The organism is Mesorhizobium sp. ESP-6-4 (assembly GCF_020164735.1).
In the GTDB taxonomy this organism is placed as follows: domain Bacteria; phylum Pseudomonadota; class Alphaproteobacteria; order Rhizobiales; family Rhizobiaceae; genus Mesorhizobium.
This window is the reverse complement of record NZ_JAIUGS010000001.1, coordinates 169,826-284,528: the sequence shown is the minus strand read 5'-3', so window position 1 is coordinate 284,528 and position 114,703 is coordinate 169,826. Positions and strand designations below refer to the sequence as shown.

General features: G+C 62.9%; 102 protein-coding genes and 2 pseudogenes (1 of these 104 only partly in view). 48 read left to right on the top strand and 56 right to left on the bottom strand.

From position 1 onward, the window contains the following. The first annotated feature begins 343 nt into the window (after positions 1 to 343). Together LB523_RS01340 and LB523_RS01335 are read left to right on the top strand one after the other, a co-directional pair. Positions 344 to 670, top strand: a complete 327-nt coding sequence (locus LB523_RS01340) for a hypothetical protein (RefSeq protein WP_224600638.1) — start codon at positions 344 to 346, stop codon at positions 668 to 670. Positions 671 to 697: 27 nt separating this feature from the next. Further along, the gene (locus LB523_RS01335; protein WP_224600637.1) at positions 698 to 1,285 is read left to right on the top strand and encodes a cysteine hydrolase family protein; all 588 of its coding nucleotides are present in this window, start codon (positions 698 to 700) and stop codon (positions 1,283 to 1,285) included. A 139-nt stretch (positions 1,286 to 1,424) separates the two neighbouring features. Here LB523_RS01335 and LB523_RS01330 read toward each other — a convergent pair whose 3' ends face one another. The 9 genes from LB523_RS01330 to LB523_RS01290 all read right to left on the bottom strand — a co-directional run bounded on the left by LB523_RS01330 (position 1,425) and on the right by LB523_RS01290 (position 16,708). Beyond that, positions 1,425 to 3,512 carry a response regulator gene (locus tag LB523_RS01330; protein ID WP_224600636.1) on the bottom strand — a complete coding sequence of 696 codons (2,088 nt, stop codon included), beginning with the start codon at positions 3,510 to 3,512 and terminating at the stop codon, positions 1,425 to 1,427. Between the two features lie 11 nt (positions 3,513 to 3,523). Beyond that, positions 3,524 to 9,238, bottom strand: a complete 5,715-nt coding sequence (locus LB523_RS01325) for a HAMP domain-containing protein (RefSeq protein ID WP_224600987.1) — start codon at positions 9,236 to 9,238, stop codon at positions 3,524 to 3,526. 370 nt (positions 9,239 to 9,608) lie between these two features. Further along, complete coding sequence (locus LB523_RS01320) at positions 9,609 to 10,391, bottom strand: ABC transporter ATP-binding protein (RefSeq protein ID WP_095768634.1); 783 nt, start codon at positions 10,389 to 10,391, stop codon at positions 9,609 to 9,611. A gap of 10 nt (positions 10,392 to 10,401) precedes the next feature. After that, positions 10,402 to 11,265, bottom strand: coding sequence for an ABC transporter permease (locus tag LB523_RS01315; RefSeq protein WP_411962427.1), 864 nt, complete (start codon positions 11,263 to 11,265; stop codon positions 10,402 to 10,404). Positions 11,266 to 11,293: 28 nt separating this feature from the next. Beyond that, positions 11,294 to 12,295: an ABC transporter substrate-binding protein gene (locus LB523_RS01310; protein ID WP_224600986.1), complete on the bottom strand. Its 1,002-nt coding sequence runs from the start codon at positions 12,293 to 12,295 to the stop codon at positions 11,294 to 11,296. A 315-nt stretch (positions 12,296 to 12,610) separates the two neighbouring features. Beyond that, complete coding sequence (gene hutC, locus LB523_RS01305; protein ID WP_095768633.1) at positions 12,611 to 13,342, bottom strand: histidine utilization repressor; 732 nt, start codon at positions 13,340 to 13,342, stop codon at positions 12,611 to 12,613. Between the two features lie 30 nt (positions 13,343 to 13,372). Then, positions 13,373 to 14,398 (bottom strand): zinc-dependent alcohol dehydrogenase, encoded by a 1,026-nt coding sequence (locus LB523_RS01300; RefSeq protein WP_224600634.1) that lies wholly within the window; start codon positions 14,396 to 14,398, stop codon positions 13,373 to 13,375. A 15-nt stretch (positions 14,399 to 14,413) separates the two neighbouring features. Then, positions 14,414 to 15,736 carry a histidinol dehydrogenase gene (gene hisD, locus LB523_RS01295; RefSeq protein ID WP_224600633.1) on the bottom strand — a complete coding sequence of 441 codons (1,323 nt, stop codon included), beginning with the start codon at positions 15,734 to 15,736 and terminating at the stop codon, positions 14,414 to 14,416. A 198-nt stretch (positions 15,737 to 15,934) separates the two neighbouring features. After that, on the bottom strand, positions 15,935 to 16,708 hold the full coding sequence (locus tag LB523_RS01290; RefSeq protein WP_224600632.1) for an SDR family NAD(P)-dependent oxidoreductase: 774 nt from the start codon (positions 16,706 to 16,708) through the stop codon (positions 15,935 to 15,937). A 186-nt stretch (positions 16,709 to 16,894) separates the two neighbouring features. On the opposite strand from LB523_RS01290, the gene LB523_RS01285 reads away from it, so the two are divergent. From LB523_RS01285 to LB523_RS01230, 12 genes are all read left to right on the top strand, one after another. Continuing rightward, the gene (locus LB523_RS01285) at positions 16,895 to 18,970 is read left to right on the top strand and encodes a N,N-dimethylformamidase beta subunit family domain-containing protein (protein ID WP_224600631.1); all 2,076 of its coding nucleotides are present in this window, start codon (positions 16,895 to 16,897) and stop codon (positions 18,968 to 18,970) included. A 14-nt stretch (positions 18,971 to 18,984) separates the two neighbouring features. Further along, on the top strand, positions 18,985 to 19,134 hold the full coding sequence (locus tag LB523_RS01280; RefSeq protein ID WP_224542919.1) for a hypothetical protein: 150 nt from the start codon (positions 18,985 to 18,987) through the stop codon (positions 19,132 to 19,134). Positions 19,135 to 19,908: 774 nt separating this feature from the next. Then, a complete protein-coding gene (locus LB523_RS01275) occupies positions 19,909 to 20,142 on the top strand; it encodes an acylphosphatase (protein ID WP_224600630.1) in 234 nt (77 codons plus the stop codon). Between the two features lie 162 nt (positions 20,143 to 20,304). Continuing rightward, the gene (locus LB523_RS01270; RefSeq protein WP_224523004.1) at positions 20,305 to 20,955 is read left to right on the top strand and encodes a Rieske 2Fe-2S domain-containing protein; all 651 of its coding nucleotides are present in this window, start codon (positions 20,305 to 20,307) and stop codon (positions 20,953 to 20,955) included. Beyond that, positions 20,952 to 21,797: an aromatic ring-hydroxylating oxygenase subunit alpha gene (locus LB523_RS01265; protein WP_224600629.1), complete on the top strand. Its 846-nt coding sequence runs from the start codon at positions 20,952 to 20,954 to the stop codon at positions 21,795 to 21,797. Before LB523_RS01270 ends, LB523_RS01265 begins: the two co-directional genes overlap by 4 nt. Further along, the gene (locus LB523_RS01260; RefSeq protein ID WP_224542923.1) at positions 21,794 to 22,453 is read left to right on the top strand and encodes a glutathione S-transferase family protein; all 660 of its coding nucleotides are present in this window, start codon (positions 21,794 to 21,796) and stop codon (positions 22,451 to 22,453) included. Before LB523_RS01265 ends, LB523_RS01260 begins: the two co-directional genes overlap by 4 nt. Position 22,454: 1 nt before the next feature. After that, positions 22,455 to 23,834 (top strand): amidohydrolase, encoded by a 1,380-nt coding sequence (locus tag LB523_RS01255; RefSeq protein WP_224600628.1) that lies wholly within the window; start codon positions 22,455 to 22,457, stop codon positions 23,832 to 23,834. 26 nt (positions 23,835 to 23,860) lie between these two features. Beyond that, positions 23,861 to 24,955, top strand: a complete 1,095-nt coding sequence (locus LB523_RS01250) for a BMP family ABC transporter substrate-binding protein (RefSeq protein WP_224600985.1) — start codon at positions 23,861 to 23,863, stop codon at positions 24,953 to 24,955. Positions 24,956 to 24,957: 2 nt separating this feature from the next. Further along, a complete protein-coding gene (locus tag LB523_RS01245; RefSeq protein ID WP_224600984.1) occupies positions 24,958 to 26,481 on the top strand; it encodes an ABC transporter ATP-binding protein in 1,524 nt (507 codons plus the stop codon). Then, positions 26,478 to 27,578: an ABC transporter permease gene (locus tag LB523_RS01240; RefSeq protein ID WP_224600627.1), complete on the top strand. Its 1,101-nt coding sequence runs from the start codon at positions 26,478 to 26,480 to the stop codon at positions 27,576 to 27,578. Before LB523_RS01245 ends, LB523_RS01240 begins: the two co-directional genes overlap by 4 nt. Beyond that, positions 27,575 to 28,486 carry an ABC transporter permease gene (locus LB523_RS01235; RefSeq protein WP_224600626.1) on the top strand — a complete coding sequence of 304 codons (912 nt, stop codon included), beginning with the start codon at positions 27,575 to 27,577 and terminating at the stop codon, positions 28,484 to 28,486. Before LB523_RS01240 ends, LB523_RS01235 begins: the two co-directional genes overlap by 4 nt. Before the next feature lie 469 nt (positions 28,487 to 28,955). Continuing rightward, a complete protein-coding gene (locus LB523_RS01230; RefSeq protein ID WP_224600625.1) occupies positions 28,956 to 31,256 on the top strand; it encodes an FdhF/YdeP family oxidoreductase in 2,301 nt (766 codons plus the stop codon). 2 nt (positions 31,257 to 31,258) lie between these two features. Here the strand turns inward: LB523_RS01230 and LB523_RS01225 are convergent. The 14 genes and pseudogenes from LB523_RS01225 to LB523_RS01160 all read right to left on the bottom strand — a co-directional run. Further along, positions 31,259 to 31,368: pseudogene (locus LB523_RS01225) on the bottom strand (cysteine hydrolase); the annotation flags it as partial. A 14-nt stretch (positions 31,369 to 31,382) separates the two neighbouring features. Beyond that, positions 31,383 to 31,979 carry a heme-copper oxidase subunit III gene (locus LB523_RS01220; protein ID WP_224600624.1) on the bottom strand — a complete coding sequence of 199 codons (597 nt, stop codon included), beginning with the start codon at positions 31,977 to 31,979 and terminating at the stop codon, positions 31,383 to 31,385. Further along, positions 31,980 to 33,893, bottom strand: coding sequence for a cytochrome c oxidase subunit I (ctaD, locus tag LB523_RS01215; protein WP_224600623.1), 1,914 nt, complete (start codon positions 33,891 to 33,893; stop codon positions 31,980 to 31,982). Next, on the bottom strand, positions 33,890 to 34,624 hold the full coding sequence (gene coxB, locus LB523_RS01210) for a cytochrome c oxidase subunit II (protein ID WP_224600622.1): 735 nt from the start codon (positions 34,622 to 34,624) through the stop codon (positions 33,890 to 33,892). The genes ctaD and coxB overlap by 4 nt, the downstream gene beginning before the upstream one ends. Positions 34,625 to 35,101: 477 nt before the next feature. Next, positions 35,102 to 36,193: a c-type cytochrome gene (locus LB523_RS01205; protein WP_224600621.1), complete on the bottom strand. Its 1,092-nt coding sequence runs from the start codon at positions 36,191 to 36,193 to the stop codon at positions 35,102 to 35,104. Positions 36,194 to 36,261: 68 nt separating this feature from the next. Further along, entirely contained in the window at positions 36,262 to 36,708 is a 447-nt protein-coding gene (locus LB523_RS01200) for a c-type cytochrome (protein WP_224600620.1), read from the bottom strand. A gap of 250 nt (positions 36,709 to 36,958) precedes the next feature. Then, positions 36,959 to 37,204, bottom strand: coding sequence for a hypothetical protein (locus LB523_RS01195; protein WP_095768612.1), 246 nt, complete (start codon positions 37,202 to 37,204; stop codon positions 36,959 to 36,961). A 192-nt stretch (positions 37,205 to 37,396) separates the two neighbouring features. Further along, positions 37,397 to 37,759, bottom strand: coding sequence for a hypothetical protein (locus tag LB523_RS01190; RefSeq protein WP_224600619.1), 363 nt, complete (start codon positions 37,757 to 37,759; stop codon positions 37,397 to 37,399). Positions 37,760 to 37,761: 2 nt separating this feature from the next. Beyond that, positions 37,762 to 38,121, bottom strand: a complete 360-nt coding sequence (locus LB523_RS01185; RefSeq protein WP_224523017.1) for a hypothetical protein — start codon at positions 38,119 to 38,121, stop codon at positions 37,762 to 37,764. Beyond that, entirely contained in the window at positions 38,121 to 39,341 is a 1,221-nt protein-coding gene (locus LB523_RS01180) for an Nramp family divalent metal transporter (RefSeq protein ID WP_224600618.1), read from the bottom strand. Before LB523_RS01180 ends, LB523_RS01185 begins: the two co-directional genes overlap by 1 nt. Then, positions 39,338 to 39,640, bottom strand: a complete 303-nt coding sequence (locus LB523_RS01175) for a hypothetical protein (protein ID WP_224600617.1) — start codon at positions 39,638 to 39,640, stop codon at positions 39,338 to 39,340. Before LB523_RS01175 ends, LB523_RS01180 begins: the two co-directional genes overlap by 4 nt. 757 nt (positions 39,641 to 40,397) lie before the next feature. Next, positions 40,398 to 40,716, bottom strand: a pseudogene (locus tag LB523_RS01170) (electron transfer flavoprotein subunit beta/FixA family protein); the annotation flags it as partial. 36 nt (positions 40,717 to 40,752) lie between these two features. Further along, positions 40,753 to 41,970: an NAD(P)/FAD-dependent oxidoreductase gene (locus tag LB523_RS01165; RefSeq protein WP_224600616.1), complete on the bottom strand. Its 1,218-nt coding sequence runs from the start codon at positions 41,968 to 41,970 to the stop codon at positions 40,753 to 40,755. A 14-nt stretch (positions 41,971 to 41,984) separates the two neighbouring features. Next, on the bottom strand, positions 41,985 to 42,749 hold the full coding sequence (locus LB523_RS01160; RefSeq protein ID WP_224600615.1) for an HpcH/HpaI aldolase family protein: 765 nt from the start codon (positions 42,747 to 42,749) through the stop codon (positions 41,985 to 41,987). Positions 42,750 to 42,858: 109 nt separating this feature from the next. Between LB523_RS01160 and LB523_RS01155 the strand changes: the two genes are divergently transcribed. The 19 genes from LB523_RS01155 (at position 42,859) to LB523_RS01065 (ending at position 63,882) form a co-directional block, all read left to right on the top strand. Continuing rightward, positions 42,859 to 43,749, top strand: a complete 891-nt coding sequence (locus LB523_RS01155) for a 2-hydroxy-3-oxopropionate reductase (protein ID WP_224600614.1) — start codon at positions 42,859 to 42,861, stop codon at positions 43,747 to 43,749. Between the two features lie 3 nt (positions 43,750 to 43,752). Then, positions 43,753 to 44,565: a shikimate dehydrogenase family protein gene (locus tag LB523_RS01150; RefSeq protein ID WP_224600613.1), complete on the top strand. Its 813-nt coding sequence runs from the start codon at positions 43,753 to 43,755 to the stop codon at positions 44,563 to 44,565. Continuing rightward, positions 44,558 to 45,364, top strand: a complete 807-nt coding sequence (locus LB523_RS01145) for an SDR family NAD(P)-dependent oxidoreductase (protein ID WP_224600612.1) — start codon at positions 44,558 to 44,560, stop codon at positions 45,362 to 45,364. The genes LB523_RS01150 and LB523_RS01145 overlap by 8 nt, the downstream gene beginning before the upstream one ends. 10 nt (positions 45,365 to 45,374) lie before the next feature. After that, entirely contained in the window at positions 45,375 to 45,722 is a 348-nt protein-coding gene (locus LB523_RS01140) for a RidA family protein (protein WP_224600611.1), read from the top strand. 76 nt (positions 45,723 to 45,798) lie between these two features. Continuing rightward, positions 45,799 to 46,587, top strand: coding sequence for a FadR/GntR family transcriptional regulator (locus tag LB523_RS01135; RefSeq protein ID WP_224600610.1), 789 nt, complete (start codon positions 45,799 to 45,801; stop codon positions 46,585 to 46,587). A gap of 279 nt (positions 46,588 to 46,866) precedes the next feature. Continuing rightward, the gene (locus LB523_RS01130) at positions 46,867 to 47,577 is read left to right on the top strand and encodes an SDR family oxidoreductase (RefSeq protein ID WP_224600609.1); all 711 of its coding nucleotides are present in this window, start codon (positions 46,867 to 46,869) and stop codon (positions 47,575 to 47,577) included. A 10-nt stretch (positions 47,578 to 47,587) separates the two neighbouring features. Continuing rightward, on the top strand, positions 47,588 to 48,337 hold the full coding sequence (locus LB523_RS01125; protein ID WP_224542944.1) for an SDR family NAD(P)-dependent oxidoreductase: 750 nt from the start codon (positions 47,588 to 47,590) through the stop codon (positions 48,335 to 48,337). An 80-nt stretch (positions 48,338 to 48,417) separates the two neighbouring features. Beyond that, entirely contained in the window at positions 48,418 to 49,365 is a 948-nt protein-coding gene (locus LB523_RS01120) for a LysR substrate-binding domain-containing protein (protein ID WP_224523045.1), read from the top strand. 88 nt (positions 49,366 to 49,453) lie between these two features. Further along, complete coding sequence (locus tag LB523_RS01115) at positions 49,454 to 50,488, top strand: amino acid ABC transporter substrate-binding protein (RefSeq protein WP_224600608.1); 1,035 nt, start codon at positions 49,454 to 49,456, stop codon at positions 50,486 to 50,488. 84 nt (positions 50,489 to 50,572) lie between these two features. Further along, positions 50,573 to 51,736 (top strand): amino acid ABC transporter permease, encoded by a 1,164-nt coding sequence (locus LB523_RS01110; protein WP_224600607.1) that lies wholly within the window; start codon positions 50,573 to 50,575, stop codon positions 51,734 to 51,736. A gap of 11 nt (positions 51,737 to 51,747) precedes the next feature. Continuing rightward, a complete protein-coding gene (locus LB523_RS01105) occupies positions 51,748 to 52,821 on the top strand; it encodes an amino acid ABC transporter permease (RefSeq protein ID WP_224600606.1) in 1,074 nt (357 codons plus the stop codon). A gap of 9 nt (positions 52,822 to 52,830) precedes the next feature. Next, positions 52,831 to 53,586: an amino acid ABC transporter ATP-binding protein gene (locus tag LB523_RS01100; protein ID WP_224600605.1), complete on the top strand. Its 756-nt coding sequence runs from the start codon at positions 52,831 to 52,833 to the stop codon at positions 53,584 to 53,586. A 50-nt stretch (positions 53,587 to 53,636) separates the two neighbouring features. Beyond that, positions 53,637 to 55,043 (top strand): FAD-binding oxidoreductase, encoded by a 1,407-nt coding sequence (locus LB523_RS01095; RefSeq protein ID WP_224600604.1) that lies wholly within the window; start codon positions 53,637 to 53,639, stop codon positions 55,041 to 55,043. 113 nt (positions 55,044 to 55,156) lie between these two features. Next, on the top strand, positions 55,157 to 56,827 hold the full coding sequence (locus tag LB523_RS01090) for a thiamine pyrophosphate-dependent enzyme (RefSeq protein ID WP_224600603.1): 1,671 nt from the start codon (positions 55,157 to 55,159) through the stop codon (positions 56,825 to 56,827). Continuing rightward, on the top strand, positions 56,824 to 58,920 hold the full coding sequence (locus tag LB523_RS01085; RefSeq protein ID WP_224600602.1) for a hydantoinase/oxoprolinase family protein: 2,097 nt from the start codon (positions 56,824 to 56,826) through the stop codon (positions 58,918 to 58,920). Before LB523_RS01090 ends, LB523_RS01085 begins: the two co-directional genes overlap by 4 nt. Then, on the top strand, positions 58,917 to 60,533 hold the full coding sequence (locus tag LB523_RS01080; protein WP_224600601.1) for a hydantoinase B/oxoprolinase family protein: 1,617 nt from the start codon (positions 58,917 to 58,919) through the stop codon (positions 60,531 to 60,533). Before LB523_RS01085 ends, LB523_RS01080 begins: the two co-directional genes overlap by 4 nt. Next, positions 60,533 to 61,735, top strand: a complete 1,203-nt coding sequence (locus LB523_RS01075; RefSeq protein ID WP_224600600.1) for a pyridoxal phosphate-dependent aminotransferase — start codon at positions 60,533 to 60,535, stop codon at positions 61,733 to 61,735. The genes LB523_RS01080 and LB523_RS01075 overlap by 1 nt, the downstream gene beginning before the upstream one ends. Before the next feature lie 3 nt (positions 61,736 to 61,738). Further along, entirely contained in the window at positions 61,739 to 62,551 is an 813-nt protein-coding gene (locus LB523_RS01070; RefSeq protein WP_224600599.1) for an NAD-dependent epimerase/dehydratase family protein, read from the top strand. A gap of 590 nt (positions 62,552 to 63,141) precedes the next feature. Then, positions 63,142 to 63,882 carry an ATP-binding cassette domain-containing protein gene (locus tag LB523_RS01065; protein ID WP_140839132.1) on the top strand — a complete coding sequence of 247 codons (741 nt, stop codon included), beginning with the start codon at positions 63,142 to 63,144 and terminating at the stop codon, positions 63,880 to 63,882. 111 nt (positions 63,883 to 63,993) lie between these two features. On the opposite strand, the gene LB523_RS01060 is transcribed toward LB523_RS01065, so the two are convergent. Then, positions 63,994 to 64,146 (bottom strand): hypothetical protein, encoded by a 153-nt coding sequence (locus LB523_RS01060; RefSeq protein WP_224600999.1) that lies wholly within the window; start codon positions 64,144 to 64,146, stop codon positions 63,994 to 63,996. On the opposite strand from LB523_RS01060, the gene LB523_RS01055 reads away from it, so the two are divergent. From LB523_RS01055 to LB523_RS01045, 3 genes are all read left to right on the top strand, one after another. After that, positions 64,130 to 64,999 carry an ABC transporter permease gene (locus LB523_RS01055; protein WP_263492966.1) on the top strand — a complete coding sequence of 290 codons (870 nt, stop codon included), beginning with the start codon at positions 64,130 to 64,132 and terminating at the stop codon, positions 64,997 to 64,999. The two genes, LB523_RS01060 and LB523_RS01055, sit on opposite strands and share 17 nt — an antisense overlap. Before the next feature lie 51 nt (positions 65,000 to 65,050). Then, positions 65,051 to 66,055 carry a sugar-binding protein gene (locus LB523_RS01050; protein WP_224523067.1) on the top strand — a complete coding sequence of 335 codons (1,005 nt, stop codon included), beginning with the start codon at positions 65,051 to 65,053 and terminating at the stop codon, positions 66,053 to 66,055. Positions 66,056 to 66,142: 87 nt separating this feature from the next. After that, positions 66,143 to 66,892 carry a glucose 1-dehydrogenase gene (locus LB523_RS01045; RefSeq protein WP_224600598.1) on the top strand — a complete coding sequence of 250 codons (750 nt, stop codon included), beginning with the start codon at positions 66,143 to 66,145 and terminating at the stop codon, positions 66,890 to 66,892. 167 nt (positions 66,893 to 67,059) lie between these two features. Here the strand turns inward: LB523_RS01045 and LB523_RS01040 are convergent, their stop codons facing one another. Further along, on the bottom strand, positions 67,060 to 69,648 hold the full coding sequence (locus tag LB523_RS01040) for an EAL domain-containing protein (protein WP_224600597.1): 2,589 nt from the start codon (positions 69,646 to 69,648) through the stop codon (positions 67,060 to 67,062). Positions 69,649 to 69,999: 351 nt separating this feature from the next. Here LB523_RS01040 and LB523_RS01035 point away from each other — a divergent pair, with 351 nt between their 5' ends. The 3 genes from LB523_RS01035 to LB523_RS01025 all read left to right on the top strand — a co-directional run bounded on the left by LB523_RS01035 (position 70,000) and on the right by LB523_RS01025 (position 73,085). Beyond that, positions 70,000 to 70,206, top strand: a complete 207-nt coding sequence (locus tag LB523_RS01035; protein ID WP_140839140.1) for a hypothetical protein — start codon at positions 70,000 to 70,002, stop codon at positions 70,204 to 70,206. A 238-nt stretch (positions 70,207 to 70,444) separates the two neighbouring features. Then, on the top strand, positions 70,445 to 70,918 hold the full coding sequence (locus LB523_RS01030) for a hypothetical protein (protein WP_224600596.1): 474 nt from the start codon (positions 70,445 to 70,447) through the stop codon (positions 70,916 to 70,918). A gap of 112 nt (positions 70,919 to 71,030) precedes the next feature. After that, positions 71,031 to 73,085, top strand: coding sequence for a sigma-54-dependent Fis family transcriptional regulator (locus LB523_RS01025; RefSeq protein ID WP_224600595.1), 2,055 nt, complete (start codon positions 71,031 to 71,033; stop codon positions 73,083 to 73,085). Between the two features lie 75 nt (positions 73,086 to 73,160). Here the strand turns inward: LB523_RS01025 and LB523_RS01020 are convergent, their stop codons facing one another. From LB523_RS01020 to LB523_RS00980, 9 genes are all read right to left on the bottom strand, one after another. Beyond that, the gene (locus LB523_RS01020; RefSeq protein WP_224600594.1) at positions 73,161 to 73,850 is read right to left on the bottom strand and encodes an aquaporin; all 690 of its coding nucleotides are present in this window, start codon (positions 73,848 to 73,850) and stop codon (positions 73,161 to 73,163) included. 72 nt (positions 73,851 to 73,922) lie between these two features. After that, a complete protein-coding gene (locus LB523_RS01015) occupies positions 73,923 to 74,966 on the bottom strand; it encodes an NAD(P)-dependent alcohol dehydrogenase (protein WP_140535659.1) in 1,044 nt (347 codons plus the stop codon). Between the two features lie 29 nt (positions 74,967 to 74,995). Next, positions 74,996 to 76,627 carry a molecular chaperone GroEL gene (locus tag LB523_RS01010; RefSeq protein WP_140839148.1) on the bottom strand — a complete coding sequence of 544 codons (1,632 nt, stop codon included), beginning with the start codon at positions 76,625 to 76,627 and terminating at the stop codon, positions 74,996 to 74,998. 76 nt (positions 76,628 to 76,703) lie between these two features. Beyond that, positions 76,704 to 77,501: an iron-sulfur cluster assembly protein gene (locus LB523_RS01005; protein WP_224600593.1), complete on the bottom strand. Its 798-nt coding sequence runs from the start codon at positions 77,499 to 77,501 to the stop codon at positions 76,704 to 76,706. Between the two features lie 4 nt (positions 77,502 to 77,505). Next, on the bottom strand, positions 77,506 to 78,528 hold the full coding sequence (locus LB523_RS01000; RefSeq protein WP_224523074.1) for an amidohydrolase family protein: 1,023 nt from the start codon (positions 78,526 to 78,528) through the stop codon (positions 77,506 to 77,508). Positions 78,529 to 78,615: 87 nt separating this feature from the next. Further along, positions 78,616 to 78,984 (bottom strand): MmoB/DmpM family protein, encoded by a 369-nt coding sequence (locus tag LB523_RS00995; protein ID WP_112097527.1) that lies wholly within the window; start codon positions 78,982 to 78,984, stop codon positions 78,616 to 78,618. A 17-nt stretch (positions 78,985 to 79,001) separates the two neighbouring features. Continuing rightward, on the bottom strand, positions 79,002 to 80,060 hold the full coding sequence (locus LB523_RS00990; RefSeq protein WP_224523075.1) for an aromatic/alkene monooxygenase hydroxylase subunit beta: 1,059 nt from the start codon (positions 80,058 to 80,060) through the stop codon (positions 79,002 to 79,004). 52 nt (positions 80,061 to 80,112) lie between these two features. Next, complete coding sequence (locus LB523_RS00985) at positions 80,113 to 81,171, bottom strand: NADH:ubiquinone reductase (Na(+)-transporting) subunit F (RefSeq protein WP_140839155.1); 1,059 nt, start codon at positions 81,169 to 81,171, stop codon at positions 80,113 to 80,115. A gap of 100 nt (positions 81,172 to 81,271) precedes the next feature. Next, on the bottom strand, positions 81,272 to 82,945 hold the full coding sequence (locus LB523_RS00980; RefSeq protein ID WP_224600592.1) for an aromatic/alkene/methane monooxygenase hydroxylase/oxygenase subunit alpha: 1,674 nt from the start codon (positions 82,943 to 82,945) through the stop codon (positions 81,272 to 81,274). Between the two features lie 548 nt (positions 82,946 to 83,493). Between LB523_RS00980 and LB523_RS00975 the strand changes: the two genes are divergently transcribed. From LB523_RS00975 to LB523_RS00960, 4 genes are read left to right on the top strand one after another with little or no spacing between them, the layout of a single operon-like run. Then, a complete protein-coding gene (locus LB523_RS00975) occupies positions 83,494 to 83,970 on the top strand; it encodes a hypothetical protein (RefSeq protein WP_224600591.1) in 477 nt (158 codons plus the stop codon). 12 nt (positions 83,971 to 83,982) lie between these two features. Continuing rightward, positions 83,983 to 84,291, top strand: a complete 309-nt coding sequence (locus tag LB523_RS00970; RefSeq protein WP_140839161.1) for a hypothetical protein — start codon at positions 83,983 to 83,985, stop codon at positions 84,289 to 84,291. A gap of 14 nt (positions 84,292 to 84,305) precedes the next feature. Then, complete coding sequence (locus LB523_RS00965; RefSeq protein ID WP_224600590.1) at positions 84,306 to 85,433, top strand: WD40 repeat domain-containing protein; 1,128 nt, start codon at positions 84,306 to 84,308, stop codon at positions 85,431 to 85,433. A gap of 34 nt (positions 85,434 to 85,467) precedes the next feature. Then, positions 85,468 to 85,641, top strand: a complete 174-nt coding sequence (locus LB523_RS00960; RefSeq protein ID WP_224523095.1) for a hypothetical protein — start codon at positions 85,468 to 85,470, stop codon at positions 85,639 to 85,641. A gap of 155 nt (positions 85,642 to 85,796) precedes the next feature. Here the strand turns inward: LB523_RS00960 and LB523_RS00955 are convergent, their stop codons facing one another. The 3 genes from LB523_RS00955 to LB523_RS00945 all read right to left on the bottom strand — a co-directional run bounded on the left by LB523_RS00955 (position 85,797) and on the right by LB523_RS00945 (position 89,606). Then, positions 85,797 to 86,921, bottom strand: coding sequence for an FAD-dependent oxidoreductase (locus LB523_RS00955; protein ID WP_224600589.1), 1,125 nt, complete (start codon positions 86,919 to 86,921; stop codon positions 85,797 to 85,799). Between the two features lie 490 nt (positions 86,922 to 87,411). Next, positions 87,412 to 88,293 carry an NmrA family NAD(P)-binding protein gene (locus tag LB523_RS00950; protein ID WP_224600588.1) on the bottom strand — a complete coding sequence of 294 codons (882 nt, stop codon included), beginning with the start codon at positions 88,291 to 88,293 and terminating at the stop codon, positions 87,412 to 87,414. Positions 88,294 to 88,325: 32 nt separating this feature from the next. Then, positions 88,326 to 89,606: a serine hydrolase domain-containing protein gene (locus tag LB523_RS00945; RefSeq protein WP_224600587.1), complete on the bottom strand. Its 1,281-nt coding sequence runs from the start codon at positions 89,604 to 89,606 to the stop codon at positions 88,326 to 88,328. 173 nt (positions 89,607 to 89,779) lie between these two features. On the opposite strand from LB523_RS00945, the gene LB523_RS00940 reads away from it, so the two are divergent. Beyond that, positions 89,780 to 90,682 carry a LysR family transcriptional regulator gene (locus LB523_RS00940; RefSeq protein ID WP_095768606.1) on the top strand — a complete coding sequence of 301 codons (903 nt, stop codon included), beginning with the start codon at positions 89,780 to 89,782 and terminating at the stop codon, positions 90,680 to 90,682. 172 nt (positions 90,683 to 90,854) lie between these two features. Here the strand turns inward: LB523_RS00940 and LB523_RS00935 are convergent, their stop codons facing one another. The 8 genes from LB523_RS00935 to LB523_RS00900 form a co-directional block, all read right to left on the bottom strand. After that, the gene (locus LB523_RS00935; protein WP_224600586.1) at positions 90,855 to 91,601 is read right to left on the bottom strand and encodes an ABC transporter ATP-binding protein; all 747 of its coding nucleotides are present in this window, start codon (positions 91,599 to 91,601) and stop codon (positions 90,855 to 90,857) included. Continuing rightward, entirely contained in the window at positions 91,598 to 92,326 is a 729-nt protein-coding gene (locus LB523_RS00930) for an ABC transporter ATP-binding protein (RefSeq protein WP_224600585.1), read from the bottom strand. The genes LB523_RS00935 and LB523_RS00930 overlap by 4 nt, the downstream gene beginning before the upstream one ends. Beyond that, on the bottom strand, positions 92,313 to 93,401 hold the full coding sequence (locus tag LB523_RS00925) for a branched-chain amino acid ABC transporter permease (protein WP_176477098.1): 1,089 nt from the start codon (positions 93,399 to 93,401) through the stop codon (positions 92,313 to 92,315). Before LB523_RS00925 ends, LB523_RS00930 begins: the two co-directional genes overlap by 14 nt. 7 nt (positions 93,402 to 93,408) lie before the next feature. Further along, complete coding sequence (locus tag LB523_RS00920) at positions 93,409 to 94,278, bottom strand: branched-chain amino acid ABC transporter permease (protein WP_224600584.1); 870 nt, start codon at positions 94,276 to 94,278, stop codon at positions 93,409 to 93,411. A gap of 86 nt (positions 94,279 to 94,364) precedes the next feature. Then, positions 94,365 to 95,597, bottom strand: coding sequence for an ABC transporter substrate-binding protein (locus tag LB523_RS00915; protein WP_224600583.1), 1,233 nt, complete (start codon positions 95,595 to 95,597; stop codon positions 94,365 to 94,367). A 272-nt stretch (positions 95,598 to 95,869) separates the two neighbouring features. Continuing rightward, on the bottom strand, positions 95,870 to 96,769 hold the full coding sequence (locus LB523_RS00910; protein ID WP_224600582.1) for an amidohydrolase family protein: 900 nt from the start codon (positions 96,767 to 96,769) through the stop codon (positions 95,870 to 95,872). A gap of 5 nt (positions 96,770 to 96,774) precedes the next feature. Then, positions 96,775 to 97,761, bottom strand: a complete 987-nt coding sequence (locus tag LB523_RS00905; protein ID WP_224600581.1) for an aldo/keto reductase — start codon at positions 97,759 to 97,761, stop codon at positions 96,775 to 96,777. Between the two features lie 261 nt (positions 97,762 to 98,022). Beyond that, positions 98,023 to 98,772: a FadR/GntR family transcriptional regulator gene (locus LB523_RS00900; protein ID WP_095768598.1), complete on the bottom strand. Its 750-nt coding sequence runs from the start codon at positions 98,770 to 98,772 to the stop codon at positions 98,023 to 98,025. Positions 98,773 to 98,849: 77 nt separating this feature from the next. On the opposite strand from LB523_RS00900, the gene LB523_RS00895 reads away from it, so the two are divergent. Then, a complete protein-coding gene (locus LB523_RS00895) occupies positions 98,850 to 99,839 on the top strand; it encodes an NAD(P)-dependent oxidoreductase (RefSeq protein WP_224600580.1) in 990 nt (329 codons plus the stop codon). A 19-nt stretch (positions 99,840 to 99,858) separates the two neighbouring features. Here LB523_RS00895 and LB523_RS00890 read toward each other — a convergent pair whose 3' ends face one another. Continuing rightward, positions 99,859 to 100,635 (bottom strand): FadR/GntR family transcriptional regulator, encoded by a 777-nt coding sequence (locus tag LB523_RS00890; RefSeq protein ID WP_224542975.1) that lies wholly within the window; start codon positions 100,633 to 100,635, stop codon positions 99,859 to 99,861. A gap of 3 nt (positions 100,636 to 100,638) precedes the next feature. Next, a complete protein-coding gene (locus tag LB523_RS00885) occupies positions 100,639 to 102,081 on the bottom strand; it encodes an FAD-binding oxidoreductase (protein WP_224600579.1) in 1,443 nt (480 codons plus the stop codon). Between the two features lie 163 nt (positions 102,082 to 102,244). On the opposite strand from LB523_RS00885, the gene gloA reads away from it, so the two are divergent. Further along, entirely contained in the window at positions 102,245 to 102,658 is a 414-nt protein-coding gene (gene gloA, locus LB523_RS00880; RefSeq protein ID WP_224600578.1) for a lactoylglutathione lyase, read from the top strand. A gap of 83 nt (positions 102,659 to 102,741) precedes the next feature. Here the strand turns inward: gloA and LB523_RS00875 are convergent, their stop codons facing one another. From LB523_RS00875 to LB523_RS00860, 4 genes are all read right to left on the bottom strand, one after another. After that, complete coding sequence (locus tag LB523_RS00875) at positions 102,742 to 103,710, bottom strand: ABC transporter permease (protein WP_224523125.1); 969 nt, start codon at positions 103,708 to 103,710, stop codon at positions 102,742 to 102,744. A 4-nt stretch (positions 103,711 to 103,714) separates the two neighbouring features. After that, positions 103,715 to 105,217: a sugar ABC transporter ATP-binding protein gene (locus tag LB523_RS00870; protein WP_224600577.1), complete on the bottom strand. Its 1,503-nt coding sequence runs from the start codon at positions 105,215 to 105,217 to the stop codon at positions 103,715 to 103,717. Between the two features lie 5 nt (positions 105,218 to 105,222). Continuing rightward, positions 105,223 to 106,206, bottom strand: a complete 984-nt coding sequence (locus LB523_RS00865) for an ABC transporter permease (RefSeq protein WP_224600576.1) — start codon at positions 106,204 to 106,206, stop codon at positions 105,223 to 105,225. 164 nt (positions 106,207 to 106,370) lie between these two features. After that, the gene (locus LB523_RS00860; RefSeq protein ID WP_224523128.1) at positions 106,371 to 107,453 is read right to left on the bottom strand and encodes a sugar ABC transporter substrate-binding protein; all 1,083 of its coding nucleotides are present in this window, start codon (positions 107,451 to 107,453) and stop codon (positions 106,371 to 106,373) included. 207 nt (positions 107,454 to 107,660) lie between these two features. On the opposite strand from LB523_RS00860, the gene LB523_RS00855 reads away from it, so the two are divergent. Continuing rightward, entirely contained in the window at positions 107,661 to 109,253 is a 1,593-nt protein-coding gene (locus LB523_RS00855; RefSeq protein ID WP_224600575.1) for a GMC family oxidoreductase, read from the top strand. Between the two features lie 39 nt (positions 109,254 to 109,292). On the opposite strand, the gene LB523_RS00850 is transcribed toward LB523_RS00855, so the two are convergent. The 5 genes from LB523_RS00850 to LB523_RS00830 form a co-directional block, all read right to left on the bottom strand. Next, positions 109,293 to 110,342 carry an ABC transporter ATP-binding protein gene (locus tag LB523_RS00850; protein WP_224600574.1) on the bottom strand — a complete coding sequence of 350 codons (1,050 nt, stop codon included), beginning with the start codon at positions 110,340 to 110,342 and terminating at the stop codon, positions 109,293 to 109,295. 26 nt (positions 110,343 to 110,368) lie between these two features. Beyond that, complete coding sequence (locus LB523_RS00845) at positions 110,369 to 111,109, bottom strand: ribonuclease activity regulator RraA (RefSeq protein ID WP_224600982.1); 741 nt, start codon at positions 111,107 to 111,109, stop codon at positions 110,369 to 110,371. 94 nt (positions 111,110 to 111,203) lie between these two features. Beyond that, positions 111,204 to 112,082 carry a carbohydrate ABC transporter permease gene (locus LB523_RS00840; RefSeq protein ID WP_224600573.1) on the bottom strand — a complete coding sequence of 293 codons (879 nt, stop codon included), beginning with the start codon at positions 112,080 to 112,082 and terminating at the stop codon, positions 111,204 to 111,206. Then, positions 112,079 to 113,002 carry a carbohydrate ABC transporter permease gene (locus LB523_RS00835; RefSeq protein ID WP_224600572.1) on the bottom strand — a complete coding sequence of 308 codons (924 nt, stop codon included), beginning with the start codon at positions 113,000 to 113,002 and terminating at the stop codon, positions 112,079 to 112,081. The genes LB523_RS00840 and LB523_RS00835 overlap by 4 nt, the downstream gene beginning before the upstream one ends. Before the next feature lie 2 nt (positions 113,003 to 113,004). Then, positions 113,005 to 114,285: an ABC transporter substrate-binding protein gene (locus LB523_RS00830; RefSeq protein ID WP_224523132.1), complete on the bottom strand. Its 1,281-nt coding sequence runs from the start codon at positions 114,283 to 114,285 to the stop codon at positions 113,005 to 113,007. 344 nt (positions 114,286 to 114,629) lie between these two features. On the opposite strand from LB523_RS00830, the gene LB523_RS00825 reads away from it, so the two are divergent. After that, positions 114,630 to 114,703 carry the 5' end (the start) of a FadR/GntR family transcriptional regulator gene (locus LB523_RS00825; protein ID WP_224600571.1) on the top strand. It continues 622 nt past the right edge of the window, so the window shows 74 of its 696 coding nt (coding positions 1–74); the start codon lies at positions 114,630 to 114,632; its stop codon lies off the right edge, out of view.

Genomic DNA, 114,703 nt, shown 5'->3' with positions numbered 1-114,703 from the left:
GTTTGACCTGCAACCATGGCCGAGAAACGCGACAACAAATCCACAGCCGCTCTTCTTAGGCGGCAATTCTCGAATGAAACCATGCGTCGATATCTACGCAGCTTGCCCTTGTTTCACGTAAACCGCTGGCTTCCTGACAAACTGCGCGAATCACTCAAGCGTCTCGACCGCAAGCGTAAGTGAAACCAACCGCAATCCAAAAAAGGCGCGGGCCACGCTCTTGCCGTTTCAGACGAACGCGCCATCAGCTCTCCTTCACATTACAGTCCTTCGAGAGGGGCAGAGACTATGCATCCTTGCTTAAGCGTCCGCGTTTGTAATTCACAAATCCGGAGTTCAAGTCATGAAGGTCGACACTCTCCCTGCGCCTACAGTCAACCCAGACCAGGTCGATATCCTCGTCAACAAACCGGGACACTTCGTCGAGGAGTGGATCGAGGGGCATGCGGTTAGACGGGCCGCCGAAGCGTCCCCGGAGACCGCGGCAGAAAGACTGGCGAGAGCTTGCATCGCGGACGCGGAGCGGGAAGGCATCCTCGCGGAAGAAATCAGCGATGAGGTCGGCGATTTGAAAGAGTACCTCGCCGACGCGCTCCTCGCCGAGGCCGGCCGCGAAACGGGCGTCGACACCGCTCCGACGGCGCAAGCATTGGGTGACACAAAGGCTTAGCTTTCACGGCAGGAAGTTTGGATCGCGATGACGCCAATCTCAACACGAGCCGTTCACATTTGCGTTGACATGCAGATGATGTTCTTGCCGCCTGGGCCATGGGCGGTTGAGTGGCTGCCCGCCATCCTGCCGAAGGTGCTTTCGCTTGTCGATGGCAGACCGGAGCGAACGATTTTCACCAGGTTCATAACGGCGAGAAGACCCGGCGAAGGCCAGGGCCATTGGCGTCAATACTATGAGCGCTGGTCGCAGATGACTATCGAATGTGCCGGCCCGGGCAACCTCGAACTGCTGCCCGAACTGCGTGATTTCGTGCCGCCGGCTCGCGTTTTCGATAAGCCCGTTTACTCTCCCTGGCTGACCGGCGAGCTCCACCGGAGCCTTCAGGCGGAAGGTGTGACCGAGCTCATCGTCAGCGGAGGCGAAGCCGACATGTGCGTGTTGGCGACGCTGCTCGGAGCGATCGACTTCGGTTACAGAACGATCCTGGTCGAGGATGCGATCTGCAGCACATCGGACGAAGCCTATGAAAATATACTCAAGCTGTTCACGACGCGATATTCGCATCATGTCGAAGTCGCCGCTGCGGAGGAGGTTCTGGATTTCTGGCGCTGACCCATCGCTCATCTCGCCCGGCACATGCCGGCCAAGGTGCCGCCCGCCAACGGATGAGCAGCCGTCCCTCGAATGCTCAGTCGTCAGTGGGTGCGGTGGTCTGGCGCGAAAGACCGGTTGGCCACTGCCAAGTTAGGATCTAACCGGAACCGGCTGTCGGCCGGCCGCCGACTGGCTTCAAGGCGCTGACCCGCAAGATGCTCTCGATGAGATCTTTTTCCCGGAACGGCTTGTTGACCAATGGCACGTCCGATGGGCGGTTTGAAATTGCGTCAGCGTCGGCATAGCCGGTTATCATAACCGCTGGCCAATCGGAGCGCAGGTTGCGCGCGAAGCGAATTACCTCGACTCCGGACACGAGCGGCATTGCGAAATCGGTGACAATCACGTCGAACTCATGCGGTGTCCGTTCAATAATTGCCAGCGCCTCGGCACCCCCTGCTGCGCATGTCACTGTAAACCCGTGTTGCCGAAGCGATTCCGCGGTTAGCTGCCGCAATCCGCTGCTGTCGTCAATCAATAGAAGCGAAGGGAAAGCCTTCCCTGCAGTCTCGACCAGGACTCTCTCTCCATCCAGATCTGCCACATTGTCGGAAGGCTGCTCCGCTGAACGCGGCAGCCACAGCTCCATGGATGTTCCGCGCCCGACGAGGCTGTCTATGCGAAGCGCGCCGCCCGATTGCTTCATGAAACCGTATACCGTGCTGAGACCCAGCCCGGTGCCTTTCCCGACGGGCTTCGTCGTGAAAAACGGTTCGACGACCTTGGTCAGAATCTCCTTCGGGATGCCGGCACCGGTGTCCTTGACGGTGAGGACTACATACTCTCCGGCCGCCAGGTCTTCGGAAGGTATTTTGATGACCCGATTTTGCGCCTGCACGGCAATTGTCCCGCCGGAGGGCATCGCGTCGCGCGCGTTGAACACCAGATTCATCAACGCCAACTCCAATTGGCCGACGTCGACATGCGCGGGCCAAACGGAGTTGTCGACCTTCCACTCAAAGCGGATCAGGCCGCCGAGCACGGGAGCCACCAAGCCGTTCATCGTATCTTCCAGCGCGGCCAGCCGCACTGCCGTCGGCTTCAGATTCTGACGCCGCGAAAAGGCAAGCATGCGGTTGACAAGTTCGGCGCCTTGCTTCGCGGAGCGGCGAGTGAGTTCAACGATCTTCTTTGCTTGCTCGTCAAGCGTGAGCTGCCTCTCGAGCAATCCTAGTCCGCTCAGAACCGCGGCAAGCAGATTGTTGAAATCGTGTGCCAGCCCTCCGGTGAGTTTCCCGACCGCTTCGAGGCGCTGTGACTGAAGAAGTTGATTTTCGAGTTCACGCCGCTCGGTCACATCAAGCAAAGTGCCGAGGATTTCAGGTCGGCGTCCGTCGACACCTTTCGACAGTATCCCTTGGTCGAGAAAGATACGATATTTGCCATCGGCGCATTGCCAGCGGAACTCGCATGTGTAGGAGCCTGTCACCTTTGCCGCCAATAAAGCTTCCCGCACCCTGGGTAGATCTTCCGGATGCACCCGGCTCAGCCCAAACCGCGGCTCGGACGTCAGTCGCTCAGGTGGGAATCCCGTCAGACGTTCGACACCTTTTGAAACAAAACGGGCTGCAAAGGGCGGCTCGGCGACCCTGGCGTGAAAACAGACGGGCAAGGATCCTAGAATGGCCTCCTGCCGTTCTTCGGCGCCGCGCAGCGATCGTTCGGCCTCGAGCTTTTGTTTTTCGGCCTGCAAGGCTTTCGCCAGCAGTGCCTGTTCGGCGACCGCATTGCGCTGGATCTCGAGCGTCTTTTCGTGAAGCTCGACGAATACAGCCACTTTCGATCGCAGCATGGCGGGGTCGAAGGGCTTGAACATATAGTCCACTGCGCCGGCGTCGTAGCCACGCAGCATATGAGCATCTTCCTTGTTGATGGCAGTGAGGAAGATGAGAGGGGTTCGTCTGGACTGTTCGCGCTGGCGGATCAACGCGGCTGTTTCGTAGCCGTCGAGGCCCGGCATCAAGACATCCAGCAGGATAACGGCGAAATCCTCCTTTAGGAGGCAGCGCAGCGCCTCCTCGCCGGATTGCACAGCGACGACTTCCGCGAGTGGAGTGAGAACTTCTTCGATCGCCAACAGGTTTCGTTCGTCATCATCGACTGCCAGGATGCGTGCCTTTGACGGATTGTCCGCCAACTGCACAATCTCCAGTTTCTTCGAACGGATCCGCGACAGCTTTTGCATCGGGCGTCCCGTCAGCTGACTGACCTAAGCAGATTGTGGGATGTCTCGCCCCGATCCCGAGAGCGACCGATCCAGACCCGCAGCAGTGCCAACAGCAGGTCGAGGTCGACAGGCTTGGCAATATAGTCGGAAGCCCCGGCTTCCAGGCATTTCTGCCGGTCCCCTTTCATCGCTTTTGCTGTCACCGATATCAATGGAATATGCGCGATGGAGGGTGTGTTGCGGATACTCCTCATCGTCTCGTAGCCGTCCATCTCCGGCATCATGATGTCGATCAAGGCTGCATCGACGTCGGCATTCTCCTCCAGCAACGCTATCCCATCGCGACCGCGCTCAGCGTGAAGGACTTCGATATCGTAGGTCTCAAGGACGCTCGTCAGCGAATAGATGTTTCGAATATCGTCATCGACGATCAGGACTTTCGCGCCCGCAAGATTCGACCTGTTGTCAGCTCGTTCGACACCTGCCCCGCTTTCCTCGCGCAGTCCTCCCGGAAGCGTCGCAGATATATGGAGAGCCAATTGAGCAAAATTCTCAGCTCGCGGGACTGAGGACAAAGCGGGATTCAACGCCAGCACCTGTTCAACTGCCTCCGAATGAGGGGCAAAAAACAGCAGCGGCGGAAGGCCGTCTGAAAACTGGTTGGTGAGTTCGTCAAGGGCCCGCGCATTATCCCTGGCAGACTTTCCAAGCCCAAGGACAACCGCATCGTATGAGGCGAGGTCGATGTCCTCCGCGGTTGCCGCGCGACTGATTGCAGTGACCGAGGTGACGCCGTCCCGGATCGTCTCGACCAGGGAAAGGCGGCGCTCGGGATCGGAGTCGGCCACGAGCACCCGGCGCTGGACGCGCAGGTTCCTCGAATGAATTTCCTGGAACACCTTCACCAGCTCCTCGGATGACACCGGTTTGGTTGAGATGCTCGATGCCCCTTTGCGAGCCAGGCCATCGATGTCTTCCGCTCCGGAAATCACATGAATGGGAATGCCGGCGGTCTTCGGATCATGGCGCAGCAGGTCGAAGAGCACCCATCCATCGATGTCCGCAAGGCCGAGGTCCAGCGTGATCGCGTCCGGCACCAGCTTGCGGGCCAGCGCCAAGGTTCCGGAGCCTGCGGTCGAAAGGACGCCTTTCAACCCGGCAGACCGTGCCAGGCCTAGCAGCAGACCGCCAAAGGTCGGGTCGTCCTCGACGATCAAAACGACCCTGTCTTGCGCCGATATAGCGTCGCGATCGTCCATCAATTCCGCCGACGGCAAACCGCTGGGCGCCGCTGTCGTCGCGATTGCCTCGGTGGCCGGAAGCAGTTCCGGCTGGCTGGCGGCGGCAACCCTGGGACCATCGATCGGAATGACCAGCGTGAACGTCGATCCTTTGCCGGGAATGCTTTCAACTCTTAGCTCACCGCCGAGCAAACGGGCGATCTCACGGCTGATCGAGAGCCCAAGACCGGTTCCTCCATATTTGCGGCTGGTCGTGCCGTCGGCCTGCTGGAACGCCTCGAAAATCAGTTTCTGCTTGTCTTCCGGGATGCCGATACCGGTGTCGGTCACCGCTATGGCAAGCGCTTTCCTGGGCAGCTTGGCGCCGTTGCGGCGTCCCGCCTTTTCCATTCTGAAACTCAGGCTGACCTTGCCTTCGGAGGTGAACTTGAAGGCATTCGACAGCAGGTTGAGCACGATCTGCTGCAACCGCTTCTCGTCCGTACGCACGGTTTCCGGAAGAGCGGGATCGACATTGATGGTAAAGCCCAGACCCTTGTCGGCTGCAAGCTGGCGGAACGTGCGCTCCATATGCTGTCGCAAATGGGCGACTGGCATATCGTTGATGTCGATCGAGACCGTGCCGGACTCGATCTTCGACAAATCGAGAATGTCGTTGATCAGGCTGAGAAGATCCGTGCCGGCCGAATTGATGGTGCGAGCAAACTCGACCTGCTTTTCGTTGAGGTTGCCCTGCTGGTTCGTGGCAAGCAGATTTGAAAGAATGAGAAGCGAATTGAGCGGGGTTCTGAGCTCATGACTCATGTTGGCGAGGAACTCGGATTTGTACTTGGAGGTAAGCGCCAGCTGCTCGGCTTTCTCCTCAAGCGCCCGGCGCGCCATCTCGATTTCGAGATTTTTGTTTTCGACCTGCTTCTTCTCATTCTCCAGAAGTTGAGCCTTCTCCTGGAGTTCCTCGTTCGTGGCGTGCAGTTCCTCCTGCTTTTTCGTCAGTTCGGTCTGGCGCGCCTGCAGCTCGGACGTCAGCAATTGCGATTGCTTGAGCAGGCCCTCGGTGCGCATTGTCGCCGCGATCGTGTTGAGGACGATGCCGACCGATTCCATCAGCTGATTGAGAAACGATTGGTGCGTGTCGCGGAACTCGCTGAAGGATGCGAGCTCGATGACGGCCTTGACCTCATCTTCGAACAAGGCAGGTAGAATGATGACGTTCGCCGGCGAGGCGCTGCCAAGCCCCGATGTGACGCGCAAAAAGTCCGGCGGAACATTGTCGAGCATAATGGCTCGCTTGTCGGCAGCACTTTGTCCGACGAGACCCTCACGCAGATCGAGGCGTTGCTTGATTGCCGCCTTGCTCTCGGCACCATAGGACGCCGCCAATTCCAGATAGGACTCCTCCTCGTCCCGATTGGTCACATAAAAGACGCCGTATTGCGCGTTCACAAGCGGAGCGAGCTCGGACATGATGAGACGCGACACCGTGGCGAGATCGCGCTCTCCCTGCAGCATGCGGGAGAAACGCGCGAGATTTGTCTTCAGCCAATCTTGCTCGGCGTTTTTCAACGTCTGATCCTTGAGATTGCGGATCATCTCGTTGATGTTGTCCTTGAGCGCGGCGACCTCTCCGGAAGCCTCGACGCTGATCGAGCGCGTCAGATCACCCTTCGTCACCGCTGTCGAGACCTCGGCGATTGCGCGGACCTGCGTGGTTAGGTTGGCCGCCAACTGATTGACGTTGTCCGTAAGATCGCGCCACAGACCGGCGGCGCCAGGCACGCGTGCCTGGCCTCCAAGCTTGCCTTCGATGCCGACTTCGCGCGCGACATTGGTCACCTGGTCGGCAAAGGTGGCGAGCGTTTCGATCATCCCGTTGATGGTGTCCGCCAGGGAGGCGATTTCGCCCTTCGCGTCCACAGTCAGCTTGCGTTTGAGATTGCCTTGCGCAACCGCAGTCACGACGTCGGCGATGCCGCGCACCTGGTTGGTCAGATTGGTGGCCATCAGGTTGACGTTGTCGGTCAGATCCTTCCAGGTGCCGGCCACGCCGCGCACTTCGGCCTGACCGCCAAGCTTTCCTTCCGTGCCGACTTCACGTGCGACGCGTGTCACCTCGCCGGCGAAGGAGTTCAGCTGGTCGACCATGGTGTTGATGGTCGACTTGAGCTCGAGGATTTCGCCCTTCACGTCGACGGTGATCTTCTTCGAAAGATCGCCTCGCGCGACCGCCGTCGTCACTTCGGCGATGTTGCGAACCTGGCCGGTCAGATTCTCGGCCATGGAATTCACGTTGTCGGTCAAATCCTTCCATGTACCGGCCACGCCTCGCACCTGGGCTTGGCCGCCGAGCTTTCCTTCGGTGCCGACTTCGCGCGCCACGCGAGTCACCTCGCCGGCGAAGGAGTTCAGCTGATCGACCATGGTGTTGATGGTCGACTTGAGCTCAAGGATCTCGCCCTTGACGTCCACGGTGATCTTCTTGGAAAGGTCGCCGAGCGCCACGGCCGTGGTCACTTCCGCGATGTTGCGCACCTGGCCCGTCAGGTTGGCCGCCATCGCATTCACATTGTCGGTCAGGTCCTTCCAGGTGCCGCCCACGCCTCTGACCTGCGCTTGGCCGCCGAGCTTGCCGTCCGAACCGACCTCGCGCGCCACGCGCGTCACCTCCGAGGCAAAGGAATTCAGCTGATCAACCATCGTGTTGATCACATCCTTGATCTGCAGGATCTCTCCCAAGGCATCGACGGTGATCTTCTGCGTCAGATCGCCGGTCGCGATCGCGGTTGCGACCTTGGACACGTCGCGCAACTGCACGGTCAGATTGCCGGCCATGGCGTTGACGTTGTCGGTCAGGTCTTTCCAAGTGCCGCCGACGCCTTCCACATGGGCCTGGCCGCCGAGCTTGCCTTCCGAACCGACCTCGCGCGCCACGCGCGTGACTTCGGAGGCGAAGGAGTTCAGCTGGTCGACCATCGTGTTGACGGTATCCTTGAGCTCGAGGATCTCGCCTTTGACGTCCACGGTGATCTTCTTGGAAAGGTCGCCGCGGGCGACGGCTGTCGTAACCTCGGCGATGTTTCGAACCTGGCCAGTCAGGTTGGCCGCCATCAGATTGACGTTGTCGGTCAGGTCTTTCCAGGTGCCCCCGACGCCCCTCACCTCTGCCTGCCCGCCGAGCTTGCCTTCCGTGCCCACTTCGCGCGCAACGCGCGTGACTTCGGAAGCGAAGGAGTTCAGCTGATCGACCATCGTGTTGATGGTATCCTTGAGCTCGAGAATCTCCCCCTGCACTGCCACCGTGATCTTTTTCGACAGGTCGCCCGAAGCAACCGCCGTCGTGACCTCGGCAATGTTACGCACTTGGCCGGTGAGGTTCTCGGCCATGGAATTGACGTTGTCGGTCAGGTCTTTCCAGGTGCCGGCGACGCCGCGAACCTGGGCCTGGCCGCCGAGCTTGCCCTCGGTGCCGACCTCGCGCGCGACGCGCGTGACCTCGGATGCGAACGAGTTCAACTGATCGACCATCGTGTTGATGGTGTTCTTGAGTTCCAGGATCTCGCCCTTCACGTCGACGGTGATCTTCTTGGAGAGATCGCCCAGCGCGACCGCCGTCGTCACCTCGGCAATGTTGCGAACCTGGCCGGTCAGATTCTCGGCCATCGAGTTCACATTGTCGGTGAGGTCCTTCCACGTGCCGCCGACGCCTTCGACCCGCGCCTGGCCCCCGAGCTTGCCTTCCGTGCCGACCTCGCGCGCGACGCGCGTCACCTCCGATGCGAACGAGTTCAACTGATCGACCATCGTATTGATGGTGTTCTTTAGCTCGAGGATCTCGCCCTTCACGTCGACAGTGATCTTCTTCGACAAATCGCCGGACGCCACCGCAGTGGTCACCTCGGCGATGTTGCGCACCTGGCCGGTAAGGTTGGTGGCCATGGCGTTGACGTTGTCGGTCAGATCCTTCCACGTGCCGGCCACGCCCTTCACCCGCGCTTGTCCGCCGAGCTTCCCCTCCGTCCCAACCTCACGCGCGACACGTGTCACTTCGGAGGCAAAGGAAGCCAGTTGCCCCACCATCGTGTTGACGATCTTGCCTATGCGCAGGAATTCCCCGCGCAGCGGGCGGCCGTCGATTTCGACCATCATTGTCTGGGAAAGGTCGCCTTTGGCCACTGCCCCGATGACGCGGGCCACTTCGGCGGTCGGTTGAACCATGTCTTCGATCAGGTCGTTGACCGACCTGACGCTTGATTCCCAGCTGCCGGTGGCATTGCGGACATGACCCCGCTCGCCAATTCTCCCGTCCTTGCCGACGACCCTGCTCAGCCGCTCAAACTCCTTCGTCACCTGATCGTTGAGTTCGACGATTTGGTTGAAGGCATCGGCAATATCGGAATCGATTCCTTCGTAGATGTTATCGATCCGGATGGAGAAGTCGCCTCGCCTGAAGGCCTTTAAGGAATTGAGAATCTGACGACGATCTAATTGCGCCCTTGATGCCTGCACGCTCACAGTGCCCCTCCCCAGTCCATCTGCTTTTGAAGAAACGGATGATCAGATGAAGTCCCGCCCTCGCGGCGAGGTATACAATTCGCCGCAAGCCCTGAAACGTGGTAGGGGCAAATTTGTTCCGATGTGCAGATCGAATCTTATCCGCACGCCGGCAAACTCTTAAAAATGCGCGAAGGCTCGCCCGTTATTTGGCTTGCTTTGTCCTTGGAATTGCTTGGCGTATTCCGCTCAATCGGAAGCTGCGACACCGCCGCTCGCGGGCTCTTGTCAATTTTGGCGAACCGCTTCGTAAGCTATTGGCCGATAACGATTATGTTAGTCGCAGAGGGGCGATACCGCAGGCGGCCGGCAAGGCCGGCTCGCCTCATGCCATTTCGGGGCGTCTTGAAGCTTCGCGGATCGCCTTGTGGACATTGCGCTGCAGGTCCATGAACTCCGCGCTTTCCATGACCTCTTCCCGGCGCGGGCGCTCTATGTCGACGTTGAAGGTTCGCATGATGCGTCCCGGGCCGATCCCCATGACGACGATGCGGTCGGACAGATAGACGGCCTCCTCCACGTCATGAGTGACGAAGAGCACGGTCAGCCGGTGCTCCTCCCAGATCTGCGTCAGCAGCTCCTGCATCTGGTGCCTGGTCAAGGCGTCGAGCGCGCCGAAGGGCTCGTCCATGAGCAGCATCTTGGGCCGATAGGACAGCGCCCGCGCGATGGCGACGCGCTGCTTCATGCCGCCCGACAGTTCCGACGGATAGAGATCGGCGCAGTGCGGAAGCTTGACGAGGTCGAGATGCTCGCGCGCGATCCTGCGGCAGGTCGAGCGATCATAGCCGGCGGCCTTGAGGGCAAATTCTATGTTCTGCTGCGCCGTCAGCCAGGGCAGCAGCGTGTAGGACTGGAAGACGACGCCGCGGTCGAGCCCGGGCTTGAGGATCGGCGAGCCGTCGATGTCGAGCTCGCCCGCGTCGAAATCCTGCAGCCCGGCAACGATCGACAGCAGCGTGCTCTTGCCGCAACCCGACGTGCCCACCAGCGAGACGAACTCGTTATCGGCAAGGTCGAGATTGATGTCGCGCAGCACCTCGGTGCGCCGCTCCCCGGTGCCAAAGCTCTTGTGGAGGCCTTCGATGCGAAGTTTGGGCACACTCATCGGCCGAACCTCATTGCGCGTGCCCTTCCTGCCGGAACAGCACCTTTCCCAGCGCCTTCATCACCTGGTCGGTGATGAGACCGAGCACGCCCAAGAGCAAGATGTAGCCGATGATGGTGTTCGTCTGGAAATAACGCTGCGACACGGTGATGCGGTAGCCGAGGCCGGATGTCGCCGCGACGAGCTCAGCCAGCACGAGCCAGGTCCACGCCCAGCCCAGGCTGATGCGCAGCGTGTCCCAGATGCCGGGCAAGGCGCTGGGCACCACGATGCGCGTCAGGATCTTGCGGTCCGGCAGGCCGAGCGTCCTGCCGAGGCCGACGAAATCCGTCGGAACCCGCTTCACATTGTCCATGATCATCAGGACCTGCTGAAAGAAGGTGCCGATGAAGATGATCAGGAACTTCTGGGCGTCGCCGGTGCCCGACCAGAGGATGGAAAGCGGCACGAAGGCGACCACCGGCATATAGCGGATGAAATCCACCAGCGGCTCTACGGCGGCTTCCCAGACCCTGAAGCTGCCGATCAGCACGCCGATCGGTATCGCCAGCGCCGAGGCGATCAGGAAGCCGACGGAGATGCGGTATATCGAGGCCTTGAGGTCCAGCCACAGCGTGCCGTCGCTCCAGAGCTTGCCGAGCTGTCCCGCCACGCTTTCCGGCGAAGGCAGGAAGATGGGCTTCACCAGCTCCAGGCCTGTTGCCGCCCACCAGGCGAGGCCTAGGCCGGCAAAAACGGCCACGGCGATCATCAGGAAACGCGACCGCGTGATGGGCGCGCCGATTCCGGAGGATCGGCGGCGCGGCACCGGTCGCGCAGCCGGTCCTTGCGCGGGGCCGGATTGGCTCGTTTTGGCGGCACGCTGCTCGGACATCCGCGCTACCACCGCGACGCAGCCTTGGTCATTCCGCGGCCTTGACGAATGACGGGTCGATCATCTGCTCCGGCGTCACGTCGGCCTGGAGCAGCCCGGCATTCTTGGCGGCGGCTTCGACATCGGCGAATGTCTTGGTGGAGAACTCGCCGGTCAGAGCGCTCTTGTTCTCGGCGAGAGAATAATAGCGCACGCCGTCGAAGGCCGTGTTGAGGTCCTCGACACTGGAACCGACGGCCTTGGAAATGATGGCGCGGCCACCGGCGGTATCGCCGTTGTAGTCCTTCAGGGCCGCATCCCAGGTCTTGATCATGGCAAGCACCTGGCCGGGCCGCGACTTGATCACCTCGTCGCGCACCACAAGCACGTCGCTGATCAGGCCGGGATCCTCGCCGGCGGTGAAGAGCAGCTTGACGTCCTTGTTCTGCGCCCTGGCCGCGGTGAGATAAGGTTCGTAGGTGACCGCGACCGGGACCTGTCCGGCAATCAGCGCGCTGCCGGCGTCGGCCGCCGGCATCGGCACGGGCTGCACATCGGCGATGGACATGCCGTTCTTGGCAAGGGCGTATTTGAGCAGGATGTCGCTGGTCGTGCCCTCCTCGAAGGCGACCTGCTTGCCCTTGAGGTCGGCGACGGAGGAAATATCCTTGCCGGCGATCATGGCGTCGGCCGTCATGCTGACGTCGAGCAGCAGCACGATTTTCACCGGCAGGCCCGCCGCAACCATACCCATCGCGGTATGGGTCGCGATGTTGGCGGCATCGAGCTGGCCGCTCGCGAGCGCGGCATTGATGTCCTTGTCCTCGGCGAAGTTGACGATTTGGACGTCCGACAACCCACTTGCCTTGAACAGGCCCTTGGCCTCGGCGACGTGCCACTGGCCATAGCCGAGCCATGGCTCGATGCCGATCTTGAAGGTGCCCGCTTCAGGCGCCGCGGGAATGGCCGTGTCGGCGGCATAGGCCGCCGGAGCGATTACGATGGCGGCGGCCACGGCGAGTGCACGAAATTGTCCTGCTAGGTTACGCATCATCTCTGTTCCCCTTTATGATCGCGCCGCTCTTTGAACTGCATATCCGGCTTGGATGAGAATGCGGGCTTATGCTCTTGCGGCACTGTGCCTCGGCGTCTTACCTGCCGCTTCAACGGAAGCGCAAGGATACTCGACGTCGGCGGCGGTGAATGTCAAGACTAAAATACATACATGCATATACAAGTTGGACGGGTTGGGTTCGCAACTTTCGGAACATCAGACCGCATTCGTTTGCCGCATGGCGTTATGGCCGATCGCATCCAGGAAGTCCGTCACGCGATTTGCGCCGGAACAGGGCTCGCCATGCCTCGATCAGCCGCTTTTGGACGGAGAGTACCGGCTGCCGAGCGAATAGCGGCTGCCGACATAGGTCAGCTTGCTGATGGTGGCGACGATCGCTCCCGTCCACGTCCGGCGGTGCAGAAGCAGGCAGCAGCTGCCGGCATCGATGCCTAGATGCCGCGCCGTCTCGGCATCGGCTGGGATGGCCGAGATAATGTGCTCGACCTCGGTCACCGGTGTTTTCTGCATCAGATAGTCGTAGGTCGCGGTCTTGGAAAAATCCTGCTTGTCGTAGTCGGGTATCAGGCTCGGATTGACGAAGCGCTCTTCCAGTTGCACAGGCAGATCGTTCTCGAAATTGACGACGACGGAGTGGTAGACCGACGAACGCCTGGCGAACTCGAAGGACAGCGCAAGCTCCTTTTCCGGCATGATTTTTTCGAGGACGAGAACCTCGGAACGGTGCTTGTTGCCGCGTGCCAGGATCTCGGCCGCGATATTGTTGATCTCGATCAGGGCCGATTGCGGCCGCGGCGGCGCAATGAATGTTCCCACGCCCTGCAGCCGGATCAGAAATCCCGCCGAGGTCAGTTCCCGCAAGGCACGGTGGATCGTCATCCTGGAGACGCCAAGCGCTGCCACGAATTCATTTTCGGACGGCAGCTTGCGGTCCTTGCTCCACCGGCCGGTTCCGATGTTCGTCAGGATGTAGTCCTTGACCTTCTCGTAGAGGGGACTGGCCGTATCGGGCAGAGTGTTCATTTCAGATGTCCTTTCCGGCAAGCACGGAAATCAGGAATGCTCAAGGGATTGCCGCATCCGGATGATTGTTTTCAAGCCGTCGCCCTGGCCTTCCAGCAGCCGCCGGTAGGTTGCGGGGACGTCATCCAGGCCGATCTCGCGGTCAATCAGACTGATCAGCGGCTCGCTCAGTTCACCCAGCATTCGGATGGCATCGGGAAGCTCGTCGGCGAAGGCGTGGCAGCCCAGCAACGCGATCTCCCGCTCGACCAGCATGTTGGGGTCGATGTCGAGCCGGCCGTGGAAGATGCCGACCATCGCAATGGTGCCGCCCGGGCCGAGAACACCCAGTAACTGACTGAGCGCGGCGACGCTGCCTGTCGCCTCGACGGCCGCGAGCAAGGGGGTATTCGCAGTCGCTGAGGCGATGGCGTGCGCGTCTAGATCGACGATCGTGGCGCCGGTCACGCGCGCGACGCGAGCGCAGCGGCCTTGGTTGCGGTCGGCGATCAGCACGGTGCCCGCTAACGTCCGCGACAGCAGCAAGGCGGCAAGGCCGCCGATGGTCCCGCAGCCGAGGACAAGCACCGAGCCTGCTGTTTTCGGCAGGCGCCGTACCGCGTGCAGCGCAACGGCGAGCGGCTCGGCCATCGCCGCCACCCGCACATCAAGCGCGGCATCGACGCTATGCAACAGTCGCGCGGGGAGCACGACCTGTTCGGCAAATCCGCCGTCGCATATTTCGCCGACGAAGCCTAGCGAGGTGCAGAGATGGCGCCTGCCGGCACGACATTGCGCGCACTCTGCGCACCAGAAGCGTGAATCGGCGACCACCCGGTCGCCAATGGCGATGGTGTCGACGCCCTCACCCACGGCCATCACCGTGCCCGTCAATTCATGGCCGGCCGTCGAAGGCGAGCGGCTTATCCATTGGCCCGTGCGGAAATTGTGCAGGTCGGAACCGCAGATGCCCGCGGCGTCCACCTTGAGCTTCACCCAGCCCGCATCGGGGACGCCCGGGGCGGCGATATCCTCAACGCGCAAGTCGCCAGGCCCGTAAAGTCGCGCGGCCTTCATGGTCTTCGCTTCCGCTCAGACCGAGAGATAGCGGCTGCGGATTTCCGAGACCGCGTTTTCATGCGAGCTGAAGCCTTCGTAGCGGGCGAGCCTGCGCGCATGCCGGGCGAGTTCCGGATAGGCCGCCGACGTCACATAACCGACTGACGAGCGCTTGACGAAATCCGTGACCGACAGCGGCCCATACGTGCGCGCCCACCGGCTGGTCGGCAACACGGCATTGGGCCCGAGGACAAAGTTGGCGAGCGTCACCGGCGTATGTGGACCCATGAGGATCTCGGCCGCTTCGGTGATGTGCCCGAGATGCGCGAACGGTTCCTTCGACAGGATCTCGAGATGCTCCGGAGCGTAGTCGTTGATGAAGCGATAGCTGTCTTCCAGCGACGCGGTCAGCACGATGCCGCCGCGCTTTCCGGTCAGCACAGCGCGCGAGAATTCGACGCGCTGTTCGGTCATGCGGGACCAATGCTGCGGCAGCGCGTCAAGCGCGGCCTCGGCGACCTTGCGGCTGTGCGTCACCAGATAGGCCGAGGAATCCGGCCCGTGCTCGGCTTCGATCAAAAGGTCCAGCGCGGCAAGGCCGCCATCGACGCTGTCATCGGCAAAGATGATGGCTTCGGAAGGGCCGGCCGGAAGGCCGGTGTTGATGACCGAGGACAGCAGGCTCTTTGCCGCCACCACCCAGGGACTGCCCGGCCCGACGATCTTGACGGCGGGCTTCACCGTCTCGGTGCCATAGGCGACAGCAGCGACCGCCTGGGCGCCACCGCATTTGTACACGGTCTCGACGCCGGCGAGGCGTGCGGCAACCAGGGTCGCGGCATCGACGGATCCATCGGAAGTCGGCGGCGTCACGATCGCTATCTGGGGCACGCCGGCAATCACAGCCGGGACCGAGGTCATCATCGTCACCGACGGGAAGGCGCCCTTGCCGCGCGGAACGTAAAGCGCCACGGAGGCGATCGGGGTGTATCTGTCACCTGCATAGGCGCCCGGCCGGACTTCCTTCAGCCACATCGTTTCCGGACGCTGCTCCTCGTGGAAATGCCTGATGTTCTCGATACCGAACCGGATGCTCTCCACGACATCCTTTTCGACCTTGTCGAATGCCGCGTCGAACTCCGCTTCCGAGACCTTGAGCCCGCCATCGGCCACATCGGCCTTGTCGAGCTCGCGCGCGAACCGAAGCAGGGCCGCATCACCTTCGGTCCTGACCGCCTCGATGATCGGACGGGCTTTTTCGATGAAGACCGAAAGATCGGCTTCGGCGCGCCTCAACAGGCTGGCCCGCCGGTCGGCGTCGAGGGTCGACAGGTCGTGGAAGCTGATATCGGACATGGCTGCTCCTTCTCCCGGAACGCAGTGGCGGTTGGCGATGGCCGGTCACACGCCTGGAAGACCTTTGAGACCGGCAATACGAGGCAAGGGCCGCAGGTGGAACATTGCCAGCCCATAAAGTATATACATGTACGTATAACAGCTGCCAGCATTTTCTGCGCTCGGCCAACTCGAGCTCAGCTGATGGGAGGCCATCTCTCAGATCGACGCGAGAAAGCCGCCATCGACGGGGATGGACTGACCGGTGATGTAGGCCGAGGCATCGGAGGCGAGGAATACCGCAATCCCGTGCAGGTCCGACAGGTCGCCGAAGCGGTGCTGCGGGATTTTGGCGAGCATCGATTGCCGCCATGCCTCATTGCCGTAGAACACTTCCGTCATTGCCGTCCTGAAATAGCCGGGGGCGATGGCGTTGACCCTGATCCCCAGATCCGCCCACTCGGCCGCCAGAGCGCGCGTCATGCCGAGCAGGCCCGACTTCGACGAGCCATAGGGCACAGCCGTCGGAATCCCGACTTCGGAGGTGAGCGAGCAAAGATTGATGATGGCGCCCGGCCGGCCGGCGTCCTTCATGCGCTGCGCGGCGGCCTGGGCGCAGAAGAATGCGCCTTTGAGATTCGTGTCGACGATCCTGTCCCAAAGCGCCTCGTCGACATCGAGCGAGGGGCGGACTTCCTCCATCCCGGCATTGTTGACGAGAATATCGAGACCGCCGAGCAGGCCGGCGGCCTCGGCCGTCGCCGCCCTGCAGCGGCCGACATCGGTGACGTCCAGGGCGACGGCATGCGCTACCCCGCCGGCGGCGCGGATGGCTGCCGTCGTCTCCGCAAGCGAGGCAAGGCTGCGTGCCGTGACGGCGACATCGGCGCCGGCCGCGCTCAGCGCCTCGGCAATGGAACGCCCGATGCCGCGGCTTGCGCCGGTGACGAGCGCTTTCCGGCCCGACAGGTCGAAGAGCGGAGCGTTGCGCATGCGGTCCTCCTTGGCACGGCCGGCTTGGCGATCTCGCCTTGAGCCTAATGGATCGAACTTACCTATACAAGCATATACAAATCCACTGGGTTGCGGTAGTGGTTGAGGGGCATGCGCGACAACCGGTCGATCTGGAATCAAGACCGCGAAGTCGGCCGTCATTCATGGATTTGAGAGGCACGATCGATGCGCCGCTTGGTTGACCATGGAGCGATGAGTGCTGCCGGTTATGCCACGCCCTGGAGCGTAAGGCCCGGCCAGCGGGTGGAACTTGGCCTCTCCTGCAGCCGGCCAGTGGAGAGCGTGCGGATATGCCGGCTGGACACGCACGCCGCGGATTTTGTGGATTGGCCGATCGAGGCGACATCCGAGCCCGACGCGCATCGCAGCTTCGATCATGGATCGTACCTTCGCCTGCGTGCCGAGGAGCTTGCAAAAGCGCCTGCCGTCAAGGGCATCCGCTTTGAGCTGTTTCTCACCCGCAATACGGGGCCGCGCACGATCCTGGAAGCGGGGTCCTTTCTGCTGAGCCTTCGCGATGGGGCGATCGCCTTGGAGATGCGGAATGATCGTCTGTTGTCTGCGCCGGTTCCGCAAGGGGTTTGGCTGACCGTCGAGCTCGGCCTGCATGAGGACGAGCCGTTCTTCAAGCTGAAATCTCACGACCTCCTCGCCCCTTACGAATTCAAGCGGCGCCTGCACGACGCCGAATGGCATCCACAAGGGCGCGACATCCTCTTCGGCGCGAGCGGCTCTCGAAGCGAGCTGACTCTCAATGCGAGATTTGCAGCTATTCGGCTGGAGACTTCTCAGGGGCCAATCGCCTGGAATTTCCCGACTCTGCTGCCGACGGGACCGATCCTGTCGTCAGGCGGACCGGTTGCGCTGGCGCTCGATGTGATCAATCAGCCTACATTCTGCGTGACATCGGCGCGCTGGGATGGATCGAGCTTCGACCCCCGGCTCGTGCCTTCGCACTACGATGCCGTCCATTGCCATGACGATGACATGGGACCGCTCGACTGGCCCGCTTCCCATCGCGCCGCGGTGCCCGAGAATGCGAAGCCGGGCGTATACGCTTTCCAGGTGGAATGGGACGGCGGCTACGAGCGCATCGTGTTCTTCGTCACCTCCGCCCGTGCCTCCTCACCACTGCTTTATCTGCTGCCGACCGCGACCTATCTCGCTTACGCGGACGAGTATCTCCCCGACCATCTCTATGAGTGGAAGTGCGACGATCGCGGACACCGCTTTGCCATCGCAAACAGCCTCAAGTCGCTCTACGACTATCACTCCGATCTCAGCGGCGTGTCGATCTGCTCCTATCGCAAACCCAAGGTGACATTGCGGGACGACTACAATTACCCGCTATGCGGCTGCCCCCACAACTTGCCGGTCGATCTGCATTTCCTCAGATTCTGCAACGAGAACGGCATAGCGCTCGACATCGTCACCGACCATGATCTGCATCGGCAGGGGCTCGAGGCTCTCAGCGGGCATCGGGCCGTCGTGACCGGAAGCCATCCGGAATACATGTCGACCGAGATGGAAGGGGCACTGCGGCAATTCGCGGCCGAGGGCGGCAGCATCGCCTATCTCGGCGGAAACGGCTTTGCCGGAACGGTCGCCTTCAAGGACGACCTGATGGAATTGCGCCGCTCGCCCCTGGAACCTGGCCGCACTTGGGATGGTCCGGTCAGCGAACAATATCTGTCGATAACCAACGAGCCTGGCGGCCACCTTCGCTCCCGGGGCCGCGGCGAGTTTTCACTGGTCGGCGGCGCGATTTCGCTGATGGGTTTCGACGGCGGGCGCCCGTTCACGCGAACGCCCGAAAGCCACGCGCCGGAATGCGCATGGCTGTTTGAAGGCATCGAGGACGACACCTTCGGTTCGGAAGGCATCGTATTGGGTGCCGCCGCGGGTTACGAGGTGGATGCGACGAACCCGGCCCTGGGCACGTCGGCAGACACCATTGTGATCGCCCGCGCGACGGACTTTCCGGCCGGCTTCTTCCAGGATCCCTCACGCTGGTACGCGGGCGGGGATGAAGAGCGCGCCGGGCGTCGCTGCGCCGAAATGACCTTACGAAATCTTGCTGCGGGCGGCCTGATCTTTTCAGCAAGTTCGGTCGCCTGGTGCGGCGCGCTGCCTGCCGGCAAAGCAATGAACGACGTGGGGAGGATCACCCTCAACCTGCTCAACCGTCTCTCGGCATTGCAAAGCGGGAGGCCAACTCCGACGCCCGGCGATCAAGCCTGATGAGGAGCACTGAAATGCTGAAGAGATTGGGACTGGCGGTCTTCGTGGTCGCGGCAACCATGAACTCCGCCTGCGCGGATACCATGGCGCGCCCGAAAATTGTGGAAGGCCATGCGGGCTTGAGCATTCATTGCTGTCCTGTGAACGCGGCCACGCGAACGTGATCGCAGCTACGCTCGATCTGATCGGGTCGGAAAGGCTCAAACGATCGCGAGGCGGGTAGTATCAGAGACAGCCAGTTCGTTAACGCGGCGGAACTGGCAATTGGCCAGATCGCCACCGACTTGCGCCCGTCACGGGCGCCCGACCATATCCTGCCGGCGCGAGAAAGCGCCCTTGGCTGCGGCGTGCTGGAGATCGCGGGAGTCATTCTGGTCGGCCCTGAGCGTGAATATGCTCTTTACCGACCCCAGAGATTTCGCCATGTCCCTCTGCCATTCCTCTGTCGCATGGCTACGACGCGGCGGCAGGCCTCCACGCCGAGGCGCCGCTCGAAAAAGGTTTGAGCCGCCATATTCCGTTTAGCTTCCGGTCTTGATCTGGGTCCAGAGGCGGTTGAGCACGCGCTGCTCCTTGGACCCGTAGGGAGAAATCGTGAAAAGCTTCTTGAGTGTTTCGCGACCGTCGGCGCCCTCGATCCGCCAGGATAGGTCGCGCTGGGAAGCCAGCGGCCTATACGATCCCTCAATCCCGTGGCGCGTCGTCGAAGGCATATCAACCAGGTCGTGAGCGCGACTAGTTGGACCGAAACCTGTCTGTCGATCTTGAGGATCAACTCGCACATAGCAGTCTTCGACTTCAGGTCTGGCGTGACGACGCTCTCAAAAGCAGATGCTTCAGCGATTGAGCACGATGTAGATAGATAGATAGATAGAATATCAGCTTCATTGCCGAGGTTTTCTATGAACGAGCAAAATCGATGTTCCTGGCGGGAGCGTATGACGATCCTCGGCGATGTCGAGGTGGCATCCTTTCTTCCGTGGATCGAGCGTCATGCCGCCAAGCTCGGGCTCGCGCATGCAATATGCGTTGCCGGTCCCGACCGCATTGAACTCGACATTGCCGGTCCGGTCGAACTCATCGACATGATGGAGATGGGGTGCTCTCTTGGACCAATCGATGTCTGGGTCGAGACCATCCGCCGGATGCCGATCGAGAGCGAATCGGGCTAGGTTTCTGGGCCTGGGGCCTCCGCCTGCCGAGGTGTCATGCACCTTTTTTAGGCATTATTGCCAGTGAGGAAATGTTGTGCAAACGTAACCCGGCGTATTAGCATATCCTTGACCGCGAAGCTTCGCTCGGGAAGATGCTGGTGCCGTTTTGAAAGTTGATGCATGCCGTCTTATCCCACCGGCTCATGGATGCCTGTTGCCCTCTCCGCGGACTTGCCGGCGGGAACCGTTATGCCGGCGCAATCCCCGGCCGGACCGGTTGCCCTTTGGCGAACCCGCTCCGGCCGTGCGGCGGCCTTCGCCGACAGATGCCCCCATCGCGGCATGCGCCTTTCCCACGGCTTCGTACGCGGTGAGACCCTGGCCTGCATCTATCACGGCTGGAGCTACGCCAAGGCGGGAAACTGCCAGCGCATTCCGGCCCATCCGGCATTGACGCCGCCGGACACGATTCGTGTCGCAACGCAGCACGTCGAGGATGGAGGCGGCATCATATGGATTTCCGTTGGCGAACCCGCCGCCGGGCCGCCGCGGTTCGAGGGTCTTGCGCCGCTCCGCTCCATGGTGGTGGAAGCCGGCATCGTGGCGCTGGAGGCGGCCGCGGGCACGACGGCCGCTGGAGACCTGCTCGACTACACCTATGATGACCGGACCGTCCGGCTGCTGCTTGCTCCCGATGGGCAGGCGCGCACGTTGATGCATGTTTTGGTGGACGAGGACAGCAATCCGGACGAGCGTATCGCCGCGTCGAGGGCCGCCGAGGCGCTGCGGCGGGCGGCCGAGGATATTGCACGCGCCGGGATCGCCCGATGACCCGCAACACGATGATCGACGGATGGTACCCTGTCGGCCTTGCTAGCCAGCTCGATGCGCATGGGCGCAGGACGGCCCTGATGGGCGAGCCGATCGCGGTGAGGCGCGGCGAAGATGGAAACGCGAAGGTCACGGGCGGCAACGGACGTGACCTGCCGGCCTGCATCCGCTATGGCCATGTCTGGTCGTCGCTCGGTAATCCACAAAAGCCGCTGTTTGCGATCCCCGAGGCCGATCAGCCGGGCCGCCGGCTCGTCGATGTCGGGGTGGTACGCGTGCGCTGCTCGCCATTGCGTGCGGTGGAGAATTTCCTGGACATCGCGCATTTTCCTTTCGTGCACACCGACATACTGGGGGCCGAGCCGCATACGGAGGTGCAGAACTATAAGGTCGAGATCCGAGAGGACGAAGACGAGGTTTGGGCCACTCAGGTGAAGTTCTACCAGCCGCAGGCCGCCAAGTCGGCGGAAGGTGGCATCACCACGGAATACATGTACCGCGTGCCCGCCCCGACCTGCTCGGTGCTCTACAAGACCTGCCCGCCTCGCCCGGCGGAATGGGACGTCATCACACTTTTCGTGCAGCCACTAGCCGAAGACCTGTGCGACGTCTGGCCATGGATGGCGCTGTTCGATGACGAAACACCGATGGCCGACCTGATCCATTTCCAGCAGACGATCTTCGTTCAGGACCGATCGATCCTCGAAAACCAAATTCCGACGCTGCTCCCGCTCGATCCCGGCATGGAGATTCCCACGCGCGCCGACCTTACCTCGGTTGCCTACCGGCGCTGGCTGAAACGCCACGGCTACACCTACGGCGCGCAACTGGTGGCGCAATGAAGCTCTACGACTACGTGCTATCGCCGAGCTGCTACAAGGTGCGCCTCATGGCTGCGCTGATCGGGGTGACGCTCGACATCCGTCCTGTCGACTTCCATCCCGGTCGCGAGCATCGCGGTCCTGAGCTCATGGCGCTCAATCCGGCCGGTTCGATCCCGATCTTGGAGGATGGCGACCTCGTGCTGACCGAATCCTCGGCCATGCTGGTCTATCTCGCCGCGAAGGCGGCACCCCAATGGCTGGGCAATGATACGGTCGGGCGGGCGGCGCGCGTCCAGCAATGGCTCTCCTTCTCGCACCGGCTGACCGCGAGCCTTGGGGCGGCGCGCTTGCACGAGATGCTGCTGCGTCCGGGCAATATCGCCGCCCTTCGGGAGCAGGGAATAGCGGCCCTGCGGGAGCTGGAAACCGGCCTCGTCGAACAGCATATCCGCGGCCAGCGCTTCCTCGCGTCGGATCGACCGACGATCGCCGACATTGCCTGTTTTCCCTATGTTGCGCTGGCGCCGGACGGCGGCGTTTCGCTCGACCCCTATCCGGCAATCCGGCTCTGGTCACGGGCGGTCCGCAGTCTCGAGGGTTTCATCGAGATGCCGGGCATCCACCGGCTGCACGAACTGACACCCGCGCCCGTCCTCGAAGTCGGCGAGGCCTGACGTGGCGGGCTATTTGCTGAAGGGCTGCGCTGCGGCCATCGTGGACGAGGGCAACGGTCCGGACATCCGACGCAATGTCGATGTCTTGACCGACGGCCCGGCAATACGGGCCATCGGCGCAGGCCTGGACAAGGCAGAGCTGCCCGTTGGAACAATCACGCAGGACGCCGCTGGCTGGTTCGTCTATCCCGGCCTCGTCAACACCCACCACCACTTCTTTCAATGCTTCGTGCGCAACCGCGCCGATCTGGACTGGACGAAGCTGTCGGTCATCGAATGGCTCGACCGCATCTATCCCATTTTCTCGCGGCTGACTGAGGAATGCTTCTACCATGCATCGGTCACGGCGATGGCCGAGCTGATAAAGCACGGCTGCACGACGGCATTCGACCATCAGTATTGCTTTCCGCGGCCGGCGGGCAAGCGGCTGATCGACCGGCAGTTCCAAGCAGCCGAACTGCTCGGCATGCGCTTCCATGCCGGACGTGGCGGCAACACGCTGCCCAAATCGGAAGGCTCGACCATTCCCGACGCCATGCTGGAAACGACCGACGAATTCATCGCCGACTGCGCCCGGCTGATCGACGCCTACCATGATCCCGGTCCCTTCGGCATGCGGCAGGTCGTCATCGCACCTTGCCAGCCAGTCAACTGCTATCGCGACACCTTCGTGGAATCGGTGGCGCTGGCGCGCGACCGCGGGGTGCGCATGCATACCCATGTCGGCGAGGGCGAAAGCCCGGTAATCGAGGCCCGTCACGGCATGCGCACGGTGGACTATTGCGCGGAGATCGGCTTCTGCGGGCCGGATACCTTCTATGCCCATTGCTGGGAACTGACCCACGACGAGCTGCGCAAGATGGCCGCGAGCGGCACTGGCGTCGCCCACTGCCCGGAACCGGTCTATCTCGTCGGCGCCGAAATCACCGACATTCCGGCGATGTCGGCCTTCGGACTCAGTGTGGGTCTGGGCTGCGACGGCGCCGCCTCAAACGACAATTCCAACCTGATGCACTGCATCCATTCCGCCTACATGCTGCAGTGCCTGTCGGCGTCGACGCGCGACCATCCGGTGCCGCCGCCGGCCGATTTTCTCGGCTATGCAACGACCGGAGGCGCGGCATTGCTCGGACGCGGCGACATCGGCAGGCTGGCGCCCCGCATGGCCGCCGACCTTTTCGCCATCGACACGCGGCGCATGGACTATGTCGGCACGCGGCACGATCCGCTGAGCTTGCTGGCCAAGGTGGGCATCGGCGCGCCGACTGACATGACCATGGTCAACGGCCGCATCGTCTGGGCCAAAGGCGAATTCCCGGGGCTCGACGAGGCCAGGCTGTTCGCGCAAGCCGAGGCGGCGCTTGCGACGGTGGAATTTTAGAAACCAAAACAAGGGGAACCGACATGCTGACAAATCTTACCCGCAGAACATTGATGAAAGGCGCGGCCGCCTCTGGGCTCGTCGCGGCGGTGGGCGGCCGCGCGCTTGCCGCCGACGAACCTCTGGGCATCGTGCTCGTGGTCCCGTCGCCGGTCGGCGACGTCGGCTGGGGCCGTGCGCTCGCCGACGGGCTTGAGCCTGTGAAGGCAGCCTACGGCGACAAGGTGAAGGTGACCATCATCGAGAACATACAGGAAGGACCCGATGCCGACCGGATCATGAACAAGGCAGTCGCCGACGGGAACAAGTTCCTGGTCGCCGGCTCCTTCGGCTATCAGAACGGCGCCCTGCAGATCGCGCGCCGCAATCCCGACGTAACCGTGCTGCACGCTTCCGGTTTCCAGGTGGCGCCGAACTTCTCGCCCTTCGCGGCCCAATATTCCCAGGGTACCTACCTTATGGGCATGGCGGCAGCCGCGCTTTCGAAGACTGGCAAGCTCGGCTCGGTCTCTGCCTTCGCCATTCCCGAGCTGATCACCTCCATCAACGCTTTCACGCTGGGAGCGCAGGCGGTAAAGCCCGATGTCGAGGTTTCGGTCGTATGGGTGAACTCCTGGTTCGATCCGGCCAAGGAGCAGGAGGCCGCCAAGGCGCTGCTCGCTCAGAAATGCGACGTGATCTTCTCCAACGCGCAGGACACACCCTCCGTCGTCTCGGCATGCGAAGAGGCCGGCGTCCCCGCCTTCAACCTCAACTCGTCGATGAAGAAATACGCGCCCAAAAACTATCTCGGCTGCGTGGCGACCGACTGGTCACCCTTCTTCAAGGCCTCGGTCGACGCCCACATCGCCGGCACCTTCAAGGGCGCAAACGCTTTCCTGGGTGTGGGCGACAAGGTGGTCGAGGTCGTTGACTGGAACCCGGGAATCCCGGCCGACATGATGGCCAGGATCAAGGACGTTGAAGCCAAGATCGCCGACGGCAGCTTCTCGCCCTTTACCGGTCCGATCGTCAAGGCCGACGGCAGCGAGGGCGTGCCCGCCGGCAAGACGATGACCGGAGCCGAGATCGTTGCCATGGACTGGCACGTCAAGGGTGTCACCACGCCGTTGCCCAAGTGACCGTGACCGTCCCGCTCCTGTCGCTGCGCGGCATCTCCAAGAGCTACGGCCAGATCCATGCCAATCGAGAGATCGATCTGGATGTGGCTCCACGCTCGATCCATGCGATCCTCGGGGAAAACGGAGCGGGCAAGTCGACGCTGATGAAGCTGATCTACGGCGTCGAGCAGCCGGACGCCGGAATGGCGACCTGGAAAGGAGCCCCCCTGGCCCTCGCTTCCCCCGCGGATGCGAGGCGCAAGGGGATCGGCATGGTCTTCCAGCATTTCTCCTTGTTCGAAACACTGACGGTGGTGGAGAACATCCGCCTGGTCGTGCCCAAGGGCAAATCGGATCTCGCGGAACACATCCGTGCGCTCGGCCGCGACTTCGGACTCGAGGTCGATCCGCTTGCCCATGTGCACGCGCTCTCGGTGGGAGAACGGCAGCGGGTGGAGATCATTCGCTGCCTGATGACCGAACCCCAGCTTCTGATCCTCGACGAACCGACCTCCGTCCTGCCGCCGCAATCGGTGGACAAGCTGTTCGAGACTTTGCGGCGGCTGCGCGACGGCGGCGTTTCGATCCTGTTCATCTCGCACAAGCTGGAGGAGATCCGGGCGGTCTGCGACCGAGCGACCATCCTGCGCGGCGGGCGCGTCACCGGCCACGTGCACCCGCGAGACCATGACGCGCACGACCTCGCCCGCATGATGATCGGCCGCGACATGCCGCAGCCCATGCCGGCGTTGGCGCATTCCGGCGGCGAAAAGCGCCTCGAAATCGTGGGCCTGGACCATCAGCCCGATGATCCCTTCGCCGTGCCGCTTTGCGACGTCAATCTGACGGTGCGTGCCGGTGAGATCCTCGGCATAGCGGGCATATCGGGCAACGGGCAGAGCGAACTCGCGGCGCTGATCTCTGGCGAAACGGTGCTGCCGCGCCAAAAGTCCGATTGCATCTACATGATGGGAAAGGATGTCGGCGCGCTCGATACGGCCGCCCGCCGCCGGCTGGGCTTCGCTTTCGTACCGGAGGAACGGCTCGGCCGCGGCGCGGTGCCGGAAATGTCGCTCGTCCTCAACAGCCTTCTGACCGCCCATCCATTCGGCCTGCTGAAACGCGGCCTTGTCGACACAGCCCGGGCGAAGGCTTTCACCGAGGACTGCATCCGGCAATACGACGTGCGCACGCCCGGTTCCGAAGCGGAGGCCGGCGCGCTTTCGGGGGGCAATCTGCAAAAGTTCATCGTCGGCCGCGAGATCATGCTGTCCCCGAAATTGCTGTTCGTGGCGCAACCCACCTGGGGCGTGGACATCGGCGCGGCCTCCGCCATCCGCCGGCGCCTTGTCGCCCTGCGCAACGAAGGCATGGGCATCCTCGTCATCTCGGAGGAGCTGGAGGAACTGTTCGAACTCTGCGATTCGATCCAGGTGATCCATCAGGGCCGGCTGAGCCCGCCGCTGGTGACGCGCGATACCAGACCCGAGGAGATCGGCCGCTACATGATCGGCGCGCATTCGATGGTCAGGAAGGTCCCGGCATGAGCGCTCTCTCCGGTCCGTTCCTTCCCCTTCTGGTTCGCCGGGAGCATGCCTCGCTTCCCGGCAAACTGATCGCCCCGCCGGTCGCGCTCGCCCTGGCGACGCTGCTTAATCTCGGCCTCTACCTCCTGATGGGCCGCGATCCGGTCGCTGTTTTCCACGCGATGCTTCTGGAGCCTTTCCTGTCCTGGGCCTCGTTCTCGGAAGTTCTGCTGAAGACGGGGCCGCTCCTGCTGATCGCGCAGGGGCTTGCGATCGGCTTTCGCGCGAAGGTCTTCAACATCGGCGCCGAGGGCCAGTTCATCCTCGGCGCGATCTTCGCATCCGCCATTCCCGTCTGGTTCCCGCAGGCAACGGGCCAGTGGATCTGGCCATCGATGCTGGTCATCGGCGCGCTGGGCGGCGCGCTGTGGGCGTCGCTAACGGCCTTCTGGCGCGTGAAGCTCAACGCAAACGAGATTCTCGTGTCGCTCATGCTGGCGCTCGTTGCCGCGCAATTGCTCAATTATCTGCTTCTCGGCCCCTGGAAGGATCCGAATGGCTTCAACTTCCCGCAATCGGTGATGTTCCAGTACGACGCGATGGTGCCGATCCTGATCCCCGGCACCCGCGTCAACGTCTCGCTGCTTGTCGCCTGCGCCTTCTCCCTCGGCGCCTGGGTGTTCATGCAGAGGAGTTTCGCGGGGTACAAGCTGCAGGTCGGCGGCCTCGCGCCGCGCGCCGCCGGATACGCCGGCTTCAACGAAGGACGCGCGATCTGGCTTTCGCTCCTCGTCGGTGGCTTCGCGGCAGGCCTCGCCGGAGCGGCCGAGGTCGCCGGGCCGCTCGGACAGTTGCAGCGCTCCATCTCGACCGGCTACGGCTATGCCGCCATCATCGTCGCCTATCTCGGAGGCCTTCATCCCGTCGGTATCGTCTTTTCCGCGTTGCTCATGGCGGCCCTCTATATCGGTGGCGATAACGCCATGGTCTCGGCAAATCTGCCGGTCGCTGCGGTCAGGGTCTTCCAGGGCAGCCTGCTGCTTGCCTATCTTGTCGCCATCGCCTTCGTCCGCTATCGGCTCGAATGGCGCCATGCCGCCCACGCAAGCACGCCATGAACGCCGTGGAGTTCATCATCGCCGGGATGTTGGCGGCGGCTACGCCGTTCCTTCTGGCGGCGCTCGGCGAACTGGTGGCAGAGCGCGCCGGGGTCCTCAATCTCGGTGTGGAGGGCCTGATGGCCCTCGGCGCAGTCATCGCCTTCATCATCGTCTATCAAGGCGGCGGGCATCTCCTGGGTTTCCTCGCCGCTGGTCTCGCCAGCGCCGCTCTTTCCCTTGTCTTTGCGGTCGTGGCGCTGGGATTCCGGGCGAACCAGGTTGCGACGGGCCTCGCCATAGGCATCCTCGGCCAGGGCCTGTCGGCGCTGTTCGGCAAGAGTTTTGAGAGCCTCACGGTCAAAGGGCTTCCGAAGCTCTCATTGCCCTGGCTTTCAGATATCCCGGTCATCGGCGGCTTGTTCAGCCAAGACATTGTCGTGTGGCTTTCGCTCGCTGCGACCGTCGGCATTTGGGCGGTGTTCGCCTACACCAAGACCGGCCTCGTCATCCGCGCCGTCGGCGAGAATCCCAAGGCGGCCCGTGCGCTCGGCTATCCGGTAATCGCCGTGCGCTTCGCCGCGGTCGCTTTCGGCGGCGCGTTGGCGGGTTTTGCCGGTGCCTACGCGGCCGTGGTCTACACTCCGCTCTGGGCCGATGGCATGATCGCCGGGCGCGGCTGGATAGCGATCGCGCTCGTCGTCTTCGGCACTTGGCTTGCCAGCCGTATCTTCCTTGGTGCTTGCCTCTTCGGCGCCGTGTCCCTCGCAAGCCTCGCGGCGCAGACAACTGGGCTCGACGTTTCCTCGCAACTTCTATCGAGCCTACCTTATCTCGTGACAATCGTCGTGCTGGGCATCATTTCTTCGAACCGGCGTCTGCTCAAGCTCAACGGCGTGGCTTCGCTGGGAGAGCCTTTCGAACCATAGTGTCGCTCGCCGCCCGGGCGCTATAACCCGACATCTGAGCTCAGGTCGCACCATACCCCTGGCGCATGAAGGGTTGACGAGTTTGAGAATGCCGAGCAGCTCGCCGCGTAGCTCGGCATGGACCTCGCCGCGCTTGTCGCCGGGCGTGAGCACGATCTCTCCTATCAACGAGCGCAGCGCAGCGGCGGCCGGACGTCCACGGTTGCCCTGGGCAGCGCGAAGCTGATGATAGACGGGCACCACCTCAATCGTCCGCTCGGTTCAAGGCTGTCCGGCATCGCCCTTCGGCCCTCTTGGTGGAGATCGGCAGCGCCACTGTGGACACAATTGAGCCATCCGACACGACCGTGCGCTACCGTTAGCGAGCCTGAGCACTGGCGGCCTACGATGAGTCACTGACGAGGCAAGCTGGAACAACTGAGGCCCGCTTTGGTTTTCTCTTTGCTTTCCTCTTTTTTGGACGACTCACATGGAACCTGCTGTCACCGATCGCGTCGAGATCAAGAAATACAATCATCCGACCGGCGGATGGGGCTCGCTCGAGTCTCTGATCCGCAACGCGCGGGACCAGGGGCTGCTGCTGTCCGACATATGGAGCACGTTGCTGAAGCAGAACAAGGCGGACGGCTACATGTGCGTCTCCTGCTCATGGGCGAAGCCGGCCGAGCCGCGGCCTTTCGAGTTCTGCGAGAACGGCGCCAAGGCAACGATGTGGGAGCAGACCAGCAGGCACTGCGAGCCGTCCTTCTTTGCCACCCATAGAGTGACCGAACTCCTGGATTGGCCGGATCACGATCTTGAGAAACAGGGACGCCTGACGGAGCCGATGCGCTATAACCGCGCCACCGACAGATACGAGCCTGTGGCGTGGCCGGACGCGTTCGGCGATATGGGCGCTCAGCTCAGGCGCCTCGACCCGAAGTCCGTGGTCTTCTACACGTCCGGACGCGCCTCGCTCGAGGCCTCGTTCATGTATCAGCTCTTCGCCCGCATCTACGGCTCTTCGAACCTGCCCGATTCCTCCAACATGTGTCACGAGTCGACGTCGGTCGGCCTACCGGAATCGATCGGCTCTCCTGTCGGCACGGTGCAATTGGAGGACTTCGCCAAATCCGACATGATGTTCTTCTTCGGCCACAATACCGGTGTCACCGCGCCGCGCCTGTTACACCCCATCGAGGACGCTCGCCAGCGCGGTGTCCCGGTGATCACCTTCAACCCTCTGCGGGAGCGGGGCTTGGTGAGATTCAAGAACCCGCAGAACCCGGTCGAGATGCTGTCGCCAGGGCCAGGGACGAAGATGTCGAGCGATTTCTTCCAGATCCGGGCGGGCGGGGATATTGCGGCCATGACTGGTATCGCCAAGGCTGTGCTGGCGCTCGATGACGCAGCCCGAGAGCGAGGCGGAAAACGCGTCCTCGATACCGCTTTCATCGAGGAGCATACATACGGCTTTGCCGACTTCGAAGCCTATCTGCGCGCGACCGGTTGGGAAGACATCGTTCGACGTTCCGGCATCTCGCGGGCTGATCTCGAACATGTCGCTGAAATATACAGTTCGGCCAATGCGGTCATCGGCAATTACGGCATGGGGCTCACTCAGCATCGCCACGGCACCGAGAATGTGCAGATGCTGTGCAACCTGCTGCTCATGCGCGGCAATATCGGCAAGCCCGGAGCCGGCATATCGCCGTTGCGCGGACACTCCAACGTGCAGGGACAGCGAACGGTCGGCATTTCCGAAAAGCCGGAGCTCGTTCCGCTCGACAAATTTCGCGACTTCTACGGCTTCGAGCCGCCGCCTGATAAGGGGCTCGATACCGTCGAGACGTGCGAGGGCGTGATCGACGGGCGGGTTCGCGGTTTCGTCGGACTCGGCGGTAATTTCGTGCGAGCCGTTCCGGAAACCGGACTGGTCGAGAAGGCCTGGCGGAACCTCGACCTGCACGTCGAGATCGCGACCAAGCTCAACCGCAGCCATTTGATCGCCGGGAAAGTCACGTATCTGCTGCCATGCCTGTCTCGGCTGGAGAAGGACATTCAGGCCAGCGGGCCGCAATGGGTCTCGATGGAGGATTCGACCGCCTGCATTCACGGCTCCTTCGGGTCGCGGCAAAAACCGAGCGAGCATCTCATGTCCGAGCCGAGCATTGTCGCGGAACTCGCCAAGGCGACCGTCGCCGGCATGAGTTCGATTCCCTGGGACGACTGGGTCGCTGACTATTCCCGCATCCGCGACGAGATCGAGCGCTGCTTCCCGGCACATTTCAAGGATTTCAACAAACGCTTCCTCACGCCAGGTGGATTCCATCGCGATATCAAGGCGTCGAAGCGCGTCTGGGAAACGCCGAACAAAAAGGCGAATTTCAAGCTGCCCACCACACTGGAAACCGACCCCGACATCGATGTGTCGGGCGAGGACGTACTGACGCTGATCACAGTTCGGTCGAACGACCAGTTCAACACGACCGTGTATGGTTATCGCGATCGGTTGCGCGGCATCATCGGAACGCGAATGGTCTTGCTGATGAACGAGGAAGACATCCGACGGATGGGGCTCAGCGCCGGGCAGGAAGTCGCTCTCGAGGCGCATGCCGATGACGGCGTCGAGCGGCGGGTGGGAGGCCTGCGGGTCACGCCTTACTCCATACCAAGCGGCAACTGCGCCGGCTATTATCCCGAACTCAATCCTTTGATTCCGCTGTGGCACCGGGCTCATAAAGCGCACGTCCCGGCGGCGAAGTCGGTGCCGGTGAGGATCGTCGCATAGCGTCAGGTCCAGGCCGAGAGAACCGTCTCCATGTCGACGGTCTCGACTTGTTGCGCGAAGCGCTGGAGGTAGACGGTCATCAGGCGTCGTGCGTGGCGTCGGAAGAACTGCGCGATCCCGGCCGCATCAGAACCTCGGCAGCCAATAGAGCACGGCATAGAGGGGCAGCCATGAGAGCACGACGAAATACCAGTAGAAAGCATTGTCTTCGGCATCGCTGAAGCGTTTGCCCGTTCCGTGCCGCGTAAACATCAGCACGGCCAAGACCAACGTGTCGGCGACGTCAGTGAGGACGTGCACGCCATGCAGGCCGAGAAGGAGCCAGACAAAGGAGCCATACGCATTGTCGCTCCAGCGTACCGGCAAGGCCGAGAATTCCATGATGCGCAGCCCGATAAGCACCAGCCCGATCGCGCTCATGATCAGCAGCAGCAGACGGACCGAGCGCAAGCTCTCCCGCATCGCTGCTCGCTTGATCAGGAAATTCGGCAGTGCGCTGACGACAAGGACGAGCGTGAAGAGCGCCGACCAGAGCAGGCTCAAAGGCACCGCGTCCTTCGCCCAGTCCTTGTTGGTGACGGCCAGGTAGAGATAGCCTCCGATGCCGAGGGCGAAGCCAGTTCCCTCCAGCAGGCAGAACGAGAAGGTCCCCCACCAGGGGGTGACACGCGAACCGAAGGCATAGGTCGGCAAACCCGAGACATCGATGACGCTGCGGGCCATCTAGACATTCTCCTCGATGGTTTTCGGCCAGAACCAGGCGACCAGCACGATGGCGACGACGGGCGAACCCCAAGTAACCGCCCAGGGCGTGTAGATCGAGCCGATGAACGCGACGGCTGTGGCAAACGCCGCCAGAAAGGGCCAGATCGAGGGCGCCGGCGATTCCTCGCGAATGTCAGGCCGGGCCTCCGTGACGCTCGTCACGAGCAGTTCGCGCTCATCAACCTTGAGGCCGCCGACCACCGCCTTGTCATCGCCCTTATCCCATAGCGGCGAACCGCTTGTGACGCAGGGAATGCGATCGAAGTTCTGCGGCTGGGGCGGCGAACTGGTCGCCCACTCCAACGTGTCGGCGCCCCAGGGATTGTCGCCGGCAAGGGCGCCCGAGCGGGCGCTGGCAATCATGTTGTAGAGCATGAGTAGAAAGCTTGCGAAGAACAGCAGCGCGCCGGTGCTGGCGAGCAGGTTGAGCCCGCCCCAGCCCATCTCCGCGGGGTAGGTGTAGACCCTGCGCGGCATGCCGTGCAGGCCGAGCAGGTGCATCGGAAAAAACGTGACGTTGAAACCAGTGAAGGCGAGGACGAACTGCCATTTGCCGAGCCGCTCATCCATGAGCCGGCCCGTCACTTTCGGGAACCAGTAGTAGACGGCCGCGACAAGCGGAAAGACGGTGCCGCCTATAAGCACGTAATGGAAATGAGCGACGACGAAATAGGTGTCGTGCACCTGCGTATCGATTGGCACCGACGCCAGCATCACGCCGGAGAGCCCGCCGGCGACAAAGATGAAGAAGAAACCGAGCACGAAGATCAACGGCGTCTTGAGCACCGGCTTGCCGTCCCACAGCGTCGCGATCCAGCAGAATATCTGGACCCCGTTTGGAATGGCTATAGCCATGCTGGAGGCGGTGAAGAATGCGGCGCCGATTTCAGGCAGGCCGGTCACGAACATGTGGTGAACCCACAAGCCAAAGGACAAAAAGCCGATCGCGATCAGCGACAGCACCATCGGCAAATAGCCGAAGACCGGCCGCCGGGAGAATGTCGCCACGATCGCCGACACGAAAGCGGTTCCAGGCAGGAAGATGATGTAGACTTCGGGGTGACCAAAGAACCAGAAAAGGTGCTGCCAAAGCAGCGGATCGCCGCCCGCGTCCGGATTGAAAAACTGCGTGCCGACCAGCCGCTCCATGATCAGCATAGACGAGGCGAGCATGATCGCCGGCATGGCGAAGATGATGATGAAGGAATGGACGAGCATCGTCCATACGAAGAGTGGAATGCGGTCGAGCGTCATGCCCGGCGCGCGCTGCTTCAGGACTGTGACGACGATCTCCACCGAGACTGCGAGCGCTGCGACTTCGGTAAAAGTGATCATCTGCGCCCAGTAGTCCGGCCCCTTGCCTGGAGTGAAATTCAGATTTGCGAGGGGCACATAGGAGAACCAGCCGACATCAGGGCGGATGCTCAACGCGAAACCGCCCCACAACATCAGGCCGCCGAACAGATAGACGTAGTAGGAGAAGGCATTGAGGCGCGGAAAGGCGATGTTGCGGGTGCCGACCATGAGCGGCACCAGATAGACGGCGAACGCCTCGCCGACCGGCACCCCGAACAGGAACATCATCGTTGTGCCATGCATGGTGAAAAGCTGGTTGTAGAACTCGGCGTCGACGAGGTGGCTGTCCGGTCGTGCGAGCTGCAGCCGCATGATGATCGCCATGATGCCGCCGGCCAACAGGAAGACGAAGGCAGTGACGGCATAGCGGATGCCGATGATCTTGTGATCGACTGTCGAAAGAATGCCTATCAGACCACGCGCCGTGCCCCAGGTCTTGCTCAGCCTTGCGCGCAGCTCCTCGTCACCCAGATCGGTGTCACGGGTTTCGTGACGTTCTTCGACCGCCTGGCTCATCGCGAATGCTCCGAAAGGGCGGCGGACGGAGACGATGCCGCGGAAGCAAAGACATTTTGTTGCTTCGTATGATGAGCCATCGGCCTTGCCGGCGCGGCCTGTTTTGCGCGCCAGCGTTCGAATTCGCTCGGCTCCAGTGCCACCACGAAGATCGCCATATGCGTATGCTGCTGACCGCAGAATTCGGCACATTGGCCGCGGTACACGCCGGGCTTGTCCGCTTGGATACGGAGTTCATTGCTTTTGCCTGGAATGAGATCGAGCTTGCCGGCAAGGCTCGGTATCCAGAACGAGTGGATCACGTCACCCGTGGTGAGCTTGATATCGACCGCGCTGCCTACCGGAATGCGAATCTCGTTTGCCGTCTCGAAACCATTCTTTCCTTCGTAGCGGACCTGCCACCACCATTGGTGCCCTATGACCGATATTGTTACGGCCGCCCCGGCCCCATCCCTGAAAACCATCCTTTGTCCGTCGAAGCTGAGCACGGTCAGGCCCGAGAGAATGATGACGGTCGATGCCAGCATCGCAGCAAAGGCGATACGCACCGGCCGTTTGATGGCTGGACGCGCTTGCGCCGGTTCGCCGCGACTATCTCGCCGGCGTGTTAGCGCGAAGAACAACCCAGCCATGGTGACCAGCCAGATAAGACCGAGCACGGCCGTGAATATCCAGAACAGAACAGCAAGAGCGTCGGCCCGCTCGCCGTGCGGATCGAGGGCCGATTGCATACCGGTGCAGCCAGAGACGAGAGCGCCGGCGGCAGCCGGAAGGCTGGCCAACGCCCGCCAATTGGGGGCTCTCCGAAACAGACGAAACACAAGATCCGGAACTCGCCGGTGCCGTTCCGTGTTGTGGGCTTCGTAGGGTGCCGAAGAGGCTGAGCCGTGAGTCTGAAACGCGATATCAGGATTTTCCGCGAACACGGGTTCTACGTTGCGACACTCCTCGCCTTCTGCCTGATCGGCGGCGTTCTTCTGTTCTGCGGCATCTACGCGCCATAGCTGCGACAGGAGGCCGGGACAGGCTGCAGTCCCGAAATTCCATGTCTCGTAAGGCCGCCGGAAGTGCATTCAGCCTGGTTCACCCGCAAAGGATGCTTCAGCCGGCTGTCTGCTCAGGCCGTCTGTGCGGAGTTGGAACTGGCAGGATGGGATAAAGTTCCTTGAACCGATTTCGAGGCGCCTTGTACAGCAGGCGCATTGTGCTCACCGAGGACCTTCAGCACGTCTGGAAAAATAGGCCGATACCGCCCGTATATCGTCGTCCGTGAGGCGTTGGGCTGCGGTAGCCATGATATGCCAGAACGGCGTGCCGCCTCGGTCCTCGGACCGGAACAGCTTCAGCTGCCGCTCCAGGTAAGCAGCACGCTGACCGTCGAGGCGCGGATAGATCGGATTTTTGTCGGAACCGAGATGGCAGCCGGAACAGGCAGGCACGTTCCGCTCCGGAATTCCGGCCTCAGCGATTTGCTGTCCCTTGTTGATCACCTCCGCCGAAACTTGATCGCGGTCCGCTGATACCGGCGGCTGCGCCGCGAAATACCGGGCAAGCGCAGCCAGATCGGCGGGGTCGACGCCAGTCACCGGCAGAGCCATGAAGCCGCTCGTGCGATCGCCTTTGGCATAGGCCTGAAGGCTGGCGAGCAGGTAAGCTTCTTTCTGCCCGGCCAGCACGGGCACGGCGTCACCCCTGCCCTCGCCGTCGCCTCCGTGGCAGCGCATGCAGTCGGAGAGAACATCCGGGGTGGCGGGTTGCCGATCGCTGCTGGTAGCATCGCTGCCATTGAAGGCAAGCGCTCGAAATTCATTCGGATTGAGCTTTGGAAGTTCCCGCAGGAAAGCAACCATTGCCCAGACCTCGTCATCGCGGTCGCGGGCCGGCCAGGCGGGCATGCCGGTGAACCGTATTCCATGCTTGACGATCCGAAAAAGCTGGGCGTCGGTCCAATCTCCGACCGTGAGCGCAAGATCCGGCGGTTGCGGAAGCATCCGCAGCACCGCCGGCGAGCGGAGCTCGCCGGGTGCGCCGTGGCAGATCGCGCAGCCTCGCGCGAAATGTCCGGCTGCCGCCGGGAGCCCCCGCCGGTCAAGCGTTTTCGGCGCGTCCACGGCTAATGCATAGGTGCGTACGGCCGAGCGCATGGCGAGTTGAAGGAACCAGGCCGTCACCTTCCAATGGCCGCTGCTGGCGCCGACGTTGAAAAAGCCGATCCATGCCCCAAGCAACAGGACGACAGGCAAACCGATGGCGCCGAATACGACATGCTTCACGCGGATCATCATCGGCTGGTTCGCCACGCGAACGGCGTCTTCTTCGGCAGTAGCATTGGACGACGCTGTCCCGAATTCGGTACGAGAACCAGGCGTCATTGCAAGGCTTTCAAATATCGCGCGATCGTCTGGATTTCGGTTTGCGGCAGCATGTCGAACGCCGGCATTTTCACGCCTGGCTTGAACAGATCAGGGCGAGCGACAAAACGTGCAATGGCTTCCTCGGTGTTAGGCAGGACCCCGGCGCCAATCGCTGATCGCGATCCGACATGGGAAAGGTCCGGGCCAATCGTCCCGCGGGCCTCGGTGCCTCTTATGGTATGGCATGCACCACAACCGTTGCTCAGGAACAGCGACAGCCCGCTGCCCGGCGGGTCTTGGGATGCGGTTAGGTTCGAGAATTGCGGCGCAGCCGAAGTCGCGGGCTCGATCGGAGGTTCGACGACCTTCGCTTGTCGATGCCCGGCTTCCTCGGCTGCGACCCAGCTGCTGGCAAGAAACCAAAATGCGAAGCCTACCAGAAGGCCGGCGTTTGCTGACATGACAACCGCTCCCGCGCTTTAACTTTGCAGGATGGGCGAGGTTCCATTCCCGCGGGCGCCGGGGTTGCGGTCTTTTGGTGGCCAACCGCTAGCGAAGGCGGTGGTTCAGCCTGGAGACCTTTTCCAGTCGAACACGTCGAAGCCGATCACAGTTATTCGTCGAGAATCCGGGCAAGTTGCGCAAAAGACAGATTATCGAGAAGGCACCGATTGCTGCCGGGAGGCCCTGGGGTTGCCGCGGAAGGCGGTCCTACTTGGAACCTCGATTCTTGTTATGGGCACTTTCTTGATTTTTGCCGCGAAGGATATTGCGATCGTCTGGATCGACCAGGTCAGGCGTATCGCCCCTGAGGCTCGACCCCTTCCGCCGTGCCTCGCGCTCCGCCGCCGACCGCTTCAGCTCCGCTTTGGCCTCGAATTCCTTGGGCGCGTTCTTCGTATTCTCACGCTTCTCGATGACACGTATCTGCTGATCGTGGGTGGTGCGTCCAGTCATTGCTCGCTCCTGTCTTTTTGACGGTAACGGCAGTTGGACTCGATCGTTCCGCATAGGAGGAGTTTCCTTGGGCAAAAATGCAATATGGCAAGAGTAGCGGCCTTGCCGTCGGCAAGTCCGCGCTCATCTGGACAGACGGCGCGCCCGCGGGTCGGTGCAAAGCGTCTCGGACGACATCGGAAGACCGCTGCCTCAACTGTCGCGCTGATGGACGGGAGCGGGACTTGTGCGAGAATTGCCAATATCTTCGAATCCCGAAAGCTCGTTATCCGAGCTGAGCAGCCGCGGGTGCGCCGGATCGGTAATATCGAGCTTGTCCCAAGGTATGCGATAGAGGCCCGACCTGCGACGCAGCTTGAAAAAATCGAGCAATGCGGTGCCGACGGTCGACGCGGACAGACGTTCGAACGCCGCGAAGATGCCGATATGGAATTCGGTGACGACGAGATCGTCACCATCCTGCTCGGCGATGATCTCCTCGATGTAGCCGATGCTCTTGCCGCTTTCTGAGCACACGCGCCGACCGGCCAGATGCTCGAGGTTCACATTCGTCATTGTCAGGCTCCCGGGATCCGGCCGACGACGTGATCGCGCAACCAGTGCTGCCAGGCAAAGATCTTCGTCCTACGAACGTCGATATCGAATTCGATGTCGACACCGATGTCGCGCACCTTGTGCCACGCGATCCGGTGCGGCCGTGCCTGGCGCTTGCCGCCAAGCTTTGCCGCGAGCCGCGCGGTCCATCGGCCTGGCTGCGCGCCAAGCCGACGCGCCAGCGCGATCGAGCCAAGCTCGATCGCAATGACCCTGGGCGGCTTGCCTTGCCTCAGCTCGGCGACCAGGCCATCAACCTTGCCGATCTTGACCTGCTCGCGGTCGACGACCTGCTTGTCCAATATATCGCGCAGCAGCTGCATCATGTGCCTCCGAATATCTGCAGCGGAATGGTCACCACCGCCAGCACGAAGCCGAGCGCGATGACGAAGATCACGGCCGCGTTCGAAATGACACCGTTGCGATGCTTGCCGACATAGCGGTCGTCGTTCAGCAGGAAAAGGAACGGCATGACCGTCAGCGGCAGGCTGGCCGCGGTCAGCGCCATCGAGAAGATGGTGAGCTTCAACGGGTCCAGACCGAGCGCTATCGGGACGGCGGCGAGGAAGAGCGTCAATGTGTAGACGAGGCTGAATCCGGGATCATCGCGCGGCTTCAGATCCTCACCCCATGTCCAACCGAATCCCTGCGCGACCAAATAGGCCTGCTGCAAAGCTACTTCGAGAGCGGCTCCGAAACAGGCAATGCCCAGCGAAGCAACGAAAAGGACGAAGCCCCAGAAGCCGAAGATCGGGATCAGCATCAGCGGAAGCTGGTTATAGTCATCCACCTGGTTCACGCCATGGGCGCCGAGCACAAGCGCGGCCACGATCAGCACGGCGATCGAGATTGTCCCTCCGAAGCCCATGCCAAGGCCGGCAATCGCCCGATTGGCGCCGAGGTAACTCTTGTCCCATTGGTCCTCGATCGCGCCCGACGAATAGAACATGAAAAGATAAGGCGAGATCGATGCGCCGAGAATGCTGACGGCCATGAACCAGTAGGTCGCCGTGTCGTGCTGCGGCAGGCTGGGCACGGCCCCGACCGCCACCTCTTTCCAGTCGGGGCGGAGCATCACCGCCCCGACCACGAAGCAGAGCGTGACCAGGCCAAGCATCGATACCCCTTTCTCGATGAGGCCGAACGTGCCTTTCCACAGCAGCAGCCAGGCAAGGAAAGCGACCGGCAAGGCCCACCACTGGAAACCGATTCCTGTGGCAAGCTCGGCGGCAATGGCAACGCCGCCTATCTCGGCGGACAGCACCAGGAAGTTGACCAGCAAGACCGTAAGCAGCGGCCAAATGAAAGCATGAAAGCCGAAACGTTCGCGAATACCGTCGACAATGGTGTGATGGCTCACGGCGGCGAACCGGCCAGCCATCTCGACCAGGAAGGCTATGCAGACGGTGCCAAGTACAATGGCCCAGATGAGCTGGTAGCCGAACAATGCACCGGCCTGCGCCGCCGTCGCCATCGAGCCGACCTCCAGGAAGCCGCCGACGCTGGTCACGACACCGAGTGAAATTTCGAGCAGCTTCTTCATTGCTGCTGCGCAAAATACTGGCGATAGGCCGCAGCGAGATCCGCTTGCGCGGCGCGAAGATCCTGCCGCGCCTGTCTGGCCTGGATCTGCTGTTCAGCCTTAACGGCGCGCTCGGCCGCGGCTGCTGCGATCGTCAGCCGGCCGACCGCCGACTTCAGCGCGTCGCGCCTTGCGATATCGGATGAGGGGGCCGATTGAACTTGCCGGTCGGCGTCACCAAGCGTGCCAGCAAAGGATTGCAGGGCCGCAGATGCATAGTGCGGCGGTGCGGCGCCGGAAAGCCAGGCATCGATCACCAATACCGCCGCCTCCGCCGTCGAGGCGGCAAGCTTCGATTGCTGTTCGACGGTTTCAGGTGAGGAGCAGGAGGCAAGCGCCAGTGCAAGCACCGGCAGTAAAAGCAGACTCCGCCAGGCAATGCTGCTCAATTGCTTCCTCTCGCTGCTTTTTCAATCATGAAGATAAGGCAGCGTCGATCGGAAGGTTCCACTCACTTGGACGGCAGAGTCCGTTGGCGCAGTTCCGGCAACTCGTCTACCAATGAGTTGCTCAACTTCGCTTCGAAAGCTGTAGTCATCGACCTGCCAGCTCGAGCGCTGGCGAAGACCTTTTCTCATGCAGCGAGACGGCTTGAGGACACGATGGGGTGGCTCGACTTTGACAGTGCGACCCAACAGAAGAATGCATGATTGATCGAACGATTTCTAAGCCTGAAGGTCGACCCAGAGTACCCTCTGACCTGACGCGACACATCGATGGAACATCTCGACGCAGATCGGCTCCACGCTGTCATTGAAGCCATTTTTGAGCTGTTCGACGCTCTTTGGAGCTAATCGAAGGGAGCTAATCGAAGCCTTCCATTTTCGCCAGAAGAGAATGCAACATTCAGGCCCGCCATCATGGGGACTATGGGTCATTCGTCAAAAACCGTGACGGACAACTACGTCCGCGAAACAAACAAGAGCCGGATCGCGGTGGATATCGCTCGCGCCAGAAATGATCGCGAGGCGAAAAGCGATGCAATGAAGCAGCCAGCTGTCCTGCGAGTCGGCAAATGATCAAATTGGCGACGCCCAGCGGCTCGGTCTGCTCGTCGGTCTTGACCAGGATGGCACGGTCGGCGCCCATGGCGAGCGCGGTGCGCAGCGTCTCCTGCGCCTGCTGCGGGCCGATCGAGACGAATGATCTCTTCAGCCTGGCCGGCTTCCTTGATGCGGATGGCTTCCTCGACCGCGATCTCGTCGAACGGGTTCATCGCCATCTTGACGTTGGCAAGCTCGACGCCCAGTCCGTCGGCTTTCACCCGGACCTTGACGTTGGCGTCCACAACCCGCTTCACAGGCACAAGGATCTTCGTTTCCGTTTTCCCTGAAATCAATTGGGAGCGCTGGTCGGCTCAGTTTGACACGGCTCAAATCACCGCTTCTTCGAGAAACGGTTCATTCCGCGGTATGCGCTCGTAGCTGAACGGCGACAGGTCGAGCGTCTGAAAAGCCCCGTGGACAATCAGCTCCGAGACCGCCCGGCCGACGGCCGGCGACTGCTGCAGGCCATGGCCGGAGAAACCGTTGGCGAACATGAAGTTGGTCACCTCCGGGTGGAAGCCGACGATACCGTTGTGGTCGAGCATGTTGTATTCGTAATGGCCGGTCCAACTGGTCTGCACCTTCAATGCGTCGAAGGCTGGAATGCGGTGCCAGAGCGCCGGCCAGATGTAGTCGTCGAACTCTTCAAAATGCATCTCGAAGTCGTCATAGTCGGCCGGCCCGTCGCCCTGCGGCGTGTTGCCGGTGAGGAAAAGCTCGCCTTCCGGACGCACGAAGGTGCCGGAAAGGTCAATGACATTGGGCATCCTGCCCGGAATCGGATTGGCGCTGGCGAAGACGAAACTGTAGCGCTTGTAGGGCGCGACCGGGATGGAAATGCCTGCCATGGCTGCGACCTGCTGCGCGCGTGGGCCGGCCGCATTGACCAGCGTTCCGCAGGCGACCGTCTCGCCGGTCGCAAGTCGCGCCGCGACGACCCGACCGTCAAGGACGTCCAGCGCCGTCACGGCATTGTCGATATATTCGACGCCGCTCGCGCGCGCCGCGCGGCGGAAGCCGTTGAGCATGCCCATCGAATCGAACCAGCCCTCTTCGCGCGAACCCCACGAACCGCCGCCGAGGTCGTCGACATTCAGCCAGGGAAAACGTTCTTTCAACGCGCCCGGTCCGAGGAAGACGGTGTGGGCCCCGAGGCTGCGCTGCAGCTCAACCCGCTCACGCGCCGCGTCCACGCCTTCGGGCGAGCAGCAGTAGAGATATCCGTGTTCCTTGAAGCCGAGATCCGGCGCCTGCTCATTTGGGTAGAATGGGGCCATCCGCTCCTGAAAACCGCGGATGATCTCGATGCCGAACTGGCTGATCTTCACATTGATCGGGTTGGAATACTGCTGGCGGATTGCGCTGGTGGAGAGCGCCGTCGAGGAGAACTCGTAGCTTGAGTCGCGTTCGACCACGAGGATCGACGCGCCGCTGCCCAGCGCCTGGCTCAGCCAATAGGCCGTGGATGAGCCGATGACCGCACCGCCGACGATGACTATGTCATAGGCGTTGCGCGAAGGGGCTCTGTAGGGTGGAACCGCCACGACTGTTCTCCGCTCTATTGGTTGAACGAGGCGATCAAGGCGTCCGAGCCCCGCGCCAGCAAACCAAGATCCGATCCGACGGCCACCATGGTGAAGCCGTCGGCGAGATAGCGGTCCGCGTCTGCTTTTACCGGAGCCAGGATACCGCTCGCCTTGCCTGCCGAAGCCGCGGCCTTGCGCACGGATGAAATCGCCTGCTGCACATGCGCAGCGCCTGGATTGCCCATCGCGCCCATGTTCGTTGAAAGGTCGCCTGGCCCCACGAAGAGAACATCGACGCCCTCGACCGCTGCGATCTCGGCCGCATTGGCGACGCCGGATTCGTCCTCGATCTGCACGGCCAGCAGCTGCTGCTCGCGTGCCTTGGCGTGATAGCCGGCGATGCGCCCGAACGCGTTGGCGCGGTGACCGACCGAGAAGCCACGGAAGCCGCCAGGCGCGTAGGTCATCGCGGCGACGATTGTACGCGCCTGCTCCGCCGTGCGCACGTTCGGGATCATCAAGCTACGGGCCCCGACATCCAAAGCCTGCTTCATGAGGTTGGCATCATCGGACGGCAGGCGCACCACTGCCTCACAAGGAAACGCTGCCGCGACCTGAAGCTGCGCCATGATGCTGCGCAGATCGTTCGGGCTGTGTTCGCCGTCGATCAGCAGCCAGCCCGTCCCGGAGCCGGCGACGACCTCGGTGGTCAGCGCCGAAGCCAGCGAGCACCAGATACCGATGTGGGGTTTGCCCGCCTGCACGGCAGCCTTTAGCGAATTGACACGCTCCTGCATTTTGCGATCGGTCTCCAATGAGAAGAAGGTGCATTGAAATTTGTATGATGTCCTATATCATATGGCAAGCTTGGCCTGCAAGATGGCTCTGGCCGCAACGGAGTTGCAAATGAAGATTGGCTTTATCGGACTGGGCGTCATGGGGGCGCCGATGGCAGGGCATCTCGCCGACGCGGGGCATGAGGTCGTCACGGTGCTCAACCGCTCGCCTCTGCCTGCAGATCTGCGAGCATCGGTCGTCGCCTCCGCCGCTGAGGTGGCGCGAACCGCGGAGATCGTCATCACGATGCTGCCCGACACGCCTGACGTGGAGCGCGTCCTGTTTGGCCAGAACGGCGTGCTTGAAGGGATATCCGCCGGCAAGCTGGTCATCGACATGAGCTCGATCAGCCCGATCGCCACCGCCCAATTTGCAGCGAAAATCACGGAAGCGGGGGGCGGCTATCTCGACGCGCCGGTCTCCGGCGGCGAGGTCGGCGCCAAGGCGGCGAGCCTCACCATCATGGTCGGCGGACCGGCCGCCGAGTTCGAGCGCGCGCTGCCGATCTTTGACAAGCTCGGCAACAACATCACGCTGATCGGTGAAAAGAACGGCGCCGGCCAGACATGCAAGATCGCCAACCAGATCATCGTCGCGCTCAACATCGAGGCGGTTGCCGAAGCGCTGGTCTTTGCCGGCAAGGCCGGCTGCGATCCGGCGAAGGTGCGCACTGCCCTGATGGGCGGCTTCGCCTCATCGCGCGTGCTTGAAGTGCATGGCGAGCGCATGATCGCCCGCGCCTTCGCCCCGGGTTTCCGCATCCGGCTGCACCAGAAGGATCTCGGTCTTGCGCTCGAAAGTGCTCGCGCGCTTGGCGTTGCATTGCCGGGCACGGCAACGGCGCAGCAGCTGATGAATGCCTGCTCAGCGCGAACCGCCGGCGCGGACGCCGACCATTCGTCACTCGTGCGGGCGCTCGAAATCCTGAGTGATCACGAACTGTCAAACGGAAAGGAATAACCGATGCGCGGAACCGGCAAGGCCGACATCTTCGTCATGCTGGCCCATCCCGTGGGCCATGCGAAGAGCCCCGGCATATTCAACGAGATCTTCGAGCAGAAGGGGCTCGACAGCCTGATGGTGCCGCTGAGCTGCCGTCCGGAAGATTTCGACACTTTCTGGGCCGGCATCACGGCGGCCGAGAACATCAAGGGTGTGATCATCTCCGTGCCCTATAAAGTCCCGGTCTACCACAAATGCGCGGCCGCTCACGACCGCGCCGCGCGTGTGCAGAGCGCCAACTCGGTGCGCCGGCAGGCGGACGGTAGCTGGTATGCCGACAATTTCGACGGCGTCGGCTTCATCGATGGCTTGAAGGCAGGCGGACACCAGATCGCCGGCAAGCGCATCCTCCAAGTTGGCGCCGGCGGCGCCGGCTCCTCGCTGACCTATTGCCTGGCAGAAGAAGGCGCGGCGGAGATACGGCTGGCCGACATCGACCGAGACCGCGCGCAAAAGCTTGCCTCGCTGGTCAACAAGTCCTTCCCCGATTGTCGCATCGAGATCGGAGAACCCGATCCGTCCGGCATGGACATGGCGATCAACGCCACGCCGTCCGGGCTGAAGGCCGGCGATCCGTTGCCGATGGATGTGGGCAAGCTGACGCCGGAGATGACGGTGGTCGACATCATTATGGAGCCCGCCGAGACGGCGCTGCTCAAGGCGGCGAAAGAGATCGGTTGCCGCATTCAGCCCGGACGCCCGATGATGGATTTCCAGGTCGAGGCCATGGCCGAATTCTTCGACATCGAGCGGAAGGACCACCGCCATGGCTGATATATCGAGCGCCGTCGTCATCGGCGGCACGTCGGGCATCGGCCGCGCGATCGCCGAGCGCTTTGCCGGGGACGGCTATCAGGTGGTCGTCGCCGGCCGTGAAAGCGTCCGTGGCAAGGAAACGGCGAGCGCGTGCGAGAGCATAGGCGCGCCGCGAGCCCTCTTCGTCCGGACCGATGTTGCCGATCCCGTCTCCGTCGAGGCGCTGGCGACGGAAGTCGTGAGCGCGTTCGGCACGCCTCATGTCGTCGTCAACTGCGCCGGCATCCTGCAGAGCGGCAAGCATGTGCTCGACCAGGACCTCGCCGAAGACGAAAAGATGTGGCGCATCAACTATCGCGGCACCCTGCTCGGCTGCCAGGTGTTCGGCCGGCTGATGTCGGCGGCCGGGCGCGGGGCGATCCTCAATGTCGGCTCGCTTGCCTCTTTCGCGCCGCTGTCGCTGCCGGCCTATACGCCGGGAAAACATGCGGTGCTGGCTCTCACCCAGATGTTGGCCGCCGAGCTCGGCCCGCATGGGGTACGCGTCAATGCCGTGGCTCCAGGTTACACGCTGTCGGACGGGCTGAAAGCAAAGATCGCCAAGGGCGAGCGCAACCCCGAAGCCATCCAGGCGACCACGGCTCTGCGCCGCTTCGTCGAGCCGCGCGACGTTGCCGAGGCCGCGCTGTTCCTGTGCTCCGACCTCGCTGCCTCGATAACCGGCGTGACCCTGCCCGTCGATGCCGGCTGGCTCGTCCAGGCGCCCTACGCGCAGTATCTGCAAGGCAATCCCATCCGGCTGACGCCGGCTACCTGAGAGAGAACCCGTGACCGACATCCAGCGCTTCGACTTCGACACCCGCGTTCATCACGGCGTCATCGACAACGGCACGCTTTACCTGACCGGCCAAGTCGCCAAACCGGGTCAATCCGCGTCCGACCAGATGCGCGAGGTGCTCGGCAAGATCGATGCCTTGCTCGCCACGGCCGGCACCGACAAGACCCGCATCCTTCACGTGCAAATGTGGCTGGACGACGTGCGCGATTTCGACGAGGTCAACACGGTCTGGGATGCCTGGATGCCGAAGGAGCACGCGCCGGCCCGCTCCTCCGGCGAGGGCCGCATGGCCAAGCCCGGCATGCTGGTCGAACTGATCGTCACCGCGGCGGTTTGAATGGTCCTGCCGGTTCGGGCATCATCCCGAATCTGAGCTTGAACGGCCCTGATCTGATTTGAACGGAAGGACCTCAATGACGAAACGCAAGCCGCTTTCCACCCTGGTGGCGGAGAGCTTGGCCGAAAAGATCCGCTCCGGTCAGTTGCAGCCCGGCGCGCAACTGCCGACCGAGGCGGAGCTTTGCGCCGAATACGACGTCAGCCGCACCGTCGTGCGCGAAGCAGTGGCGCGGCTGCGCTCCGAGGGTATGGTGGTTCCGCAGCAGGGGCGCGGCATGTTCGTTAGCGAAACGCCGACCCCGCGCAGTTTCTCGATCCCGGACGAGGCACTCAGGACCCTGCCGGAAACCATCGCTTTGCTTGAACTCAGACTGAGCGTCGAGGTGGAATCCGCCGGGCTCTGCGCGGAACGCCGCACCGACAAGGAAGCAAGCGGCATCCGCGCCATAATGGATGACATCGACGCGCAGCAGGCCGACCCCGCCGCGGTCCAGATCCATTACGATTACGACTTCCACCTCGCGATCGCCAAGGCGGCGCGCAACGAATTCATCCACGGTTTCCTTGCCTATCTCGGGCCGATGATCGTGCCGAGATTCCAGCTCGGTTATGTCGTCGAGCCTGCCCTCAAGGACAGCTACTACGCGCGCATCCACAGCGAGCATAAAGCCATCGTCGATGCCATCGAAAGGCAGGATGGAGGCAAAGCCCGACAGGCGATGCGCAAGCATCTGCAGAACAGTTTGGGACGTGTGCGTGCGCTTGCCAAAGCCTCGGGCGTCGAGGCAACCGAGGCCGAGCAGAAGGCCGCGGCGGCCTCGCTTTTCACCAAGCTGAAAAAGCCTTTGCCGACCGCCGGGTAGGTTCACCGACTTCGATGTCGTTTGCCCCTGTCGCCGCGCGGGCGGCCGGTTGTTTACGAAAGCCATATTTTTTCTCAGTTGGCGATCGGAAATCCGCCTTCGCGGGTTGAGGACATTGTTTTCCTTGGGATAGCAGCGTTTGTCGCCGCATAGGCACGCCGAAATATTTCAGCCGCCGAAAGGCGTTCGAAAGTTTATCTTTCCTTTTTGCTGCTTTTCTTGGTTTCGCGGCATCGGCTCAGGCCGCAAACTAAAGCCCAAGCAATCGGGGAAGCCCAGGTGACGACAGCCTTCATAACAGGAGCGACGAGCGGCATAGGGCGGGCGATGGCAATTGCGCTGAGCGACGCCGGCTACGACGTCTATGCCGTCGGTCGCAGCCAGGCCGCGCTCAAGGAGCTACAGGCCGAGCGTCCGGGCATCGTGCCGATCGCCGTCGACGTTACCGACCGCGAGGCGCTGGAATCGGTGCTGGCCGATCTCACCGTCGACGTCTTGATCAACAATGCCGGCATCATGCCGCCGCTCGGCAATTTCGCCGATATGAACATCGCCGACATCGACACCACGCTCGAGGTGAACCTCAGCGCCGCGATCCTGCTCACCCGCCTCGTCGTGCCGCAGATGCGCGAGCGGCAGTCGGGCCATATCTTGTTCACCGGTTCCGTCGCCGGCCACACGGCATTCTCCAACATCGCCGTCTACGCGGCCACCAAGGCGGCGATCTCCGGCTTTGCCGGCGCGCTGCGCGCTGACCTCTCTGCGTCCGGCATACGCGTCACCGAGATCGTCGCCGGCCGTGTCGAGACGCAGCTCTATGAAGACATCCTCGACGCCAAGGCGCGCGAGGCCATGTACGCCAGCAAAGTGGTGCAGCCCGATGACGTGGCCAGGATGGTAGTTGCAGTGCTCGCGCTCCCGGCATGGGCCGACGTTACCCGTTTCGACATCATGCCGACCTGGCCGACCTCGCCGAGCGGCACCAAGTAAGGAAAACAGGATGAAAGACCTTTCCGTTCTGATCGTTGGCGGCGGCGCAGGCCTCGGCGCTCTTCTCGCCCGCATGGCCGTGGAGGCCGGGGCGACAAAGATCGGTGTCATCGACATCAACCAGGAAGCAGCGCAGAGCGCGCTCGATCCTGCAAAGGCCAAGAGCCTGCCGACCGCAGCGGCGACTTGCGACATCCAGGTCGGCCCGCAGTGCCATGCCGCTTTCGACGCCATCGTTTCGAAGCTCGGCCGCATCGACACGCTGATCAATTGCGCCGCCATCTATCCGCGCCGTCCGCTGCTCGAAATCACGGACGCCGATTGGGACGCCTCCAACGGCATCAACATCAAGGGCACCTATCACATGATGGTGGCCGCGGTTCGCCACATGCAGGCGCAAGAGCCGAAAGCCCAAGTGCGTGGCCGCATCGTCAACCTGACATCTGTCGACGCTTTTAAGGCGCATCCGCAGAACGCCCATTACGCAGCGACGAAGGCAGCGGTCGTCAGCCTGACGCGGTCCTTTGCGCATTATGTCGCCAAGGACGGCATCCTGGTGAACTCCGTGGCACCGGCCGGTATGGCCACGGAGAAAGCGAAAGCGCTCGGCTTCCTCGAGGAATTGGCCAAGGCGAGCCCGCTCGGCCGCGGCGCCGAGCCGGCCGAAATCGCCGAATGGGTGCTCATGACCGGCGGACCCAAGAATACCTACATGACCGGCGAAAACGTCATTGTCTCAGGTGGTTACATCTACGCCTGAACCAACTTCATCAGCCCGGCCCGGCTGACATTCAGCAGTGCATGATCGACGGAGTCTCGAACGAAAGGAGGCGGAATTCTATGACCGGCAAGCTTCGCCTCCCATCGCTCAATGCGCTGCGCGTTTTCCACGCCGTCGCGCAGCACAAGAGTTTTAGGCAGGCAGCCGACGAGTTGCTGGTCACGCCGCAAGCGGTCGGGCAGCAGATCAAGCTCCTGGAGGACACGCTCCAGGTGACGCTGTTCGAGCGCAAGGGTCGTTCGATCGAGCTGACCGAATCCGCCATTTTGCTCTCGCACTACGTCAAGGCCGGCTTCGAGGAGTTTTCCGAAGGTGTCCGCCGCGTCACCAAGTCGAACTACCGCGACCGCATCAACCTCAATGCCAGCCCCTACTTCGCCACGCACTATTTGCTGCCCAGGCTCTCGCTCTTCCGCGAGATGCTGCCGGGCGCCGATCTGCGCCTGACGACGATGGTCGACCTGCCTGACTTCGGGCGCGACGACATCGATATGACCGTGCAGTGGGGCTACGGCAACTGGCCGGACTACGAAACCACGCTGTTGGTGCCGGATCCGAAGATCATTTGCTGCACGCCGGCGATCGGCGAAAAGATCAAGTCGGCGCACGATCTCACGAAGTTCACGCTGCTCGACACCGTCAAGTCGAAGCGCCTGTGGCCGGATATTCTGCGGCACCTTGGCGTCGAGCTGACGGATGGAGACCGCAGCATCAGCTTCGACGATGCCGCGACCATGCGTCGGGCGACCCTGCAAGGCATCGGCGTCGGCCTGGTTTCCGTGATCGATGCCGAGGAAGATTTCCGCTCCGGCGCGCTGGTGGCGCCGATCGGCCGCGACGCCATTGCCGATATGAAGCCGGAGGAAGTGCCGGGTTTCTACCTCGTCGTTCCGCGCGGGCATCTGCGCGTGAAGGCGGTGGCAGCGCTCCATCGATGGCTCGCCCAGGAGGATTGGCGGAGCGACCTGAAACTCTCCTTGCCGAAACCGACCCCGCTTTCCGACTGAGAGGCGGCTTCGAGACCGAGTCCCGAAGACATCTTGCGGGGCTCCAACAACAAGAAACGGAACAACCTCAACAGTGGAGACAACAACTATGAAAATGATCAAATGGGGGGCCGCCGCCATGGCCCTGGGCCTCGTTCATCTGGCGGCGCCGGCTGAAGCCGCCGGCGGCAAGACGCTGGAGACCGTGAAGGCCCGCGGCGTGCTCAACTGCACCGGCCATGACGGCTCCTATCTCGGCTTCGCCGAAGTGGACGACAAAGGCAACTGGAAGGGCATGGACATCGACCTCTGCAAGGCGGTGGCGACCGCCGTGTTCGGCGATCCGGCGAAGCTGAAGGTCGTGCCGATCAGCTGGGCGCAGCGCTGGCCCTCGCTTCAGTCGGGCGATGTCGACATCATCATCAAGGCCTCGGGCGGCACACTCAGCCGCGACACCGAGCTCGGCCTGCAATTCTCGACGTCCTACTACCTCGGCACCACCAAGGTGATGGCGCATAAGGAGCTCAACCTGAAGTCGCTCAAGGATGCCAATGGCGGCACGATCTGCATTCCCGCCGGCACCTCGCAGGAACAGCAGGTCGCCGCCTACGCCCAGAAGCTCGGCATCAAGCTCGAGCCGGTGCTGATCGAAAAGACGGAAGAGTTGGAGCAGGCCTACTTCTCCGGCCGTTGCGATCTTTATGCGCAGTGGGGTCCGACATTGGCCATCGCCCGCATCGCCAAGAGCAAGGTCGAAGACCATGTCATCCTGCCCGACGTGCTCGCGGTAGAGCCGGAAGTCATGATCATGCGCCAGGGCGACGACAATTGGGTCGACATCGCCAACTGGACGCTGAGCACACTGATCTTCGCCGAGCAGGAAGGCATCACCTCCAAGAACGTCGACGAGATCAAGGCCAAGCCGACCTCGCCGCAGGTGGCGAAGTTCCTTGGCGTGACGCCCGGCATGGGCAAGGGCCTCGGACTCTCCGACGATTGGGCCTACAACGTGATCAAGAAGGTCGGCAATTACGGCGAGATCTTCGAGCGCGACCTAGGCAAGGACTCGCCCTACAAGATGGATCGCGAGCTAACCAACCTCTGGAACAATGGCGGCGTCCTGTTCCCGCTGGTGATCGACTGATCCACGTCTGACGGTGTTACCGCTCAAGGCTCCCGCCTGGCTTCGGCCGGGCGGGGCCGGCGGCAATTCGAGAAGGATTGGTCAATGGTCAGCCTGCTGAGAAATCAGAAGGTCCGCAGCGCGTTGTTGCAGGTCGTCTATGTCGGTTCGCTTGCGGCCCTAGTGCTCGCAGGCATCATCATCGCGCGGCGGAATCTCGCGGAGCAAGGGATCACCTCGGGATTCGATTTCCTCTACAAGTCGACGGGCTGGGACGTGAACTTCTCGTTGCTGCCGGCCACGGCCAATGATCCCTATTGGTGGTTCTTCCTCATCGGCATCATCAACACGCTGTTCCTGGGCTGCACCGGGCTGATCCTGGCAACGCTCGTCGGGACGATCGTCGGCCTGGCGCGGACCTCGTCCAACGAACTGGCGCGATTGCTCGGCCGCACCTATGTCGACATCTTCCGCAACATCCCGCTGATCCTCCAGGTCTTCTTCTGGTACGCTTTGATCACGCACCTGCCGACGCCGCGCGCTGCGCACGAAGCCTGGGGCTTTCTGCTGACCAGCCGCGGCCTCTACGTGCCGGCGCCGAATGTCGGCGGGATGGCAATGGCGCTGGCCACATCGGCCGTGATCGCCGCCATCGCGCTGCCGGTCTGGCTGGGCAGGACGTCACGGCTCAGCCAGCCGTTCGGCCAGCGTGCCACCATTCAGCTTGCCGGTGCTGCTGCGGCGCTGGCCTGCGCGGCCATCGTTTTGATGGTAGGACGTCTGCCTGACGCACCGCTGCTCGATTTCCCGGCCCTAGAAGGCCTCAACCTGAGGGGCGGCCTGCGCGTTCCGCCGGAATTCTCCGCCTTGGCTATCGCGATCGCCATCTATGGCGGCTCCTACATCGCAGAAATCGTGCGCGGCGGCTTCAAATCTGTCGGCATGGGCCAGATGGAAGCTGCACGCTCGCTCGGTTTGAGCCCATGGCGCGTCTTCACGCTGGTGCGTCTGCCGCTGGCGTTGCGGGCCATGCTGCCGATCCTTGCCAACCAGTATGTCTGGCTGATGAAGGCCACGACCATGGGCATTGCCGTCGGCTTCACCGACTTCTTCATGATCGTGGCGTTGACCATCAATCATTCCGGGCAGACCCTGGAAGTGATCGGCATCCTGATGGGAGGCTTCCTCGCCATCAATCTCAGCCTTGCCGCCGTCTTCAACCGCATCAACAAGGCCATTGCCCTTAAGGGCAATCAACTGAGGGGATGACAGAGATGGAGATGGTCATTGTCGCCCCCCCTGCCCCGGGCAGGCTCGAAGACCTGAAGCGCCGCTTCTTCGCGACGCCGCTCCAGGCGCTGCTGTCGCTGATCTCCTTGGCGATCATGGTCTCTATCGTCTGGAAACTGCTCAACTGGGCAGTCTTTTCTGCCGTCTTCACCACGAGTGGCGGGCCAGAGGCGTGCCAGGCGGCGGCAGGAGCCTGCTGGTCGGTCATCGCTGCCCGGTGGCGGATCATCCTGTTCGGCCTCTATCCCTTCGAGGAGCAATGGCGCTCCGCGCTCGCCTGCCTGACCGTGGTGGTGATGACGGTGCTGAGCTGTATTCCGGCCTTCTGGACCGGACGCCGGATCGCGCTGGTGTGGGGAGCAGGAGCAGCGTCGTACTACGTGCTGATGAAAGGCGGCGTGCTCGGCCTTTCCTATGTCGGCGAGGAAGCCTGGGGCGGGCTGGCGCTCACCCTCTTCATCTTCGTGACCACCTGTCTGATCGGCTTCCCGCTGGCGGTCTGCCTGGCGCTGCTGCGCCGCTCCGAGCTGCCATGGATATCCAGGACCACCGGTCTCATCATCGATGGGGTCCGGTCATTGCCGCTGATCTCGATCCTGTTCACCTTCGCCATCGTCCTGCCTTTCGCCTTGCCGCAGTGGATGGCGGGCGACAAACTCTACCGGGTGATCCTGGGTTCCGCCTTGTTCTTCTCCGCCTATCAGGCCGAGATCGTCAGAGGCGGCATGCAGGGCGTCCCGGCCGGGCAGGAAGAAGCCGCCATGGCGCTCGGCATGAGCTACTGGCAGCGTATCGGCCGCATCCTTCTGCCGCAGGCGATGCGCAACGCGCTGCCGGCCACGATCAACCAGTTCGTCATCTCGTTCAAGGAGACCTCGCTGGTGGTCATCGTCGGCTTCTTCGAGATCCTGGCCTCCGGCAACGCCGCCTATGGCACCGGCGAATGGCGCTTCGCCTATGTCGAGGTCTATGCCTTCATTGCCTTCATCTATTTCGTCTTCGTCTTCAGCCTGTCCCGCTACGGCGCTTACCTCGAGCGGCGCATGGCGGTCGGCGAACGCTAAGGAGGATGCATGGAATCGACGCTCCCGTCCGGCTCGGCCGTGCAAATCGAAAGTCTCGACAAACATTACGGGTCGTTCCACGCGCTGCGAAAGATAAACCTCTCCGTCGGGCGCGGCGAAAGGATCGTCATCTGCGGTCCGTCAGGCTCCGGCAAATCCACCCTGATCCGCTGCATCAACCGGCTCGAACAGCATGACGGCGGCCGCATCGCCGTGCTCGGCACCGAGCTCAACGACGACGTCGGCAATATCGACGGGATCAGGCGCGAAGTCGGCATGGTGTTCCAGCACTTCAATCTGTTCCCGCACATGACGGTGCTGGAGAACTGCATGATCGCGCCAATGATCGTCCGCAAGCGGCCGCGCGCGGAAGCCGAGACGACGGCCAGGCGCTTTCTGGAGAAGGTGCGAATCCCTGAGCAGGCGATGAAGTTTCCGAGCCAGCTTTCCGGCGGCCAGCAGCAGCGCGTCGCGATCGCCCGCGCGCTCTGCATGCAGCCGCAGATCATGCTGTTCGACGAGCCGACCTCGGCGCTCGACCCGGAGATGATCGCCGAGGTGCTCGATGTCATGGTGACGCTCGCTTCCGAAGGCATGACGATGATCTGCGTGACCCACGAAATGGGCTTCGCCCGTCGCGTCGCCGACCGGGTCATCTTCATGGACGGCGGCGAGATCGTGGAAGAGGCGCCGCCGGAGGCGTTCTTCACGTCCTCCCGAAATGAGCGAACTCGTCAGTTTCTGTCGCAGGTGCTGGGTCATTGAACAGCATCCCGGGAGATGCAACGTTCGCGCGCACATCAGCAGGAATTTCAATGACCGATCCCATAGTCGCCCTGCGCGGGATACTCGGACCGAAAGGCTGGCTTTCGGGCGATGATGCCCAACCTTACCAGCGCGATTGGCTCAACCGCTACGGCGTCCGGCCCGTGGGCGTCGCCCGCCCCGCCAACACCGCGGAGGTGGCCGCGGTCGTCAAGGCTTGCCGGCAGGCAGGATTGGCAGTCGTGCCGCAAGGCGGCAATACCGGCCTGTGCGGTGGGGCCGTCGCCGAGCAGCCCGACGCGGTTATCGTCTCGCTGTCGCGCATGACGGCAATCGGCGAGCCGGATCCGGAGAGCGGCTCGATCGCGGTTGAGGCAGGCGTCGTGCTCGCCGCGCTGCACGAGGCGCTGGAGCCGCATGGCCTGATGTTCCCAGTGCATCTTGGGGCCGAAGGCAGCGCCAGGATCGGCGGTCTGATCGGCACCAATGCCGGCGGCAGCCAGGCCTTCCGCTTCGGCATGATGCAGGATCTGGTCCTCGGCCTCGAGGTCGTCATGGCCGACGGCACGGTGTGGGACGGAATGCGCGCGGTACAGAAGGACAATGCAGGCTATCAGCTGCGCAAGCTGTTCTGCGGTTCGGAAGGCACGCTCGGCATCGTGACGCAAGCAATCCTCAGGCTCTATCCCTCGCCAAAGCAGCGGGCGAGCGCGCTGCTGGTGATGTCCGACTTCGCCGCCGCCGTGTCGTTCGGTGCGTTTCTGCGTGGCGAGGCCGGAGAGTTCCTGGCCGGCCTTGAGTTCTTTTCGGATGTCGGCCTGACGCTCGCGCTCAAGCATCTTCCAGACCTCGCCTATCAGCTGGAGACGCGGGGCGACGTCTATCTGCTCGTCGAGATGGCGTCGGGCTCGACGCGCGTTCCCCTCGACGACATCCTGGGTTCGGCGCTGGAATGGGGCATGGAGCAAGGCCTGGTCGTCGATGGCGCGCTGGCCAATTCGGGCGCGCAGCGGGCGCAGTTCTGGCGCCTGCGCGAAGAGCAGCCGGAAGGCCAGCGGCTGCAGGGCGAGCAGCTCAAGCACGACATCTCCGTGCCGCCGGGCGCGATAGCGCGCTTCATCGAGGCGGGCGCGAAACTATGCCACGAGATTCTTCCGGGCGTGCGGATCAACCCGTTCGGCCATCTCGGCGACGGCAACATCCACTACAATCTATCGCCGCCGGAAGGCCGCGCCGATTTCGATGGGAAAGCCGCGGCATTCGCTGAGGCGCTGGCCGCTTCAGCCACCGACATGGGCGGGAGCTTCGCCGCCGAGCATGGGCTCGGCCGCGCCAAGATCGCCATGGCCGACCGGAACAGAAGTCCGGTGGAGCGGGAGCTCATGGTACGGCTGAAGGATGCATTCGATCCGTCGGGCATGATGAACCCCGGTGTTTCGGTGCGCTCGCCGCTATAAAGAAAAACTTTCGAATGAACTGCATTTCTTGATTCCGTCCCGGCCTGCCGCAGTGCAGGTATAAATCTGAAAAGGCAGGCTCTGCTTGCCGCCAATCGTAAGGAAGCCGAAGCATGGTCCGCAATGGCGGTCGCCTTCTTGTCGAATGCCTGATCGCCTTGGGCGCGACCAAGAGCTTTGGCGTGCCCGGCGAAAGCTATCTCGCCGTTCTCGACGCGCTGCACGATACCAAGGGCAGGCTGGACTATGTGCTTTGCCGCAATGAAGGCGGCGCGGCGTTCATGGCCTCGGCCTACGGCAAGCTGACGGGATCGCCCGGCATCTGCTTAGTGACCCGCGGCCCAGGCGTGACCAATGCCAGCATCGGCATCCACACCGCGATGCAGGATAGTTCGCCGATGATCCTCTTCGTCGGCCAGGTCGGCACCGATATGAAGGGCCGCGAGGCCTTCCAGGAGATCGACTACCGCGCCGTCTACGGCACCGTCGCCAAATGGGCGGTCGAGATCGACGACGTTGAGCGCCTGCCCGAGATTGTGGCGCGCGCCTGGACCACCGCCTTGACCGGCCGGCCCGGCCCCGTCGTCGTCGCGCTGCCCGAAGACATGCTGACGACCTCGACCGAGGCCGCGCCGCTCAGCGGCCCTGCTTCGATTTTCGAAGCCGCTCCGTCGCAGGATGCCCTTTCGTCGGCGCTTGAGATGCTGGCTGCGGCCGAGAGGCCGGTGCTGCTCATGGGCGGCGCCAACTGGACCGCGGACGGACGCGCCGCGCTCCAGGCCTTCGCCGAGGCTTCCGACATCCCCGTCATTGCCGCCTTCCGCTACCAGGACCAGTTCGACAACCATTCGCCAGTCTTCGTTGGCGAAGCCGGCGTCGGCATGGTGGCGCATGTCAAGACGCTGATCCGCGATGCTGACGTGATCTTGGCTGTCAATGTCCGCTTCGGCGAGATGACGACCGACGGCTACACGCTGCTCGACGTTCCGGTGCCGCGCCAGAAGCTGATCCATGTGCACGGCTCCGACCGCGAAATCGGCAAGATCTACGTGCCCGCGATCGGCGTCCATGCCGGCCCGAACGCTTTCGCCAAGGCACTCACCCCGGTCAAGGGCGCCTGGGCCGGTTGGCGCGCGGCAGCGCGCAAGGCCTATGAAGCCACATTCGCGGCACCCGTCCAGCCCGGCCCGGTCGACATGGTCACGGTCACCGCCTGGTTGCGCGAGACCTTGCCGGCCGATGTCATCCTCACCAACGGCGCCGGCAATTTCACGGTGTGGCCGAACAAGTTCTTCAAGTTCGGGCCGGACGCGCGGCTGCTTGCCCCGCAATCCGGTGCCATGGGCTATGGCCTGCCCGCAGCCATCGCCGCGAAAGTCGCGTTTCCGCAGCGCACAGTCGTATGCTTTGCCGGCGACGGCGACTTCCAGATGAACTGCCAGGAGCTCGGCACGGCTATGCAGGCCGGCGCGCAGCCAATCGTGCTCATCATCAACAACGGCATATACGGCACGATCCGCGCGCATCAGGAACGCAACTATCCGGCCCGCGTCTCCGGCACCTCGCTGGAAAACCCGGACTTCGTGGCGCTGGCAAGGGCCTATGGTTTTCACGCCGAGCGCGTCGAAAGCACCGGGCATTTCGCGGCGGCGTTCCGGCGGGCCCAGCAGTCTGCGACCGGCGCCGTTCTCGACATCGCCATCTCGCCCGAAGCGCTCACGCCCCGGCAGACCCTATCCCAGATGCGCGACGCAGCACTCGCTTCGCAGAAGGCCACGGCATGACCTCCAGATCAGACGACATCCGCCTCGGCGCGGACATCGGTGGCACCTTCACCGACATCGCCCTCGATGTCAGGGGAACGATGTTTTCGACCAAGGTGCTGACCAATTATTCGGCGCCCGAGCAGGCGATCCTCGACGGCATCGACGTCGTCGTCCGCGATGCCGGAATTTCGGCAGTCGAGATCGGCATCATCATCCACGGTACGACGCTCGCCACCAATGCGCTGATCGAGCGGCGCGGCGCCAGGACCGCGCTCGTCACGACGGAAGGCTTTCGCGATGTGATCGAAATGCGGACGGAGAACCGGTTCGAGCAGTATGATCTGAACCTGCAGCTGCCGACGCCGCTGATCCCGCGTGAAGATCGTTTCACCGTCAAGGGCCGCATCGGCGCCGAGGGCCAGGAACTGCAGCCGCTCGACGAAGCAGCGCTGGAAGCAATCGCCGAGCGGATCTTGGCCGGCAATTTCGGCTCGGTGGCGATCGGCTTCATCCACGCTTACGCCAACCCCGACCACGAGCGCCGGGCGCGCCAGATCCTCGCTCGCAAGCTTACCATCCCGATCTCGATCAGCGCCGAGGTCTCGCCGCAGATGCGCGAGTTCGAGCGCTTCAACACGGTCTGCGCCAACGCCTATGTGCGGCCGCAGATGGCCGACTATCTCGCCCGCCTGCAGACGCGCCTCAAGGACATGGGCGCCGAGTGCCCGGTCTTCATGATCCATTCCGGCGGCGGCCTGATCTCGGTGGAAACTGCTTCTGAATTCCCTGTCCGGCTGGTCGAGTCCGGTCCCGCGGGCGGCGCCATTTTTGCCGCCGACATCGCTCGGCGTTTCGGCCTGGAGAAGGTCGTCTCCTATGACATGGGCGGAACCACCGCCAAGATCTGCCTGATCGAGGATTTTGCGCCGCGTACGGCGAGAACGTTCGAAGTGGCGCGCACCTATCGCTTCTCCAAGGGCTCGGGCATGCCGATCTCGATCCCCGTGATCGAGATGATCGAGATCGGCGCCGGCGGCGGCTCGATCGCGTGGGTGGACGCTATGGGCCGCATCCAGACCGGACCGGAGAGCGCCGGCTCGGAACCGGGCCCAGCCTGCTACGGCCGCGGCGGCAAACGCCCGGCGATCACCGACGCCGACCTGGTGCTCGGCAAGCTCGACCCCAACAATTTCGCCGGCGGCGCGATCAAGCTGGACATCTCCGCTTCCGAGCAGGCGATCCTGCGCGATGTCGGCGAGCGCCTGTCGTTGAATGCCATGTCGACCGCCTTCGGCATCTGCGAGGTGGTGGACGAGAACATGGCCAACGCCGCGCGCGTCCATGCGGTCGAGAACGGCAAGAACATCTCCGACAATCTGATGATCGCCTTTGGCGGCGCGGCACCGCTGCACGCGGCAAGGCTTTGCGAAAAGCTCGGCATCGACCAGTGCATCGTGCCGCGCGGCGCCGGTGTCGGGTCGGCGATAGGCTTCCTCAAGGCTCCGTTCGGCTACGAGGCGCTGGCCTCGAAACTGACGCGCCTTTCGCGCTTCAAGCCGGCCGAAGTCAACGCCCTGCTCTCTGATCTCAAAGCCTCCGCCGAAGGCTTTGTCCGCACCGGCGCCAGTGGCCAGATCGTCTGCGAGATCACCGCCTTCATGCGCTATGCCGGCCAGGGCTGGGAAATCCCCGTGCCGGTATCGGACGAGCCGTTCGGCGACGATGCGGCCGCCAGGCTCAAGGCGCTGTTCGAGACCAGCTATCAGCGCTTCTTCGGCCGCGCCATCGACGGGCTCGACGGGCTGGAGATTGAGATCGTCACCTGGTCGGTGAAGGCGACCGATATTCGTCCGGCCGGCACCAGGCACGAGCTCACCGCAGGCAAGAAGACCAGCCAACCGACGGCGACCCGCGCGGTCTTCGATCCGGCAACGGGGGCGCCGCAGAGCTACGGCATCGTCGAACGCGAGGCGCTGTGCCCCGGCGATCGCATCGCTGGCCCGGCCGTCATCGTCGAGCGCGAGACATCGACCGTTGTCACCACCAGCTTCGACGCCGTCATCCAGAGCGACGGCGCGATCCTCCTGACCCGCAAAGGCAGACAGGCATGAGCGATATTGGCGAGATCCGCATGCAGGTCATGTGGAACCGGTTGATCTCGGTGGTCGAGGAGCAGGCGCTCACGCTTTTGCGCACCGCCTTTTCGACCTCGGTGCGCGAATCCGGCGACCTGTCGGCCGGCGTGTTCGATCCGCGCGGCCAGATGCTGGCGCAGGCGGTGACCGGCACGCCCGGCCACGTCAACACTATGGCCGAAGCCGTGCTGCATTTCATGAACGAGATCCCGCGCGATCAAATGTTCGAGGGCGACACTTACGTCACCAACGATCCCTGGCTCGGCACCGGCCACCTGCACGACATCACCATGGTCTCGCCGTCCTTCCTCAACGGCGAGCTCGTCGCCTTCTTCGCCTGCACGGCGCATGTGGTCGATGTCGGCGGCCGCGGCTTCGGCGCCGACGGCAAATCGGTCTATGAGGAAGGCATTCAGATCCCGATCATGAAGTTTGCCGAGAAGGGCAAGGTCAACCTTGACTTGGTCCGCATCCTGCGCGCCAATGTCCGCGAGCCCAACCAGGTCGTCGGCGATTTCTATTCGCTTGCAGCCTGCAACGAGGTCGGCCATCGCCGCCTCGTCGACATGATGAAGGAGATCGGCCTCACCTCGCTCGACGGGCTCGGCGACTTCATCTTCTCGCGCACCCGCGACGCGATGCTCGAACGCATCGAGGCGCTGCCCAAGGGAAGCTGGTCGAACGAGCTGGTGACCGACGGTTATGACGAGCCGATCAAGCTTGCGGCCACCGTCTCGGTCCGCGACGACCATGTCGAGGTCGATTTCACCGGCACAGATCCGATGAGCCGCTGGGGCATCAACTGCCCGATCATCTACAGCAAGGCCTATGCCTGCTATGCGCTGAAATGCATGGTGGCGCCCGACATCCCGAACAACGCCGCCTCGCTTGCCTTCTTCACCGTATCGTCACCGGTCAACATCCTGAACGCCGTGCGACCGGCGCCGGTGGCCCTCAGGCATATTTTCGGCCACATGGTCCCCGATCTGGTGCTGGGCGCCTTCGCCAAGGCGCTGCCTGGCAAGATCCTCGCTGAAGGCGCCGGTGCTCTCTGGAACATCCACATTTCTGCGCGTCCTGTCGCAGGCGCGTCCGGTCGCCGGGCGGAAGTGCTGATGTTCAACTCCGGCGGCATGGGCGCACGCCCCGGGCTAGACGGCTTGTCGGCGACAGCCTTCCCGTCCGGCGTCCACACCATGCCGATCGAGGCCACCGAGCATACCGGCCCGATCGTCATCTGGCGCAAGGAGCTGCGGCCGAACTCCGGCGGCGACGGCGAATTCCGCGGCGGCCTCGGCCAGATCATCGAGATCGCAGCGACCGACGGCCACGAATTCGACTTCTCGGCCATGTTTGACCGCGTCAATCATCCGGCCCACGGCCGTAACGGCGGCAAGCCGGGCACTGCCGGCGTGGTCAAGCTCGACGATGGCACCAGGATGCGGCCCAAGGGCTGGCAGCATGTGCCGGCGGGACGCCGGCTGATCCTCGAACTGCCAGGCGGCGGCGGCTATGGCGATCCGGCCAAACGCCGTGCGGCCGCACGAGCCAATGATCGGTCCAAGGGTTACATCACGGAGAACGACTGATGAGCTATATTGCCTCGCGCCTTTCGGTGGTGAAGCCTTCGGCCTCGATGGCCGCTTCGCAGGCCGCCAAGGCGCTACGCGCCAGGGGTGTGGACGTGATCGATCTCGGCCTGGGCGAGCCCGACTTTCCGACGCCCCTCCACATCATCGATGCCGCGCATTTCGCAGCGAAAGCGGGACAAACCCTCTACACCGCCGCTGCCGGCACGGCCGAGGTGCGCCAGGCTGTGGCCGGCAAATTCCGACGCGAGAACGGCCTGGACTACACGGCCGATGACATCGTGGTGGCCAACGGCGCCAAGCAGATCATCTTCAACGCGCTGATGGCAACGCTGGACACGGGCGACGAAGCAATCCTGCCGGCGCCCTACTTCGTCTCCTATCCCGAAATGGTGAAGCTGCTCGGCGGCACGCCGGTCGTCGTCGAATGCCCGGAGACCACCGGTTTCCGGCTGACGCCAGCGCTCTTGGAAAAGGCAATCACGCCGAGGACGAAATGGCTCTTCCTCAACATGCCGGGTAATCCATCCGGCGCGGTCTATTCGGAGTCGGATTTGCGCGCACTCGGCGCCATTTTAGCCATGCACCCGCAAGTGCTCGTCCTCTCCGACGAGATCTACGAGCACATCCTGTTCGACGGGCGCGAGTTCGTTTCCTTCGGCAAGGCCTGCCCCGAGCTCAAGGACCGCACGCTGATCGTCAACGGCGTCTCGAAATCCTACGCGATGACCGGGTGGCGCGTCGGTTACGCGGCGGGACCCGCGCCGCTCGTCAAGGCGATGTCGACGATCCAGAGCCAGTCCTGCACCTCGGTGTGCTCGATCGCGCAGGCCGCGACCGTCGCCGCGCTCAACGGTCCGCAGGACGAAGTCGCGCGCTTCCGCCAGGCTTTCGAGAGGCGCCGCGATCTGGTCGTCAACGGCATCAGGAAGATCAACGGGCTGACGCTGTCGCCGCCGGAAGGTGCCTTCTATGCCTATATCGGCTGCGCCAGCCTGATCGGCCGCAAGACCCCGAAGGGCGTCGTGCTGGAAGACGATACCGCGGTTGCGAATTACCTGCTGAGTGAAGGCCGGGTGGCGTCGGTGCCCGGCGTCGCCTACGGACTGTCACCCTATTTCCGCATCTCGACCGCGACCAGCGAAGAGGTGCTGGCCGAGGCGATCTCGCGGATCAATACCGCCGTCTCGCAAGTGGAGTAAACGATGCCGCATTACGAACGTATCCTGATCACCGGCGCCGCCGGCCGGCTTGGATCGGAGCTGCGCAAGGGGCTGGTGCCGCTGGCCAAGACGATTCGCCTGGCGGGGCGCCACCCGTTCGGCGATCTCGCGCCTCACGAAGAGGAAGCGGTTTTCGATCTCGCCGACATGGAAGCCACGATCGCGGCGACCAAGGACTGCGACGCGATCGTGCATTTCGGCGGCGCGCCGCTCGAATGCGAATGGCAGACGATCCTCGATTCCAGCATCCGCGGCTCGTACCACATCTATGAAGGCGCGCGGAAACACGGCGTGAAGCGTGTCATCTATGCCTCATCGGTGCATGCCATCGGCTATCACGAGATCGACGCGCATATCGGCGTGGACGCGCCGGTGCGCCCGGATAGCCTCTACGGCGTGTCGAAGAATTTCGTTGAAAGCCTCAGCCGGCTCTACTGGGACAAGTTCGGCATCGAGACGGTATGCCTGCGCATCTTCTCGTCCTTCCCCGAGCCGGCCGACCGCCGCATGCTGTGGTCGTATCTCTCCTTCGCCGACTGCGTGCGCCTGGTCGAGGCATCGCTGACCGCGCCGCGCGTCGGCCACACGATTTCGTTCGGCATTTCCAACAACAAGCTGAAGATGGTCGACAACAGCGGCGCCAATCACCTGGGATTTATCCCGCAGGACAGCGCCGAACCATTTCGTGCCGCCGTCGAGGCGAAGACACCAGTTCCCGATCCAACCAAACCGTCGGTGAAGTATCTCGGCGGCTGGTTCTGCGAGCTCGGCCATCCAGACGACAAGCAGTCCTGAGGGTCGATCCGCAGGGCGCACGCATCCGTCTCCGCGTCACCAGTAGGGAGGCGCCGAACCAAGCGCACTGAGGGTGGCGGATTCGATTTCGCGTCGTCTGCCTCTGGCGTACGACATCCGGCATTTTCACCCTGCGATGCCCGCTTCCGGGCGAAGGCAAAAAGCTCTGCTTGAATGGCCGACATCAGGCGCAAAGCTGGGCGCCAAACTCAGGCAGCCGTTGTAAACTGCTCCTTCGACCTTCGAGATAAGAAAAGGCGAGCAGATTGAAGACGTGCTCGTCTTCGGCGCTATAAGGGACATCGGCTGACGTCTACGAGTCCGCGCCTTGTCGCCCGAAAGCCGGATTGCCGTCGGTTGCGCTATTCTCAACGGCATGCTGGCCGGTGCACGCCCGGAGTCCGTTCGTTGGGCACAAAGCAGAGTCGAGCCGGCGGTATCAAAGATCCTATTGCGCCGTAAGTCGCACCCTTGCTCCAACGCCCCCCAAAATCCTGATCTAATAATGATTGTGTTGAATGCGTTTCGCTGATTAGCTGTCTTGCATAAGTCCGGGACAAGGTTGGCAATGTTGTCCGGGGAGGACCGCGATGCCGGTGCTTGAAGTTCGCCATGTTTCCAAGAACTTTGGAGCCATCCAGGCCCTGACCGACGTCAGCTTCCAGGTAGAGCGGGGCGAAGTCGTGGGTCTCATGGGGGACAACGGCGCCGGCAAGTCGACGATAGTCAAGACAGTGGCCGGGAACTTCCCGCCGAACGACGGCGAAATCGTAGTGGACGGCGAGGTTTGTCAATTCCACAAACCCGTCCAGGCGCGTGCCAAAGGAATCGAAGTCGTCTATCAGGACCTGGCGCTCGCCGACAATCTAACGGCCGCGCAGAACGTCTTTCTTGGCCGTGAGATAAAGAAGGGCTTCTGGCCGATCAGGGTGCTCAATAAGCAGGCGATGATCGACCGCTCGGCAGCGCTGTTCGAAGAACTCAAATCGGAAACCCGACCGCGCGACCTGGTCAGGAAGATGTCGGGTGGGCAGCGCCAGGCGGTAGCCATCGCACGAACCCGGCTTTCGAACGCCAAGCTGGTGTTGATGGACGAGCCGACCGCCGCAATCTCCGTACGCCAGGTGGCGGAAGTGCTCGAATTGATCCGACGCCTCAAGGCGCAAGGGGTCGGGGTCATGTTGATCAGCCACCGCATGCCTGACGTTTTCGCCGTCGCAGATCGTATCATCGTGCTGAGGCGAGGTTCGAAGGTTGCCGACAAGCAGGTCGACAACACCTCGCCCGAGGAAATCACCGGATTAATAACGGGGGCCATCCGTGGCGAATAGTGCTCGGCAGTCGGTTAGCGTCAGGGAGTCGCTCGTGGAAACCAGCCGTCCGGCCATGGCGGACTTCATCCCGACCAAGGAGAAGACGGCGTTGCAGCGTGTGGTTTCAAGTCAGCCATTCTGGGTGACAATCGCGCTCATTGCTCTCGTCATGTTGATGACAGCCATCGAGCCGAGCTTCGGCACCTCCGAAAACGTCGCCAACGTCACGCGCAACTTCGCACCTTTCGGCCTCATGGCGCTCGGCATGACGGTGGTGATCATCACCGGTGGCATCGATCTGTCGGTCGGCTCGATCATGGGCCTGGTGGCCATCGTCGCCGGCCTGTTCCTGACCTGGCACTATCCTTGGTACGTCGCCTTTGCCATCGGTCTTTTCTCCGGTCTGGCCTGCGGCGCGGTCAACGGGTTCTTTGTTGCTTATGTCGGAATGCCGTCCTTCGTGGTCACCCTCGGGATGCTGTCCGTGGCGCGTTCGCTGGCGGTCGTGTTCTCGGCCAACCAGATGCTCTACCAGTTCGGGCCCGATGCTCCGATCGTGAAGGCGATCGGTCAGGCGAAATGGCCGCTGCATGGGCCGCAGGACTGGGCACCCCACTGGATACCGGGACTGTCATCGCAGTTTTGGACTATGGTGATTCTGGCCCTGATCGTCGGCTTCGTGTTCAATTTCACCGCCTGGGCCCGACATCTCTTCGCCATCGGGGGTAACGAGGAGGCCGCCCGGCTTACCGGCGTGCCGGTCGACTGGATCAAATTCCAGGCCTATGTCTTCTCGGCTTTCACCGCCTCGCTCGCCTCGCTGCTGCTGCTTGGTTACAACGGCTCGGCCATCAACGCCATGGGCCAAGGTTATGAGCTGCGCGTGATCGCCGCGACAGTCATCGGCGGAGCCAGCCTCATGGGCGGCGCCGGCACGGCGTTCGGCGCGATAATCGGTTCGGCCTTCCTCGAGGTGATCAGGAATGCACTGCTGATGGCCGGCATCGATTCAAATTGGCAGGGTGCCTTCGTGGGCGCCTTCATCGTTCTTGCGGTTCTTTTGGGCATGCAAACCGGAGGCAGATCGATGCTCGCAGCGTCGCTGGCAGCCTTGATGCCCAAACGAAGCCGTTAGAAACCCGCCGGCGGGAGGCCTGCGGGATCACACCAAGGAGGAGAACGTCCCATGAGAAAACATCTGTTGACGGCGGCCGTGGCGCTTGGCGCAATGGTGCTCGCCGTTTCCGGCGCCCAGGCGAAATACACCTTCGCCCTGGTGCCGAAGAACATGAACAATCCTTTCTTCGACCAGGCACGCGACGGCTGCAAGAAAGCCGAAGCCGAATCGAATGGGGCCTTGGAGTGCATGTATATCGGCCCCGGAGAGCATGGCGGCGGCGACGAGCAGGTACAGATCGTGCAGGACCTGGTTGCCAAGAAGGTGGACGGCATCGCCGTGTCGCCATCGAATGCCGCGGCGATGGCAGTCGCGCTGCAGGCCGCCAAGGAAGCCGGCATCCCGGTCCTCACCTGGGATTCCGACCTCCTGCCCGAGAACAAGGATCTTCGCGCCGCCTATATCGGGACCCACAATTATGAGATCGGCGTGAACCTTGCCAAGCTTGCCATGCAGATTAAGCCCAAGGGCGGCACGATCTGTATCCAGTCGGGCGGCGCGGCGGCGGCCAACCACAATGAGCGCATGCAGGGCATTCGCGATACGCTTTCGGGCACCAAGTCGGCAGCCTCGCCCGGGGACCGGCTGACGGGCCAGAATGGCTGGACCGAAATCGAAGGCTGTCCGCTCTATACCAACGATGATTTCCCGCTTTCGGTGCAGCAATTCGAGGACATCATGGGGAAAAACCCGAACCTCGACGCATTCATCCCAACGGGTGGCTTCCCGCAGTTCATCCCAGATGCCAACCGAGCTGCGGTAGCCCCGTACAAGGACAAGATCGCCTCGAAGGCCCTGGCCCTTGTCGTCGCCGACACGCTTCCCGTCCAGATCGATCAGATGAAGGAAGGTCTTTCCCTTGGCCAGGTCGGCCAGCGGCCGTTCGAAATGGGCTACAAGACGATGATGGCATTGAAGGATATGAAGGACGGCAAGGCTCCGCCGGCTGACCCGACCTACACCGGCCTCGACGTCTGCACTCCGCAGACGGCGGATACCTGCGTCGCCAAATAGGGCTTTGGGCGGGAGGAAACTCCCGCCCTTTCGTTGGAGCGAGATGCGGCTAAACTGAAGCATTCTCATCTCGCTCCAGAGGCTTCAATGTCGGAATTGTTCTCGCTCAAGGGCCGTGTCGCATTGGTCACGGGTGCTTCGCGCGGCCTGGGCTTCGCCATGGCCAAAGCACTTGCGGAAAACGGTGCGACGGTAATCGTCAACGCCCGCGGCATGACCGCCCTCTCCGCTGCGGCGGAAAGCATCGGGGCCGAAGCCCTGCCGTTCGACGTTGCCGACGCGGCGGTCTCAAGGGCGGCGCTCCAAGGAATCGTCGAACGCCACAGCCGCCTCGATATCCTGATCAACAACGCCGGCATCCAGCATCGCAGGCCTTTGGTCGAATGGGAGGACGAGGATTTCGACCGTGTGATTGCCGTCAATCTGTCGGCCTGCTTTCGCATGATGCGTGATGCAGTGCGTCTGATGCTGCCGAACAAATTCGGCCGCATCATAAACACTGGATCGGTTGCGGCGATCCTTGGCCGTCCCACCATTCACGCCTATGTGGCGGCAAAGGCGGGCCTGCATGGACTGACGCGCTCCGCCGCCGCCGAAATGGGCCGTCACGGCATAACAATCAACGCGATCGCCCCCGGCTATTTCGCCACCGAGCTCAATATCGCGCTTATCAACGACGAGGCTTTCACCAAATGGGTCGAGGCACGAACCCCAGCAGGCCGCTGGGCCAAGCCCGAGGAACTCGGCGGAGCCGTGGTGTTTCTCGCCTCTAACGCTGCCGGTTACGTCAATGGACATGTGCTGGCGGTTGACGGCGGACTATCGGTTTCCCTCTGACCTGCGAACCGCAGCCCGTCAGAGCCTATTCCGGATGACACCGTCGGCTTCGGCCTCACGGCCGCGCCGGCGCGTTCATTAGGACCCGCCGATATGAGCCAGTGCGTTGGCTATGCAAGTACCGCGAGCAGGTTTGTTCTCTGCGCGGGGCATCTTGCCGACTTCAGTCAACCCCGGGCAGACGCACTCCTGCCAAGCCGGCCGGCGGAGACCTGTTCTTTCTTCCGCTCGCCTGTCGTTTCGGGCGCAAGCTCGCTGATGTCGCCGGCCACGACGGAACGTGTGCGCTCCAGCATCGCGGGGATCTCCCGAGCCGGTAGTGGCCGACTGAACAGGAAGCCTTGCGCTTCCGTGCAGCCTTCTCTTCGCACCCGTTCCAGTTGCTCGGCCGTCTCTATCCCTTCGGCGGTGGTCTGCATCCCAAGGCTGTTGCCGAGGCTGGTGACGGCCCGGATGATGGCGACGGAGCTGTCGATATCCTCGGCGTCCTTTACGAAGGACTGGTCAATCTTGATCTTGTCGAACGGAAACGAGCGCAGATAGCTCAAACTCGAATATCCGGTCCCGAAGTCGTCCATTGCGATATGGACACCCAGCAAGTGGATCTGTTGCAGCATCGCGAGAGTGGCCTGGGTGTTGGCCAGCAGCACGGTCTCAGTGATTTCAAGCTCGAGACGGCTCGCGGGCAATCCCGAGGCATCCAACGCTGCGACAATCGTCGAGAGCAAGCGGGCATTGCGAAACTGCGTCGGCGACAGGTTGACGGCAACCCTGATGCCTTCGGGCCAGCTTGCTGCGTCGAGACAGGCTTGCTTGATCACCCATTCCCCAATCGGAACAATCAAGCCGATCTCTTCAGCCAAGGGGATGAACTCGGACGGCGAAACGATACCCCGCGTCGGGTGATGCCAGCGCAACAGCGCCTCGAAACAGCTGACCTCGCCGCTTTCGAGATTGAGGAGCGGCTGGTAGTAGATCTCGAACTGCTGCCGTCCCAACGCGTCGCGCAGATCGAGTTCGAGAACCCGCCGCGCCTGCATGCGGGCATCCATGTCCGGCTCGAAGAACCTGTATGTTCTGCGACCCTCCGCCTTTGCCCGATAGAGCGCCATGTCGCCGTTCTTGAGCAACTGGTCGGCGTTTGTGCCGTCGCCAGGCGCAATCGAGATGCCGACGCTGGCGCTGACGGTGACGCCATGGCCGTCGGCGATATAAGGCGCGCTCAGCGCATCAATGACGCGTTGCGCAAGGGCGGTGGCCTCGACCGGCTGATCGACCCCATTTTGAATGATCACGAACTCGTCGCCACCTAGTCTGGCAACAGTGTCGTCCTCGCGCACGATCGACTTCAGCCTTGCGGCGACCTCCTTGAGCAAGGCGTCGCCGATCGGATGCCCTAGCGTGTCGTTGACAGTCTTGAAATGATCGAGATCGAGGCAAAGGAAGGCGACCTTGCCATCTCTGCGAGCCATCTCGGCCAAGGCGTCCTCGGCGCGTTCGCGAAACAATATCCGGTTTGGAAGATCGGTAAGCCCGTCATGGCGAGCCATGTGCGATATGCGAGCCTCGCTGCGCCGCAAGTCGGTCACGTCGTGATGCGTGGCGAGCCATCCGCCGCCCGGCAGCGGCTGATGAATGAGGTCGATGGTGCGCCCGTCCCTGAGCTCCACCAGGCTCACGACGCGCTCGGCGCGGTCGATGGTCGCCGAGAGCTCTTCCAGATATCTGTCCGGGTCGTGGCCTACATAAAGTCCCGCCGCAATCCGGAAACGCATCAAATCGTCCCACCGGGAACCAGGGTGGGTCAGGGCCTCCGGCAGGCGATAGAAGTCGGCATAGGCCTGATTGCAGAAAACCAGCCGTCGGCCGGCATCGAACATACACAGGCCCACAGGCATGTTCGCGGCAGCGGCAGCCAGATTCTGCCGCTCCAACTCGGCATCACGAGCCAGGGCGATGCTGCGCTCCAGGCTGGCACGGTAGCCGGCAAAGGCCGTGAACAATATTCCGACCTCGTCGCGCCGATCCTTTCTGAGCGCAACCAGCGTCGAGCGGTGTTCCCCTCGCGTCAACCGGTGCATCGCTTCGCTCACGGCCAGGATCGGCTTGCTGACATTATGGCGAATCCAGGCGACAAGCACGCCAAGGCACACGGCAGCAAAGGCGATCGCGGCCCAAACGAGCCGCTGCGCGATGGTGTAGGTGCGGTCCGCGATGGCTGCGGCAGCCTTGCTGCGCTGATTGGTGAGTGCCAAGAGGCCATCCAGCCGCTGAGCCGCCGCCGCAATCGTGGGGAGCGACACCGCCTCGAACTCGTTAGCTGCCTTCGTTCGCTCCGCGGTATCGAGAAGTGGAATGATCGACGACAGGGAATCTTGATACGCCGTCCAGAGGTTGACGAATTGATCGAACAGCTCCTGCTCGGCGGGTGATCCGGCGCTCCTGCGGTAGGCGCGCCGATCTTGGAGCATTTCTTCGCTCTCTCTCGCCATCTCCTTGTCGATGTCAGCGATTTGCTGAGAGTTTTCGGCACGCATACGCAGCGTCGCGTAGAGCCGGTGCTCCGCAAGGTTGCGCTTCATCTCGTCGACGATCTGCACCTGGGGCAACCAAACTCCGGTGATCTCGCTCGTGACCTTATTGAGCGACCGCAGCTGTGCGACCCCAAATACCCCGACCGTCACGGTGCAAAGCAGTGCCAATCCAAAGCCCAGCGTGAGCTTGCTGCCGACACTTATGTCCTTGAACCGTTTCATGTTAACGCTGACCTGATAAGGTCAGTCCCGCCCGCAGGCGCCAATAGCGGGACTGATTGGAAGCGCCTCGCCAATCTCGCGCTGAAATGTATTAAGGCTGACTTAAGATGGCGTTTAGCGTAATCTGCGCTTCGTCGTTGTCTGCTTCAACGATATGACGACCGGGGCACTTATCCTTTACGCTTGTGAACAAAGAGATATTCGCCGCTCAACAGGGATGGCGGGTCAATACTCTTCTGGACGCTGAGGTAATCCGCTACATATTTAACGATCGGGCAGCTGTCGAAGGAGACCGCCTAGGCACGCGACTGCTGCCAAAGGGACCCGCTGATTTCGGGATGGAGGAAAGCCGTGGAAAATCACGCCGGCTCGGCACCCAATGTAGCTGACTTTGTCATTCACAAGGTTCTGGACACGTTCGAATACTCCGACCGCGGCGCGGTGGTCACGATGGTCGATCCGCGGGGCGCACGCATCCGTCTCCACGTCACCATCGTCACCGGGGAGTTGCTTTGCGAGCATATTGCCGAAGCGCTGGAGCAGCGATACGGGAAATAGAATGTCTCCTGCAACAGCACACTCATTCAACAGCGAGCCCTCGGAATCAAAGAGCAAGGCGGCATGACACGGGCATTGCTCAACCTACGAATACCCCGGTGTAGCAGCCACCTGCTACCAACGACATCCATTTCGGCACTAACTAATATGAATGGCGGACCCGACTGGGGCAGTGTAAGGTCCGCTGCAAGCAAGAAAAATTGGCATACCGGCACTGCCGACGAATCTGGGAGGATTCATGGTCGAGATCATCTCCAAGCGGGATGGCCCGCGGCGCGAGGATGCTCAAGTCAAAAGGCTGATTGAGCAGAACCGCTCAACCATCGTGCGCCTTGCCGACCAGCTCAGCGCCGGCGGTTATTCAGCTTCGAAACAGCCACGTCAGAAACCGAAGGCTCAAGGCCTTATCTTTCACGTTGGCGGCGCAACCGGATCTGTGGCCGAGGCCAACCCGTCCGTGCATGTCAGCCTCAATGGGCGTGTGATCTCGAAGGATCAAAACACAGGCCGTCAGCTTCATCATATCGGCGACATCCGCGATCGCGGCGGCGAGCACATTTTCGTATTGGCCACCAAGCAGAACGGCTACTTCGCGCCGGTCGACGAAGCCGTCGCCGCGAAACTTGCCGAAATGGACGGGCGTCGCCTCACCGCCACCTACTCCGAAGAACAGCTCGCCACCGACATCGGCGCGAAACTAGGCATCAATTGACCGGTAAGCGATTGGACCGGCTTCGGCACGTCCGATCCAAGACAGCATACAGCATTGGCATGCCTCCAGGTTCCGTAATGACTGAATGAAACGCGATCCTGGGCCTAATCAGATGAAGATCGATGCTCTTCCGACGCGTGCGTCGTTGGCCGGCAATCAAATCGCTCTGGGCAGCATCGACTATGACGAGCGCGCCACCATGCGCGCTTGGGAAGATTTTCTGGCGGACGAGCCCAAATGTGTCCGCGATCCGATCCGCCCAAGCCACGTCCGCTCCCTCATTCACGACTCCTGGTATCGCAGCGCCACCGGCGGCATCAACGCTCAGGGGATCGAAGCGCCGCTGAGCAGCGATCGCGACGAAATCGAGTACCTGACCCGGGCCAATGCCGAACTGCTCTCGGCGGCGCGCCGATCCTTCGCCTCCATCGGTCAGTTGCTGGAGGGCACCGGCGCGATGCTGGTTCTTGCCGACAGCGACGGCGTGCTGATCGATGCCATCGGCGACAAGAAGACCCTGCATGACGGCATGGATATTCATCTGGCCATCGGCGGCAAATGGAATGAGGGCGCCGTCGGGACCAACGGCATCGGCACGGCCCTGTGGACCGGGGAACCGACTTTCGTCCATGCGGCGGAGCACTTCTGCGCCGGCATCAAGTCCTGGACCTGCGCCGGGGCGCCGATCCGCGATCCGCTGGACGGCAAGATAGTCGGGGTCGTCGACTTGTCAGGCTACTCGCCGATCTTCCGACCGCATAACACCGCGCTTGTCGCCGCCACGGCCCGCCAGATCGAAAAAGCATTGGCAGAGCAGCAACAGGAGCAGCGCACACGCCTGCTCGAAGCTTTCATTTCCTCGGCTCCCGGCTATCGCCGAAAAGATGGACTGGTGATCGTCGATCATCGCGGGCGCGCGATCTACCGAAACAACCTGCCCGACGGCGAAGCCGCCGAAATGACCAGCGGCCCGATAGACGCGGGTCGCGGCCGCTGGCTGATGAACCTTCCGTCGTCCGGTTCGGAGGCCGATATCGCCAGGGCTCTGCCGGCTCATCTGCGCTCCTGCCACATCACACCGCTCAAGCTCGATGGCGACTTGCGCGGCGCTGCGCTGGTGTTCCCGTCGGCGCCGACAGTTCCGAGCCCGACCGTGATCAACCGGGAGGCGGACAAGCATCTTCAAGACGCAGCCGCAATGATAGTCGGCGAGAGCGAGGTACTGCTTGCTGCAGTCGATGTCGCCTGCCGCGTCGCGCGATCGAAAAGCGTCGCCTCGCTGCTGGTCGAAGGCGAGACCGGCGTTGGCAAGGAGCTGTTCGCGCGGCTCGTCCATGCCGGCAGCCGGCGTACGGACAGCGACCCGTTCATCGCGATGAATTGCGGCGCCATCACAAAGGACTTGTTCGGCAGCGAGCTGTTCGGCCATGTCGCCGGCGCCTTCACCGGCGCATCACGCGACGGCAAACCGGGTGTCTTCGAGCTTGCCAATGGCGGCGTGCTCAGCCTCGACGAGATCGGCGAGATGCCGCTCGAGATCCAGCCGTTTCTGTTGCGTGTCCTGGAAGAGCGCGTGGTCCACCGTATCGGCGACAACCGAGGCCGGCCAGTCGACGTCCGGCTCGTCGCCTCGACCAATCGAGACCTCAAGCAGGAAGTCGCTGCGGGTCGTTTCCGCCGCGACCTCTATTATCGGATCGGCGCCGTCTCGATCACTGTGCCGCCGCTGCGCGATCGCGGCGAGGACGTGCTGCTGCTGATCGAACATTTCAACCGGAAGATCGCCGCTGCATCAGGCGACGAGCCGCTGGAATTCTCGCAGGAAGCTGTCGCTGCATTGCTCGCCTATCGGTGGCCGGGCAATGTGCGCGAGCTGAAGAACCTCGTCGGACGGCTGCACATCCTGGCGCGCGGCCGCGGTATCGGACTGCACGACCTTCCCGAGGAAATCACGGATGGCGGTTCCGAGCCGCAGCCGGGCAGCAACACGGCCGTTTCCCCCGAAGAGCCCGCTGGCACGCTAGCCGAGGCGGAACACCAGGCGTTGAAGAATGCGCTGACCGCGGAGGGCGGCAATCTCAGCCGGGTGGCGCAGCGGCTGGGCATTTCCAGGCCAACGCTCTACCGCAAGCTCGAGCAATATGGCATCCGGCGCGGCTTCGTCTGAACACGCAGCAAAAAGAAACCCATGGCGTTCCGCCATGGGTTGGGGAACTCTTACCGACAAAAAGGCAGCGGCCGATCAGGCGAGCTGCGGTGCCGGTTCGCTGGCGCCGATCATCCCGGTGCGCAGCACCAGTCCGGCCGCGGCAGCGCCAAGGCAAGGCGCCACGATATAGAGCCAGAGCTGCGACAGCGCGCTTCCGCCGGCAAACAACGCAGGCCCTAGCGAGCGAGCTGGATTGACCGAAGACCCTGACACGGCAATGCCGGCGAGGTGGATCATGACCAGCGTCAAACCGATCGCCAGGCCGGCCAGAGCACCCGCGCCGTCCTGCGCGGTGGCACGCAAAATGACGAGCAGAAAGAGGAATGTGGCGACTGCCTCGAACAAGAACGCCGAAGTCGCCGAATAGGCCGACCAGCCGTTCTGGGCAAAACCATTCGCGGCGATGTCATAGCCGCCGCCTTTGCCTTGCGCCATCACGTAGAGCACCGCCGAGGCAGCGATCGCCCCCAGACATTGCGCGACCACGTAGCCGGCGAGATCGTTGGACTTCATCCGGCCGGAAATGAAGACGCCAAGGCTTACCGCCGGGTTGAGATGTGCGCCGGAAATCGGCCCGATCGAATAGGCCATCGCAATCACCGACAGGCCGAAGGCCATTGCAACACCGAGCAGTCCGACCTCGGAACGCATGAACAGAACCGTCGCGCAGCCGAAGAAGACCAGCGCGAAGGTTCCGACGAATTCACAGATGTATTTGTTCATTTTTTCCTCTCCGGATTGTGACGCCTGGACCGGATACCGCGGCTTCCGCGCGCCATCCGGGCCCAAAGGCTTTCAGGGAACGATGACGCCGCGGCCGGTGAAGCGCCGGTTCTTGAAGTCATCGAGCGCGGTGTTGATGCTGGCGAGATTGTATTCGGTGTAGTGCATCTTGACCTTGCCGTCGGCGTTGAGCTCCATCAGCTCGACGAGCTCGGTGAAATTGCCGACCAGGCTGCCGCCGATGTTGATTTCCTCGATGACCAGATGCGCGGTCGGCACGTTGACGGCGCCGCCATAGCCTACCACGAACAGCTGGCCGCCCTTGCGCACCATCTTCCAGCAGATGTTTTCCACGCCAAGCTCGCCGACGAAATCGATGACCACATGGGCGCCGCCGCCGGTGATCGCCTTTACTTCCTCGACGACGTTCGGCCCGCCATCGAGGACGAAGTCGGCACCGAGATCCTTGGCCAGCACCCGCGCGGCAGGCTCACGATCGACGGCGATTATCCGGCAGCCTGAAATCGCATGCAGCGACTGCAGCGCGATGTGTCCGAGCCCGCCGATGCCGAGCAGGACGCAGTAGCTCCCCGGCCGCAAAAGCTTCGCCGCCCGTTTAGCGGCGCGATAAGCGGTGATGCCGGCGTCTGCCAGCGGCGCCACTTCGATCGGCGTGACATTGGCATTGAGCTTGATCAGCGAGCGCTCGCTGGTGATGAAATATTCGGCGAAGCCGCCATTCATGCCCAGTCCAGGGAACTGGCCATTGTCGCAGTACATATCCTCGCCGTGCCGGCAGTTGAGGCAGATGCCGCAAGAGCGGAACGGATGGCAGATCACGGCATCGCCGCGCTTGACCGATCTGACGCCGCTGCCGACCTCCTCGACCCAGCCGGCGTTCTCATGACCCATGATGTAAGGCAGAAGGCTGCCGTCGGGGTCCATGGTCGGTTTCCACACACCTTCAATGATATGGAGGTCGGTGCGGCAGAGGCCGGCGGCACCTACCCGCACGATGACCTCGTCCGGGGCCGTGATCGTCGGCGCCTTGACCTCCTCGATCTTGAGCTTGACGTTCATGTGCGGGTCGTATTCGTAAAGTCTTGCGGCTTTCATCGTCGTGTCCTTTCAGGTCCGGAATTGTTTCAGGCGCGGCCAAGCTTTTCCGCGCCGCCGCCGAGCGCCGGCCCGGCCGTCGGGTCCTCATCCTCGGCAAGATCGCCGATCAGTGTCTCGGTGGTCAGGATCAGCGTCGCCACGGAGGCGGCATTGGCCAGCGCGGTGTAGGTGACGCGGACAGGATCGATGATCCCGGCTTCGAACATGTTCTGGTAGCTGCCGGCGGATGCGTTATAGCCGTAGCCGCCGTTGATGCGCGTCACCTCGGCTACCACGGCTTCGGGATCGGCGCCGGCATTGGCGGCGATCCGCCAGAGCGGCCGTGTCAGCACCGACCGGACTAGGCGCACGCCTTCGGCGACATCGCCGTCGACACCGGTCGCCACCTTGTCGAGCAGTGGCGCGATCTGGGCCAACGCCGAGCCGCCACCGGCAACCACGCCCTCCTCGGACGCCGCGCGCACCGCATTCAGCGAATCCTCGATCAGCTGGATGGTCCGCTTCTGCTCGACCGGCGTGACGCCGCCGGCATAGAGGATCGCGGTACCGCCGGAGAGCTTGGCCAGGCGCTCGCGCAGCTTGTCCTGCTCGATGTTCGGCGGCGCGGCCTCATACTGCCGCTGCACCTGGGCGCGGCGCGCCGCGATCGCGTCATGGTCGCCGCCGCCGCGAATGATCGAGGTGTAGGATGAGCTGGTTTTCACCCGGTCAGCGGTCCCAAGATCGTCGACTGTGATGTCCTCCAGCCGGCCGCCGAGGTCGCGGGCTATCACCCTACCGCCGGTGATGATCGCCAGGTCCTCCATCATGGCCTTTCGCCAATGGCCATATTCCGGCGGATGGACGACGAGGTATTTGCCTGGCCCCTGCTTGCCCAGCAGTGTGACCACAACTTCCGGCGACACTTCCTCGGACACGATCAGCAACGGGCGCCCCGCCTCGTCGGCGATACGGCGCGCAGTCTCGAGCGCCGTGGGCTCCTTGATCTTGAGATCGGTCATCAGGATGAAGGGCCGCTCGAGCACGGCCTCCATCTTCTCCTGGTCCGTCACCATGTGATGCGAGAGGTAGCCGCGGTCGAAGGACATGCCCTCGACCACGTCCAGGGTGGTCTCGGTGGTCACGCTGAAATCGGTGGTAATGACGCCTTCCGCGCCGACGCGCTCATGCGCTTGGGCCACCAGCGCACCAAGCTTGGCATCGGTTGCGGCGATGTTGGCAACCGAGGCGAGGACGCCATTGCCCTTGGCGGGCTTGGCCGATGCCTTGAGGGCCGTCACGACCGCCGCCACGGCAAGGTTGATGCCCTTGCAGAGATCGACTGATTTGGCGCCGCGCTCATTGGCCTCGATGCCACCCTGGATCAGCGCGTTGGCGAGCACGATGGCGGTCGTCGTGCCGTCGCCGGCGACCTCGTTGGTCTGCATCGACACCTCGCGGACGACCTGCGCGCCCATGTTCTCGAAACGGTCATGCAGCTCGATTTCGGAAGCGATGCTGACGCCGTCGCGGGTCACCATCGGCGTTCCGATCGGTCGGTCGATCATGGCGTTCATGCCTTTGGGACCGAGCGTCGGTTCGACGGCCGCCGCCAGCCTGAACACGCCACGGGCAAGGGCCCGGCGGGCCTCGGAGTTGTGAAGCATAATTTTAGGCATGATTCCTCCTTCCGCCTTACGGGCGGGTTGTTGGTTGGGGGCCTCGTGCGAGGGAGGCCGTTGCTTTCGACGCTGCTTAGACGGCCGGCGCGTTTCGCGCCGGCACGCGATCCATGATGAAGTCGACCAGCGTCGGCTCGCCTTCGACCACGCTCAGTTCCTTGTATCTTGTCTGCTTGAGCCCACGGCAAAGCGCACCGTTGAACTCCATATTGACACGCACACCGCGCAACTCGGCGAGATGGGCACTGAGCGCGGCAGGCGGAATTTGCCGCCCTTCCCAGGTGACGAAGACGGGATCGTCCATACGGCGATCGGGAAACCGCTCCAGCAGCGCTGCCCGGTACCGTGGCTTCTGCATGGCCGCCTCGCCCGGCTCGAAGCTGGCGGCATCGTATGCCAGCAGGTCCATGCCGAGGATTTCGACATCCGTCAGGCCGTGCTGCCGAAGTTCGCGCAGGACCGCTTCCTGGCGGCGCTTGAATGCTTTCATCCTGAAGGTTTCGCGCACGGCGCCGAGATCCGCGTCTGCGGCTAACTCGGCGAATATGTCGCCGAATGCCTTGCCGGCTTCGATGCCGCGATTGACCTCCTCCGCGAACATATGATCGTGCAGTTTCACGCGATAGGCGGGCGACCAGGAAAGCTGGTCGAGCGCCTTGCGGACGCCGTCGAGCATGAGGAAAGCGAAGTTGGGCGAGCACCAGTAGGTCGGCAGGCGGAAATCGACCTCCACGCTGCCGTCGCCCGTCATCTCGGCCCGCTCGACGAAGCCCATCTCGGTAATCGGCTCGTCGAGTTCCGGGTCATTGACCTCGCCAAGGCGCCGCCAGAGTTCCTTCTCGCGGCTGTCGGAAACGCTGGCGGTTGCCATGGCCCTACTCCGCCGCGATGCTGAAGGGCGAACTTGCGAGCGCCTTCTTCTTCGCTTCGACGTCGATCTCGTAGAGGCGCGCGGCATTCAGCCCGAGGATCTTCTCCTTGATCTCGTCGGTCAGCTGCACGCCGCGTTCCGCGGCGATATCCTCGGGGATCTGATACGCCCAGAATTTCTCGACGAGCCAGCGCGGCGTCCAGATCGCATAGTCGGAGCCGAACAGGATCTTCTCCGGCCCGATCCAGAACAGCAGCTCGGCAATGACCTCGCCGAAATAGCGCGGGCGCGAATGGATGAAGGGCAGCGCCACGGCAAGGCCGCCATAGACATTGGTTTCCTGCGTCGCGATCCAGCAGAAATCGTCGAGGCGCGGCAGGCCGCAATGCTCGATGATCCAGTTCAAGCCCTGGAAATCCGTCGCTGCGTGGTCGACGTCATGCACGTCGAACGCGTCCTTGCTGAGCGGGATGATTGTCGGGCCCTTGTGGACGTGAATGTTTTTGATGCCGAGTTTTTCACAGAGCTCGAAGCACCTGTAGGCATCGGGATCGGTGAGCTTCCAGCCCTTGGAGGCGCCATTCCACTCGGCCGTGTACATCTTCACGCCCTTGACGTCATAAGTCTCCTTCATGAAGTGGATGTATTCCAGCGCCTTCTCGCCGTCGCGCGGATCGAAGGACCCATTGATGATGAAGCGCTCCGGGTAGCGCTTGGCGACCTCCGCGTTGCGCTCGATCGTGTTGAACCCGTTCTTGTAGAAATCCTTCAGATAGGTCGACTGGACGATCGCCACGTCGTCCGGACCGTCTATGAACAGGTCGCGATAGAGATCGTCGGCGCTGTATTTCTCGAACTTGCCCTTCTCCCAAAGCTGCTCCTTCGGGCTCAGTCCCGTATGATAGGCGTAGAAGCAGTCGATGAACTGCTTGCCGTGGATGTTCCTTTGGTTCTCCGGGCTGCCGTCCCAGAAATGGGTGTGGCCATCGACCACGAAAATGTCTTTGCCTTCAGGTGTCCTGTACATTCTTGCCTCCGCAATCGGCGCGTTGATGCCGTCCTGTTGATGGAGTGGGCGCGCCGCGATCGGGCGGCGCGCCGGTGCCCGGCTTCCTCAGATGTATTCGAAGACCTCGTCCATGTTTCCGAACAGGATCACGGTGTTGTCGTCGACGCGCACCATGCGGCCGTAGTGGGTAGAGGTGTTGACCTCGAAGATCTCGGCGGTCATGTCGCGGCCGAGATATTCGCTGATCTCATCCATCTTGAAGATCAGCTTGCCGTTGCCGTCGATGCGGATCATGGCCGGCTGGTAAGTGACGATAACCCCCGGCTTCTTGCCCATGAATTCGGCGATGGCGCGCGCCTCGACCGAGTCGTTCATGGTGACGCCGCACTGGTGCGAAATCGTCTGCTCAAAGGTGATGTCCTTCATCGATTTGAAGATGTTGGACTGCGAGGCGTCGCGTGCTGCTACTGACATGTTGGTCTTCTCCCTGTTCAGCGCTTGAGGCCGAGTTCGCCGAGGATCTGGCCGATCCGTTCCTCGGATTGGGCGCGAACGTCGGTGAAGGAAATCGGCTTGGAATGCGGCATCGACCAGATCGGCTGAAGGCCGGTGGCTGCCTTGTCGGCAAGCGCGCCGTGCTTGTTCACCCAGCCCTGGAAGAGCTTCCTGTTCGCCGCGCCATGCTTCTCGTCATTGGCAAGCAGGTAGGCCAGGTCGATGGTGTTGGCGAGGTTGCGCTCGTAGTCGGCTTCGGCCGCCGAGATCACCGGCGGTGTGATGAAGTCGTGGTTGGCCGCCGCAGCCTGCATCAGGAAGCCGGAGCGGAACAGTTCGCCGACCAGCGGTTCGAACACGATGTTGATGGCGAAGTACTGTTCCAGATAATCGGTCGTGCCCATGATGGTTTCGACCGCCTCGCGGGTGCCCTGCCAGACACCGTCCTCCAGCCAGTGCTTCTTGCCGAGTTCGTCGTCCCAGCCGGCGATGTCCATGCCGATCTCAGCGAGATAGAGCGTGATGTCCTGGGCGAGCCTCAGCTTGTAGGACGAATTGGTCAGCGTGGCGTTGTTGATCATCTGCGTGTAGCCGTAGCGCTGCGCCTGCATCAGCGAAGTGCCTAGGCCGAACTCGGCATGTTTCCACGCTCCGAGATGCGCCTGCAGGAGCTTGGCCCACACCTTGTCGAAGGTCTTCGGCGCGCCGGCGCGGCGGGCATTGGTGATCACGCTCTGCACCATCGTCTCGATTTTCGACTGGCGCTGGTAATGCGTGCGCTCCCACTCCTGGTCGGGAGCCCGGAAGGCATGCCAGTTCGAGCTCTTGGCAGCCGTATTGTCCTTGATGTAGGCGCCCTTGCCGTTCGAGAAGGAGATGATCCAGTCCTGGATCAGGTAGCGCTCGGGGTCGGGCTGCACGTCGACCGTGACATCCTCGTAATGGGTGGCGCGCTGGCCTTTCGGATCGAAATACCGATATTTGCGGCTGTCGGAATCGGCGAAGATCGCGGCTCCCGCGGCTCCCGATCCGACTGAACTCGACGTTGCTACCATTGTCTTCACTCCCTTGTTGCAGTTGCTTTGGTGTCGCTGGCTCCGGGCCGTCTCAATGGCTCGGGGTGGCGCTGGACGACGTGGTGAACCGGTCGAAGAAGATGCGTTCGCTCTCGAAGCCGTTCATGAACAGGACCGGCTGCAGCGCATCGATCATGGGCGGAGGACCGCAGGCGTAGACGTCGCCCTGCCCGTCGACCGCCAGTTGCTTGAGCTTGGCATCGACGCTCTGGTGGACGAAGCCGCGCTCGCCGTCCCACGCCTCGCCATTCACATGCGACAGCACCGGGATGAAGTTCAGCTCCGGATGGCGGCCGGCAAGCTCGGCGATCCTGTCAAGATAGAACAGGTCGGTGGGGGTCCGCGCGCCGTAGAAGAAGAACACGTCCCGCTTCTCGCCGCTCTTCAGGTGATCGTTGAGGATCGACCAAACCGGCGACATGCCGGAGCCGGCGCCGACCAGGATCAGGGGACCTTGCCGTTCCTCCCGCCGGAAGCAGGTTCCATAGGGTCCGGCGACAGTGACTTCGGCTCCGACGCGGATGCCTCCGGAATCAAGCTCTCCGGAGAACTTTCCTTCGGGATATTTCTTGATGATGAAGGAAAGTTTTTGGGTTTGGTCCGGCGTATTTGCCATGGAGAACGAGCGCGTAATCGTCTCCCCTTTTTGCGTGGTGACCGTGATGTCGACATATTGCCCAGCCCAGAATTTTATCGGCGAGCCGAGCTCGATCTCGATGCCGCGGATGTCATGGGTCAGATGTTCGAATTTTGAGATCCGGCCTTTGAATGTCTTCACCGCGATTGATTTCGCCAGCACCTCCTCGTCGTAGTTGAGAAGCTCGACATGCATGTCGGAATAGGCGATGGACCGGCACAACAGGATGTGCCCGGTATCCTTCTCCGTGTCGTTGAGGGCGAAGGTTGAGTATTTCAGCATGTCGACCTCGCCTTCGAGCAGCACGCATTTGCAGGCCGAGCATTGCCCTTCCTTGCAGCCATGCGGCAGCGCAATGCCTTGGCGGAATGCCGCGTTCAGGACCGTCTCGCCGTTTTCGACCTCGAACTCGACGCCGACCGGCTCCAGGCGCACGGTGTGAGCACCAGTCATCGATAACCTCCCAATTCCTCTCCGGCCCGTCCGCAGGACAGGAGATGGCCTTCCTCTGGAATGTCGCGGGGGTCGGAACCCGGCCCCCGCGCTCGTATGGTCAGTTGAAGGGCGTGATCGTGAAGCCGGCCCGATACTCGGCCAGGTGCTTCTCACGATCGGCCGGCGACATGCCGCGAAGCGCCTTGAGCGGCGATCCGAGGATGTTGCCGCGCACGTCGTCGAGCGTCCACTGCTCGTCGGCGCCGAAGCGCAAATGCGGCTGCGGGATCAGCGTCTTGCCATCGGAACGGACGAAGTTGAGGTCCTTGATCGCATCGGCGAGATCCCAGCCGTCATAGAGCGTCTCCCACTCGCGCTTGCCGCTGAAGCGGCCCATCGCGGGCGTCGGACGGCCTTGATACTCGTCGGCGAAGGCTTCGACAGCGGTCCAGCGGTCGAGCTCGTGGGCGAAGGTATGCAGCTGCCCGTCGATCTCGTCGACCACGATGTCCTCGCGGATCAGGCAAGGCACGAGGCAGGACCAGCAGCGGTGCGGATAGACGTAACCGACATCGCTGTTGAACAAGAGCACCTTCTCGCCCTTGTGGCTGAGCTTGGCATACCATTTCCAGAAGTCGCCGAACTCGGCGTACCAGCCCGGATATTTGTGCTCGAACCACTCGAAGTCCTTGTCGGTCTGAGCCTCGATGCGCCAGAAGTTGACCGGCCAGCCAACCGCGAAGAACTGGCCGACCTTGTGGACGTAGTTCTTCTTGGTGATGCGCTCCCAGGCTGCCTGGACATCGTCATGGTGGATCTTGATGCCGTACTTCTCGAGCGGCAGCATGTAGGTGCGATAGTAGTCTTCGTAGATCCAGCGGTGCCACATCTCCGCGTAGGATTCCTTCGACTTGTCGCGATTGGTGGTGCCGTATTCGATGAAGGTGCCGATTGCGGCATCGACGATGGCGTGGTTCTGCCAGAAGGCGTAGCGCATGTCGCGCTCGAGCAGCAGATGGTTCTCAGGCTCCTTCAGCGCAGCCATAAGCAGCGAGTGGCCGTTGCCGATGTGCCGGCTCTCGTCGGACTGCACCGAAAGGAACACGGTCGGCAGCGCGTAATCGCCGTTGCGGGCGGCCTCCGAGGGCATGGCGACGAAGAGCGTGTTGGTGAACGCCGTCTCAGCCACGACGGTCAGGTACATGCACGCGGCCGTCATCGTGTCGCCGGTGATGAAGCCTTCGCCGAACTGGCGGCCGATGGTCGTCGCATAGCACTTGCCGAAGGCTTCCTCGGTGATGTCGAAGCCCGCCGGATCGATGTAGTTCTCCATGTACCACTTCTTCAGGTTCATCTGGATCGTGGAGTGGCGGAACTCGTCGACCATTTGCATGGTGAAGCCGGTCCTGAGATCCTCGCCCGGCGCCAGCCGCGCCACCATCGCCATCGAACGGGCGGCGGAGATTTCCGGGAAGGGAATGATGGCGAGGAAGAGCTTCATCCATTCCACCCAGCGCGGCTCGACATTGCGGAACATGTCGCCGCGAAGAGCGGCATCGAGCGCGCCATAGACGCGATTGTCCTTCTCCTCCTGCATGGGGAAGTAAGAGCGCAGTACCTGCTTCATCGGATCGCGCGGCGCCTTGGCGATCTTGTAGTCGGTCGGAAACGTCATCGCTTCCTGGACATAGGTCGGGTTCCAACCGAGGTCGGAAATCTTCTTCGTCGCCTCGCCTACGGAAATGCCGCGTTGCGAGGTAATCTTGTTGAGCGTCAAAGACGACATCGTCATAAGCCTCCACCAGGTTTGAGCCGAGGATCCCTTGATCCGGGCGTGAGACGGCAAACAGCGCCGCCAGTGAGAGTGCGAACGGCACGACAAAGGGTTGCGCATTCAGGCGCGACCGACGGCCGGCTGTTCAAGTGGATCGCGGCAAAGGTTTGTGAGGGGTCTGGCGCGGCTCGCTACGCCAACCGCACTTGCGATGGCGTATCGAAGCGGACCTGCTTCCTCCGTTCCTTCGTTCTTTTAGCACCGCGACGAGAGCGCGATGGGCTTCTTATGGAAATAGACAAAGCAAGCGCCGTGCCAGTTTGGAAATAAGGGCGCATCCGGCCGCTGGGAACAACCCACGCGCATTTCGACGGCAGAGATCGCCATCAACTGTAACGTTATTTTACAATTGTAACTTACGGCTGTAATGATTTTCTTCTATTCGCAATCGCAATATATTACTTAGCACCTGCAGCATGCAGAAAAATACACGCCATCTATTAAATTCTTCTGGTCTCTCTATTATTTCAACGTGACGGCCCATGCGGCTCAGCAGGAGAGAGGCTATGCCGAACGACAGGGACAACCGGAGCCGTCCGCCGCCAACATCCGATCTGTCCGACGGCGTTGCCGGCGATCTGGTAAGGCTGATGCCCCGTGATCTGGTGTTTGTCATGCGTTTCATGGGCGAGAGCCAATTGCGCCTGCAGAGCCACTTCCAGAGCTTCATCCGGGCCGAACTTGCGGCCGGCGGCGTCACCGCCGAAACGCATCCGATGATCCATCTGTTCATCGAGAGCCACGCCATCCTGCTGCGCGACTTCGTATTTTCCGGCGTTTCGCTGTCGCGCCAGTTCCGCGTCGAAGAAATCGAGCGCCTCACCGGGGACACGACTGCGATGATGCGCGTCGACATCTGGGACCAGCTCAAGAGCCACATCGAGACGGCCGAAAAGCAGTTCCAGTCACAGGCCGGCACACTGCCCGGGCTGCTGGCGGCATTCGAGCAACCGCCAGGTCCGGTGCCTGGAAACGAAAAGTGACAGGAGGGTCCGATGGGGCAAACCGAAAGCCGTGACGCGCTGCTCGCCCGCCGCCTCGATCTCGTCGCGAGCGTCTGCGCGCTCACCGCCGAGGCGCAGCGTCTCAACCAGAAACTTGCCGGCGTCGAGATGGATGTGCTGCGCCTGGAACTCGAGATCGGCAGACGCGGCACGAACGCGCAACTGGTGCAGGACTTGCATGAAGCCGAGGAGAGTGCCGCGGCATTCAGGAACGCATGCACGGCGTGCGAGGAACGTATCGCGGCCGCCGAAGGTGACATTGACGATGTCGACCGTCGCCTGGCGAAGACCGTGAACTGACGAAGGGAGTGGCCATGAACCAGCACGCGATACAGAACCTCACCTTGTTCGACCTGCTGGCGAGAAGCTGGTGCCGTCCATCGGCGATCGCCGATCTGCGCTTCAGCGCCGATGGCTCGACCGTCGCCTTCACGTGCATCGACGGAACGGTTGCCATAGCGGCAGTCGCGGACCAGGAACCGCCGGAGCAGCGGATCAGGGTGAGCGGCGATCTCGGCCAAACGACGATCCGCCCAAGGGAAAAGCCGCCGGTGCCACTGGTAGCGACCGCCGTTCTGGCTGATGGCGATGTTCCGCTCGCAAGCTACCTTGGGTCCGACTTTCTCGTCGGGACGGCGGCCGGCGATGTGGCCCGGCTGAACGCGGACGGCTCTGTGATGGAGACGCTGGTCAAGATCGCCGGACCTGCCGTCGCAATCGACTATAGTCCTCGGACGGGCATGGTGGCCGTCAGCAGCGGGCAGGACATCTTTTTGGCGCGCGGCGGGATCGAAGCAGTGAGGCTGCAACGCGACGCGCCACCATCCACGGACGCGCTTGCCTTCTCACCAGACGGGAGGAGGCTTGCCTGTGGTCAGGAGCACGGGTTGTCGACCTGGATGGTCGAAGGCGAGCCCACCCCGATGCGCGATTTCGCCTTTTCAGCGCACCCGATGTCAATTTGCTGGAGTGGCGACGGCGCCTGGCTGGCCTGTGGGCTCGAAACCGGAGGCCTTGCTCTGGTCAGCGCAAGTGATGACCGAACTGCAATCGTGGCGGGATTTCCATCGTCAGTCCGGACGGTATGCTGGAGCGCGCCGGGGGACGCGCTGTTTGCGTCGGGCGCATTCCGGATTGCCGGCTGGTCGATGACCGCGCCGCCACTTGACGGCGAAACCTCCGGCGCTCTGGAGACGGGCCGCGCCGGGTTAGTTCCGGTCGAGGCCGTGGCCGCCCATCCGCAGAAGAAACTGATTGCGGCCGGCTATGCCAACGGTCGGATCACCGTCGCCCAGATCGGAACGCGGGACGAACTCCTCGTCAGACCCCTGGGCAGCGCGGTGACCGCGCTTGCTTGGTCCGGCGACGGACGGCACCTGGCGCTAGGCGCCGTCGACGGTACCGCCGCGATCATCACCTTTCCCGCCCAGATGTTCAAATAGGCCAATGCGGGCCGCGAGCGACAGGAGAAGAAGGATGCAGACCGAACTTACCCCTGAGGACAAGAGCAAGGATGAATTCTTCGAACGGCTCGCCAAACTGTCGGAAGAAATGGTCGCTAGGCACGGTAAGGATTTCAGCATGGGCGCGCTGGTGCTGGCTGCCCGCTGGATTGCGGAGAACCGTGTCGGTCAATTGAAGACCAATTGACCATCAAGACACTCGTGACAGGTCGCGCTCCAACATCAACTCCTCGAAATTCGCTGGAAAGATCGAAACAGCCTATTGTCTCGAAAGGTGCTGTGCCGACCAAACTTCCGAAGCGGCGATCGAGGGGGATTCGAGCCTACGTTTTGGGCCATATCTCAGCCCAAGGCGCTGAAGAGGTCGGCGACGCTCTGAGGAGCCTCGGGTCCGAAGAACCGAGTGAGGTTCTGCGCGCTGGTTTGCGCAACGCTGGTGCTGCGAGGGAACAGACGCTGTTCGTATTCGGCGATGGCGGCTTCGTTGTCGTTTTTGACGGCGATCGCAACAGCCAGCTCAGCGGCGTCATACATCGCCAAGTTGGCGCCTTCACCAGCGAAGGGAGACATTAGGTGCGCGGCATCGCCGAGCAGCGTCGCGCCTGGCACGTGGCGCCAGCGATGGTCGACCGGCAGCGCGTAGATCGGCCGTATCACGGGCGAGATATCGGTGTTTGTGATCAGCGCGACCAGCGGTGCGGCCCAACCGTCGAACTGCTCGGCGACCCGGGCGAGACCGGCGCGTGCCTCCGTGAAGTCGATGCTTGATGCCCAGCTTTCCGGCTTGTTGATCGCGACATAGACGTGAACACTGCCGTCCGCGTTGCGATGGGCAAGAATGCCCTTGCCCGGCGCCACTGCCATCAGCGTGCCTGTGCCGATGATCTCAGCGTTTGCGACGCTGCGCGGATCGTCCGCCGACAGATGCGTCTCGATGAAGCAGGTCCCGGAATATTCAGGCTTCGTCTGGGACAAGAGCGGCCGCACCCTCGACCACGCGCCATCGGCGCCTACGAGCAGCGACGTCGTCGTGCCAGTGCCGTCGACGAATCGGAGCTCGTTTCGGCCGTCGCCTCTCGACGACACCGACGCGACCTTGTGTCCCCAATGGATCGTGCCCTGCGGCAGGGCATCGATCAGCATCTTCCGCAGCTCACCGCGGTCCACCTCCGGGCGCTTGCTGAAGGGATTACCGGGCTTGTCGAGCAGCACTGTGCCATCTCGATCGACGACGCGCTTCGCGTCCTCGCTGGGACGCACCAGCCGCTCGAACTGCTCGAACAGACCGGCCACCCTCAGAGCATGCTGGCCGGTAGCTTCATGCATGTCGAGCAGCCCGCCCTGCACGCGGGCGCTGGGCGATGCCTCTGCCTCGTAGATCACGGCGGCGATGCCATTGAGATTGAGAATGCGGGCCAGGGTGAGGCCGCCCAAACCTGCGCCCACAATCGTGATGGGATACTGCATAGCGCGCTCCATGTCTTGCGATCCGTGCCGACGGAGCACGAAATCGGGAGCCCAATCTGTCGTCAGGCTCGTGCTGTTGGAGCCGCTGGCCGACCGCGAAACGGTCGGCGTATGCGCGAAGCCCAGTGATGCGGGCGTCGTTTTTCGCGACGTGCAGGTCTTACGGCTTTTGCACCCGACAACGCAAGTCGGGTGTCCGCTTCGCCCAAGCTCGACGTTGGCGCCCTCGTCGGCTTCAACGATCGGGGGCCGACGTCCATGCAGGCCGCCGACATTGTGGTGCGACTTGATTGTCACCGACGGGCCGCCCGAGAAGGAGACACTCTAGACGACCGGCTGGGCGTCTGCCCCCGGCACGCGGAAAGTACCGAAGCCGAGCCGAGGGATTGCGACGCCCCTTGTGATGATGGTGTCCATGAACTCGCTTTTCTGAGTTGATGCTTCGGGGAGACGCTGCACCGCCGGTGTTTCGTGCCCGCAGCTATCGACCTCAGCCAGCCGCCTCGGAGCAGTTCTGGCCGACGAGGTCCGTGACAACGTCTTCGAGTGTCACGGTACCTTTCATCGCCGACCTGCCGTCGTCGCGGAACGCGATCCAACCCTCGTTGAAGCCGTCGATCATGCGAATTCGGGGCAGCGGATTGCGCGTGCCTTGCCCGCGGAAGAGCGCTTCCCAACTGTCGCGCGTCACGATCTCGACCCGCACCGGATGGTCCAGCGCCTTGGCGAAGGCATGGGCGAGGTCGTTTGGCGACACGCGCTGAGGCCCTTCCAGCTCGACGATCCGCGTTCCGGTCCAGTCCTCGCGCAAGAGCGCAGCTGCGGTGCGCCCGACATCCTGCGTCGCGACCATCGGGAAGGCCTTGTCGGCTGGCTGCAGGCAGCTGCGCAGCACGCTTTCATCACGCGCGGCGGCAACGTCCCACAGCGCATTCTCCATGAACCAGGCGGGCCGAAGGAAGGTTATCGGCAAGTCGAGCTCGCCGAGCGCTTCCTCAAGCAGGGTGCGCTGGGTCAGCAGGTTCTCGTGCGCAGCGTCGGCGCCGATGGTCGACAGGCACACCACCTTGCCGGGACGGGCCGCGATGAGGGCCGCCACCAGCGCCGCGATCACGCGCCGCGCCTCGGGAAAGCCTGGCTCGGGATCGAATTCCGACGGCGGCAGGATGAAGACGCCCTCGACACTGCGGAAGGCGGCTGCGAGGCTCTCCGCATCATTCATCTCGGCAAGGGCGACCTCACAGCCCTGTCTGATCCATGGCCCAGACTTAGCCTCGTCGCGCAAGACGGCGCGGACGGAAAGCCCGTCGGCAAGCAAAGTGCGCGCCAAGGCGCCGCCGACTTTGCCGGTGATTCCGGTGATTGCAAACATATCGGTTCTCCTTTGGTTGGGATCGCGCCGACTCAGGCGAGTCCGGCATAGAGCTCGCGCTCGAAGGCACCGTAGAGGGCGACGACCCGCTCGTCGTAAAAGGGCAGGATCTGTGTGAAGAGCGCGCCGGTGACATGCTTGACCGGATCGAGCCAGAAATAGCAGTTGAGCAGGCCCGCCCATGAGATGCTGCCCGCAGAGCGGCCGTTCGGCCCAGGCTGCGTGTTGATGTCGAAGGAGAGGCCCCATTTGTGCGGCTGGCCGGGGAATTGGTCGAAGCTGCGCGAATAGGACGGATGCGCCGAGCGCATCTCGTGGACGTTCAGTTCGCTGATCTGGTTCTGCATCATCAGCGAGACCGTCTCCGGACGGAGGATACGCGCGCCATTTAGCGTCCCGCCGTTCAACAGGGCCTGCAGGAACGTCATGTAGTCGCGCGGGGTCGAGAAGGCGCCGCCGCCGCCCATGAAGAATTCCGGCCGCTGCGGCATCTCAAACGGCACCGGCTCCAACCCGCCATCTGCGCGCCGGTTCTGGAAGGTGGCGACATGCTTCTTCTGTTCGCTCCCGATCAGGAAACCGGAGTTCCGCATGCCGAGCGGCGCGAAGATGTTTTCGCGGAAATAGACTTCCAGCGACTGGTCCGAGACGGCTTCCACCAGCTTGCCGACCCAATCCATGCTGATGCCGTATTCCCAGCGTTCGCCGGGATCGAATTCGAGCGGCGCCGTGAAGGCGGCATTCTTGCAGGTGGCGATGTCCGGCATGCCGGTGACCTGCTCGTAGCGGCTCAGCGCCTCGCTCCAGATCGAATAGGTGAAGCCGGAGGTGTGGGTAAGCAGATGCCGCACCTTGATGGCGCGTTTGGCGGGGCGCAGGCGCGGCGCACCGTCGGCGGCGAAGCCTTCGAGGACCTGCGGCGCGGTAAGTTCGGGCAGATACTTGGCCGCGTCGTCATCGAGGTCGATGCGGCCCTGCTCGATCAACTGCATGCAGGCGGTGGCCGTGAAGGCCTTGGTCATGGAGAGCAGCCAGAACACCGTGTCGGCCGTCATCGGCGCGCCGGTCGCAACGTTCGACCTGCCGAAGCTGCCTTCGTAAACGAGGCCGTTGCGGGTGGCTGCCATGGCGACGACGCCGGCGACGTCGTCACGGGAAACGCCGGCGCGCAAGGCGGCGTCGATTGCGCTCGCGCTCAGAAGGGATGCGACGGGCTTCGTTGCAGCCAGAGCGGGGCTCACGGTGTCGAGCGCCAGAATGGCACCGAGCAGGCCTCCGCGCCGGAGAATGGTTCTGCGTGTCAACTGGTTCATGACTGGCTCCTTTGAAGGTTCTCAGGAGGGCGGCCGATGGCTGCTCACCCGACAATGGAGCCGTGTGTATGCCGAGATATAATGTGATTCACGCGCATTAAGATCAGTGCTACGGTGACTCAAAATCATTGCGTTTTCAGGTGGCGTCCGTTAGTGGACGGTAAGGAGAAGGAATGGTTTTCGACACGCGGCTCCTCACCGGCGTCGGCGTCCTTGCGGCGGTGACGGAGGCCGGGAATTTCGCCCGGGCGGCCGAAATGCTCGGCGTAACGCCCTCGGGCGTGAGCCGGGCGGTGGCGCGCCTGGAAGCGAGGGTCGGCGTCCGCCTCTTCGACCGCAATCCGCGCGAGGTAAGCCTCACCGAAGAAGGGCGGCGCTTCCATGCGCAGGTAATGCCATTGCTTGCCGGCCTCGACGAGGCGGCAGCCGAGGTGGCAGGTGCCGCTGCGGTCGTGCGCGGCAGGCTGCGCGTATCAGTCGATCCCTGGTTCGCGCGCATGGTGCTCGCGCCGACGCTTAGGCAGTTCCTGGCACGCTATCCAATGCTGCAACTCGACCTATCCACAAGCAACTATCGCGAGGAGATGATGGCGGGGATAGACGTCGCAGTACGCTTCGGCCCCCCGGACGATTCAACGCTCATCGTACAAAAACTCCTCGAAACGCCGATCCTGACGGTCGCCGCGCCGGTATATCTCGATCGTCATGGCGAGCCGCGCTCGCCTCATGACCTCGTCCATCACGAGGCTCTGCTCTTCCGCGATCCTCAGACGGGACTGCCATTTCCGTGGGAATTCTATCGCGGCGGCGAGATCGTTGAGGTCAAGGTCACAAGCCGCCTGGTGCTCGACGATCCTTCCGTCGCGGTCTCCGCCTGCGTGGCGGGTCAAGGGGTGTTCCAGAGCCTTGCCGTGGGTCTCGCGCCCTTCATGGCACGCGGCGAATTGGTGCGGATTTTGCCGGATTGGTCGGAGGAGCTTTATCCACTCTATGCCTACCATCCCTCGCGCCATCTACCCCCTGCAAAGGTCAGAGCGTTTCTGGACTTCATCCAAGAGGTCGCTGCCGGATTGTGATTTGCTTTTATTTCACGCGCTGATCGTCGTGATACGCGTTGAAGATAAGGGACAATCGTCCAACGCGGGTTGGGCATTGTGAGGTCTTCCCACGATCTTCCGGCGCCGGCGGATCTCTGCAGGCATCGGTCCCGAACCCACTTCGGGCTGTCGCCGTTAGACACTGCGAATATTAAGCCTGCGAGGAACTTTGGTTCTGCCGCGCCCTCTTGCCGAGATAGAGCTCCTGCATGACCGACGACTGTTGCAACTCTTCGATGCCGCCTGAGGCTACGATGCGCCCGGAATTCATGAGATAGCCTTGCTCGGCCACCGAGAGTGCCAGTCCGGCGTTCTGCTCGACGAGCAACACCGCGGCGCGGAACTTCTCGCGCACGTCGATGATGATGCCCTGCAGCTCCGAGACCAGCAATGGCGATAACCCGAGCGACGGCTCGTCGAGCAACAGGATGCGTGGCCTGGCCATAAGGCCGCGCGCGATGGCCAGCATCTGCTGCTGGCCTCCGCTGAGCGTCCCGGCCTTGGCGCCGCGCTTCTTGGCAAGGATGGTGAAATAGCTTTCCATCAAGGCAATGTCGGCTTCGATAGCGTCCGGGTCCTTGCGGCAATAGGCGCCGAGCAAAAGGTTCTCGCGCACACTCATGTCGGCGAACACGCGGCGGCCTTCCGGCACCATCACGATGCCGAGCGTTGCTTTTTCGTCGGCGTGAAGCTTGGTGACGTCGCGGCTCTCGAAGGTCACCGTGCCGCGCCGCGGCTTTACCAGGCCTGCGATGGAACGAAGCAGCGTCGTCTTGCCGGCGCCGTTGGGTCCCAGAATGGTGACGATCCCGTTTTGGCCGACCGCGAGCGAGACGTCGCGATTGACGGCGACGGGCCCGTAGCCGGTGTCGACATGCTCGACGGCAAGCAGGCTCATAACGCGGCCGCCTTCTTGTCGGGACCGAGATAGACCTCGCGCACCTTGGGATCGGCGAGCACCTCACCCGGCGCGCCTTCCGCGATCTTCGTGCCGAAGTCGAGCACGACAAGCCGGTCGCAGAGGTCGGCCATCATGTCCATGTCATGGTCGATGAGGCACACGCCGATGCCTTGCGGCGGCAGCTGCGCGATGACCGCCGCGAAGGCCTGCGCTTCGCTGTCGTTCAGCCCGGCGCCGGGCTCGTCCAGGAGCAGGAGTTCGGGCGACACACCGAGCGCGACGGCCAGCCCAAGGCGTCTCAGGCTGCCGAAGGGCAGCGATCCCGCAATCGCCTTGCTAAGCGGCGCCAGGCCGACAAACTCGAGGATCATGCCCGGTGACGCCCAGCGGCCGTCTCCCCTCCTGCCCTGCTCCCAGGCGATCCGGACGTTCTCGTCGACGGTCAGGCCCGGAAACGACATCGCCTGCTGGAACGTCCGCACCAGCCGCTTTCGCGCGATGCGATGCGCGCCGATATTGGTGATGTCCTGCCCATGCCAGAACACCGTGCCGCCGGTCGCCGGATGGACGCCGGTGACGACGTTGAACAAAGTTGTCTTGCCGGAGCCGTTAGGGCCAACGATACCGACGACACGGTCGGTGTCGATGTCGAGATCGATGCCGTTGAGCGCGACGACGCCGCCGAACTGCTTGCGCAGGCCCCTCACCTCAAGCGCGGCCATTCGAACCTCTTTGCTTTTGCGTCTCGAAGCCGCCGGTAATCGCGCAGTAGATGTTCTTGATGCCGGCGCCGACGCCGCCCGGCAGCAGCAGGATCACCAGGAGCAGACAGACGCCGTAGGCGATGCGGGAATCGACCGGATCGAGGTTCAGCACCTCGGGCAGGAAATTGACGACGACCGCGCCGATCAGCGGCCCGTAGAGATAGCGGGCGCCGCCCAGCATGACCATCAGCGCGAGGTAGAGGCTGGGAAAGGCGCCGAACAGGGTCGGCGAGATGTGGCGCAGATAGTAGAGCTGCAGCACCCCGGCGAGGCCCGCGAACAGGCCCGAGACCATCAGCACGCCGAGCTTGTGCAGGTCGACATTGATGCCGACCGAACGCGCCAGTTGCTCGTTCTCGCGGATGGCCCGCAACGTCCGCCCGTAGCGCGAATTGCCGATGAGATAGGTTGCCACAACCGCCAGGAACAGCGCCGCCAGGACCAGGTAGTAATTGTTGGAGAGCTTGTCGAAATTGATGCCAGGCAAGGGTGTCACCGAGCCGACGTCGAGGCCGGTCGCCGATCCGGTGAAGGTGCCGCCATTGGTCAGCACGATGACGAACAGCGCGCAGAAGCAGAAGGTGATGATGATGTAATGCTGGCCGCCGACCCTCAGCGTCGGCAGGCCGATGACGCCGCCGACGATCGCCGACAGCGCCATGGCGAAGGGCAGCGATGCCCACAAACCCAGGCCGAGCTGCACCGACAGGATCGCCGAGGCATAGGCGCCGACGCCCATCAGCGCCGCATGGCCGACCGACATGATGCCGGCCTGGCCGAACTGCAGGCCGAGGCCGTAGAGCCCGATCGCCGTATAGAGCGTGGTGATGGCGATCGACAGGAAGCGGTAGCCGAGGCCGAGCCAGGGCAAGGCGATGAGCAGCACTGCCAAAAGGATGGCCGTGATCGCCTGGACGCCGGCCGGCAGGGGAACGGCGGCGTTGTCCGCCGTCAGAAGCGCCAGGCGATCCCGTGCTCTGGCGCCTTCTGGCGCGGCGCCTGTCTTGCCGGCGCTGTTGTCGGTCACTGGCATCGACATCTCACGATGCCTTGGGGCCGAGCGTGCCGCCGAGCAGGCCCTGCGGCCGCAGCACCAGGATCAGGATCATCACGACCAGCGAATAGGCGTCGGTCCATTCCGGATAGCCGTAGCCGGCGCTGAGACCGTCGACCAAGCCGAGCACCAGGCCGCCGACGACCGCGCCGCCGACATTGCCGAGGCCGCCGATCAGCGAGACGGCGAAACCACGGATGATGATGACGCTGCCGGTAAACGGTGTGATCGGAAACAGCGAGATCATCAAGGCGCCGCCTATTCCGGCAAGCAGGCTGCCATAAATGAAGACGCCGGTGACGTAGCGGCGCACCGGAATGCCCATCAGCTCGGCGGTGTCGCGGTCCGCAACGCTCGCCCGCAACGCCATCCCATAGCCGCTGCGCGAGATGCCGAAATAGGTGATCGCCACGATGATGACCGTTATCGCGACGACGATCGCGCGCATGGCGATGATATCGACGCCGCCGATCGTCCAGACCAGGCCGACCGGGTCGGTGATGCTTTTCTGGAATTCGTTGAACACGCGGATGACCGCATGCTGCAGGATGACGCTGAGGCCGATCGACATGATGAAGCCGTTCATCGGCCGGTTGAGCGTGAAGCGGAACAGGCATCTTTCGGCGGCAAAGCCGAGCGCGCCGACCAGCAGCCCGCCGAGCACAAGGGCCACGAAGAAGTTCATGCCGGCGCCGACCATAAACCAGGTCGCCATGCCGCCGACCATCAGGAACTCGCCATGTGCGAAATTGACGATGCCGGCGAGACCGAAGATCAGCGTGATGCCGATGCCGATGAGAATGGTGACGCTGGCAACCGAGAGGCTGTTCACCAGTTGCTGCACAAAAATGTCCATCGTCAAATCCGGGTGGCGAGCCTGCAAGGGGAGGATGGACGGAACCTCGCCGCCCATCCCGATGTCGGATTTTGTCGCGGGCCGGCTCAGCCGCCGTTGTCGCCGGGCGGCGGAGCGGCCGGCGGCTGCTCGACCGCGCATTTGAACTGGTCGGATGTGTTGGGCTCGACCATGCAAACCTCGGTCGCGAAGGTGACCTGGTGGTGTTTGTTGAACACAAGCGGCACCGGCGACACGACGCCCTTGTAGTCCGACTTCAGGAGCTCCGCGACCACCGCGTCCGGATCGTCGATCTTGCCGACCTTCTCCAGCGCCTTGGCGTACCAGAAGAAGTAATCGTAATAGAGCAGCGAGACCGAGGACTGCGGGCCCTTGGCGGCGCCGAGGCCGAAATACTTGTCGAAATACTGCTTCACTTCGGGGTATGGCGATGAACCCCAGCAGACCGGCACGCAGCTCAGCGTCACCGGCACATCAGCCTTCAGGCTGCGCTCCTGATAGATGCCCGGATCGACGCCGAACAGGAAATAGGACGGCGCCACGCCGAGCTTGAGAGCCTGCGGGAAAGCGGTGAGCGTTGAATCGCCATTGTACCAGAAATGCACGATATCGGGCTTCATGCCCTTGATGCGGGTAAGCAGCGGCGAAAAGTCGGTCGTATCCGGCGGATACTGCACAAGGTCGACTTTCTGGCCTTCCGCCTCGAGCGCCTTGACATAGTGCGACGACAGATACTGCCCGGTCGCGTCATTGCCGACGAACACCACCGAATGCTTCGGCGGCGACTTCAGCTGCGGCGTCAGAAGCGAGAGCACGCCCTTGGCGGTGCTGCCGCTGCGCTGCCATTCCTGCGGCTCGCTCTGGAACGTGTAGTGAAGCCAGCCATCCTCGGCGACGGCCTTGTCGTCGAGCACGGCGCCGAGCGAGCTGTTGCCGGAAAACTGCAGGACCTTGGCCGGGCCGGTGATCTTGGCCATGGATACCGAGAAGTCATGCGTCTCGGTGCCCCAGATCGCCTTGACGCCGATGTCGTTGACCAGCTCGCGCGCGGCCGCGATAGTGACGTTCACATCCGTGCGGTTGTCGCGGACATAGAGCTTGATCTTGTAGGTCTTGTCGCCGACCTTGATGCCGCCGGCGTCGTTGATCTGCTGCGCCGCCAGGTTCGCGGCGCCGACGATGGTGTTGCCGGCCGAAACGAACGAGCCCGATTGCGCGGCGATGACGCCGATGGGCAGCTCCTCGTCGGCGCGGGCCGTCTGCAAAGCCATGGCGAGCCCCGCGGCCGCGATGGTCAATCCAAGTCCTAGCTGTCTCATGCATGTTCCTCCCGTTACATGGCCAACTTGTCATACAACCCTATTACCATGTAACAGTGGTGTCAACTCCGGCGCGGAGTGCGCGGCCGGGAGGCGTCGTGTCGCCCCCTTTGGTTCTTCCGTATCTGATCTCAGCTTGGGCGAGGAAGTTCATTGCAGTCGGTGCGAGGCGCTGGACAAAGATGCCCAACGCAGAGACATGCGCCGCGATCATGTGCTGATGAATGTGGCCCGGCAACCGCAAGGCGGGAGGGCTCAGAGCCTTGCCACCGTCACAGCGACAAGCGGTAGGCCTCGACGGCAGAAGCGCCAAAAATGTGCGAACGTTCCTCTTCGGTCAGCCCGGAGAGGCAATCGTCGAAGGCGCGTTTGACCGTCTGATAGTCGGCTGCGACCAGGCAGACCGGCCAATCCGAGCCGAATAGGCATCGCGACGGGCCGAAAATGGAAAGGACCTCGTCCACATAGGGCTGCAGATCCTGTTGCTTCCAGTGCCGCCAGTCGGCTTCCGTGACCATTCCGGACAGCTTGCACCAGACGTGGTCCCGATGGGCCTTGAAGCCTTGCATCAATCCGGCCCATGGCTCCATCGCGTGCTGCGCAATGCGCGGTTTTGCGATGTGGTCGACCACGAAACGCAAATTGCGATGCCGCGCCACCGTCTCCAGGGCAGCCGGAATCTGCGGCTCCTTCAACAGCAGGTCATAGGCGAGCCCCGCTTCGGCGACAGCCGCCAGCCCGCGCTGGACATCGGCGCGCAAGAGCCAGTTCGGATCCGCCTCGTTGTGCACGAGGTGACGGATGCCGACCAGGTAACGGCCATCTGGCCGCGCCTTCAGCTCGGACAGTGTGGCCGCCACCTCGGGATCGGCGAGGTCCACCCATCCCACGACGCCAGCGACGAAATTGGTCCGGCTGGCTGTCTCCAGGAATGCGCGCGTCTCGTCGAGCGAATGCCATGTCTGGACAAGGATGGTCTTGTCCACGCCGGCCGCCGCAAGCGCTGGCCGAAGATCGTCGGGCGAAAACACCCGGCGGATGGCGGCGTAATCCTCCGTCATCCAGCCACAGGACCCGTCCACCGGATCCCAGAAATGCTGATGTCCGTCGATCACCAGTTGCTTACCAGAAACCGGTTGCTTACCAGCAACCAGGCGTTCGCCGCTGCGCATGGCGCTCACCAGCGCTGGTGGACGGAGGCCTTGATGCGCCGCTCATAGATGTCGGCGATGCGCTCCATCAATTGCGGCGACAACGCCGGCAGGTCGGACGCGGCGGCGTTCTCTTGCGCCTGCCTGACCGATTTGGCGCCCGGAATGGTGACCGTCACCGCCGGGTTCATCAGGATCCAGCGCAGCGCCCATTGCGCCATGGTGGCGCCTGGCGGCAGCAGCGCCCGCAATTCCTCGACCGCTTGCAGGCCTTCCTCGTAATTCACGCCGGCGAATGTCTCGCCGACGTCGAAGGCCTCGCCCTTCCGGTTGTAGCTGCGGTGGTCCTTGGCGCTGAAGCTGGAATCGCTCTTGAACTTGCCGGACAGGAGCCCGCTGGCCAGCGGCACCCTGACGATGATGGCAACGTCCTTCTGGCGCGCCATGTCGAAGAACAGTTCCGCGGGCCGCTGCCGGAAAATGTTGTAGATGATCTGGACGCTGACGACGCCGGGGTATTGCAGCGCCTTGATGCCTTCCTCGACCTTCTCGACACTGACGCCGTAGTGACGGATCTTGCCTTCCTCAACCAGCTTCTCCAGCGCATCGAAGGTCTCGGGCTGATAGAAGACTTCTGTCATCGGACAATGGAGCTGCACCAGGTCCAGCACGTCGACCTCGAGATAGCGCAGGCTGCGCTCGACGAAGCTGGTCAGGTTCTGGCGGTTGTAGCCTGAGGCGACATGCGGGTTCAGCCGCTTGCCGGCCTTGGTGGCGACCATCGGCCTCGCGCCGCCCCGCCCCTTCAGCGTCTTGGCGATCAGCTTTTCCGCCCGGCCGTCGCCATAGACATCGGCCGTGTCGATCATCGTCACGCCTGAATCGAGCGCCGCATTAAGCGCCGCGATGGCGTCCTTCTCCTCGACGTCGCCCCAATCGGCCCCGATCGCCCAACTGCCGAAGCCGATTTCCGACACTTGCCAGCCGGTGCGGCCAAATCGCCTTTGATGCATAGAAACCACTCCTGAAAAACCGCGTCCTCTTGACGGGTCATTCCCGCAGGAATATCAGATCGAATGGTTGTATGACAACCCTGTAAGCATGCAAAAGGTGATGACCGAAATGCTGGTTTTGGATCTACCGGCGGGCTGGAGGACGACGGAATGTTCCTGGCATGGGCGCATAATGCCAATCACGGCCGGCCGCACTTTGAAAGCCGCGTCGTAGCTGCCTCTCGCGAAGCGCCATGCGCCGCTCGGGCGACCTCGCCCGATCTACTTCAGATGTGCGGTTCCGTCTCGGAGCTGCTCGAAGCGCTTGTAGGAACGGGAAAGATGCAGCCGCATCGCGCGCTGCGCCGCCTTGGCGTCGCGTGCTGCGATGGCATCATGGATCGCCCGGTGCTCGCGCCGCGTCCGCTCGAAATGCCGCTCGCGCTCGTCGGGCTCCATCTGGTCGAATTGCGTCCATTGGCGCGGGATCATCGCAGTGCCGAACGTGTCGAAGAGCCGGCTGAAGTAGGCGTTGTGCGAGGCGAGCGAAATCGCCCGATGGAAAGCCGCATCCTCGGTCGCGGCGAGACCCGTTTCGGCGATCGCCCGGTCGATTGCGTCGAGCTGCTTAGCCATAAGCCCAAGGTCCTTGGCGGTGCGGCGCGTGGCCGCCAGCGCCGCCGCTTCCGCCTCGACGCCCATACGCAGCTCCAGCACCGCCAGGATCTCGTCGATCGATTCGACATCCGTCGGCACGATCGAAAAGGTTTTCGGCGGGGGCTCCTGGGCCACAAAGGCGCCGAGGCCCTGCCGTGTCGTGATCAGCCCCCGTGCGCGCAACGATGCCAGCGCCTCGCGAACCACCGTCCGGCTGACGCCCGTCGCGTTGACGATCTCCTGCTCGGTGGGAAGCCGCTGGCCAGGCGCAAGATCGCCGGCCTCGATCTGCGCGGCAAATTTCTCCACCAGTTCGCCCCTGAGATTGGGGGACTGGCGAATGGCGCCGAACATTGCTCCCTGGCGATCCGTCATCGGAAAACCGGCCTCTTAAATCGATTCTCAGGCCAAGGATCGCACCGCTTGGTTGCAACGGCAATCTTTCGTTTCCAATGCATGCCCCCCGGAAGTGCACAGCGGTTCCCGGACAACGACATGCATCAAAACAGAAATTCCAACAGCACTGGAAGACCAACATGAAGCAGAAAATCGGCTTTATCGGCCTGGGCGCGATGGGCTCGGGCATGGCGGCCAACCTTCTGGCTAAGGGCTGGCCTCTGACGGTCTGGGCGCACCGAAACCAGGATGCGGCGCTGAAGCTGGTCAACGCCGGCGCCCGCCAGGCGGCGACACTACGCGCGCTCGCTGAAGGTTGCGACATTGTTTTGATCTGCGTTACCGGTTCGCCGCAGGTCGAGGCGGTCGTGAAAGGACCGGACGGGCTTGCAGCCTCCGGCAAGCCGCTATTGATAGTCGACTGCTCGACCTCTAACCCCTCCTCGACGATAGCGCTTGCCGCCGAACTCGCCGCCAATGGCGTGACGTTGATCGACGCGCCGTTGGCGCGCACGCCCAAGGAAGCCGCCGAAGGCAAGCTCGATGTCATGGTCGGCGGCGCGGCGGAAGCGGTCGCCCGCGCGCGACCAGTGCTCGAAGCCTTCGCCGCGCGAATTATCCACACCGGCCCGACCGGCAGCGGCCACACCATGAAGCTGCTCAACAATTTCGTCTCTATGGGTTATTCGGCGATCTATTCCGAAGCGCTGACGCTGGGAGCAAAGGCCGGGCTGACGCCGCAGGTCTTCAACAGCGTCATTTCCGGCAGCCGCATGGACTGCGGCTTTTACCAGGCCTTCTTCGACTTCGTGCTCAACCGCAACGAGAACGCCCAGCGCTTCGCCATCGCCAATGCGCTGAAGGACATGACCTATCTCGCCTCCTTCGCCCAGGCCGCCGGTATTGCCAACCCGGTCGGCGCCGTGGTCCGCAACGGTTTTGCCACGGCGGTCGCTACGGGGCACGGAGAAAAATTCGTGCCGGCGCTGTCGGATATTGTTGCTGAGCTCAACGGCGTTTCATTGATTGAGGCTGCGGCCGAGTGAGGGAGGTGGCTGCGCGGCCCTACCCTGCCCGCCCGCGCACGGCCTTTCGCAACCTCGAATGCCGTGTCGGCGACGCGGCCTCAGCGTCGCCGCCAGGCAGTCCGACGCGTGAGGCCGCCCCCGCGAGATGCCGCGTCATGGCGGCGCTCGCGCCCTTCGCGTCGCCGGCCTTGATCGCCGCCAGGATGCGCTCGTGCTCGCCCAGGGTCGTGCGCGCCATGTCGTCGGACTTCTGCTGGTTGCCGGCGGCAAGGATGCTCTCACGCACCCGTTCCGAGACGAAGACGAGGAACTGGCCCATATAGGGGTTCTGGGTCGCCTCGGCGACGGCGCGGTGGAAACCGAGATCGTTCTTCAGCCAGGCGACGCTGCCATAAGGCGCGGCGCGCATCCCATCGAGCGCCTGTTCCATCGCCTCGATGTCGGCGTCGGAGCGGCGGGTCGCGGCCAGCGCGGCGATCTGCACTTCCAACATGCCGCGCAGCTCGAAAAGATTGCGAAAGGAATCCGCCCGCTGCAAGGTCTCATAGTCGATCGTCAGCACCGTCGCGTTGGTAGCGTCGGCAACGAAGGCGCCCCTGCCCTGCTGCGACCAGATGCGGCCTTCGGAGCGCAGCCTTGCGATCGCCTCGCGCACCACGTTGCGGCTGACCCCGAACGTGGTCGCCAGTGCCTGTTCGGTCGGCAGCTGATCGCCGGGTTTGAGGCGTCCTTGCGCGATCTCGCGCGAGATGGAACTCGCAACGAGCGTGGAGAGGTGCGGACCGCGATTGACCTTGTCGAGCTTCAGCGTCATCGCTCACCTATAGTCGAGCGCGGATGCGGACGCCAGAATGCGGCCGTTGCTCAATATATGGCGCGGATCGAAAGCATCCTTGATGCCTGCGGCGAGATCGAGCGTCACCGGATCGATGCGGTCGAGGAAGGCCCGCTGCTTGACCCGGCCGATGCCGTGCTCGGCGCTGATCGAGCCGCCATAGCGGTCGACGACGGCGAAAATCTCCGCTTCCGCCTCCTCGAACAGATGCTCGATCGCCTCGGCCCCCATGCCCTCCGGCGGCACGACGTTGAGATGGATGTTGCCGTCGCCGACATGGCCGTAGGTGACGGGCAGCGCGTCGGGTCTCGCCCGTCCAAGTTCGGTGAGCGCGTCGGCGACAAAATCGGCAAGCTTGGAGATCGGCACCGAGACATCGGTGCGCAGATAGCGGCCGCCGCGGCCCTGCCGCTCTACCATGATCTCGCGGTAAAGCCACAGGCGCTCGGCCTGCGCCCGGGTCGATGCGACAATGCCGTCCTCGACAAGATCCTCGACGCCGGCGAGAAAACTCAAAAGCATATCCTTGAGGTCGATCAGCCCACCGGACGAAACCTCGATCAGCACATAGGCGGGATAAGGCTTGCCGAGCGGATCGGGGAAATCCTTGCCCTCGCGCATGGTGATCTCGATACCGCCGCGCAGGATCAACTCGAAGGCGGTTAGCAAGTCGCTACAACCGCGCCGCGCCCGCGCATAGAGCGCCATTGCATCCTCGACGGAGCGTAGGCCGACAAGCGCCGTTTCGATCTGCGTCGGCTTGGGGAAGAGTTTCAGCGCCGCCGCGGTGACGATGCCGAGCGTGCCTTCCGAGCCGATGAAGACCTGCTTCAAATCGTAGCCGCGATTGTCCTTGCGCAGCACCTTCAGCCCGTTCCAGATCCGGCCGTCGGCCAGCACGACTTCGAGGCCAAGCACCAGGTCGCGCGTCATGCCGTAGCGCAGCACGTTGAAGCCGCCGGCATTGGTGGCGACATTGCCGCCGATGCGGCAGCTGCCTTGCGCTCCAAAGGTGATCGGCAGGATGCAGTCGCTCTCCTCCGCCGCGCGCTTGGCGTCCTCGAGGATGCAGCCGGCCTCGACCACCATGGCGAAGTCGATCGGACTGATCGAGCGGATCCTGTTCATGCGCTCCAGCGAGACGACGACCTCGTTGCCGTCAGCCGCCACCGCCGCCCCGACAAGGCCGGTCAGCCCGCCCTGCGGCACGACGGGGATGCGCTCGGCATGACAGTGCCGCATCAGCGCCGACATCTCTTCCACCGAGCTCGGCCGCGCCACCGCCAGCGGGCGGCCGACATGGTCGCCCGACCAGTCGCGGCTGTAGCGCGCCAGGTCTTGCGGTTCGGTCAGCAGCCCGCCATCGGACAGCACGCCGGCGAGGGCGGCGATCAGCGATGCGGAAATGGGCGGCACTGCATTCATGAACTGAACCTGGACCTTCCGGAAAACGACTGGACAACCACTAATCTTGTCGTGTTATCATACAACCCTGATTGAGAACATCAAGCGATAGCATGCTTCTTCCCGAAGCCGCTTGATGTGGATGGTCAGACCGGCAAATCACTGAATTCGGAGGACTTTCCCAATGAGCGACGCCCCCGGCTTTCGCTATATGCACACCATGATCAGGGTGCTCGACCTCGACAAGTCGATCGCCTTCTACACCGAAGTGCTCGGCATGACCTTGCTGCGCCGCGAGGATTATCCCGGCGGCAAGTTCACCAACGCCTTTGTCGGCTACGGGCCGGAGGACAAGGAAGCCGTCGTTGAGCTGACGCTGAACTGGGGCCGCGAGGAACCCTATGAGATCGGCACCGGCTTTGGCCATCTGGCGATCGGCGTCAACGATATCTATGCCGTCTGCGCCGAGCTCGAGAGGCGCGGTGCCAAGATCCCGCGCAAGCCCGGACCGATGCAGCACGGCACCACCCACATCGCCTTCGTCGAGGACCCGGACGGCTACAAGATCGAGCTGATCGGCCTGGACACGATGCAGTAAATTCAGCCCGGACCGCACCGGCTCATTGCCGATGCGGTCCCACTGCGTCCGCGTTTGCTTGGGAGGCGGTGCGGATCGGTTCGTCACTTGATGACCGCGATCTTGCTGCGGTCGATGGTTATGGCGACGGCGGCGATCAGCACCGCGCCGAACACCATGTTTTCCAGGAAGATGTTGACGCCGACGAAGGTCATGCCGATGCGCACGATCGAGATGATCAGCGCGCCGACCGCTGTGCGCGCCACGCCGCCCAACCCGCCGGTGATGGCCGTGCCGCCGACGATGACGGCGGCGATGGCGGGGAGCAGCAGCTGGTTGGCGAGCACCGGCGAGCCGCTGGACAGCCTGGCCGCCAGCACGACGCCGGCGATGGCCGCCAGAATGCCCGATGCGGCAAAGGCGATGATCTTGGTGCGGTCGACATTAATGCCGGCCGCCCACGCCGCCGGTTCGCCGGCCCCGACCGCGATCGCCTGGCGGCCGAAGCGGGTGTAACGCAGCGCGAGAAAGCTGACGATGCCGATCAGTGCCGAAATCAGCACCACCATCGGCAGGCCGAAAATCGTAGCGTTGATCCACGCCGTCTTTTCACGCCCGGCTTCCTCGATGGTGATGGCGCGGCCGTTGGAGACCCAGAGCGCCAGGCCCGTGACCACGCCGCCGGTAGCCAATGTCGCCACGAAGGACGGCACGCGCAGCTTGACGTGGACGATGCCGCTCAGCAGCCCGAAGGCGAGGCCAGACAGGATCGCCACCGGGAACGCGGCGAAGCCGAGCGAGGGCAACAATTGCGCCAGCATCACACTCGCCAGCGAGGCGACCGCCTGGATCGACAGGTCGATGCCGCCGAGCAGGATGGCGAAGGTGACGCCGGTCGCCAGCATAAACAGCACGGCGGTGTTGGCAAAGAGCAGCGCCAGCGTCTCGCCGGTCAGGAAGCCGGGCGCGGCGATCTCGATGATCAGCAAAAGGGCGACAAGCAGCACCAGCGGGATGGCGCCTTGCGTCCACTTGCCCTCGAAGACCTGCTTGATGGGAAAACTTTCATTCATCGGCTTACACCATCGCTCGTAGCAACTCGACCTGATCCGGCTTGTTGCCGGGGCTGGCATCGAAGCGCGCGGTGATCTCGCCGTCGCGCATCACCAGAACCTGGTGCGACAGGCCGATCGTCTCCTCCAGCGTATCGGAGATCAGAAGGATCGCCACGCCTTGGTCCGAGAGGTCGCGCACCAGCTCGTAAACCTCTTCCTTGGCGCCGACATCAAGCCCGCGCGACGGATGGTCGAGCACCAGGATGCGCGAGCCCGCCGTCATCCAGCGCGCCAGCACCACCTTCTGCTGGTTGCCGCCACTGAGCTTGCGGCAGGCGGCGTCGGGCCCGGGCGCCTTGATGCTGAGCCGCTTGATCCAGTCAGCGGCAAGCCGCCGCTCCTTGCCGTAATCGATGGCGCCGTTGCGCATGACGCTCGAGAGATCCGCCAGCGAAATGTTCTCGGCGATCGACAGAAACATCACCAGGCCTTCGAGCCTGCGCTCGCGCGGCACATAGCCGATGCCCTTGCGCACTGCCGGCTCTGGCGAGCTGAAGCGAACCGTCTCGCCGGCGATCTTCATCTCGCCCGCATCATGTGGCAGGAAGCCGCCGACCGTACGGGTAACCTCCTCGCGTCCGGAGCCGACGACGCCGGCGATGCCGACGATCTCTCCGGCGCGGATCGAAAGGTCGACACCATGATAGAAGCCGCTGGCGCCCAGGCCCCTGGCCTCGACCATGATCTTATCGCCCGGCGGCTGCTGACGGGCCTCGCGATAATATTCGGCCTGCAGCCCGCGCCCGACCATGATCTCGTGCAGCTCCGGCGCGGTGACTTCCGCGGCGCGGTGTTCGGCCACGACCGCGCCGTCCTTCATCGTGTAGACGCGGTCGGAAATCGCCAGCACTTCGTCGAGGCGATGCGACACGAAGACGAAGCTGGCGCGGGATTTGAGCGAGCGCACCCGCGCGAACAGAACCTCGATATCGGCGGCGTTGAGCACCGAGGTCGGCTCGTCGAGCAAGATGAGCAGCGGACGCTCGACCATCTCCTCCAGCGTCAGCGCCTTGGCGAGCTCGACCATCTGGCGCGCGGCGAAGGTCAGTTCGGAGGTGCGCGCGGTGACGTCGATGTCGACGCCGATCTTGGCCAGTTGCCGGCGCGCCGCAGCATTCATGGCGCGCCAGTTGACAAGACCGAAGCGGGTGAAGCGGTCTTCTTCGCCGAGATAGATGTTTTCGGCGACGGTCAGGTTGAGCACCAGCGATTGTTCCTGGAACACCATGCCGATGCCGTTCCTGGCCGCGTCACGGGCGTTGCGTAGCTTGAGCTGTTCGCCGTCGAGGGTGATCGTACCGCCATCCGGCCGATAGCCGCCGGCCAGCAGGCGCATCAGCGTCGACTTGCCGGCGCCGTTCTCGCCGATCAGTCCGACCACCTCGTTCGGCCGCACCTCTATGGAGACGTCGCGCAACGCCTGGACGCCGGGGAAATTCTTGATGATGCCGGTTGTATGCAGCATGGCGCTCACTTCACGATCTTCAGGCGAACGCGGTCGAGCGACAGCGCCACCGCCGCGATGATCATCAGGCCCTGCACCGTCTGCTGGATGTAAGGCGAGATGCCGAGCAGGATCATGCCATTGGCCAAAACGGTGACGATCAGCACACCGATCAGCGTATTGACGACGCCACCCTCGCCCCCGGTCAGCGCCGTGCCGCCGACGACGACGGCCGTGACCGCCGCGAACAGCCTGCCGTCGCCGATGACGGCGTGCGACTGGCCGAGCTGAGCCGCGGCAAGCACACCGGCAATGCCGAAGAAGAAGCCGGCCAGCGCAAACGCCGCGATCCGCACGCGCACGACATTGACGCCGGAGAGCTTGGTCACGTCCTCGTCGCCGCCGATCGCCAATATGTGGCGGCCAAGCCTGGTGTGATACTGGATGACCGCTGCAAGCGCGAACGCGCCGAGCGCGACCCAGACCGCCAGCGGCAGGCCGAGGAAACGGTGCAAGGCGAGATTGCGGATCGAGGCGTCGTTCAGTCGTATGGCCGAGCCGCCCAGCATATAGACCGACAGGCCAAGTCCGATGAACCACATGCCGAGCGTCGCCATGAAGGACGGGATGCGCAGCATCGTCTGGACGAGACCGCTGATGAGGCCCATGACCGTGCCGGCGGCGATCGCCGCCAGCACCGCCCACCAACCATAATCGTTGCCGTTGCTGTCATTGGCGGCGAGCAGCACCACCACCATCGCCGCCACAGACAGGGTACCCTCGACGGAAAGGTCGATGCTGCCCATCAGAATGATGAATGTCAGGCCCATCGCCAGTGTCAGCGGCACGGCGGCGGAGTTCGCTAGCCGCACCAGATTGCGCAGCTCGATGAAATTGGGATTGGCGATGGTGATCAGAACGCACAGCACTGCCAGCACCGCCAACGGCGCGAGCCTGCGCCAGCGCCTGCCGCCGAGCATAGTGGCGATGCGGCCGGGGAGGAATGTCATAAGCGTTGTCCGCTCGATGTCCGAAACGGACTTCAGGGGTTCTGTATCGATTGTCAACAAACCGCTTCCCGTCTGCTGGTGACAGGCGTCGTGGCCGCGGGCGCAAGACGCCGGCAAAAAGGGGCGGGCCGCTGCCAGGGAGAAGCCGGCCCGCCCCAAACGGGTCAGGCCCGGATCGCTCCGGTCACCCGGCCCCAGAGATCGTTCCAGTCAATCTCGGGCTTCGACTCGACATTGGTCTTGTAATATTCCTCAACATTGTCGTGCGAGATCAGCACCGCCTTGCCGTAGAATTCGCGGTGTTCCGGCGGCTCCTTGGCCGGGTCGAACTTGCCTATCTTGGCGTTGTAGCCGATAGCCAGCCCCATGCCGCCCTGCCAGAACGGATCCGAGGTGATCGTGCAGGCGAACTCGCCGGTGCGCACCGCGTCGACCGCCGTCTTGATGCCGTCGACACCGACGATCGGCACCTTGCCGGCGAGGTTTTCGGCGCGCAGCGCTTCGAGCGCACCGGAGCCCATGTCGTCATTGGCGGCCCAGATGCCCTTGATGTCGTCACCGAAACGGGTCAGCAGATTGCCCATCAGGTCGAAGGCCTCGGTGGATTTCCAGTTTGCGACCTGGAAGTCGAGCAGCTTGATGTCGGGGTTCGCGGCGAGCGCAGCATCGAGGCCCTTCTTGCGTTCAATCGCTGCTGTAGTCGAGATCAGGCCGCCGAGCGCGACGATGCCGCCCTTGCCGCCCATGGCCTTGAACAGAATCTCGGCGATGGTCTTGCCGCTGGCGATGCCGTCGAACTCGATATGCGAGACATAGTTCGGGTTGAAGTCCTTGGGGTGCAGGTCGGCAGGCTTGTTCCACTGCGTCACGACATAGGCGCCGGCCTTGGCGCATGCTTCGACGATCGGGCGCGCGTCGGGCGTGTCGTTGGGATCGGAGTTGAGCACCATGTTGCCGTTGGTCTTGGCCAGCATCGCTTTGATATCGGCGATGCCCTTCTCGCTGTTGCCTTCCGAGACCAGCGTGACGTGCTCCAGCCCGGCCCATTTGGCATAAGCCTCGGCGCCGGTCTTCCACACCGCGTGATAGGGATTGGACAACGAGCGGATCGACGTCACCAGCGTCGGCTTGTCGGCCGCGCGCAGCACATTCGGCATCGCCAGCGTCGCCGCCCCGGCGGCAGCGCCCAGCATCAGCGTCCGGCGGCTCACCCTGCCGGAAAAAACAAGACCATTGCTGTCCTTCATTTCGAACCTCCCGATTGAATTGTTTCCGCCCGGCTCGTGCGCAGGGAGCGCGGCCGGGTCCTCCGGAGACGGGCCGTCAAGTTCCTCTACTTGTACGACAACCCTTCAACACGGCAACCATACCCTTTCTCTTGACGTGGCACAAGCGACTTGAGATCGTCGCGCGTAAAAGCGCGAGGCCGGATTTGCCTCGGCAAGGGAGCGAGAATGGCGGACTATATCATCGTTGGCGGCGGCTCGGCCGGCTGCGTGCTTGCCGCGAGGCTGAGCGAGGATCCAGGCCTGTCCGTCGTCCTGCTCGAGGCCGGGCCGCCCGACACCGACCGATACATCCACATGCCGGTGGGCTTCTTCAAGATGACGTCCGGGCCGCTGATCTGGGGTTATGACGCGGCACCGGGCAAGGAGATCGACGGCCGCGTCATGGTCTACCCGCAGGCGCGCGTGCTCGGCGGCGGCTCCTCGATCAACGCCCAGGTGTTCACGCGCGGCTGCCCACAGGACTATGACGACTGGGCGGCCGACTTCGGCTGCGCGGGATGGAGCTACGCCGATGTGCTGCCATATTTCGTTCGGTCCGAGGGCAACGACACTTTTGCCGGTTCCCAGCACGGCATCGACGGACCGCTCGGCGTTTCCAGCGGCACGCCGCACCCGCTGACCAGGATCTTCGTCAAGGCGGCGCAGCAGGCTGGCCTACCCTTCCGCGCCGACTTCAATGCCGGCGAGCAGGAAGGCGCCGGCTTCTACCAGACGACGACGCGCAATGGCAGGCGCTCGAGCACCGCGGTCGCCTATCTGAAACCGGCGCTCGGCCGCGGGAACCTGACGCTGCGCACCGGCGCCACGGTCAGCCGCGTCGTCGTCGAGAGGGGTCGGGCCGTCGGCGTCGAGATCATCGTCAACGGTCGCGCCAAGTTGCTGCGCGCTGAGCGCGAGGTCATCGTCACCGCCGGCGCCATCGGCTCGCCGAAGCTCCTGATGCTGTCCGGCATCGGCCCTGCCGCGCATCTCGAAAAGCATGGCATCAAAGCTGTGCATGATCTCGCTGGGGTCGGCCAGAATCTACACGATCACATGGACGTGGACGTCGTCGCGGAACTCAACGGGCCGCACGGCATCGACCGCTACAAGAAGAAGCGTTGGCAGGCCGTCGCCGGCCTCGAATATGCACTCTTCGGCAAAGGACCGGTTGCCTCCAACATCGTCGAAGCCGGCGGTTTCTGGTGGGGCGACCGCTCGGAAAAAACGCCAGATATCCAATTTCATTTCCTGCCCGGCGCCGGTGTCGAGGAAGGCATCGGCTCGGTCCCCGGCGGCAATGGCTGCACGTTGAATTCCTACCATGTGCGGCCGCGTTCGCGCGGCAGCGTCACTTTGCGCTCGGCGGATCTGCGCGATGCGCCGGTCATCGATCCCAATCCCTTCGCCGAGCGCTACGACGTCGAACGCGCCATCGACGGCATCGAGATCAGTCGCGAGATCCTCTCTCAGCCGGCCTTCGCCAAATACATCAGCCGCGAGCATTTGCCTGGAGCGGCGACGAAGGGCCGCGCGGCACTCGAAGCCTTTGCCCGCCAGCATGGCCGCAGCGCCTATCACCCGGTCGGCACCTGCCGCATGGGCGGCGATGCCGACAGCGTCGTTGATCCGGAACTGCGCCTGCGCGGGCTGCAAGGCTTACGCGTCTGCGACAGCTCGGTGATGCCACGCATCGTATCATCGAACACCAACGCAGCGGTGATCATGATGGCCGAGAAGGCGGCGGATATGATCACCGGGAAGACACCAGCGGCATAGCTCACTCGAAGCGGGACACTCCGGAGAGGACAGGCTCCCTTAATTTATCCCCCTGCCGCTCTCGGCATCGAACAGGTGCACCTTATTCACCATGATCTCCAGGTTCACCTCCTGATCCGGCTTGAAGGGCGGCCGGCCCCGGATCTCCACCATCAGGTCGACGCCATCGGCGGCTAAGGTGATTTCCTGCGCTTCACCGGTCGGCTCGACCACCTGGACTCTCGCCTTTGCGTGGCTTCCGCCGACAGCGATGTGCTGAGGACGAATCCCGTAAACCACGCCCTGCCTGTCCCCTGTCTCGTGCGGCAAGGGCAGGCGTAGCCCCTGCTCAGCGATGAATGCGCCACTCTGGATGCGACCGTTGATGAGATTCATTTCCGGCGAGCCGATAAAGCCTGCGACGAACAGATTGGCCGGGTTCTCGTAGAGTTCGGAAGGGGTGCCGATCTGTTCGATGCGGCCCTTGTTCAACACCACGATGCGGTCGGCGAGCGTCATTGCTTCTGTCTGGTCATGGGTGACGTAGATGCTGGTTCGTCCCAGCCGTTGGTGCAGCTTCTTGATCTCGGCACGCATCTTCACGCGCAGCTTGGCATCGAGATTGCTGAGCGGCTCGTCGAACAAGAAGGCCGCAGGGTCGCGGACGATGGCGCGGCCCATGGCGACACGCTGGCGCTGGCCGCCGGACAGTTGACGCGGCATGCGCCCGAGCAGGTCCTGCAGACCGAGGATCTCGGCCGCGGCCTTCACTCTGGAAACGATCTCTTCCCGGGGAACCTTGGCCAGCCGCAGCGCGAAGCTCATATTGTCGGCCACGCTCATATGCGGATAGAGGGCATAGCTTTGGAACACCATGGCTATGTCGCGCGACTTGGCCGGCATCTCGTCGACGACGCGTCCGCCGATGCGGATCTCGCCAGTCGTATGCTCTTCGAGCCCCGCGATGATGCGCAGCAACGTCGACTTGCCGCAGCCCGACGGACCGACCAGGACCACGAACTCGCCGCTGGCGATCTCGATGTTGACGTCGCGCAGAACTTCCACCGCCCCGAAGCTCTTGCCGAGCTGTTCTATCTCGATTGCAGACACCTATTCTTCTCCCGTACCGGCACGGCTCATTTTCGTTGAGCCTGCCGCCATGCGCGGTATTCAGCCTCGCCCTCGGGGCTCAACGGGTAGTATTTCCGCAGGTCTCCTCCTTGCGCGAGCCGCAAGCGCGAAAACTCTTCCCACTCGATATGCGCGCCGGCGAGTTCGACCAGTTTGGGGGCAAGGCCGACCGGCACGACGACCACGCCATCGTCGTCGGCGACGATGATATCGCCCGGGATGACCAGCACGTTCGAGCAGGCGATCGGAACGTTGACGGCGAAGGGAACGATGTTGGTCTGGGCATGGAAATTCGGCGTGACGCCCCTCACCCAGATGCCGATGTCGAGCGCAGCCGCCTGGGCGGAATCGCGAATACAGCCGTCGATAACGACGCCGGCGCCGCCACGCCCGGCGAAATAGGTCAGCATCATCTCGCCGAAGATGCCGCTGCCCATGTCGCCACGGGCATCGACCACCACCATGTCGCCGGGCTGAGTGGGATAAAGCACGTGCCGGTGCAGTTGCCGCTCCGGCTCCTCGTATTCCGTCTCGTTGTACAGATCCTCGCGCTTCGGCATGCACTGGAGGGTCAGGGCCGGCCCCGCCGCTGTGCTGCCGAGCCTCAGCGGACGCGGCCCACGGATCTGCGGGTCGCGAATGCCCATCTTGTGGTAAAGCTCGCTGGCCAGTGTCGCCGAACCGATCGCCGCCAGCGCGTCGACCAGTTCTCGTGGCGGCCGGGAAATGTCCGGTATCGCCGGTATCTGGTCAGCTTCCATTCTATTTCCTCCAATGCGCGGCGAGGTGCGAAACCTCGCTAATCGTCACTCAGTTGCATTCAACCTTAGTCGAAGCCGTTCAGCCGCGAACCGCGCCGGTCGTGAGCCCCTTGACCAGCAGCCCCTGGGCAAACCAGACGAACACCAAAGTCGGGATGACCATGAGCACGCCGGCAGCCGACATGGCGCCCCAGTCGATGCCGAACTGCGAGACGAAATTGGTGAGACCGACCGGCAGCGTCTGCGCGGCCTTGCTCGAGGTCAGCGTTAGCGCGAGCAGCAGGTCGTTCCAGGTGAAGAGGAAGGTGATGACAGCGCTGGCGCCGATGCCCGGCGCAATCAGAGGCGCGACGATCTGGACCAGCGTGCGCACGGTGCCGGCGCCATCCGACTGGGCGGCCTCCTCGATCTCTTTCGGCACATCCTGGATGAAGCCCAGAAGCAGCCAAATGGCAACCGGCAGCTTGGCGGCCGTATGGCTGAGGATCAGCGCCCAGACAGTGTCGAGCAGGCCCATGGCGGCGAACACGGCGAAGAGCGGGATAGCAAGCGCGATGACCGGGATCATGCGCATGATCAAAAGCAGCCCGAAGATCAGCATGGCGCCCGGCATCCTGAAGCGCGACAGCGCATAGGCGCAGGGGATGGCCAGCAGATGGACAAGAATGACCGTCGCCACCGAGACAATGACGGTGTTCCAGACATAGCCCATCGTGTCGTACTGGGCGAAAACGGAGACGTACTGCGTCAGCGTCGCTGTCTCGGGGATGACGTGCACCGGAACCGAGAAGATATCGGCCGAGCTTCGGATCGAGGTCAGGAACAGCCACACCAGCGGAAAGACGGTGAGCGCGACTGTGACGACTAGCGCCAAATACTGACCGGCGATTCCCGCCGTGAACCGGCGGCGCCGGCGCTTTGGCATGGAACGTGCGCTGACGATGACAGCTTCGCTCATATCGCCCTCCGTTTCGCAATCAGCCACGGCACTCCGTAGAGCAGGGCGAGCACGAACAGCGACATGCCCAGCGCGATGTAGGAGACCGCCGCCGCGTGTCCGAAATCCACCGCCTGAAACGCCAGCAGGTAGGAATAGACCCTGAGCAGATTGGTGGCGCCGCCCGGGCCGCCCTGCGTCATCAGCCAGACGACGTCGAAGGTGCGGAAGGTGTCGATGATGCGCAGCATCAGCGCGATCATGATGACCGGGCGCATCAGCGGCAGAACGATGTGCCAGAAGCGCTGCCACGGCGTCGCGCCATCCACCGTGGCTGCCTCGAGCGGCTCCTGCGGCAGGGATTGCAGGCCGGCAAGGAACAGAAGCACCATCAGTGGCGTGTTCTGCCAGACATCGGCGACGATCACCGAGACGAGCGCCCAGGTCGGGTGGTTGAGCCACGGAATGTCAGGCAGGTTGAACATGCGCAGCAGCGCATCGACCAAGCCGTATTGGGTGTTGAACAGCCATCGGAAGTTCAGGCCGACGACGGCGGGCGCAATCATCGGCGGAACCAAAAGCAACGTGCGCGCAAGCCGCATGCCGCGCAATTTGCCGTTGACCAGCACGGCGATCGCCATGCCAGCCACCACTTCGATCGTGATGGAAACGACGCTGAAAATGGTCTGGTTTCGCAGCGCCTGGTTGAACTGGCGGCCAAAGAGCCCGTCGGTGTAGTTTCCCGTTCCGATGAATGGCGCCGACCCGCTCAGATCCCAGCGGAAGAAGCTCATGACGAAGGAGTATCCGAGCGGATAGATCAGGATGGCTAGCATGACGAGAAGCGCCGGGCTGGCCAGGAGGTAACCTCTCTGCCAGGTGTAGGGCAGCGGCGAACGTCGCCGGCGCCCTGGCGCCCGGTGCTGTGCGACGGCCGCCATTCTCAGTCGTAAGCTCCGGCCCGGCGCATGATCTCTTCCGCCTCCTTCGCCGCCTGATTGAGCGAGTCGGCGGGCGAAACCTGATCTGACAGGGCTTGCTCGATGGCCGAGAACATCAAGGTGCAGACCTTCGAGAAGCCGGCGAGCTTGGGCCATTCCTTACCGTTCGCGATCGTCGTCTCGAGCTGCTGCAGCCAAGTGGCCTGCGGGCCCTTGGCCGCAGCGATCACTTCCTTGGCCAGACTCTGGCTGCTCGGGAAGTTGGTGAACTGGTCGAACTGGAGCCGCTGGGCGTCGGTACTGACCGTGTATTTGATGAACTCGACGGCGGGTTCCTTGCGTCCGGATTGGCCGTTCAGCGCCATGGCATGCGAGATGGCGCATGAGATCGCCTCCTTGTCCCGCACATAGGGCGCCGTCGACCATTTACCGACGACGCGCGAGGTTTCCGGATTGGACAGGGTGGCGAAGGCGCCCGGCCAATCGAAAGTGGCATAGACCGTACCGGACGAGAATTCGGTCGAGTTCTCGTTCCATTGATAGCCAACGGCGTCGGGCGGCACGATTTTGTGCTTCTGGATCAGATCGCGATAGAAGGTGAGCGCCTTGATGCCGGCTTCGGAATTGAACGCCGGCTTGTTGGCCTGGTCGACCCAGTCGCCGCCTGCCTGCCAAAGCAGGTCGCTGAAGGTGCGCTGGGCGGGGTCCCCCTGCCCCGGCACGACAAGGCCATAGTGCCCGTTGCCAGTGAGTTTTAGCCCGACATCGACGAGTTCTTCCCAGGTTCCGGCCGGCTTCAGGCCCTTCTCTTGATAGATGTCGCTGCGGTAATACTGAACGCGCGCATCCATGTTGCGCGGAATCGCCGCCAGATTTCCGGTCTTGGGATCGCGCAGGTATTTAACCGCGACGGGATAGAAGTCTGCCAGCTCGGAGTCGCTGAAATAGCTGTTCAGCGGCGCGAAATGGTTGAAGTAGGAATCGATCTGCGCGGTGTGGGTGCTGTAGACATCGTACTGGCTCGACCGTGCCGCGCTCAACGTGACCACCTTCGCCGTCAGGGGCGTGAATTCCAGGAGGTCGTAGCGAACCTTGATGCCGGTCTTGGCGGTGAAGTCCTGGACGATCTTCTCCCAATATTTGGGATAGAGCGGGCCGCCCGTGATCAGCAATGCGGTGATCTCTTTAGCGTCTGCCCTGGCAACCCACGGCGCGGCAAGCGAGCCGGCCGTCACCGCCGCGCTCGCGGCAAGGAATTTGCGTCTCGATAAGGTTCCGGACATCACAATCTCCTCCTGGTTTGATGGATCGGTCCGTCCAGGGACGGCCGACGACTTTCGCCCTCGACAGTCCGCCGGCGTGCTCCTCCCGCGGCGAGACTGCCTGTATGGGTTCCCGGACGACGCTTGCGAGCCTCCGGGCGATCGGGCACTTGCGCTCCAACACGCCTCAGTTGGTAAGGCGTATCGATCTTGATCTCGGACGGCGGCAACAGGGCACGGCGACTGGACACCGCTCGATCCCTTTCCGCAGGCCGTGTTATAGGCTAGTGAGCGTTTTTATGAGATAAGTTGACTGCATATCTAGCTATCAGCCTATAAGCTTATCAGACAAGTGGATGTTAGTGATGGATACCGTCGAGGTCAAGCTTCAAACTTTGCCCAAGCAGGTAGCTGGTGTGCTGGCGCGACGCATCGCCGG

Excerpts from the sequence above, each read along its gene's own strand:
- LB523_RS01340 (WP_224600638.1), top strand. The coding sequence starts at position 344 with ATGAAGGTCGACACTCTCCCTGCGCCTACAGTCAACCCAGACCAGGTC.
- LB523_RS01335 (WP_224600637.1), top strand. The coding sequence starts at position 698 with ATGACGCCAATCTCAACACGAGCCGTTCACATTTGCGTTGACATGCAG.
- LB523_RS01330 (WP_224600636.1), bottom strand. The coding sequence starts at position 3,512 with ATGCAAAAGCTGTCGCGGATCCGTTCGAAGAAACTGGAGATTGTGCAG.
- LB523_RS01320 (WP_095768634.1), bottom strand. The coding sequence starts at position 10,391 with ATGAGTGTGCCCAAACTTCGCATCGAAGGCCTCCACAAGAGCTTTGGC.
- LB523_RS01315 (WP_411962427.1), bottom strand. The coding sequence starts at position 11,265 with ATGTCCGAGCAGCGTGCCGCCAAAACGAGCCAATCCGGCCCCGCGCAA.
- LB523_RS01310 (WP_224600986.1), bottom strand. The coding sequence starts at position 12,295 with ATGCGTAACCTAGCAGGACAATTTCGTGCACTCGCCGTGGCCGCCGCC.
- hutC (WP_095768633.1), bottom strand. The coding sequence starts at position 13,342 with ATGAACACTCTGCCCGATACGGCCAGTCCCCTCTACGAGAAGGTCAAG.
- LB523_RS01300 (WP_224600634.1), bottom strand. The coding sequence starts at position 14,398 with ATGAAGGCCGCGCGACTTTACGGGCCTGGCGACTTGCGCGTTGAGGAT.
- hisD (WP_224600633.1), bottom strand. The coding sequence starts at position 15,736 with ATGTCCGATATCAGCTTCCACGACCTGTCGACCCTCGACGCCGACCGG.
- LB523_RS01290 (WP_224600632.1), bottom strand. The coding sequence starts at position 16,708 with ATGCGCAACGCTCCGCTCTTCGACCTGTCGGGCCGGAAAGCGCTCGTC.
- LB523_RS01285 (WP_224600631.1), top strand. The coding sequence starts at position 16,895 with ATGCGCCGCTTGGTTGACCATGGAGCGATGAGTGCTGCCGGTTATGCC.
- LB523_RS01280 (WP_224542919.1), top strand. The coding sequence starts at position 18,985 with ATGCTGAAGAGATTGGGACTGGCGGTCTTCGTGGTCGCGGCAACCATG.
- LB523_RS01275 (WP_224600630.1), top strand. The coding sequence starts at position 19,909 with ATGACGATCCTCGGCGATGTCGAGGTGGCATCCTTTCTTCCGTGGATC.
- LB523_RS01270 (WP_224523004.1), top strand. The coding sequence starts at position 20,305 with ATGCCGTCTTATCCCACCGGCTCATGGATGCCTGTTGCCCTCTCCGCG.
- LB523_RS01265 (WP_224600629.1), top strand. The coding sequence starts at position 20,952 with ATGACCCGCAACACGATGATCGACGGATGGTACCCTGTCGGCCTTGCT.
- LB523_RS01260 (WP_224542923.1), top strand. The coding sequence starts at position 21,794 with ATGAAGCTCTACGACTACGTGCTATCGCCGAGCTGCTACAAGGTGCGC.
- LB523_RS01240 (WP_224600627.1), top strand. The coding sequence starts at position 26,478 with ATGAGCGCTCTCTCCGGTCCGTTCCTTCCCCTTCTGGTTCGCCGGGAG.
- LB523_RS01235 (WP_224600626.1), top strand. The coding sequence starts at position 27,575 with ATGAACGCCGTGGAGTTCATCATCGCCGGGATGTTGGCGGCGGCTACG.
- LB523_RS01230 (WP_224600625.1), top strand. The coding sequence starts at position 28,956 with ATGGAACCTGCTGTCACCGATCGCGTCGAGATCAAGAAATACAATCAT.
- LB523_RS01220 (WP_224600624.1), bottom strand. The coding sequence starts at position 31,979 with ATGGCCCGCAGCGTCATCGATGTCTCGGGTTTGCCGACCTATGCCTTC.
- ctaD (WP_224600623.1), bottom strand. The coding sequence starts at position 33,893 with ATGAGCCAGGCGGTCGAAGAACGTCACGAAACCCGTGACACCGATCTG.
- coxB (WP_224600622.1), bottom strand. The coding sequence starts at position 34,624 with ATGCAATCGGCCCTCGATCCGCACGGCGAGCGGGCCGACGCTCTTGCT.
- LB523_RS01200 (WP_224600620.1), bottom strand. The coding sequence starts at position 36,708 with ATGTCAGCAAACGCCGGCCTTCTGGTAGGCTTCGCATTTTGGTTTCTT.
- LB523_RS01195 (WP_095768612.1), bottom strand. The coding sequence starts at position 37,204 with ATGACTGGACGCACCACCCACGATCAGCAGATACGTGTCATCGAGAAG.
- LB523_RS01190 (WP_224600619.1), bottom strand. The coding sequence starts at position 37,759 with ATGACGAATGTGAACCTCGAGCATCTGGCCGGTCGGCGCGTGTGCTCA.
- LB523_RS01185 (WP_224523017.1), bottom strand. The coding sequence starts at position 38,121 with ATGCAGCTGCTGCGCGATATATTGGACAAGCAGGTCGTCGACCGCGAG.
- LB523_RS01180 (WP_224600618.1), bottom strand. The coding sequence starts at position 39,341 with ATGAAGAAGCTGCTCGAAATTTCACTCGGTGTCGTGACCAGCGTCGGC.
- LB523_RS01160 (WP_224600615.1), bottom strand. The coding sequence starts at position 42,749 with ATGCAGGAGCGTGTCAATTCGCTAAAGGCTGCCGTGCAGGCGGGCAAA.
- LB523_RS01155 (WP_224600614.1), top strand. The coding sequence starts at position 42,859 with ATGAAGATTGGCTTTATCGGACTGGGCGTCATGGGGGCGCCGATGGCA.
- LB523_RS01150 (WP_224600613.1), top strand. The coding sequence starts at position 43,753 with ATGCGCGGAACCGGCAAGGCCGACATCTTCGTCATGCTGGCCCATCCC.
- LB523_RS01145 (WP_224600612.1), top strand. The coding sequence starts at position 44,558 with ATGGCTGATATATCGAGCGCCGTCGTCATCGGCGGCACGTCGGGCATC.
- LB523_RS01135 (WP_224600610.1), top strand. The coding sequence starts at position 45,799 with ATGACGAAACGCAAGCCGCTTTCCACCCTGGTGGCGGAGAGCTTGGCC.
- LB523_RS01125 (WP_224542944.1), top strand. The coding sequence starts at position 47,588 with ATGAAAGACCTTTCCGTTCTGATCGTTGGCGGCGGCGCAGGCCTCGGC.
- LB523_RS01120 (WP_224523045.1), top strand. The coding sequence starts at position 48,418 with ATGACCGGCAAGCTTCGCCTCCCATCGCTCAATGCGCTGCGCGTTTTC.
- LB523_RS01115 (WP_224600608.1), top strand. The coding sequence starts at position 49,454 with ATGAAAATGATCAAATGGGGGGCCGCCGCCATGGCCCTGGGCCTCGTT.
- LB523_RS01110 (WP_224600607.1), top strand. The coding sequence starts at position 50,573 with ATGGTCAGCCTGCTGAGAAATCAGAAGGTCCGCAGCGCGTTGTTGCAG.
- LB523_RS01105 (WP_224600606.1), top strand. The coding sequence starts at position 51,748 with ATGGTCATTGTCGCCCCCCCTGCCCCGGGCAGGCTCGAAGACCTGAAG.
- LB523_RS01100 (WP_224600605.1), top strand. The coding sequence starts at position 52,831 with ATGGAATCGACGCTCCCGTCCGGCTCGGCCGTGCAAATCGAAAGTCTC.
- LB523_RS01095 (WP_224600604.1), top strand. The coding sequence starts at position 53,637 with ATGACCGATCCCATAGTCGCCCTGCGCGGGATACTCGGACCGAAAGGC.
- LB523_RS01090 (WP_224600603.1), top strand. The coding sequence starts at position 55,157 with ATGGTCCGCAATGGCGGTCGCCTTCTTGTCGAATGCCTGATCGCCTTG.
- LB523_RS01085 (WP_224600602.1), top strand. The coding sequence starts at position 56,824 with ATGACCTCCAGATCAGACGACATCCGCCTCGGCGCGGACATCGGTGGC.
- LB523_RS01080 (WP_224600601.1), top strand. The coding sequence starts at position 58,917 with ATGAGCGATATTGGCGAGATCCGCATGCAGGTCATGTGGAACCGGTTG.
- LB523_RS01075 (WP_224600600.1), top strand. The coding sequence starts at position 60,533 with ATGAGCTATATTGCCTCGCGCCTTTCGGTGGTGAAGCCTTCGGCCTCG.
- LB523_RS01070 (WP_224600599.1), top strand. The coding sequence starts at position 61,739 with ATGCCGCATTACGAACGTATCCTGATCACCGGCGCCGCCGGCCGGCTT.
- LB523_RS01065 (WP_140839132.1), top strand. The coding sequence starts at position 63,142 with ATGCCGGTGCTTGAAGTTCGCCATGTTTCCAAGAACTTTGGAGCCATC.
- LB523_RS01055 (WP_263492966.1), top strand. The coding sequence starts at position 64,130 with ATGACGGTGGTGATCATCACCGGTGGCATCGATCTGTCGGTCGGCTCG.
- LB523_RS01060 (WP_224600999.1), bottom strand. The coding sequence starts at position 64,146 with ATGATCACCACCGTCATGCCGAGCGCCATGAGGCCGAAAGGTGCGAAG.
- LB523_RS01050 (WP_224523067.1), top strand. The coding sequence starts at position 65,051 with ATGAGAAAACATCTGTTGACGGCGGCCGTGGCGCTTGGCGCAATGGTG.
- LB523_RS01045 (WP_224600598.1), top strand. The coding sequence starts at position 66,143 with ATGTCGGAATTGTTCTCGCTCAAGGGCCGTGTCGCATTGGTCACGGGT.
- LB523_RS01040 (WP_224600597.1), bottom strand. The coding sequence starts at position 69,648 with ATGAAACGGTTCAAGGACATAAGTGTCGGCAGCAAGCTCACGCTGGGC.
- LB523_RS01030 (WP_224600596.1), top strand. The coding sequence starts at position 70,445 with ATGGTCGAGATCATCTCCAAGCGGGATGGCCCGCGGCGCGAGGATGCT.
- LB523_RS01025 (WP_224600595.1), top strand. The coding sequence starts at position 71,031 with ATGAAGATCGATGCTCTTCCGACGCGTGCGTCGTTGGCCGGCAATCAA.
- LB523_RS01020 (WP_224600594.1), bottom strand. The coding sequence starts at position 73,850 with ATGAACAAATACATCTGTGAATTCGTCGGAACCTTCGCGCTGGTCTTC.
- LB523_RS01015 (WP_140535659.1), bottom strand. The coding sequence starts at position 74,966 with ATGAAAGCCGCAAGACTTTACGAATACGACCCGCACATGAACGTCAAG.
- LB523_RS01010 (WP_140839148.1), bottom strand. The coding sequence starts at position 76,627 with ATGCCTAAAATTATGCTTCACAACTCCGAGGCCCGCCGGGCCCTTGCC.
- LB523_RS01005 (WP_224600593.1), bottom strand. The coding sequence starts at position 77,501 with ATGGCAACCGCCAGCGTTTCCGACAGCCGCGAGAAGGAACTCTGGCGG.
- LB523_RS01000 (WP_224523074.1), bottom strand. The coding sequence starts at position 78,528 with ATGTACAGGACACCTGAAGGCAAAGACATTTTCGTGGTCGATGGCCAC.
- LB523_RS00995 (WP_112097527.1), bottom strand. The coding sequence starts at position 78,984 with ATGTCAGTAGCAGCACGCGACGCCTCGCAGTCCAACATCTTCAAATCG.
- LB523_RS00990 (WP_224523075.1), bottom strand. The coding sequence starts at position 80,060 with ATGGTAGCAACGTCGAGTTCAGTCGGATCGGGAGCCGCGGGAGCCGCG.
- LB523_RS00985 (WP_140839155.1), bottom strand. The coding sequence starts at position 81,171 with ATGACTGGTGCTCACACCGTGCGCCTGGAGCCGGTCGGCGTCGAGTTC.
- LB523_RS00980 (WP_224600592.1), bottom strand. The coding sequence starts at position 82,945 with ATGACGATGTCGTCTTTGACGCTCAACAAGATTACCTCGCAACGCGGC.
- LB523_RS00975 (WP_224600591.1), top strand. The coding sequence starts at position 83,494 with ATGCCGAACGACAGGGACAACCGGAGCCGTCCGCCGCCAACATCCGAT.
- LB523_RS00970 (WP_140839161.1), top strand. The coding sequence starts at position 83,983 with ATGGGGCAAACCGAAAGCCGTGACGCGCTGCTCGCCCGCCGCCTCGAT.
- LB523_RS00965 (WP_224600590.1), top strand. The coding sequence starts at position 84,306 with ATGAACCAGCACGCGATACAGAACCTCACCTTGTTCGACCTGCTGGCG.
- LB523_RS00960 (WP_224523095.1), top strand. The coding sequence starts at position 85,468 with ATGCAGACCGAACTTACCCCTGAGGACAAGAGCAAGGATGAATTCTTC.
- LB523_RS00955 (WP_224600589.1), bottom strand. The coding sequence starts at position 86,921 with ATGCAGTATCCCATCACGATTGTGGGCGCAGGTTTGGGCGGCCTCACC.
- LB523_RS00950 (WP_224600588.1), bottom strand. The coding sequence starts at position 88,293 with ATGTTTGCAATCACCGGAATCACCGGCAAAGTCGGCGGCGCCTTGGCG.
- LB523_RS00945 (WP_224600587.1), bottom strand. The coding sequence starts at position 89,606 with ATGAACCAGTTGACACGCAGAACCATTCTCCGGCGCGGAGGCCTGCTC.
- LB523_RS00940 (WP_095768606.1), top strand. The coding sequence starts at position 89,780 with ATGGTTTTCGACACGCGGCTCCTCACCGGCGTCGGCGTCCTTGCGGCG.
- LB523_RS00935 (WP_224600586.1), bottom strand. The coding sequence starts at position 91,601 with ATGAGCCTGCTTGCCGTCGAGCATGTCGACACCGGCTACGGGCCCGTC.
- LB523_RS00930 (WP_224600585.1), bottom strand. The coding sequence starts at position 92,326 with ATGGCCGCGCTTGAGGTGAGGGGCCTGCGCAAGCAGTTCGGCGGCGTC.
- LB523_RS00925 (WP_176477098.1), bottom strand. The coding sequence starts at position 93,401 with ATGCCAGTGACCGACAACAGCGCCGGCAAGACAGGCGCCGCGCCAGAA.
- LB523_RS00920 (WP_224600584.1), bottom strand. The coding sequence starts at position 94,278 with ATGGACATTTTTGTGCAGCAACTGGTGAACAGCCTCTCGGTTGCCAGC.
- LB523_RS00915 (WP_224600583.1), bottom strand. The coding sequence starts at position 95,597 with ATGAGACAGCTAGGACTTGGATTGACCATCGCGGCCGCGGGGCTCGCC.
- LB523_RS00910 (WP_224600582.1), bottom strand. The coding sequence starts at position 96,769 with ATGCGCAGCGGCGAACGCCTGGTTGCTGGTAAGCAACCGGTTTCTGGT.
- LB523_RS00905 (WP_224600581.1), bottom strand. The coding sequence starts at position 97,761 with ATGCATCAAAGGCGATTTGGCCGCACCGGCTGGCAAGTGTCGGAAATC.
- LB523_RS00900 (WP_095768598.1), bottom strand. The coding sequence starts at position 98,772 with ATGACGGATCGCCAGGGAGCAATGTTCGGCGCCATTCGCCAGTCCCCC.
- LB523_RS00895 (WP_224600580.1), top strand. The coding sequence starts at position 98,850 with ATGCATGCCCCCCGGAAGTGCACAGCGGTTCCCGGACAACGACATGCA.
- LB523_RS00890 (WP_224542975.1), bottom strand. The coding sequence starts at position 100,635 with ATGACGCTGAAGCTCGACAAGGTCAATCGCGGTCCGCACCTCTCCACG.
- LB523_RS00885 (WP_224600579.1), bottom strand. The coding sequence starts at position 102,081 with ATGAATGCAGTGCCGCCCATTTCCGCATCGCTGATCGCCGCCCTCGCC.
- gloA (WP_224600578.1), top strand. The coding sequence starts at position 102,245 with ATGAGCGACGCCCCCGGCTTTCGCTATATGCACACCATGATCAGGGTG.
- LB523_RS00875 (WP_224523125.1), bottom strand. The coding sequence starts at position 103,710 with ATGAATGAAAGTTTTCCCATCAAGCAGGTCTTCGAGGGCAAGTGGACG.
- LB523_RS00870 (WP_224600577.1), bottom strand. The coding sequence starts at position 105,217 with ATGCTGCATACAACCGGCATCATCAAGAATTTCCCCGGCGTCCAGGCG.
- LB523_RS00865 (WP_224600576.1), bottom strand. The coding sequence starts at position 106,206 with ATGACATTCCTCCCCGGCCGCATCGCCACTATGCTCGGCGGCAGGCGC.
- LB523_RS00860 (WP_224523128.1), bottom strand. The coding sequence starts at position 107,453 with ATGAAGGACAGCAATGGTCTTGTTTTTTCCGGCAGGGTGAGCCGCCGG.
- LB523_RS00855 (WP_224600575.1), top strand. The coding sequence starts at position 107,661 with ATGGCGGACTATATCATCGTTGGCGGCGGCTCGGCCGGCTGCGTGCTT.
- LB523_RS00840 (WP_224600573.1), bottom strand. The coding sequence starts at position 112,082 with ATGAGCGAAGCTGTCATCGTCAGCGCACGTTCCATGCCAAAGCGCCGG.
- LB523_RS00835 (WP_224600572.1), bottom strand. The coding sequence starts at position 113,002 with ATGGCGGCCGTCGCACAGCACCGGGCGCCAGGGCGCCGGCGACGTTCG.
- LB523_RS00830 (WP_224523132.1), bottom strand. The coding sequence starts at position 114,285 with ATGTCCGGAACCTTATCGAGACGCAAATTCCTTGCCGCGAGCGCGGCG.